Raw genomic sequence first — 113,695 nt, forward strand, 5'->3', positions numbered from 1 at the left:
GCTCGCGGGGGGCGGAGCGAGGGGGACCGTCGGGGAGGCGGGGGCCTGGTGGGCGGTGCGCAGCATCGGTACGGCGAGGAGGGCGGCGACCGCGCAGGTCGCGCCGGCTCCGACGGCTGCGCGCAGAAGACGGCGGCGGGCCGCGCCACGGCGGATCTCCTCGTACCGGCCGGGGGGCGGGGCGAGGTGCTCGGCGGGCGGGCGCATGATGACGGTGAGGGGGTCGTCGGGATCGAAGTCCGGACCGTCGTCACTGTATGTGATCAAGGCTTCTCCTCAGGTGGGCGCGGAGCAGTTCGCGGGCCGCGTGCAGGTCGGCCTTGACGGTTCCTTCCTTGCGCCCGGTCAGCACGGCCACCTCCCGGATCGGCAAGTCAGCGTAGTAGTGCAGGAGGGTCGGTATGCGCAGTCGTTCGGGGAGCGCCTGGACGAGCAGGCGGACCGAGGGGTCGGTCTGCTCGGTGGGCGGGCGCACGGACTCCTCGACGGTGGCGCGGCGCATGGCCCTGCGCTCGCGTTCCAGTCGGCGCCAGTGGTCCCGGACGATGTTGGCGGCCGTGACGTAGAGGAAGCCCCGGGGCTCCGACACGGACGTCCAGCGGGCCCAGAGGCGGGTGAACGCCTCCGAGGCGATCTCGTGGGCGGTCTCGTCGTCGTCGACCAGACGGCGGCACCAGCCGGCCAGGCGCGGGTAGAGAGCGGCGAACAGCTCTGCTGCCGCCTTCTCGCGGGACCGATTCAACGCTCTCCATAGGGGTGTGGGCGCTCGTCGCGCCCGGGGCGCGGGGCGCCCGTGGGGAAAGACCCCGGGCCGACGGCGTACGTTCCATCGGCCCGGGACCGGGGCGGGCGGCAGCCGGTCAGTGGCGCGCGGTGCTCAGCGCGGCGAAGACGATCACGTTGTCGAGATAGCCGTCGCCGGTGCGGGGTCCGCCGCACGTGATGAGCCGCAGCTCGGGCCGGTCGACGTCGCCGTAGACCGCCTTCGTCGGAAAGTCCGCCTTGGCGACGGTCCGTACGGAGGTGACGGTGAACTCGGCCGATCTGCCGTTCTCCAGGCGCACCGTGATCCCGTCGCCCCGGCGCAGCCGGTCGAGGTGGCGGAAGACGCCGTCCCCGTAGGCGCCGACCGTGACATGGCCGAGGATCACCGACGGACCCGTCTGGCCCGGCGTCGGGGAGTGCTGGTACCAGCCCGCCTGGTCGTGCGCGGTGATCGGGGGCACCTGCACGCTGCCGTCCTGCGCCAGCCCGAGTCGCATGACCGGGGTGTCGACGCCGATCTCGGGGATCCGCAGCCGCGCGGGGACCGAACGGCCCAGGGTGTACGGCGCGTTCGCCGGGCCGGCGGAGGACCCGGCGGACACGTGCGTGCCGCCGGGGCGGGTGGCCGACGCCCCGTCGCCGCCGTGACCGGCACAGCTCACGAGCAGCGAGGCCAGCACCGCGGTGACGAAGGCGCGCCTGGAGAGGTGGGTCATGCCCCGGTCGCCCGTCGGCGGCGCACGAGGAAGACGGCCGCGCCGCCCACCGCGAGGGCGCCGGCAGCACCGCCGCCGATCAGCATGCCGTCCGAGCCGGAGCCGTTGGAGCCGGTGGCCACGCCGGTGTCGGGAGCGCCGCTCGGTACGACACCGACCTGGCCGCGGCCCTCGCTCGGCACGACGCTCGGCACGGGGCTGGCCGCCCGGCTCGGCACCCGGGTGGGAACCGCGCTCGGCTCGCCGCCGGCCGGCGTGCTCGGCCGGGGCGACGGGGCGGAGGTGGCCGAGGCAGAGGGGGCGGAGGGGCGGGGTGTCGGGGACGCGCTCGCCCCGTGGGCGAACGCGGGCACCGTGCTCGCCAGCACGGCGACGCACGCGGCTGCCGTGGCGCTGAGGACTGTTCGGCGCATGAATCGCTCTCTTTCGTCGGCCGGCCCGGCGGGTGGCCGGGCGGGCTGTGTGATGGACCGAGCGGAGAGACGAGACAGGATCGACACAGGTTGTAAAGGGTCGGCAAAGTCGCGCGGGGTGCGGGAGGTGACGCACGGTCAGCCCCGGGCCGCCGCGTAGCGGTCGAGGGAGGGGCGGCGCGCCCGGCAGAGGCAACTCGGGGTCCACCGACGGGGATTCAGGCTCGGATGAGGCGTTTGTCATGGGTACGTAACGGCACCGGAAGGTGCGCAACGGGCGGCAGCGCCGACCCATCTGAATGATCGGCGAGGGCGCAACGGGGCGCCGTCGCGAAAGGGGACGGGTCTCGCCATGTGCGGGAGACCCGCGGGAGGGAAGTCCATGACCAGGACGAAGAAGACCGGGATGAAGGCGCGCGGCGGCCGGCTGGCCGTGATCGGCGCACTCGGGGTGGCCGCGGTGACCCTGGCCGCGGTGCCGGCGTTCGCCAAGGGCGACGTGGACATCACGGCGCCCCACTCGGCGCACGTCGGAAACACCATCACGGTCACCGCGCACGGCGACGACGACAGCGCCGGCTACCTGCATCAGCTGTGCCTGGAGGAGAACGGCTTCGGCGAGGGGTGGCACCAGGAGACCTGCAGCGCCCCGGTCACGGCCGACGCGCAGGTCACCGCGCACGGCACGGCCGCACGCCGCGGCGACCTTCAGTTCCGCGCGGTGCTGTACGGCCTGACCAGCGCGCACGACCAGCACCCCGTGCGCCTGCACGGCTCCGACGTGGTGACGGTCCACGTCCGCTGAAAAGGGTGCTGACACATGACAGGACCGCCGCACCGCACGGGTGCGGCGGTCCTGTCATGTGTCATGCGCCGGAGTTCCGGCTCGTGGTAGGTCTCGGACGGTCATCCGGAAATCCATGTCGCCGGGGGTGTTCCTCGCGGGGGCGGCGCGTCATCAAGTGCCGTTCGTGGTAGTCGAGTTGGCGGGCCATACGATACGACGACGCCGGCTTCGAGGCCCAACTGGCGGCGGCCGTCGAGGGCTGGCCCGTCGTTCCCGAGGGCCGGCTGGACGACTTCCCGGGCCGCCGTCCCCGGAACCCCGCGCGTTGAACGCATGGACGAGGTCGCGTACGCAGTCCTCGCCGACCTGGCCGGCGTCTCTCAGAGCCTCGGCTGCGGCGGGCGACTCTCCTTGGTGATCGATTCCCCCCTTGAAGTCGATCATCTAGGCTGGCGCGGTGACTGATGAGCAGGAGCAGGTGCAGCCGTCGGGAGTGTGGGCCACGGCGGTGGGGGTGGCCAGGGTGCGGGCGCTGGAGACCGAGCGGGAGGACGCGCTGTTCCGCGATCCGCTGGCACAGGCCTTCGCCACCACCGGCGGCCTGGGGCCCTCCTCGGCGCCACAGCCCGGTGACGAGGCCGCGCGACGACGCCGGCTGGGCGTGGCGTTCTCCATCGTGATCAGGACGAAGTTCCTCGACGATCTGTTGCAGCAGGCCTCCGCGTCCGGGGTCCGGCAGGTCGTACTGCTCGGCGCCGGCATGGACAGCCGGGCCTTCCGGATGGACTGGCCGGAGGGCACCCGGCTGTTCGAGGTCGACACCGCCGCGCCACTGGACTTCAAGGCTTCGGTGCTGCGCCAGGAGCAGGCCGTCGCACGCTGTGAGCGGATCACCGTCGCGGTGGATCTGCGTGAGGACTGGCCGGCCGCGCTGACCGCCGCGGGGCACGATCCGGCGGCGCCGACCGTGTGGATCGCCGAGGGGCTGCTGATCTACCTGCCCGAGGACGCGGTGGAACTGCTGCTGGCCCGGATCAGCGCGCAGTCGGCGGCAGGCAGTCGGATGGGGCTGACGTTGGGCTCGCGCGGCGTGATCGAGCGCTTCGCCGCGGACGCCGTACCGGGTTCGGCTGCGTCCATGTGGGTCTCGGAGATGCCCGACGACCCGGTGGGCTGGCTGGCCGGGCACGGCTGGGAGGCCGAATGCCACACCCTGCGCGAGCGCGCCGCCGTCTACGGCCGCCCGATCAGCACCCCGCCGCAGCGCGAGGAGCGGCCCGGCGGACTGATCTCGGCGGTCCGCCGGTAGAACGCCTCCCGGTTCCCTGGCTGATCGTTTCCAAGGCGCCTGATCAGGGGAGCCGGGTTCCTACGCGGCCGGCCGCTCATGCGCGCACGGGCCGTTGAGGTACTGCTTCTCACCCCAGGGCGTCCATCAGGGCGGTGACATAGGCATCCAGCCGCTCCTCCACGGCTCGCGTCGTCAGCTCGGGCCTCCCGGCCTCCCGCCATGGCCGCGCCACCGACCCCACTTCTTCCGAGAGCGCCAGTCCGTCCCGCACCTGCCAGTACAGCCGCTCGCTCGCCGCCGCGGCCAGGACCCCGCCGGCCTCCTCATACGCCTCGGCGAACCGCAGACCCCACGCCGGGCCGTGCAGCAGCGCGAGATTGGCCGAGCAGTGCGCCACATCGAGGTCCGCCGGACCCCAGGATGTGCCTGCCCAGTCGACGACACCGGTGATCCGGGCTTCCGCCGGCCTTGCGGGCGGCACGTCGAACAGCACGTTGCCGGGTTGGAAGTCGCGGTGCAGGAATCGCCCCTCATAGCGCGGCGCGGGCTGACAGATCACGTCGACCGCCGCGGCCCATGCCGCCGCGTCGGCACCCTTCGGAACGACGACGGTGTCGGCGGTCGTCAACGCCACATAGGCCCGGGGCCGTACGGCGGGTCGCAGTGCGTGGATCGCCACGAGTTGACGGGCCAGTACGGGGATGCGCGTTTCCAGCCCCTCGTCGTCGAAAACCGTCCGGCCCGCCAGACGGGTCATCAGAAGCGACGGATACGCGCAGTGCTCGGCGGTCGGATCGACCGCGACCAGCCCGGGAGCCGGCACGCCGGTCCCCGCGAGCAAGGTCAGGGCGCCGGCCTCCCTGTCCAGCCAGTCCTCGGCGCGCTCCACGTCGACGAAGGTCCGCAGCACCAGGTCACGGGTGCCTCCGTCGCGCGTGCCGATGGTCAGCCTCCGCATGTCGGCAGTGATGCCGCCGCGCAGCGCCTCGACGCCGACGATCCGTTCGCCGGCCTCCAGGTGCCGGCTCACCCAGGCCAGGGTCGACGGTCGGACAGGCGCCGCCTCATCGTGGTCGGTCACCGTGCCACCTCATCATCCGCAGGACGGCACGCGCAAAGCACCGGGCATGTGCCGGGCGGCGGGTGACACGTCGGCACACCGTCACCTCCGGGACTGTGCGGCTCTCCGCGACGGGATCTTGTCTTTGGACCGGATGCCGCAATCCCTGCGCGTCGCATCCTCAGCCCGCCGCACAGGGCCGTTAGCGTTCTGACGATCCGATCAGCTGAACCGGCGACGACGCGGAGAGACAGGATGCTCAGGGGATTCAAGAACTTCCTGATGCGGGGCGACATCGTCGTCGTGGCGGTCGGGCTGATCGTCGCGCTGGCGTTCAGCACCCTCATCAAGTCGTTCACGGACAACGTGATCAACCCGATCATCGCGCGGGCACAAGGGGGCCGGAACTTCGGGCTCGGATGGCAGCTCGGGCGGCCCGGTAACAAGGCGACGTTCCTCGACATCGGGTCGTTCATCTCGGCGGTCATCTACTTCGTCATCTTCATGGCCGTCGTCTACTTCCTGCTCGTCGTGCCGTACAAAAAGATCCAGGCCCGGCGCGGCGTAGTCGCGTTCAAGGAGGCCGGTGCGGTGAAGACGTGCCCCGCCTGCCTCTCCGAGGACATTCCCGCCGCAGCCGGCAAGTGCCGGTACTGCGGGACGGAGCAGCCCGCGACGGGCACGGCCCAGCACCCGTAGGGCACTGGGCGGGGGCTCCGACCGCCGGACGATGAATTACGACGACGACGGCGACGACCAGCAGCACGTTCGGCCGGCGCCGCGAGCCTGTCCCCCGGATCCGGTCGAACGGCACTCCGCCGTCGGTGTGCGGCGGTCCTGACGAGGGCGCGGATACGTCCGTCATGCGGCGGCCGCCGCGGTGCTGGGTACGGACACGCGGAACGGCGGGGTGCTCGCCCCAGCAGCGGGACGCGAGTCGGCGGGCCACCGCTCGTGTCACTCCTGGTTCGGGTCAGCCCGGTCTCCCCTCAGCAGGGCCATCGCCCGGGACGAGCAGACGACTTGGCAGGGCTCGTTCCCTGACTCCCTCGTCCCCGTCCGGCTCCACCCGGTACAGCCTGGCCCGAGGCGTGCACGTCACCGTGTCCGTCAACCGACCGTTGGTGAAGAGGGCACCGACGCCGTCCTCCACTGCCCAACCGGCCGGAAGCGCGCGGGTTGCCACAGCCGCCCGATAGGACGATCGACGCCCCGGCTCACTGTCGTAGTGGGGACAGACCGAGCCGGGCAGCAGACCGAGCCCGTCAGAGAGGTGGGTCAGCGGCCCGAAAGAGTCGGTGTGCGAGCCCTCGGCCCAGCAGTTGGCGCCGGCGCTGATGCCGCAGAGCAGGGTCCCGCGGTCGAAGGCCTCGCGCAGTAGCCGGTCCACGCCGTGCGCACGCCAGACCGCCAGCAGATTCGCGGTGTTGCCCCCACCCACATAGACGACGTCCTGAGAGAGCAGGAACGTTCGCAGGTCGTCGTCATCGAGGTCCCGCCGAAACAGCTGCAGGACACCGGGCTCACAGGCACGTGACCGGTATGCCGCGAGGAACTGATCGACGTAGGCGGGGGCGTCACCACTGGCTGTCGGAACGAAGCACACCCTGGGCCGGGGAGCACGTACCTGGCCGAGCATCCAGTCATCCAGCAGACCGTCGTCGTCGGTGGAGAAGCCACCCCCGAGAAGAGCCACACGCCGTTCCACAACGACAGCCACGAGGGTGCCTCCTCTGTTCAGGATCCAGACGCGGACGTTGTCCGTACGGTGCCAGGCCATCACGCGAGACTGTTCGGGTCTGATAGTGCCCGGAAGGGATGCCGTCCCGGTACTCCAGCTGGAAGGTGTTGTCCTCACGCATCCAGACCTGCACGTACCGGTCTCCGGGCTCCTCATCGTCGCGTTCGAGGATCAGAGCGCTGCCACGCCGCAGATTGGCTATTGCCGCGCTCGCCTTCGGCTTCGAGGGCCGCTCGGCCTGGACACCCGCCCTTGTCCGGGTGGGCTGCGAACCGGCGCCGGGCGGGTGTGGGTTGACGTCGGTGTCGGTTCTGTTGCCGTTCGTTCAGAACAGTGCCAGGCCCTCGCCGTCGGTGTCCGCGATGACTGGGCGGAAGCGGGCGGGGAGGCCGTCGAGGCGGTCGGGGCCGGCCGCGGCGGCCACGGCAGGGGCGGTCTCGGCCAGCCAGGCGCCGAACCGCTTGGCGGCTTCGCGGTAGGAAACCTGTGTCAGGACGCGGTGCTCACCGGAAGGGCAGAAGTCGACGGCGACAGTGAGCAGGCAGGAGCCGGGCGCGTTCTGACTGCCCGTCCAGGACACGCGCAGCACGCCACAGGGTTTGCGCGCGCGGGAGCCGCGGGCATCACGGTGGGTCGGGCGCAGCGATCGGCAGGCCACGTGCGCGGTCCATGCGGCGAGGTGGGGCAGAGGCAGGGTGGTGCGGGCGCGGCAGCCGGGGCAGCGGTGCCAGTGGCGGAGCCAGTCGGCGGCGTGGGTGTCGAAGAGGCGTGTGTAGTGGTTGGCCACGCGGATGTCGTTGCGGTAGAGGTGGTCCGGTCGTTCTTGCGTGTTGCAGGACTGGCAGACGGGAGCGCGGACGTAGCCGTGTTCGTGGCAGTGGTCGAGTACGGCCGCGGGGGATGTGCGGCAGACGGCGCAGGTCCACCCGGCCACCTTGCGGGAGGTGCCCGGTCTCCTGCTGAGTACCGAGTACAGGTGGCCGTCCATCTCCCCGTTGTACGGGCGCAGCGGGGCCGTTGAGCCGTCGGGGCCCGTCGTCCGCCGGCTGTCGGCGGGGCGGGCCCGCCGGTGGTGCGGCTCGGTGACGGGAGTGCTTTCCCGGCGGGTGCGTGCGGCGTGCAGCCACTGCGTTTCGGTGTGTTCGGCCGCGTCCAGCAGCCTGACCACGGCGCGCGGCAGCCACCATGTCCGCGCCGTCCGGTCGCGCGTGCGCTCCACGAGTATCCGCTGCCAGTCGATCCCCGCCAGGTGGGACGGCCGGCCGCCGTCACGTCGTACTGGCCGCTCGGGCTCGGCCGGCTCCTGCGGTTCCCGGGTGATGCGCCGGCGCCAGTGCGTCAGCGTTCCCTCGTCGCATTCCTTCTTCGGCTTCTCCGGCGAGCCACGGAACGGACCGATGCGGACCAGGTCCTCGCAGTCCATCTCCACCGCGTTCAGTTCCGCCGCCGCCCGGCGCACCTCCATCTCCGCGACACTCCACCGACCGCCGCTCGCCTTCACCGTCGCCACCACACGGCCACCGAGCAGGACGTACCCCACCTGGGCGTTGGCGGGAGAGCGGGTGAGCGCCGCAGAGGCCGTCGGCACGGGGCTGTCGGTCGTCAAGCCGGCCCACAGAGCGTCCGCAACGTCCAAAGGAATCAAGCCGCTTGCGCGGCCCGGCACCACACGCTCAGGCATACCGACAGGCTATCGGCCCGCGCCGACAGGCTGACAGCCGTCGACGCGGGCACCGTTCACCCACCTCGGCGCCGGGTGCGGCCCCCGGCGGCATCGGCCGGCGGGCGCAGCGCTGTGTACTTCAAGGTGTGGCTCCGGGACGGGGCCTCAGCTGTTGCCCAGGGTGCGGTCCAGGAGCGGGAGCAGATGGTCCCAGTGGCGCTTCAGCCCGGAGGCGCTGAAGGCGTCGGTGTCGGACATCGTGAAACCGTGGATCGTGCCGGGGTAGATCTCGGAGGTGTAGCTGACACCTGCGGCGTCCAGAGCCTGGTTGAGCTCGCCGAGGGCCTCGGGCGTCATGTCGCCTTCGGCGTGGCCGAGGTGGACCTGGGCGGTGAGCTCGGCGAAGAGGTCGGGCCCGTCGGCGCCCACCGGGCCGTGGAATGCGGCGACGGCTGCCACCTGGCCAGGGTGGGCCGCGGCGGTGCGCATCGCGTAGAGGCCGCCTATGCAGTAGCCGGTCACCGCGACCGGACCGGCGCCGACCTCGGGCTGGGCGGTGAGGAACCTGACGTAGGCGTCGGCGTCGCTCAGAACACGTGCGGCGGTGTGTGCCTCGATCAAGGGCATCAGCCGGGCGAAGATCGCGGGCCGGGCCTCTTCTCCGATGTGCTCGGGAAGTTCGACCACCGGTGCCGGGCCGTGCCGGTGGAAGAGGTTGGGGACGAGCACGTAGTAGCCCTGCCCGGCCAGTTCGCGGGCCATCTCCCGCAGCACGGGCCGGATGCCGAAGCCGTCCGCGTACATCAGCACCCCCGGGTGCTGCTCGCCATGGTCGGGGAAGGCGGCGAAAGCGTCGGCCTGGCCGTCCGCGGTGGGAATCTGCAACGTCTTGGTGGGCATGAGTTCTCCTGTCGTGGTTGATGTGTCGAGCCTGTGATCAACACGACGGCGGCGGAGCCCGTACGGCGCTCAGGAGAGCACCGGGTCACCAATCCGTGTGTGGCGCGATGCCGTCCCGGTAGTCATCCCCACAACATAGTCCACAGCCCTGTTCGTGACAGATGACGACTGGGCTCTTCGGTCCTCGTCGCCTCTGCGGGGATCAACGAGCCGCACCGGCCACGCAACATGACGTTCCCGCGGCCTCGTCGGCTCCCCCGACGTGCCCTACGTACCAACCAGAGCCGGCCCCAGCCCCGCCCCCGCACTTCCCGAACCGCGCCGAGACGATTCCTGCGCGGCCGCCAACCGGACCGGCACGACGAGAACACTCCGGGCGTCCACCCACCGTACGTTCGCCTGGCGTTTTGGGTCCTGCTCCCGGCACCCGGCCCCGCTCACCGTGCCGACGAGCAGTGCCGAGCCGACGCCACCGGGGGCAGGAGGCGGTTCTCGGCCAACGGCGCCGCCGAGCGGTCCGGCGGTCCTCACGTCGTTGGTAGCCTCCGAAAACTGATCTTGAAGGTGCGCCCCCGGGCGCCTGCCAGAATGCGAAAAGAATTGGCTCACCGCCGTCAGCCACACCGTCGGTTCCGTCTCACGGGCCGCGTCGTCGCCTGTTCTCTGGTCCTCGCGGGACTGCCCGCCGCTCCGGCCCTCGCGAACTCCCCCGGTCCATCGGCCACCCCGCACCTCGACGCGGTGGAGCGGGCGTTACGCACGGCCTCGCCCGGCCTCGAAGGCAGTGTCTGGGAGCGCACCGCGGGCAACCGGTTGGACTCCTCGACGGCCGACCCCTCGGACTGGCTGCTCCAGACCCCCGGCTGCTGGGGCGACGCCACGTGCGCCGACCGGCCCGGCACCCAGCGGCTGCTCGCCAAGATGACCGAGAACATCTCCAAGGCCAGGCACACCGTCGACATATCCTCCCTCGCGCCGTTCCCCGACGGGGCCTTTCAGGACGCGATCGTCGACGGCCTCCGGGCATCGGCCGCCGCGGGCAACAAGCTGAAGGTCCGCGTCCTCGTCGGCGCCGCACCGATCTATCACCTCAACGTGATGCCGTCGAGATACCGCACCGAACTGACCGCCAAGCTGGGCAAGGCGGCCGAGCACATCACGCTGAACGTGGCATCGATGACCACCTCGAAGACCGCGTTCTCCTGGAACCACTCCAAGCTGCTCGTCGTCGACAACCAGTCGGTCGTCACCGGTGGCATCAACGGCTGGAAGCACGACTACCTCGACACGGCCCACCCGGTGACGGACGTCGATCTCGCGCTGACCGGCCCCGCCGCGAAGTCCGCGGGCAGGTACCTGGACACGCTGTGGTCCTGGACATGCGAGAACAGGTCGAACATCGCCGGCGTCTGGTTCGCCTCGTCGAACGGTGCGGGCTGCACACCGTCGCTGGCCGCGGACGCCGGCACCCCGAGCCCCAGCGGTGACGTCCCCGCGATCGCGGTCGGCGGCCTCGGCGTCGGCGTCAAGAGCAGCGACCCGGCGTCGAGGTTCCGCCCGGCCCTGCCCACCGCCGCGGACACCAGGTGCGGCGTGGGGCTGCACGACAACACCAACGCCGACCGGGACTACGACACCGTCAACCCCGAGGAGAGCGCCCTGCGCGCCCTCGTCGCAAGCGCCCGCGACCGCATCGAGATCTCCCAGCAGGACCTCAACGCCACCTGCCCGCCCCTGCCGCGCTACGACATCAGGCTCTACGACGCCCTCGCCGCGAAGATGGCCGCTGGCGTGAAGGTACGCATCGTGGTCAGCGACCCCGCCAACCGGGGCGCGGTCGGCAGCGGAGGCTATTCACAGATCAAGTCCCTCTCGGAGATCAGCGACACCCTGCGCGACCGCCTCGCCCTGCTCACCGGCGACAGGGGCACCGCCCGCACGACGATGTGCTCCACCCTCCAACTGGCCACCTTCCGCGGCTCGGACAGCGCCACGTGGGCCGACGGCCACCCCTACGCCCAGCACCACAAGCTGGTCTCGGTCGACGACGCGGCCTTCTACATCGGCTCGAAGAACCTCTACCCGTCCTGGCTCCAGGACTTCGGCTATGTGGTGGAGAGCCCCGTCGCGGCGACCCAGCTCAGGACGAAGCTGCTCGCGCCGCAGTGGCGGTACTCGCGGGCGACGGCCACGTACGACTACGCACGCGGCGTCTGCCAGGACTGAGTCCCGCCACAGGAACGCGCACGCGCCGACGGCCGCCGCCCGCTGTCCGTGGTCGTCACCGCAGGACAACGGGGGGCGGCCTGCGCGCAGTTCGTGCCGGTGCTGTCGCGGCGGCCCTGGCCATCGGGCTTCGGGCCCCAGCCCTCTCACCGCGCGAAGGGCCGGTACGCCAGAGCCTGATCGACAACCTCAGCGGCCGTCGCCTCCGGCCCCTTCGGCCAGAAGATCAAGCCGCTGACACAGCCACTCGGGCGCCCGAAAGCCCTGTCCAGCTCCTCGTGGTGCCCACCACCGGCGCAGCCCTCCAGCACGGCGCCCGAGGCGAGGTGCACTTCCTCGCCGTGATCGCCTCGTTCGGCGTTCGGCGTTCAGCGCTCGGCGGCAGTGCCACAGGATCAGAGCGTGAGCACAGGCCGCGTGGAGAAGTCCTCGCAGAGGTCTTCTCCGTCCGGTCCGTACACGAACTCGGCCGTGGAAGGGTTGCGGTTGGCGGTGGCCAGGGGCAGCCACGCCAGCATGCGGCCGTACCCTCCGCACACCGACTCGCCGCCGTCTCCGCCGTGCACCGCGGTGACGTCGCTGGTCAGCTCCACGCGATAGGTGTCGTAGGCGATGCGCAGGCCGAAGGCGTTCAACTGCTGGTGCGGGCCGGTGCGGTCCTCGTACGGGATGCGGTCGAGCGGGTGGTCGTCGCCCCAACGGAACAGCGTGTCCGCGCCGGCTCCGCAGGCGTGCTCCCACTCGTCGGAACTCGGCAACCGCAGGCCGCGAGCCCCGAGCGCAGCCGGCATGTCGGCAGGCGGACCGGTCAGGTCCTCGTCCTCCACAGCCATGAGCACCGTCGCCAGGACGACCTTCCGGCGTGGGCTGAGAACCTGCGCGAGGTGGGTCCGAAGATCGGGGCCGTAGCCGAATCCCTGATCCAGGCTCTCGGTGTAGTCGGCAGTCTGCCCGGGCGTCGGATGCCAGGCGTCGAGGTCGAATCCGAGTGTCAGTGCGCCACCGGGGATCAGTGCGAACTCCTGTGTGTGCCGCTCGATCCGAACGCGGTGCAGCGGGGCACCGAGGTGCTCGACGGTCTCGACGACGGTCACACGGCCATCCACCAGGTCCGCCGCCTCCCGGGCGACACGACGTGCGGCGGGCAGTTCGAGTGACCGCCACTGATCAAGGCTGAGCTCGGCAAGAGACATGCGCCGCAGTGTGGCACGCACCTCCGACACACCCTCGCCCCGGACCTCGAAGTCCCGCCCAGTCAGCGGCAGTTGACCTCGAATACCCGAACCCCCCGGCAGGGTGCCCGGGCTGTCGGTGCCCCTCGGCGTCCGGCGGCGGGCTGGGCACGTCGGCGTGGAAGAGGCTGACGAGGAGCCCGTACGGTTCACCGCGCCGCTGTCGGCCGGCCGTACGGGGAGCGTGCAGGCGTCGCCGACCGGATCGACCTGCGCATCGCCCCCGCGCTGGAGACACTGCGCGCGCTCGACGCCGAGCCGGTCATCGACATCGCGTTCATCGACATCGCCCAGCGCTGCTGACGCACGGGGGTCAGGAGGGCGGCTGACAGGCTTGGTACCAACTAGGTACCATCAGAGAATGCCATCACTGAACGTGTCCTTCTCCGACGAGGAAATGGAAGGCGTCCGCGCCGCCGCCACCGCGGAGGGCAAGAGCCTGAAGCAGTACCTCCATGATCTCGGCGTACGCGAGATGCATCGCAAACGGTTCGTCGCCGGCGCCGCCGCGTGGGCCGACAGGCTGCGCGGCGAGTTCGACGAGGCGTTCCCCGACGAGGTTCCGCCCTCCCGGCGTGGCGGCGGAGCTGCGGCCGCCTGATGGTTCTGTACATCGATGTCTCCTGGCTGCTCGACGTCCAGGAGACGGCCCTCGGGCACGAGGACGTGACGGTGACCGACTACTCGGCGCTGGTGGCGACCGTCGCGCGGCACAAGACCAAGATGCCGACGCTGGAGACGTCCGATCCGGATACCGCCTGGCGCGCGGCCGCGCTCCTGCACACGATCGTGCGCCTCGAGCCGCTTCCGCACCGAAACAGCCTCTTTGCCGCTTTCGTGGCCGCCCAGTACATGGACCAGTCCGGTGAGGGCATCGACCCGCCGTACGGCGCCCTGTCCGATCTGGTCCGGAAGATCCGGGACACCCGCCTGAGTGTCTACGCCGTCGCCGACACCTTGCGCTCCTGGAGGATCTGAGGCGGCCCGGCGGTCCTGGCCGAGACCGCTGGCCGGCAGGGGGCGGCAGGCCGGCGTACGTCAGCAGCGGGTCAGACGCATGTCAGCCGGCCCTGGCATCGTCGTACTCGTGAACGGCACCGCGGGACACCGCGGAGGCCGGGAGCGAGGAGAGGTGCCCGGAGCGGCTCATCGGGGACCAGGGCAGCAGCCCGGAGTCGGACCCACACCAGGTCCACGCAGGTTCGAATCCTGCCCTCTCCGCAACGCCGCCCCGGGCGGGTTCACAGGGGGTTCAGCGGGGTGATGCCCGTGCCCTGGTAGAGGTCGGGTTGCAGGGAGAGGACCGTGACCGGCGCACCGGCCTTGACCGCGTGCCAGGCGATCGCGGCCGCGTGGGCCACCGGCCAGTCCGCGTTCTTCCAGTCCATCGCTTCCGCCGCGTGTGCCGCGGTGAACGGGGTGTGTGCCGCGAAGCGCAGGGATGCCGCGTGTCTGCCCGCGCCGGGCATCTGGCGTTCGGCGGCCAGGACGGACAGCGACGGGACGATGACGCGGCCGGTGCCGCGTGAGGCCTCGATGTAGAGGCCGGTGAAGAAGGGATCCGCGCGGTACAGGGCGGCGAGTGCGGTGTGGTCCAGGACAGCCGTCAGGTTCATGCGGCGGCGCCGCCCTGATGGGCGCGGATCTTCGCCCAGGCGTCCTGGCCGGCCTGCTGGACCTGCTCGGTGTACTCGACGCCGAGCTCACGGGCGGCCTCGGCGGCCCGCTGATCCCGTTCGGCCGCCGTGAGCTCGCGGGTGGCCAGCTCTTCCAGCAGCTCGGTGATCGTGGTGCCGCGCTCCGCAGCGAGGATGCGCAGGCGGTCGCGGACTTCCTCGCTGGTCTTGATGCTCGTCGGCTTGCTCATACAGCGATTCTACCGCCGGTAGAACCTGGTGTGCGGCGTACGGCGGGCACGGGGCGTCAGCAGCGGGTCAGACGTATGTCAGCCGGCCCTGGCATCGTCGTACTCGTGAACGGCACCGCGGGACACCGCGGAGGCCGGGAGCGAGGAGAGGTGCCCGGAGCGGCTCATCGGGGACCAGGGCAGCAGCCCGAAGTCGGACCCTCGTGGTCCACGCAGGTTCGAATCCTGCCCTCTCCGCAACACGGCCCGCACATGGGTGAGTCACGGTCACACGCCCACCGCGCCCCCGTCCGACCGGACGCAGGCAGGAAGGAAGGCAGCTGCTACGCTGCCGGTGACGTGGACTGTGCACGTTGCACCGAAAGGGAGCCGCAGACATGGTGGGTGAAGACGACATCTCCGGGTGAGACCCGGATCTGACGGCCACCGGACGCGCCGAGGAGCGCAGCCGAGGTGGCCCGTTCGTCGTACCCCTTTTCCCATGTCTGCCCAGGGCAGAGGTCTCTTTCTGCCCTCGATCCATCGAGGTCGCCCCCGTGTCCGACATCGCTGTCGTCTGCTCGAACCTGTCCTTCGCCTGGCCCGACGACACCCCGGTCTTCCACGACCTGTCCTTCGCCCTGACCGCCGGCCGCACGGGCCTGGTCGCCCCCAACGGCGCCGGCAAGAGCACCCTGCTCAAGCTGATCGCCGGTCAACTGCGGCCCGCCACCGGCTCGGTGGTCGTGGGCGGCACGCTGGGCCACCTCCCGCAGAGCCTTCCGCTGACCGGTGACCTCACCGTCGCCGAGGTGCTCGGCGTCGCCGACGTGATCCGCGCCCTGGACGCCGTCGAGTCCGGCGACGTGAGCGAGGGGCACTTCACCGCCATCGGTGACGACTGGGACATCGAGGAGCGCACCCGCGCGCAGCTCGACCGCCTGGGCCTCGCCGGCCTCACCCTGGACCGCAGCCTGAGCACGCTGAGCGGCGGCCAGGTCGTCTCGCTCGGCCTCGCCGCCCAGTTGCTGAAGCGCCCCGACGTGCTGCTGCTCGACGAGCCCACCAACAACCTCGACCTGCAGGCACGGCACAAGCTCTACGACGTGCTGACGGACTTCACCGGCTGCCTGCTGCTGGTCAGTCACGACCGCGCGCTGCTCGACCGCATGGAGCGCATCGCCGAGCTGGGCAGTGACGAACTGCGCCTGTACGGCGGTGACTTCACCGAGTACGAGGAGGCCGTGCGCGCCGAGCAGGAGGTCGCCGAGAAGAACGTCCGCAACGCCGAGCAGGAACTGAAGCGGGAGAAGCGGGAGTTGCAGCAGGCCCGCGAACGCGCGGAACGCCGGCAGAGCAACGCCGCGCGCAACCTCAAGAACGCCGGTCTGCCCCGTATCTTCGCGGGCAACATGAAGCGCGGCGCGCAGGAGTCCGCGGGCCGGGCCGGGCAGATGCACGCGGCCCGGGTCAGCGACGCCAGAGCCCGCCTCGACGAGGCCGGACGCGCGCTGCGCGACGAGCAGCGCCTCACCCTGGAGCTGCCCGACACCCAGGTGCCCGCCGGGCGCAACCTCTTCCTCGGCGAGGGGATGCAGGTCCACCACGCGAGCCGGCCCGTGTTCGCCGAGGGCGGCGTCGACCTGGCCGTCCGCGGCCCCGAGCGCATCGCGCTGACCGGACCCAACGGCGCCGGCAAGACCACCCTGCTGCGGCTGGTCACCGGCGAACTCGCCCCGGACTGTGGGGAGTTCAGGCGCAACGACGGCCGCATCGCCTATCTCTCACAGCGCCTGGACCTGCTGGACCCGGACCGCACCGTGGCGGAGAACTTCGCCGCTTTCGCCCCGGAACGGCCCGAGGCGGAGCGGATGAACCTGCTCGCCCGCTTTCTCTTCCGCGGCGCCCGGGCACATCTGCCGGTCCGCGTCCTGTCCGGCGGCGAACGGCTGCGCGCCACCCTGGCCTGCGTGCTGTGCGCCGAGCCGGCCCCCCACCTGCTCCTGCTCGACGAGCCGACCAACAACCTCGACCTGGTCAGCGCGGGCCAGTTGGAGAGCGCGCTCAACTCCTACCAGGGCGCCTTCATGGTGGTCAGCCACGACGAGCGGTTCCTCGCCGAGATCGGGGTGAACCGCTGGCTGCGGCTGGCCGACGGCACACTCACGGAGACCGGAGCCCCTGAGGTGTGAGCCGCCGACGTGTGACGTGGCCCGCGTCCGAGGCCCTGTGCCCGGCGGGCCGACCACCGCTCACGTGGGACGGATCCCTGTGCCTCGACCCGCTCTGCTCGCCCATGACCTCGTCCGCGTCCTCGGGGCGCGGCGTGTCCTGGACGGCGTGTCCCTGACCGCCTCCCCCGGCCACCGTATCGGCCTGATCGGGTAGAACGGCGTCGGCAAGTCCACCCTGCTGCGGGTGCTCGCCGGCCTCGACCGACCCGACGCCGGAAGCGTCACGCGCCCCGGCGACCTCGGCTTCCTGCACCAGGAGATGCCCTTCGTCGCCGCCTCGACCATCGCCGCGGTGCTCGACGAGGCGCTGCGCGAGGCCCGCGAGGACCTCGCCGAACTCGAAAGACTCGGCGAGGAGTTGGCCCGCGTCCCGGACGACGATCCCGGCCGCGCGCACCTCCTCGACACCTACGGCAGACGCCTCGAACAGGCCCAGGACCGGGAGTCCTGGGACGCCGACCGCCGCGCGGCCCTGGTGCTGGAGGGCCTGGGCCTCGGCGCGCTCGGGCACGACCGCACGCTCGGCTCGCTCTCCGGCGGGCAGCGCGGCCGGCTGGCCCTGGCCGCACTGCTCGTGCGGCGGCCGTCGGCGATGCTGCTGGACGAGCCGACCAACCATCTCGACGACCGCGCCGCCGCCTTCCTGGAGGAGCAGGTCCGCGCGCTGCCCGGGACCGTGGTCGCCGCCTGCCACGACCGGGCGTTCCTCGACGCCGTCTGCACCGACCTGGTCGACCTCGACCCCGCGCCGGACGGCCCGGTCCGCTACGGCGGCACCTACAGCGCCTACCTCGGCGAGAAGCGCGCCGAGCGGGAACGCTGGGAGCGGCGGTACGCCGAGGAGCAGGAGGAACTGGAGGAGCTGCGGCACTCGGCGGGGGTCGGCGCGCACCGGGTCGCGCCGGACCGGGGCCGTAGTGACAACGAGAAGATGGGTTACGGCCGCCGGGCCGGCCGGGTGCAGAAACAGATCTCCCGCCGGGTGCGCAACGCCACCCGGCGGCTGGAGGAACTGGAGCGCACGAGGGTCGCCGAGCCGCCCCGGCCGCTCCGGTTCGCGGCCGGTGAGCCGGCCGCGCGTGCCCAGGAGGGCCCGGAGCCCCTGGTGTCCCTCCACGACGTCCGGGTGCCGGGCCGGCTCGCGCTGAACTCCCTGGCGGTGACGGCCACCGACCGGCTGCTGGTCACGGGCGGCAACGGGGCCGGCAAGTCGACGCTGCTCGCCGTACTCGCCGGACGTCTCCCGGCCGAGGGCGAGGTGCGCAGACGGCGCCGGCTGACGGTGGGGGTGCTCAGCCAGGACACCGTGTTCGACCGGCCCGACCGCACCGCACGCGACACCTACGAGCTGACGCTGGGCCCGGCGCGGGCCGAGCAGGTGCCGCTGATCTCGCTCGGTCTGCTGCACGAGGCCGACCTGGGCAGACCGGTCGGGCAGCTGTCCGTGGGGCAGCGCCGGCGCCTCGCGCTGGCCCTCCTGGTCGCCCGCCCGCCCCAGTTGCTGCTGCTCGACGAGCCCACCAACCACCTGTCCCCCACCCTGTGCGACGAGCTGGAGGCCGCGCTCGGCCCCGGCCCCGGCGCGATCGTCCTCGCGAGCCACGACCGCTGGCTGCGCCGACGGTGGCAGGGCCGCGAACTCCGGCTGGAGCCGGTAGCCGGACCGGGCGCTCGCCCCGGTCCGAGACGGTCGTGACACCGGAGCGGCTTGGGCGGCTTGGGCGCCTGGTACCCGGAGTCCGGACCGGCGGACACGATCACGCCGGACGAGGTGGACGTCGTCCGGGAGGCGACGCCCGGACAGCCGAGTGCGGCAACCCTGAGTGCACGCGGGTCTCCGTCGACCGCGCCCATGGGCACCGTGGTCCGGGCGGTCGTCCCGCCCGGACCACGGACCGGGGTACGGCTACGGCTGGGTCACACGGTGCCGAGGGCCGTACGCAGGGTGGTTACGGCCTGGTTGATGGCGGCTTCGGCGGCGTGGGTCTCGCGCAGGGCGTTGAGCATGACGAAGTCGTGGATGATGCCCTGGTGGCGCACGGCGGTGACCGGGACTCCGGCCTCACGGAGCTTGTTCGCGTAGGCCTCGCCCTCGTCGCGCAGCACGTCGGCCTCACCGGTGATGACGAGGGCCGGGGGCAGGTCCCGCAGCTGGTCGGTGGTGGCGCGCAACGGTGAGGCGGTGATCTCGGCCCGCTGGTTCTCGTCGGTGGTGTACTGGTCCCAGAACCACTGCATGGCGTCACGGCGCAGGAAGTACCCCTCCGCGAACTGGTGGTAGGAGGGGGTGTCGAAGGCCGCGTCGGTGACCGGGTAGAACAGCACCTGCTGCACCAGCGGCACATCGCCGCGTTCCTTGGCCATCAGGGTCAGCGCGGCTGACATGTTGCCGCCGACGGAGTCGCCGGCCACCGCGATCCGGGTGGCGTCGAGGCCCTTGGCCGCCCCCTCACGCACCACCCACTGGACGACGGTGTAGTTCTGCTCGATGGCGACCGGGTAGCGGGCCTCGGGAGACAGGTCGTACTCGGGGAAGACGACAGCTGCCCGGGCACCGACGGCCAGTTCGCGCACCAGCCGGTCGTGGGTGTGGGCGTTGCCGAAGACCCAGCCCGCGCCGTGGATGTAGACGATCACCGGCAGCGTTCCCTCGGCGTCCACCGGCCGGACGATGCGGGCCCGGACCGATCCGGTGGGCCCGCCCTGGACGGTCACCCATTCCTCGGCGATCTCCGGCTTGTCGATCTCACCGGACTGCACCTCGTCGACGGCCTTGCGGCCCTCGGCCGGACCGAGGTCGAAGAGGTACGGCGGGTTCGCGGTGGCCTCGGCGAAAGCGGCGGCGGCCGGTTCCAGGACCGGGCGGGCGGCGGTCTCGGACATGAGGTTCTCCTCGTGGGTCGTGTCGGCGGTCGGTACGGCCCGTCGTTGTCCGGCGGGCACGACAGGAACAGTACTGCCCAATTCAGTCGTGCACAACTAAGTCGTGCAACGGATAATTGCGTGCACTGAATGCTGTAGGCTGGAACGCACTGACCGACGACGCAAGCATGAGGGACCGCAGTCATGGACCAGGCCGCGCACCACGCCGCAGAACAGAACTCGTTGCTGCTCCAGGACCAGCTGTGCTTCGCCCTGTACGCCGCCTCGCGGTCGGTCACCACGCGCTACCGGCCGCTGCTGGAGGAGCTGGGGCTGACGTACCCGCAGTACCTGGTCATGCTGGTCCTGTGGGACCAGGACTCGGTCTCCGTTCGCGAGTTGGGCACCGCGCTCCAGTTGGAGTCCAGCACCCTCTCCCCGCTGCTCAAGCGTCTGGAAGCGGGCGGCCTGATCCACCGTGAGCGACGCACCGACGACGAACGCTCCGTCGCGGTACGCCTCACCCGGTCCGGTGCGGATCTCCGCGAGAAGGCCCGGACCGTCCCCCCGGCCATCGGCCGGGCCATGGGCCTGACACCCGAGCAGGACACCACCGCCAAACACCTGCTCCGCCTGATCACCGCGAACGTCACCCGCAACTGACCCCACCGGCCGAGCCCGACGGCAGACGGGCGGGCAACGCGCCGTCGCCGCGCCCGTCCCGTGGGCCGAAGGCCTGGAGCGCGTCGGCGTCGCTTGCCCGCGCGTGCAGGTAGTAGTCGGCCCACTCGGCGATGTCGGGGTAGGAAGAGTCCTGAGTGATCCGGGTGACGGCGGCTTCCGTGTCGAAGCCGGTCGATCGCAGTGCGACTCCGGGACCGAGAAGCGCCCAGTGGGCTCCCGCCCGCCCATAGGGCATGCCGACACTGCCGGGGTTGATCACGAGTCGGCCGTGGGCGAGGCGTACGAACGGCATGTGTGTATGTCCGCAGACCACCGTGCGGACATCGTCGTCGAGTCCGCTGAAGACATCTCGCCAGCGGTCGAGGTGTGAGTCCACCAGTACGACCTCCTCATCGTCACGAGGGGTGGCATGGCAGAACAGCACCTGTCCGAGGCCGCGCACCGGCAGAGAGACCGAGCGGGGCAGTCGGCCGAGAAGGTCGAGGTGGTCTTCGCGTAGCTGTTCGGCGGCCCATGGAGCGATCGGATCGGGGATCGAGTCCCGTTGGCCACGGCGGTGTTCGAGGAGTTCGCGGTCGGCGTTGCCACTGATCCAGACGATGCGGTCGCCGAGACCGGTCAACAGGTCCAGGACCTGGGTCGGTTGAGGGCCGGCGGTGATGTCGCCGGTGAGCACGATGCGGTCTGCTGCGCTCACTTCCGGTTCGGCGAGCACGGCCTCCAGGGCGGGCAGGACGCCGTGGATGTCGGACAGTACGGCTACTCGGTTCAGCATGGTCACCACTGTGGGACGAGGTCCGATCGAGGGCGGGACCGTTCGCCTGACGCGTGGTTCACGGGGTCCGCTCATCATCGCTCTGACACGTTCGCGCGGGTCAGAGCGCTGCTTCGCAGCCCCGGCATTGGGGGGTTTCCCCCAGTGAGAGCGGGAGTGGGGCTACGTAGGATCGCGAGTACTGGTCATCGATTCGACTCGCTTCACACGGGGGAATTTCATGCGACGCTCACAGGCACGCGTCCTTACGGCGGCGGCTCTGGCTGCTCTCACGGTCGGCGGACTGTCCGCGTGTTCCTCGGTCCTCGGCCCGGAGAAGACCTTCGAGGACGACGCCAAGGTGGCGCAGAGAGTCACCTCGATCCGTCTTGACAACAGGAACGGAGAGGTGGAGGTGGTTGCTTCGGCCGACGCCTCCACGATCTCCGTGCACCGCAAGGTCGGCTACCGCGGTGACAAGCCCAGTGGCACGTCCTTCCACGTCGAGAACGGCGTTCTGACGCTCTCCGGCTGCGGCACGGACTGCGGGGTCAACTACCGCGTCAAGGTGCCTGCCGGTCTTCCGGTGACGGGAGGCACCTCCAACGGCGGCATCGCACTGACCGATGTCGGCACGGTCGACGTGCACTCCAGCAACGGTGAGATCGCGGTGACCGACGCGAGGGGCCCCGTGAAGCTGCGTACGTCCAACGGTGACGTCGACGTCAAGAACGCCAAGGGCGGCGGAATCGACACACAGACGTCGAACGGCAACGTCACGATCCGGACGGCCACCCCGCAGAACATCAAGGCCCGGACGACCAGCGGCAGCCTCACGGTCACGGCACCGCCCGCCGCGTACCGAATCTCGGCGGACGACTCCCACGGCGACAAGCACGTGGCGTTCAAGAACGACCCGTCAGGCACGTACCGCCTGGACCTGTCGACGACGAACGGTGACTTGACGGTGCGGTCGGCAGGCCAGTGACGTCGGCGTCCTACGGCGTGGCCGCTGATCAAGGCGACTGATCACGGTGCCCCCACCACCGGGCCCGGCCCAGAGTTCACACGTATGAGGGACTTGACAGGGAGTCACGGCAACAGCCCAGCCTCTGGCGACGTTATCGGAGCACGGTCAGGGCATCAGCGGGCCGCCCGCTGCCCGTCGACGCGCGCCACTCTGCGCGCCCGCGTCGACGTGGGCCCCGTCGGCAAGGCCCCTGCGCTCACCGCGGCGCCCACGGACGACCAGGGACAGGCGCTGTCGCGCAACGCCTACTGGTGCTGCCGCACTCCCGAGGCACTGCGCACCTGCTCGACGAGGACGGCGCCCGCGCATCCGCCATGCCCTCGGGCCGGCCGAAGCTGCGAGCCGAGGGATAACACCATGCCGGTCGCGGTGCGCGTCCGGCAGTAACACGTGTTTCCTCGACGGGTACCGGGGCCGTCGGCGGCCGCAGCGGAAGCCCGTCACCGCGAAGGGGAAGGGAAAAGGGAAGCCGCATCGGCCTCTGCTCAGTGACGTCTTGGTAGCAGCAGCGTTCCGTCATGCACACCCTGGCGAAGACGGGCAAGCCGGAGCCGGCCGCCTGACGCCCACCACGCGGGCGCGCCGGGACGTTGTCACGCGTCGCCTTGGAGTACGGGCGGATCTGATGGGCGGCGTGCGCGAGTTCCTCGGCACACAGACGCGAAAATCGCTACGCCGCAATCGAAGCCGTTTCCCGGAGAATCGTTCTGAGCGAAGAATCGAACTGTTCGGATCGCGAGTGGATGCCGCCGGATATTACGGCGTGTCGCCGCAGTTCCCCTCTTACACCTCTGCGTGGGCGACCGCCCTGGCGAAGGAGGAGTAGCCCAGATACAGGTACCCGACGTCGCTGCCGTTGGCCCTGAGGTCCAGGGCCGGTGTCACGCCTCCCGGATTCACGCAGCTCGCGGCCTGCGCAGTGCCCGAGAGCCCGGTGTTGAGCGTCGCCGATCCCACGATCGACGCCGATGCGACGGCGGCTCGTTGGATGATGCCCTTCCTTTTCATGCGCGTCCCCCTTCAGCCCGATAGCTTGACAACACGTCAGGGCGCTCGCGTCAAACTTCCGCCGTCGGCCAGGAGGTGGCTCGAAGCGGGTGAGGACGAGGGCGGCACGGCGGGTACTGAACAAGCCAGGCATCTCCTCCGAAGCATGCGGCTCCCCACCACTCGGCCTTGCTGCGGGCGTGGAGCTCAGCAGGGGCTGCTTTATGCGGAAGGCTTCCTTCTGTTCCTTGAGGCGGCAGATGTGCGGCCGCGTCCGAAGTGATCTGCCTCAAGGTGGCACTGACTGGCGAAGTCGACGACGGGGACGCGCACCTCCCTGCCACCCTCGCGGTGGTGGAGAAGGACTCGGCCCCAGGCGAAGAGTCGCCGTAGACCTATTACGGCGTAATAGCTCAGCGTGGTTCATCAGCCGGGCCACTCCCCCACCGTCCTCTCGCCGACGGGGTCAGAACCTATTACGGCGTAATAGCCTGAGGGCGGGTCCCTCAACGAGACTGGGCAGACCTCGCGCACCCCACGGCCAGCCAGACAGCGTCCCTCTCGATGAACTCGCCCGTGGCACGATCAGGCGGAGTGGACGCGGCCGATGTCCCAGACGGACACGATCAGTCCGCCGGGACGGGGCCACTCCCCCGGCTTGCAGCGGGTCAGGGTTATTCGAAATCCTCGCACGCCGGCCTGGCCCCGGCCGCCTCCGCGACACTCTTGCCTCAGCCAGGTCTCCTACTCCCCTGCCTCGTACTGCGACCGATCCGACTGCCGGAAGCGCGGCTACCAGCGCCCGCAGACCGGGCCCGGTACGACGATGTCGCGACCGCCGAGCGACGTGAGCGGGGGTCCTCTTCCGTCCAGCGCGACGACGAGGTGAGGGTCGTCGACACACGAGGGGCGCGACAACGAGAGAGCTTCCTGGACCAGATCGCACGCCCCCCAGCCAGCTCAGCTCGGCTCGTCAGTCCACGCGTTCCTCAGGCCTATTACGGCGTAATAGGCCTGAGGAACAGCGCGGCCGACTGCTTGCTCCCCATTCGGCTACTGCCGCGTCACCGATGTTCGGGCGCAGGCTATTACGGCGTAATAGGTAGCGAGCGGATGGCGCGCCGCCTCTCACTCCTGGAGCTGCACCGCAGCCGCCAGGGCCACCCGTGCCTCCTCCGTCAGCGCTGCGGAACGTGCCGTGCGCTTCTCCAGATGGGACAGGGCTCGCAGGACGGCGTCGAGATAGCGGCTGAGGCTCATCATTTGCAGGGGTGTCTGGCAGTGGGGGAGTACGGCCTCGATCTCCTCCATCCAGTAATCGGCGTCCTCGTCCCGCCGCAACGACTCGCGCTGCTCCAGCAGCCGAGTGGCAACCGGCACCAGCAACTCGTGTCGTCGCTGAGCCGCTTCCTGGGCTCGCCGCTCGGTGGCCCGCTCCAGGGCCAGCCGCTGCTCGGCCTTGAGCACCGCCTCAGGCGTCCGGCGTACAGGACGTTCCTGGGGAGTCTCGTCGGTGAGTTCGACGGCCTTCAGCCGCTTCGCCTTGTTGTACGCCGCGCTCGGCGCGGCCACCGCCAACGCGGGAGCGAGCTCCAGCCATGGGGCTCCGGCTAGGCGGGCGTCATCCACCGCACGCACCTGATGGATCTCGGTCTGCTCGCGCAGGTACTCCCACAACCGCACGCGCTTCAGCGCTGCAGCGCGCTGAACCTCGGGGGGTTGCCTCCGAAGCGCCTGGACGTTCTTCTCCGCATACAGCAGCGCACCGAACAGTTCGTCATCCGCGGGCATGCGCTCCACGGCGGGATCCTCGGCGTCCTCGTGCATCTGACGCAGCTCACCGACGACGGCCGGAGCATCCAGGGAACCGATCCTCATAGGGGCTTTGAACAGCGGTTTTGTGGCACGACTCGTGGTCCGGGCGCGCTTGGTCATGCCGACATCCTGCCCCACCGAACTCGCTTTCACAGAATGTGAATCAGCTTCTTGGGGAGTCGGGGCTGTGGGCGCAATGCCGACCAACCTGCTTGGCTACGCCCTGGGCCTGGGCCTATTACGGCGTAATAGGCCCAGGCCCAGGGCGAGGGCCGGCGTCGGCGTCGGCGTCGGCGTCGGCGTCGGCGTCGAACTGGAACGACTGCGGGCCTGAGACGTGGCCCGGGGGAGTGGGGCTACGAGCATCGACCGGGCGACGACCTATTACGCCGTAATAGAGCTGCTCGCTTCGCCGAAGTAGCCCGACAGCCGGTGACGTCCGGCGGTTCCTGACAGGGGGCGGGAGATCATGGTCGCGGACCGATCGGGGAACCGCGCTCGGGAAAGAAGCAGGGATAGGGGAGTCATGGTGGCGTTCCACGCATCCGCACTGGACGGTGTCGCCCGCAATCCGGCGCTGCCGACTCCGCTGCTGCTGCGCTTGCTGGCCTTCGACTGCGGCGGTGACGGTCCGCCCGGTCACGCCCTCCAGCGAGCCGGACTTCCCGAGCAGGCCGTCGCGGTGATCCTGGCCCACCCGGATCCGCGTGTCCGCATCGATTTCGCGATGAGCACCGGGGCCGAGCCTGCACAGCGGGCCCGGCTCGCGGACGACCCTTCCCCCAAGGTGCGGGCTGCTCTCGCGTACGGACCCGAGTGGCGCGTCCCGCGCACGGTGGTCGCGCCACTGCCGGACGCCGTATGTGGCCACTTGTGTGACGACCCGGATGCTTCCGTACGATCGGCTCTGCTGGACTCGCCCCACCTGGTGCCGTCGTTCGTGGCCTCGCTGGCTACGCACCACGATCCGGCGGCGCGCCGGGGCGCGGTGAGCGCATGGGAGATCCTGCCGCCGGGGGAGCGGTCAGCTCTGCTGGCCGACCCTGACCCCGAGGTGCGGAGGGCCGCCGCGCTGTGGGAGTGCCGACAAGACGCCCATGTCACCGCCGAACTCCTCCGCGATCCGAAGTCCGCAGCCGCGGCGCTGCGCCGCGGCCTCCTGCACCGCGCCGACGCCGAACGGTGCCTCGCCGAGCGGACGCACCTGGCTGCCCTCGCCGAGAATCCTTCCCTGCCCACCGACCTCGTGGAGCGCCTCGCCGTCGACCCGGACGAGGCCGTACGGCTCGCTGTCTCCCTCAGGCCTGAACTGGGAGAGACGCGGCGCATGGGGATCGACTTCACGGTGGGGGCTTTCGACAGGGGAGACGTCGAGTGGGTACGGGACGGGCTCGCCGACCCCGAGGTGCTGCGACGGGCCGCGACCTCCGCCCACCCGCTGCTCCGGCGCGCCGCCGCCCAGAGCCCCCACCTGCCGCCCGACCTCGTGCGTCTGCTCGCACGCACCGAAGACCCCTTGGTGGAGGACCTCTTGGGGAGGCACCACCCCGACACCCCGGAGGAGGTCCTGATGCGTGTGTACGCGCGGCTCGGTGGGACGTTCTCCGCCTGGATGGCGGAGACGCACCCCCGCTTCCCCCGCGAGGGGCTCGCCGCTCGCTACGCGGACCACCCGGACGGGAACTACCGTCGGCTGGCTGTCCGGGACCCGGCCGCCACGCCCGCATTGATCGAACGGCTCAGCCATGACCCCGCAGTCTGGACGCGCCAGGCGGCGGCAGGCGACCCACGCCTGCCGCTCCGCCGGCTCCGCGAGGCGCTTCATGTCCCTGAACTGGCCTCCAGCGCGGGGGCCAACCCGGCACTCCCCGAGGACGAGATGACCGCTGTCCTGGAACGGGCCGGTGTTCCCGCCTGACCGCTGCGCGGAGGTCGCCGTGGCGGTAGATCCGGTCGTCTGACGGCATCCGCATCACCGCCGGTACCGCCAGTGCGAGTTGGTGTGGGTGCCGTACTTGTATGCGACGGCCTCGAACGTGCAACGGTGGTCGGTTCATCGGTCGGTTCCGGAGTCCAGGGACCGACAGGGTCCACAGGGCCCCACAGGGCCTGTACCGGGGGACTGAAGGGACTGCGACCCTTTCGGTCCCTGACCTTCAGTCCCTGGTATTCATGCAGGTCAGAGGCATATTGCGAGACGAGAGAGGGACTGTAGGGACTGAAACGCGCAATTATGACGTAGAGAAGAGATGTGTTCAGATGCGCGCGCGCATACAAACACACATATACAAGTACAGCTCATAATTGCCGAGTTCAGTCCCTACAGTCCCTGATCCAGGGGGAGACAGGCCCCTGACCTGCAGTGATGCCCGCCCAACCCCCAGGGTCCGACCAACTTCACAGACCCTGCGCTTTGGTCCCTGGCTCCTTCGGTCCCTCGCCCCGCCCGCCGCCGCCCCAGGTCGCCCCTCAACAGACCAAAAGGGACTGTGCACTTCAGTCCCTTCAGCCCCTAGGGTGAGAGGTGCAGTGCCGAGGAGGGACCCAAGGGACCCATACACGCGAGAGAAGCGGCGCGGGGCCCGACGCACTCTCTTTTTCAGTAGGGTGGGCCGTACATTTTTTTCGCATCAGAGTCCCTTCGGTCCCTGACGGGGGCGAAAACTCCACGCCAGACGTGTGAAGTGATCAGGCAGACAGAGTGACGAGGACGATTCCCGTGCCGCGCGAAGGTGAGAGCCGCGACAGTGCGGCACCAGTCGTGCCCGGGTCCGCTCACGCTGTAGCGCGGTGGTGTGCCGCCCAGGGCTGGCCGGTCCATCCACTGGCCCCGGGGCGCAAGACTCCTGTCCGGAACTGCCCTGACTGCACAGGGAACAGGCACGAGCCGACGTCGTGCCCCTGCCTGCCCGCAGGACGCCCTTGTCACGGTTTCCACGCCGCCACCGCCGACCCCTCCCTCATCGAGCGCTGGTGGACCGCCACGCCCTCGGCAGGAGTGGGTGTCGCCTGTGGCCCCGCAGGGCTCGTCGTCATCGACGTGGACGCGCACCAGGCACCGGTGCCCGACCGGGGACACCTGCTCCCGGGGATCCCCATTCCCGAACAGGTACGACTTGACGGACTGGCTTCCGGTTTCGACACGTTGGCGTTGCTGGCTGCGTACCGGGGCGAGAACTCCCCCGCCGAGGACGCGAACACGTTGAGGGTGCGCACCCCTTCGGGCGGGCTGCATGTCTGGTACCGCAACCCCGACGACTCCGTCCGCTACAGGTGTTCGACCGGCTCCGCCCGGCACACCGCGCTCGCCTGGCAGGTGGACGTACGAGCCGACGGTGGTTACATCGTTGCTCCCGGGACCAGGACGCCGCAGGGCCTCTACCGTGCGGAAGGAACGACCCGGCGTCCGGCCGTGCTGCCCGAGTGGCTCCAGCGGGAACTGCGTCGTACGGGACATGTGATCGAGGCCCGGACCCCTGCCCCTACGCCTGCCGACCTGTCGGCCTCTCTCCCGGTCCCGCCCCCGGCCGGGCGGAGGACACGTGCGGCCGGGGGCGATCAGCTCATCGATCCGCTGATCGCCCTGGTCGCGGAGTGCGCCGCCGCACCGCAGGGGACCGGGTTCTCGGAGAAGCTGAACCGAGCGGCCTACACGGCCGGCGGGCTGGTCGCAGCGGGCCATCTGGAGCACGCCGCCATTCGTGACCGGCTCCTCCGTGTCGCCCAGTACGCCCGCCCTTGGCAGCAGTCCCGGAATGAAAAGATCGTCGACGACGCCCTTGCCGTAGGGTCCGTCCGCCCTCTCCACCTCAAAGGACGTCCATGAGCAGCAGCGCCGAAGGCTCGCCGCGTTTCGACCCGCAGGCCGCCGCTCAGCAGATGCTCGACCTGCAGGCGGCGGATCCGGTCGCCGGTCAGGCCCGGCTGCCCGCGCAGGGATACACGAACGTCTCCGTGCCGTCCCCGGGACATGGGGGAGCCGACCCGGCGCCGCTGATGCCTCCGTCCCTCTCGGACCGCGGGAACGCCCGCCTCTTCGTGCAGCAGCACCGCGACCAGTTCCGGCATGTGGAGGGCCTGGGCTGGTTCGCCTGGGACGGTTACCGGTGGAAGCGCGCGGGAGGGGAGAAGGCGGCGCTGTGGGCCGCCGGGGAGATGGCCGAGGACATGCCCGGCACCGACCCGCGTGGGGTCTTCAGTGACCGGGAACTCTCCCAGCACAAGCGCCGTACGCTGTCCACCACCGGTCTGAAGGCCCTGCTGACCCAGGCGAAGGCCTCGCCGGACATCTCGGTCGACCCCGACCAGCTGGACGGGGACCCCTACGCCCTGTGCACCCCCGTCGGAGTGGTCGACCTGCACAGCGGGCGCCTGCGCAAGGCCGACCCCACACGTGACTTCCACTCCCGGGCCACCAGCGTGGCCCCCCAGGAGATGGAGACCCCTCGCTGGCACCGGTTCCTCGCCGACACCTTCGGTGACGACGACGAGGGCCGGGAGATGATCGACTTCCTGCACCTGCTGCTCGGGTACTCCATCACCGGTGACGTGGGAGCCCAGGTTCTGCCCTTCCTGCACGGTGAGGGCAAGAACGGCAAGTCCGTGCTGCTCGACATCATGATCCAGATCCTCGGCGACTACGCGGACGCGGCCCCGCCGGGCTTCCTGATGGACCGTGGTGCCTTCTCCGAGCACTCCACCGAGCTGACCGAACTGCACGGCCGCCGCCTGGTCGTGTGCAGCGAGCTGAAGCCGAACGACAAGTTCGACGAGGCACGTGTCCGGCTCCTGACGGGCGGCGACAAGATCAAGGCCCGTCGGATGCGGCAGGACTACTTCTCGTTCACCCCGACCCACCACCTGTGGCTGCTGGGCAACCATCGCCCCGAAGTCTCCACGGGCGGCTTCGCGTTCTGGCGGCGCATCCGCCTGCTGCCGTTCACCCGGACCGTCCCGGCGCACCGCAGGATCGACAACCTCGCCTTCGAACTCGTCCGCGACGAGGGCCCGGGGATCCTGCAGTGGCTCATCCAGGGCGCGCAGCACTATCTGCTCACCAGGGACCCGCTGGAAGGTCCTGACCGGGTGCGTTTCGCCACGACGGCCTACGCCACCACCGAGGACCACATCGGCCGCTTCCTGGCCGAGTGCTGCACGCGCGACGGCGAATCCGGCAAGGACCTGCGGGTGGAACAGGGGCTGCTGTACTCGGAGTACAGCTCGTGGTGCAACGCCGGTGAGGGCATCCGGCCCGCGACGCCCCGAGCCTTCGCCAACCGTGTCCGCCAGGAGGTGGGCGTGGCCTCACCGACCGACATGATCAAGTCGAACGGCCGGAAGTACTATCCGGGCATCGCCCTGCTGGAGCACCCATGACGGCCGACTCCCGTCGGCTCTCACCACCACACGCCCTACACCGTGGTCGTCGTGCGCTTTACGATGGTGGGCGGGCCCCGGATACGGCGGCCCCCCGGCAGAGCGGGTCGCCACTCGGCGGCGGGCAGGCCGGGGCGAGACGGAAGGACGCCCGGCCATGTCCGATGGCCGGGGGAGCACGCCCATGAAGGAAAGGCTGCAGCCATGAGTTCGCTGTTGACCGAGAGCGACCTCATCCACGAGGCCGAGGTGGTGTGGCTGGAGAACCTCGAAGGGCTCGACTACGTCCGTCAGGCGCTGGACAAGACCAGGCGACGCAACACCAAGCCGCCGTACGCACGCGACGGACGCATGGTGGGCTACGCGCTGCTGGACGAGCACGCCTCCCCGGACCCGGACAGCGGCCTTTACAAGCGCCGGGTGTTCTTCCTGCTGCCCCACGACCGCGACAGCCTGCCCGACGGCCTGTACCGCGAGGGGGCCCCGGGAGAGGCGGTCGACCCGCGCACCATCACCCCGAAGAAGCCCGGAGCGAAGACCCCGAGATCCCAGAGCGGCTCCGGGTCTGTGGTCATAGCGACGTCGGCGCCCTGACTTGTGCCTGCGGCCCGACCTGAGCCGACAGCTTTCCACTACGAGGAAGGTGTCGACCTGACGGGAGTTTCGCGCAGGTTTCGTGCCGTCGGCTGTGTGTGAATGTCTGCACGCCAAGTGCCCCGCTCATGGGGCAGATTGAATGGGTTCTCTTGGCGGCTGGCGGGAGTGGGCCAGGGTACGTCGGTTTCGACGGCGGCGGTGTAGTCGACGCCGGGGACGGAGAAGCCGTAGAGGCGGCGGACTTCGTCGCTGAACCAGTCGAGTTCGGCTAGTTCGGTGATGGTGTCGCTGGTGGCGGTGCTCCAGCGTTCGGCGACCGCGTTCTGTACGGAGGGGGCGAGTTCCCAGGCGTCGTGGCGGATCCGGCCCTCGTCGTCGACGTCGAGGGGGCGGGCGCCGGTCAACTGTTCCCACAGTTCCACCAGCTGACCGATCGGAGCCACCATGGCGTCGCCGAGGACACCGCGCAGCAGCCCGACGTACAGGGCGATGCCGGGGATGGCGGTGGAGGACTGGGTGACGGCGGCGGCGTTGACCGAGGTCATGGCCCGGCCGCCCAGGGTCTTGCTGAGGCGCTCGTCCAGCGTGCGTGCGGTGGCTTCCAGATGTGACTTCGCGGCGCCGATGGTGCCTTGCCGGTAGATCGCCGCGGTGAGCGGTGATCCGATGTAGGAGAGGGCGGCGGTGGCGAATCCGTCGGCGAGCAGGGACCGTTCGGCCAGGAACGTGATCCACCGTTCCCAGTCGGTGCCGCCCATCACCGCCACGGTCTGCTCGATGTCGTCGCCCTCGGCCGGCGCGGTGGTGACCTCCTTCACCTCCGGGGCACCGTACTCGTCGAACACGAGGGTCTTGGTGGTGTACGGCGAGCCGATCGGCTTGAGGACCGAGGCATACACGTCGCCGGTGTCCGGGTCGGTGCGGCGCGGCGCGGCCACCGAGTAGATCAGGAAGTCGAGGCGTCCCCCGAACCGCTCGGCGAGGAGGTCGGCAACCTGCTCCTTCACCGTGTCGCTGAACGCATCGCCATTGAGGAAGACCATGTCCCGCCCGTGTTGTCGGGCGAGTTGGGCGGTGGCCGCGGTGCGGTACCAGCCGGCTGTGCCGGTGCGCCGCCCGGGCGCCTTCTCGAAGCACACGCCGATGCCACGGATACCGACACGGGCCAGGCCCGCGATCGTAGCGGCCAGGCCATACCCGGAGGACGAGCCGATGACCAGAGCCACCGGCCCTTCGCCCCCGGTGGGGACCGGGGCGGTGACCGGTGCGGGGACGGCCTGCCACATCTCGTCCACCAGCTGTCGGCAGCCACCAGGATGGGAGTCGAGGAACAGGAAGCCCCGGCTCTTGGGCGCAATGACGCGTTCGCTCACGGTGTGGTGTCCCAGGTGTCGTCACGGACAAGGACGCGGTGGCCGCCTCGGCCACCCCGTCCTGCAAGTCTGCGGCGGCACGCCTGAGCACAGTGATCTTGACCGGCACAACGATGTCCAGCCGGGCTTGGAGGGATCCTCCTAGCTCTGGCGGGGACAGCCGGCGACATCCAAGTCCCCTCTTGCGGGGCAGAACCGAACTGAACCTGAGGCGTGCTCCAGGTCGATCCACGCGGAGGGCGCCCGCCCTGCGGAGGCGAGATCCATGGCACGGGGACCGGCTTGCGCATGACCCGGTCCGAGCGCATCCGCCCGAGGACCTCGACCGGTGGCCCGTGCAGCAGGACGGTGGCGTGCGGCCTTCCGGACCAGGACAACGATCAAGGCCGGGTGAGTCTCGCGGCCACGGCGTCGAGGACCCAGTCCAGGCCGGTCGCGAAGGACGTCTCGGCGTCCACGTCCGTGGCGTCGTGCACGGCCTTGGCCAGCGCCGGGAAGCGGCCCGTGGCCAACATCCTCGTCACATGCGGACCCGAGGCGCGCTGCCAGTCGCGCTCGGACAGGCCCGTGGCGCGCTCGGCCCGCAGGTTCGCGATCTCACGCCTGATCGCGCCGGTGAAGTAGGAGCTGACCGTCTCCACGGCGCGCATGACGGTGTCGATGTCGGCGAGGCCGTCGAGGGCGGCCAGCGTGGCCTCGGTCACGGCGAGGCCGTTCGGGCCCAGGGTCGGGCGGCCGCCGAGCAGGTCGGCCAGCCATTCGTGACGGAGAGCGGCCCGCCTGGTGCGGTGGGCGAGGGTGCGCAGTGCCTCCCGCCAGTCACCGGGCCGCTCCTCGGGGAGGATCTCGGCCTGGACCTCGTCCACCATGAGGTCGAACAGCTCCTGCTTGGTGGAGATGTATCCGTACAGCCGCATCGGTCCGGCGTTCAGCCGGGCGGCGACCTTGCGCAACGACACCGCCTCCAGCCCGCCCTCGTCGGCCAGCGTGATGGCGGCGGCGACGATCCGCTCCCGGTCGAGCGGCACGGGGCGAGCCGGCGGCTCCGGCCGGTCCCACACAGTCATGCTCACATCGTACTGTTGCGATGCATCGTATTGGACCAATACAGTGTATCGACATGAGACATCGCATCGCCGTGGTCGGGGGCGGCCCCGCCGGACTCACCTTCGCCCGTGTCCTGCACCGCCATGGTCACCCCGCAGCCGTCTTCGAACGCGATCCCGCCCCCGACGCCCGCCCGCCGGGCGGCACGCTGGACCTGCACGAAGGTCTGGGCCAGGTCGCACTGGAGAAGGCGGGGCTGCTGGCGGAGTTCCAGGCGCTGTCCCGCCCCGAGGGGCAGGCCATGCGCATCCTGGACGTGGACGGGACCGTCCTGCGCGACTGGCGACCCCGCCCGGATGAGCGGGCCAATCCCGAGATCGACCGCGGGCAACTCCGTGACCTGCTGCTCGGCCCACTCGACGTCCAGTGGGGCCGGGGCGTGACGCGGGTGGTGCCGGGGACCCGGGACGGCGTGCTGGTCCATTTCGCGGACGGGCGGCAGGAGACGTTCGACCTCGTGATCGGCGCGGACGGCGCCTGGTCCCGGATCCGCCCGGCAGTCTCGTCGGTGACGCCGCACTACACCGGCGTCACCTCGGTCGAGACCTCTCTCGACGACGTCGACACCCGCCACCCCGGCCTCGCCCGGTTGATCGGCGACGGTTCCGTGGCCGCGTACGGCGTGAACCGCTCCCTCGGCGCCCAGCGCAACAGCGGCGGCCACGTCAAGGTGTACGCCAAGTTCCGCGCGTCGCCGGACTGGCACGCGGGCCTGGACCTGGCCGACGTCGAGGCCGTGCGATCGAGCCTGCTGGGGCTGTTCGACGGCTGGGCCGCGCCCGTCCTGGACCTCCTGCGCCACGGCACCGCGTTCGTCCACCGCCCCCTCTACGCCCTGCCCGTGTCCCACACCTGGGCCCACGTCCCCGGGGTGACGCTCCTGGGCGACGCGGCCCACCTGATGCCCCCGTTGGGGGCGGGCGCGAACCTAGCGATGCTGGAAGGCGCCGAACTCGCCGAGTCCATCGCCACCGGACCTGGCGATCTGGACGAGGCCGTCCGCGCCTTCGAGGAACAGATGTGGGCACGGGCCGGCAGGTGGGCGAAGATCACGACGGCTGGTCTGGAACGCCTCGTGAGCCCGGACCCCGCCGAGGCCCTCGCCCTCTTCGACCAGGTCCAGCCATCCTGACCGCCGAGTTCAAGACCATCACCCTCTGACTCCGCCGTACTCGCGGCCGATGCCGCCCGCCTTGAAGTCGCCGCCTTCAGAAAGGCGTTGGCCTGCCGGGGTCAGGCTGGGCCGTCCGGCCCGGGTGAGCCACCCCGCCGAACGGTTCTCCGTCGAGAGCAGCCGCGCGATCTTCTCCGCGTTCTCCGCGCGCAACGCGTTGAAGCGGTGAAGCGCCGCAGGCCCGGCGCCTCAGACGATCTGGGCCTCGATATGGGCGAGTTGGGCGGCGAGGATCTCTTCGAACGCGGCGCGGCGGTCTGCGCCGAGGGGGCGTACGTCGCGGGCGAAGTAGGCCAGAGCGGGGAAGCGTTCGGGGTCGGCGCCGAGGACGGCGACGCGGAACTGCTCCATGCCCTGTTCGTACTCCTTGGGGGTGATGGTGCTGACGCCGGCCTCGGAGGAGATCAGTGCGGCGAGGAGGATCACGATGCGGTGGTAGCGCACCGGGATCTCCTGGTCGGGGAGGCCGGACGTGCGCAAGGCCTGCAGCACCTCCTCCATGACCAACCGGGATCCGTTGCCACCGGACCCGTACCGTCCCCAGATCACGGCGAGTTGAGGTTGTTCGCCGAAGGCCTCGCGCAGGTGCAGGGCCATCGTGGTGACGCGCTGCTTCCAGTCGCCCTCGGGGCGGTAGCCGTCCATGGCGGCCAGCAGGATCCGGTCGGCGACCGCGCGCATCAGTTCCGTCTTGTTGCGGAAGTGCCGGTAGAGGCTGGAGGAGTCGGTCCCGAGCGCCGCGGCGAGCTTGCGCACGCTGAACGACTCGGCGTCGCTCGTGCGCAGCAGTTCCGCCGCCGTGTCCAGGATCTCCTCGGTCGACCATCGTCGTCGGCCAGTCATCTCGCCCCTCTCGTCCAGACTCAGCCTAACCTATGCACTTGCTGATGCACGCACTGCGTGCATAATGAGGGCAACGTAGATGCCACAGGTAACGCACCGTCCGACCACAACGGCACGGCCGGCATCCGGCCGGGCGGGGGAGAGGGACACATGAGCGAGAGCGCCACCGAGACCAGCGGCGAGGCCACGACCACGACACGGCCGCCGGAGCCGGACTTCTCGGCGATCACGACCGAGGAACTGCTCGCCTACCGCAACGCGGAGAACCGCTTCCGGGCCTCCGGCGCGGCGCGGACGATCCTCGGAGAGCCGGACCCCGGCGCCGCGATCGGCTGGCAGGAGATCGCGCTGCCCGGCCGCGACCTCCCGGTCCGGGTGTACCGGCCGGCCCCGACGGAAGACGGCGAGGCCGCGGCCCGGACCGGGCTGCCGCTCGTGGTCCATGTCCACGGAGGCAGCTTCGTGGGCACGGCGGTGCAGTGCGACTGGGCCAACAGCCACCTCGCCGCCCGCCTGCCCGCCCTCGTGGTCTCGGTCGAGCACCGCCTCGTCGCCCCGGACAGCCCGCTCGCGAACGCCGCCGACGACGGCTGGGACGTGCTCGACCACGTGGTGCGGCACGCCGAGCAGTGGGGTGCCGACCCGGCGCGTACGGCCGTGTTCGGCGAGAGCTGCGGCGCGCTGATCAGCGCCCTGTCGGCCGTCCGGGCCCGGGAGTCCGGCCTGGAGCTCAGGGCGCAGGTGCTGGTCAACCCCGCGGTCGACGTGACCGAGTCGATGTACGACTACCCCTCGATCGCCGAGTACGCATACAGCCCGACCCGCGCCCTGCCGCAACTGCGGCTCTTCCAGCGGCTCTCCGTCCCGCCGGGAACCGACGCGCGCGCCGTCTCGCCGCTGTACGCCGACGACGTGAGCGGGCTTGCCCCGGCGCTCGTGGTGGTGCCCACCCAGGACGCGGTCGCCGATCACGGCCGCCGCTACGCCGAGCGGCTGCGCGCGGCCGGGACACCCGTGCGGCTTTCCGAATACCCGGGCGCGAAGCACGCGTTCCTCGCCCTGCCCGGCGTGGAACCGCAGGCCGAGGCCGCCCGGGCGGAGATCCTCCAGTTCCTCCGCGCGGCTCTGGCGAAGTGAGGAGGGGCGATGCACGCCACCACCCTCGGACCCGGTGGGCCGGCGGTCTCCCGACTCGGCCTCGGCTGCATGAGCATGACCGGCAGCTACGGCCCGGCCGACCCGCACGAGGCCGCGGCCACGCTGCTGGAGGCCCTCGACCGCGGCGTCACCATGTTCGACACCGGCGACTTCTACGGCGACGGGGCGAACGAGGAACTCCTCGGCCAGACCCTCGCACCGCACCGCGACCGCGCCGTGCTGGCGACCAAGACCGGAGTCCGTCGCACCGCCGAAGGCCTGGTCCCCGCCGGTTCGCCCGACGAGCTGCGGCGCGCCTGCGAAGCCTCGTTACGTCGGCTGCGCACCGACCACATCGACCTGTACTACCTCGCCCGCCTCGACCCCGCCGTCCCCGTCGAGGAGTCCGTCGGCGCTCTGGCCGAACTGGTCGCCGAGGGCAAAGTGGGCCACATCGGCCTGTCCGAAGTCTCGGCCGCCACCCTCCGCCGCGCCCACGCCGTCCATCCGGTCAGCGCCGTCCAGACCGAGTACTCGCTGTGGGAACGCCATGTCGAGAACGACATCCTGCCCACGATCCGCGCTCTCGGCGCCACCCTGGTCGCCTACAGCCCTCTCGGCCGTGGCCTGCTCACCGGGGCCGTCCGCACCACCACGCGCTACGTACCCGGCGACTTCCGCGCCACCGCCCCCCGCTACAACGGCGCCGACCTCCAGGCCAACCTGGCCATCGTCGACGCCATCACCCACCTCGCCGCCGTCAGGAGCGCCACCCCTGCCCGGATCGCCCTCGCCTGGCTCCTCACCCGCGGCAGCGATGTGGTCCCCATCCCCGGCAGCTCCCGCCGCCCGCACCTGCGCGACAACCTGGCCGCCCTCGACCTGCGCCTGACCGCCACCGACCTGCGCGACATCGACGCCGCCGTCCCCGACACCGGAGCCCGGGGCGCCCGATACGGCGACCACGGCATCGGCCTGATCGACCGATGAAGGAAAGAACGAAGAAGGACAGTGCGAAGGGAGAAGCACTCCGATGACGAAACCATCCCATGCGCGAGGGGCGCTCGCAGCGATGTACGCGGGCCTCGCGCTCACCGTCCTCGCGACGATCGCCACGTACGTCGACCGCAGCACCACCCATCTGCTGGCCGACCACATCCGCGCCGGCTATCCCGCCTACCCCCAGGCGCGGGTCGACTCGGCCGTCACCACCTACCTGGTCGTGTTGTCCGTCGTCGGAGCGCTCGGCGTCCTCGCCTGGCTCGTGACGGCCTGGGCCGTCACGGCGGGCAGGCGGTGGGCTCGCCCCGCCGTGACCGCGATGTTCCTGCTCGGCACCGGCGTCGGACTGACCGGGCTGCTCACCAAGGACACCTCCGGCACGACCGGCCTGCCCCCGGCGCTGGGCTGGGCCGGAATGATTCCCTGCCTGGCAGGCTTTGTCGCGGTCGCACTGCTGTGGCGTAGACCGCGACTGACGTGACGTCGGCTCCGTATGACGTCCGTACGACCCCGTACACCCATGGAGGAAACACCGTGCAGCGCATCGGCATCATCGGAGTGGGAGAGATCGGCCGGGCCATCGTCGAGGGCCTGTGTGGCGAGGGTGCTACGTCGCCGGGCGTCTTCCTCTCTCCCCGGGGGGCCCGCGCAGCCGCCGAACTGTCCGAGCGCTACGCGGGTGTCCGGGTGTGCGCCGACAACCAGGAGGTGGTGGACCGCTCCGAGCTGGTGATCATCGCCGTGCGCGGCCAGGACCACCACGAGGCCCTCGCCGGGCTGGAGTTGGACGACGACAAGACCGTGGTCAGCCTGATGGCCGGCGTCGCCATCGACGACCTGCGCCGGACCCTCGCCACCAGCGCCCCGATCGTCCGGGCCATCCCGCTGCCGGCGGTGCGCGAGCGCCGCTCCGTCACCGTGACCTGCCCCTCTGCCCCGGCGGTGGACGCCTTCTTCGAGCAGCTGGGCGGAGCGCTTCCCGTCGCGGACGAAAGCGCCTTCAACGTCTACTCCGCACTGACCGGGACGCTCACCGCCCACTACGGCTACCTCGCCACGCTCACCTCATGGGCCGCCGGCCAGGGCATCGCCTCCGACACCGCCGACCGGTATGTGCGCGGCCTCTTCCAGAACGTCGGCCGCTCCCTGGACGACGGGACCCGCCCGCTGCACCGACTCGCCGCCGACCACGAGACACCCGGAGGGAACAACGAGCGCATCCGCACCACCTGGTTCGATGCGGCGAACGCGGCAGCCCTCAGGGAGGCGCTGGACGGCCTTCTCGCCGATCTGAGGTAAGAGCGCCCGGCTGGACGCACGTTCAGCCCGGAACGCCCGACGATCGCAACGGCTCAGCGGATCCGGCGTAAGCGGAAGGTGACAGAACCGCTGCGCCGTTGTGGCGTGGTGCGGCCGTCGTCCTTGCCGTTGGAGCAAGCGGAACGTTCCTGGGAACGCGCCTCATGTACGTGACGTCAATGAGGCGCGCTCTCCGGGACGTCAGGTCGCGGCGCGGCGCAGCGGGACGACGACCCTCTCGCCCATGCGCTTGGGGTCGAGGCGGTAGTACTTGATGTGACCGATGCGCTCGGTCTCCTCCAGCCAGCCGGCCTCGATGACCTGCTTGCGGGTGCGGGAGAAGACCGGCGGGGCCATGCCGACGAGCTTGGCCAGGTTGGCGGCGGTCTCCAGGACGGCGCCGGACCGGTCGGTCGGGTGGAGGGCGTACAGCATGACGACGAGACGCTGGTTGGCGCTCATGCCGGCCGTCTTCTCAAGCAGTTCGAGGTTCTTCTGCTTGTCGTCGCTGCTGATCACTGGGCCTCCCACCGTGCAGGAATGTTGTCGTTGAATCCGGGGATGTCCGGCGGGTTGCACGTCTTTACGGCTTCACGCTGCTCGATCCCTGTGCCGTGGAAGGCGATGTACGGGCTGATCCGGTACAGATTGTAGTTGCCGATACGGCCCCGCACGACCAGGATGCGGTGTTTGGCCAATTTCCTGTTGATCTTTCCAACGGCGTCTGTGGACATCCCTACACGTTTGGCGATGTCCGCACCGGTGGCGCGCAACGGTTCCATGCCCTCGGGCGACACGCCGATCCACCAGAGGATGAGGAACTTCTGACTGGGTGTGAACGCCTTGGACTCGGTGATCGCCTCGACGCGGGCCTTGTCGACTTGGGTGTGCCTCCCGGAGAAGGCATACGGCGCATAGGGGACCGGCTCGCCCGTGTCGGCGTCGACGAGTCTGCGAAGTGCTCCCAACGGGCCCTCCGAGTAAGGGGGGGTGCTTGGCGGTCAATGAGGGACGACCCCTGAGGCCGACCAGATGAACCTAACGTACATGAGCAGGAAGTCAATTAAGTCCGCCTGTCGGCCGTGTCGGATGTCGTCACGCTCAACGCCCGCACCCCTGCGACGCGGACGCTCCCGGCCCTGCTTATGTACGTCACGTCAATCTGCCACGCCTGTAGGAACCGGGTACTCAGTTCCTGTGGACGTGGTGCCAGTTTCTACGATCGTGGTGGCAGTCGACAGGATCGTGGTGCCCGGTTCCCAGGGACCGGGTGTACGTCCGTGGGATCTGGGTACTCGGTTCCGTCGATCGCCCTCCGCTGTTGCAGGAACTGCCTGGCAGTTCCTGGGATCTGGGCCATCTCTGGTGTTTCTGCAGGTCAAGTGGCGTTTGTCGAGTGCGCTCTCTTACCCTTGTCAACGGTCGGCAAGTCCGTTCCCGGATCATCCGCTTTGGTACCGAACAGTGGGATCAACCGACCTCGGCCCCGCAGCGGGTGCGCCACGCTCGTCCCGCGCTCCACCCCGGGTCGAGCCATCGTCCAGCGCGCGGCCGACAGCGGGGCCGCGGACCCACGACCCCGCTGCTTCCCGGCGCGTACGGCATCCGGCACGACGAAACGGATGCGCGCCGGGAAGTGGCGGGGCAGCGGGGTCCAGGGGCCGGCGAAGGCCCCTGGTACCACGCAGCCCCGCCACGTGGGTGGACAACGGGGGGGTGGGACGCCGACGGACGGTGCCGCACGGGCGAGGAGGTGCGCAGGGTCTGTGACCCGCACCTGGAAACGGACGGCGGGAGGAGAGGTCTGGGCCAGAAGCACGTGAACGAAAAGCAGCCCAACTAACGTGTCGATGCTTGTAAGAATCGCAGACGTTAGTAAGGTGTCGTCCATGAGTTCGCCAGCCACGTCCAGCGACCGCGAGAAGGTCGTCTCCAAGCTGCCGGGATGGCTCCGGCAGAACCTCAAAGTCCGGGCCGCCCAGCACGGCGTCGAGATCCAGGCGGCCGTCGAGCAGGGCATCCGGGACTGGTGCACCCTCGCCTTCACTCCTGCCGCCGTCGACACCTCCCGCTCCGACTCGTTCTCCACCTTCCTGCCGCCCGGCCAGTGGGACGAGTTCCGCGACATCGCCGGCGAGCGCCGGGTCTCGCTCATCCAGGGCCTGGCGCAGTCGGTCCAGCTGTGGCTCGACTCCAACCCGGCACCTGACGTCGAACGGCCCGAGAACACCCGCCGCATCATCGTGTGCAACCAGAAGGGCGGCGTGGGCAAGACCGCGATCACCGCGGGCGTCGGTGAGGCGCTCGCCGAGGACGCCAACAGCCTGCACGCGGTGCGCGTGGCCAAGGCGCTCGCCGAAGCCCTGCGGGCGAGCGAGGCCCACGCCGACGACATGCCGGGCGGCGAGGACCCGCTGAACATCGAGAGCCTGCCCGGGATCGGACTGCGGGTCCTGCTGGTCGACTTCGACCCTCAGTGCCACCTCACCAATCAACTCGGGGCGGCGCCCGTCCCGATGAACGGCGACAGTCTCACCAACCACATGGCGGGTGACCCGAAGGGTGACCTGCGCGACCTCATCGTCTCCATCGACGACGAGACTTTCGAGGGCCGGCTCCACCTGCTGCCCGCCTGCAACGACGCCTTCCTGCTCGACGTCCGCCTCTCCGCCGTACGCGCGAGGGAAGCGGCGTTGGAGCGCGCGCTCGCCCCGCTGGAGAACGACTACGACGTGATCCTCGTCGACTGCCCGCCGAGCCTCGGTCTGAGCATGGACGCCGCGGCGTACTACGGCCGGCGGCGCGACGGTGAGAAGCTCGGCCAGTCCGGGGCGCTGATCGTGGTGCAGGCCGAGGACAGCTCTGCGGACGCCTACGAGCTGCTCACCACCCAGATCGACGATCTGCGCGGTGACCTCCAGGTCGACATCGACTACCTCGGGATCGTGGTCAACCTCTACGACTCGCGCCGCGGCTTCATCGCCACCTCCTCGCTGCAGGGGTGGGTCGACATAAAGGATCCCCGGGTCGTCGGACTCATCGGCGACCTCAAGGAACAGAAGGAAGCGGTCCGGATGAAGCGGCCCTTGCTGTCCTACGCCCCCAAGTCGCAGCAGGCGATCGGGATGCGCGCGCTGGCCAGGGAGATCGTATGAGCAAGGCCGATCAGCTGGGCGCCGGACGCTTCGGCGGGGGAGTGCGCCCGGTCAGCGCACGCCGCCAGGCCGTGGCCGCCGCCACCGGGGTGCCCACCGAGGGCGTCGCCCCGCCCACCGAACTCCCGCCGCACCGCGTGAGCCTCAACCCGGACAACCCCCGCTCCAGCCTCGGTGATCTGACCGACCTGGCGGGCAGCCTGGCGACGCACGGACAGAAGCAGGCGATCACGGTCATGAACCGGGACGCCTACATCAAGGCCAACCCCGAGCGCGAGGCCGACCTCGAACCGGACACCACCCACGTCGTGATCGACGGCAGCAGCCGTCTCGCCGCCGCCCGTGAGGTGCGGCTGGCCGCCGTCAGGGTGATGGTGAGTGACGACCAGGGCGCCAACTCCGAGGAACTGCTGGAGTCGGCCCTGGTCGCCAACATCCACCGGCAGGACCTCGGAGAACTCGACGAAGCCCGGGCCCTGCGGCGGCTGTTGGCGATCCACGGCAGCCAGACCGCACTGTCGAAGCGGCTCCATCGTTCCCAGGGCTGGGTGTCACAGCGCCTCGCCCTGCTGAACCTGACCCCCGAACTGCAGGGCCGCATCGGGGCGGAACCCATCGACCTGCTGCGGGCCGTGGCCAACAAGCCGGTGGAGAACCAGGAAACGGCGCTGCGGGAGCTCAAGGAGGAGCGGGCCCGGCGCGAGGAGGAGAAGCGCAGCCGGAAGAAGCCACCGGAGAGTCCCGAAAGCCCTGAGGGGCCGGACAGGCCGACGGGTTCGGCGAGTTCGGAGAGTCCGGAGCCGGAGCGCGAAGTGCTCGCGCGGGAGGCACCGACACCGGCGGTGGCCGTCGCGGAGCAGCCGGATGAGCCCGAGGGCCGCCATGGCACCGGAGGCGACACCGAAGCGGGCATGCACGTCGCTCAGGCACCGGTTGCCGACGAGGCGGACGCGCAGCAGCCGGTACCGGAGCCGCGGGCGGAAGCGCCCGTCTCCCGGCAGCGGGCGGACAGCCAGTCCGGCGCCCGGGTACGCACGGTGCCGTACAACGAACCCGGCACCCTCGCCATGCTCCTGGACCGGAACATCGAGAACGACGACATCTTCTTCGACCTGCTCCGGTTCCTGAGCAGGAAGGGACGCGACCGGGATCCCTCCCGGTTCGCGGAGCTGGCCCGGTCCTTCGCCGCAGACGCCGAACAAGCGGCGGGACAGACGGGCAACGAGGTCTGACCGAGAGTCGCTTGAGTCGCTTCAGTCGCTTGGAGTGCGGTCGCCCGGGGTGGGGATCGGCGAACAGCGACTGAAGGACAGCGACTGAACGTGGGGCGGCAGCTGTTGGGTCGCTGTTGAGTAGCTAGGTAAAAGGCCAGGTCGGAGGCCACTTTGAGGGTGGACAGCGACTGAAGCGACTCAAGTTCCCGGCATATCAAGACATTCGCGCGTGTGCGTATGCGCGCGTGGGCGTTATATGTACGGAATTTGAGTCGCTTCAGTCGCTAATCGGGGTGCAGATCTGCTCTGACCTGCGCTTTTTACAGCGACTGAAGCAGCGACTGAAGCAGCGACCGAAGACTCTCGGACGACTTTCGGTCGCTGTGGGTGCCTCTTGAGTCGCTGCCGTGCTCCTGGTGCGGAAGGGATTCTCCGCTCAGTTGGTCCCGCCTTTATCAGCACTTCGCTAGTGTGTGCCTATCCTTGAGTCGCTTCGGTCGCTGACGGGGGAAACACATGACCGATGAGCTGCGGGTTTTGGACAGCGACTCACCGCAGCCCACTGCCTTGGGAGCACGCGCCGCGCGGTCCTTGGCCATCGCCCGGTGGTGCGCCGGTCGTGGCTGGCCGGTTCATCCGCTGGCCCCCGGGCGCAAGACGCCTGCGGGCAATTGTGTGGGCTGCCGTGAGCCCGGGCACACCTACCGGGGATGCCGTTGTCCTGCGGCTGGACGCTGGTGTCACGGATTCCGTGCCGCCACGCTGGACCGCGCCCGGATCGAGAGGTGGTGGGGCGCCCACCCGGAGTTCGGAGTCGGGATCGCCTGCGGGCCGGCAGGGCTGGTCGTCATCGACATCGATGCCCACGCCCGGCAGTTACCGGGCCGAGACCGACTGCTGCCCGGCATCGACATCGCCGACACCATCGACCTGAGCGGGCTCGCCAACGGTTTCCACACGCTCGGGGTGCTGGCCGCGTTGCGCGGCGTCACCTCTCCCGCGGGCGACGAGTCGACCCTGCGGGTGCGCACGCCCTCCGGCGGTCTGCACGTGTGGTACCGCGCTGCGGGTGGGCACCGTTGGCAGTGTTCCTCCGGCTCGGGCGGCGGACGTGCGCTGGCCTGGCAGGTCGACGTACGGGCGCACGGCGGGTACATCATCGCCCCGGGAACCGTGACCGAGGCCGGTGCGTACGAGGTCGTGGGCACCGCGCGTGAGCCCGCCCCGTTGCCGGGGTGGCTCGCGCGGGAGTTGGAGCGCACCGGGCACCTGCCGCCCGCGTACCTGCCCGCGCTCCGGCCTGTGCCACCGCGGGCCCGGCAGGCCGTCCTGGCCGCCGGCGGCGGCCGTGGCGCCGCAGCGCGGGTGCTGGCCCCGCTGCTGGCCCAGGTGGCCGGCTGTGCTGCCGTGCCGGAGGGAGCGGGCTTCACCGAGAAGCTCAACCGGGCGGCGTACACCGCGAGCGGGCTCGTCGCCGCGGGCCTGCTGGACGACGGCCGCGCCGAGCGTCTGCTGCGGGAGGCGGCCGCGCAGGCCCGGCCGGGACAGGAACGGCGCTACGGCGCCGTCATCCGCGGCGGATTGAGCGCGGGCCGTGCCCGTCCGCTGTCCCCGGGAGGCCGCCTGTGACGCGTGGCCACGACAACGCCCTCTTCGACGCCGGTGCGGTCGCCGCGCAGATCCTGGCCCAGACCGTCCCCCAGGCCCGGACGGCGGACCAGGGCGGCCCCCGGCCCGCCGGTGAGGCCACCGCCGACGGGCTGCTGCCCGACTCTCTCAGCGACCGCGGCAACGCCAAGCTCTTCGTCGGGCTCTACGCCAACGACTACCGGCACGTGCCAGGGCTCGGCTGGTTCCGGTGGGACAGCACCCGCTGGCAGATCGACGAGGACGACACCGTGCTGTGGGCCGCCGGCGACCTGGCCGAGTCCCTCGCCACCACCGACCCCCGGGGGGTGCACAGCACGACCGCCCTGCAGCAGCACCGCCGGCGCGCGCTGAGCACCAGCGGCATGACCGCGATGCTCACCCAGGCCAAGTCCGCGCCCGGCATGGTGCTCAACGCGACGCTGCTCGACGCCGATCCGTACGCGCTGTGCACGCCCGGCGGCATCGTCGACCTGCGTACCGGGCTCAAGCGCGCGCCGGAACCGGACAAGGACTTCCACTCCCGCTCCACCACCGCGACGCCCGAACCGATGCCGACGCCGCGCTGGGACCGGTTCCTCACCGACACCTTCGGGGAGGGACCCGAGGGCGCGGAGATGATCGACTTCCTGCATCTGCTGCTCGGGTACTCCATCACCGGCGACGTCGGCGCCCAGGTGATGCCCTTCCTGTTCGGCTCCGGCAAGAACGGCAAGTCGGTGCTGCTGGACGTGGTGATGAAGCTCGTCGGCGACTACGCGGACGCCGCGCCGCCCGGATTCCTGATGGCCCGCCCCTACGAGGGACACCCCACCGATCTGGCCGAGCTGCACGGGCGCCGGGTCATCATGTGCAGCGAGGTCAAGCCGGGGGACCGGTTCGACGAGGCCCGGGTGAAGCTGCTGACCGGCGGTGACCGCATCAAGGCGCGGCGGATGCGGCAGGACTTCTTCAGCTTCCAGCCGACGCACAAGCTGTGGCTGCTGGGCAACCACCGGCCCGAGGTGGGGACGGGCGGGTTCGCGTTCTGGCGTCGGATGCGGCTGATCCCGTTCGAGCGGGTCGTGCCGGACGGCCGGAAGGTCGACAACCTGGCGGACGTCCTCGTGACGGAGGAGGGCCCCGGGATCCTCAACTGGCTCATCGTGGGCGCCCGTCGCTACCTGGGCGGGAGCAAGGACCTCACCGGGCCGGAGCGGGTACGGATCGCCACGACGGCGTACGCGGAGACCGAGGACCACACGGGGCGGTTCCTCTCCGAGTGCTGCCGGCCGGGCCCCGCCTGCCGGGCGGAACAGGCGCAGATGTACGCGGCGTACCGCGCGTGGTGCCAGAATGACGGTGCCCCGCCGCTCTCGTCGCGGGCCTTCGCGGCGCGCGTGCGTGAGGCGGTGGGACTGGCATCGCCCAAGGAGATGATCCTGTCCAACCAGCGCAAGTACTACCCGGGCATCGCACTGGTCGCCGGTGGGGAGACAGCATGAGTGCTCTCATAGCCGAGGACGAGATCGTTCACGAGGTGGACCTCGTCTGGCTCGAGGACATCAGCGGGCTGGACTACGTCCGGCAGAGCCTGGACCGGCTGCCGACCCGTCAGGGCAGGCCGGCCTACCACCGCGACGGCCGCATGGTCGGCTATGCGCTCCTCGGTCCGCAGGCCAAACCGTCCCGCTCGTCCGGGACTTTCCGCCGACGGGTGTTCTGGCTCCTGCCGCACGACCGGGACACGGTTCCTGACGGTCTGTACGCCACCGGGGCGCCGGCCGAGGCCGTCGATCCGTGCACCCTGGCGCCGGGGAGCAAGGGGCGCAAGACGGCGAGGTCGGAGGGCGGGGAAGCATCTCCCCGGGCACACGGAGCGTCCTTGCCGTTGTGAACCGGAAGCGTTCGGCTCGCTTCGACGCGAAGAACAGACCTTCCGGTTTTCAATCGCCGTGTGGTGTACTGCCGACATCGCACCGGTGGCAGGACGCTCTGCGCATCCGACCGCCGGGAGCTGCTGACTGACCGGGGGGAGGTCGGTTCATGTGTGGCGTGCGCGGTCCTCGATGCGTGAAACCGCCCGCAGGCACGGTGGGAGCGGTCGTGCGGGCGGCGAGGGGGGTGACGTCGCGGTGGTTACTGACGACCGACCGGTCCCGTGATGGTCGAGGTGTACACGCACCGGTCGTCCTGGCGCCCGACGACTTCGACCGTCATCGTCCCGTCGTTGTCGGCCGAGACGCGTGTGACCTCGATCCAGCAAGGCCGGTCGAACTCGGCGTACTGCGAAAAGGTCGTCGAGGCACTGGCCGGGACGAAGGCCGGCGAGGCGACCGCGGCGAAGGCGGCCTGGCGGGCGCCTTCCAACAGGACCATGCCCGGTATGTGGTCGGCACCGTGATCGAACAGGATCGGGTGGTCGAGGTTGGGCGTGAGCAGCCAGCGGCGCGGGTGGTCGGTGGCCGAGAGCACCACCTCGTCGGCGTTGCGGCGGTTCACGGACGACGGCGGCATCGCCTGACGGGAGACGTCCGGTACGGCCCCGTCGACCGGCGAGGCGGCTGCGGTGGGCCGACCGGCCCGCAGTCGTGTGTAGACCGCCGGGGTGATCGTGGAGAACTGGGTGGCGCCGTGGGCCACCAGAACTCCCTCCCTGAACATGGACAGTTGCACGGTCGCCCGGTTGATCACCCCTCGGCGCTGGACCAGTTCCGTGCACCTGGCCTCGATGTCGAAGTCGGTGGGGCGCGAGGCGATGCGCAGGCCGCACAGATCTGTGGTGTAGCTGAGGTCCCACATCACGAAGTGGTGGCCGAGCGGCACGCTCAACTCCGTGTGGGCGAGGAACATGCTCGCCTGGCGAAACGTCTCTGCGACCTGGAGCGGGTCGTGGCTGGTTCCGTCGGGGCTGGTGAAGTGCGTATGGGCGCGGGGCCACTGGCCGGAGAGGGAGAAGCGCAGGTCGTCCTGGGCGGTGCAGGCGGTGAGGAAGACCTCGGCAAGGCTTGCGCGATGCACGTACTCCTTGGGGACCGTGGTGGTCAGGCGAGGCAGTTCACTCGTTCCTCTGTCACTCTCGGTGACGAACAGGCTCATCGTTAACCCCCGTCTTGAAGCCGCATCCAACGACTCCATAAGATACGGACCCACCGGTTTTCTTGTCCGGAGCACTTAGGTAAAGGATTACCCAAAAATGTGATGGAAATGTGAGTAATCGATTCCGTTTTGCGCGCTTCTAGCGAATATTCTCATTCAATCGTGGGGCCACTCCGTATAAAAACCTGCTTGGCGGTTTGCTCTGCCTGATCCCGGACTCCTTCTTGTGAGGGGAACCTGGCGGAAGCGGTAATTTCGGACTCCGGCCCCGATCTGCGACAGGGGGACCACGATGCCAGCCCTTCTGGGGACTCTCCGGCTAGCCGCCGTCAACATCGACGGCGTACTGCTCAACGACACGTTCAGCCCGGTCATCCACCGATTTCTCGAGGCGCACGGAGTCACCTACACCCGAGAGCTCGAACGGGCCGTCCTGTCCCAGCCGCGCCACACCGCCGCGCACGTGCTCGCGGACGCCATCGGGTCCACGGCAGGCCCGCAGGAGATCATCGAGGCCTACTTCGCGGAGCGGGAGCGGTACCTGCTGAAGGATCCGGTGCGCCTGGTCGACGGTGCGATCGACCTGGTGCGTCGGCTGCGCGGGCTGGGGCTGGACGTCGTGTGCTACGGAGGGCTGGACGAGAGCCACTTCGAGCGCCACATCGGAGCCTGGCGATCCTCGTTCACCGCCCCCGGCTACATCTGCACCGACGGCTTCCGGCCGGGCATACGGGAGATCACCCAGGACCGCTTCGGACTCGGCTACCCGCAGGTGGTCTTCATCGACGACGCGGCCAGGGTCGCGGAGCGGGCACGTGAGCTGCGGGTGCCGTTCGTCGGGCATCCCAGCCCGTTCCGGCACGGCTTCCAGCGACAGGCGATGCAGGAGATCGGCGTACGGCACCTGGTGCATCGCCTGTCCGACATCGACGAGGCGTTGCTGCACACCCTCGACCGCGAGGCCGCACAGGACACCGTGTGGCAGGAGGGGGACCGACCCTTCGCGGGTGCCGGTGCCGAGCGGCGGGAAGAACGGGCGTGACGGCGCACGGAACCGCTCCACTGGCCGGAAAGGTCGTACTGATCACCGGCGCCAGCAGTGGCATCGGCGCGGGCGCCGCCCGGGTGTTCGCCGCGCAGGGCGCCGTGGTGGTGCTGGCGGCCAGGCGGGAGGAGAGACTGCGGGAACTCGTCGGGGAACTGCGCCGCTCGGGCGCCGAGGCGAGTCATCGAGTCGTCGACGTGCGCAGCAGCGAAGAGGTCCGACGCACGGTGGAGTACGCCGTCGAGCGGTACGGCCGACTGGACGCCGCGTTCAACAACGCCGGTGTGGGGCTGGACAAGTCGCCTGCGCACCTGCTGGACGACGACGCCTACGACATCGTGATGGACACCAACGTGCGCGGCGTGTGGAACTGCATGCGCAGCGAGATCACCGCCATGCTGGAGTGCGGGGGAGGTGCGATCGTGAACACCAGCAGCGTCGGTGGGCTCGTCGCCTCCTCGACGGGCGCGCCGTACATTGCCTCCAAGCACGCGGTGATCGGGCTGACCAAGGCGGCGGCCGTCGAGTACGCCGGACAGGGCATACGAGTCAACGCCATCGCGCCCGGGCTCACTCGCTCGGAGATGGTCGACGAGTGGTTGGAGGCTCCGCACATGAGGCAGCGCGCCCTTCGCTCCGCTCCGCAGCAGCGGGCGGCGGACCCGGAGGAGGTGGCGGAGACGGCCGCCTGGCTGTGCAGTGACAGGGCGAGCTTCGTCACGGGGGCGACCGTGCCGGTGGACGGAGGGCGGACCGCCTGGTGACGGCGGCTCGCGCGAACCCCGGTTCGTGGCACCCGCGTCGGCCGGCCGCACGCGGGTGCATCGAGCACGGATTGCCGTGCCGGACCTCGGAGTAGGCAATGGAATCTGGGGTAAGGTACCTCACGTTCGGTTTTCTTTCCTAAACGAGGAGGGTCCCATGGCACGGCAAGAGCGTGCGGTACGGACCCGACGCGCTGTTATCGAGGCCGCAGCTGCCGTCTTCGCCGAGCGTGGCTACGCGGCAGCGACCATCGCCGAGATCCTTGAGCGTGCCGGAGTGACCAAGGGCGCGCTCTACTTCCACTTCGACTCCAAGGAAGCACTGGCGCGTGGGGTCATCGATGCGCAGATCACGACCGTCCACTGGGTGCCGCGAGAGCTGAAGCTCCAGGAGTGGGTGGACATTTGCATGACGCTGGCCTACCGGGTACCCAACGACGTGGTGCTGATGGCCGGCATCAGGCTCTCCGCCGATCTCCAGGGACGACAGCTGTTCGGCAGCGCCTGGCCCGCGTGGACCCAGCTCGTGGCCGAGAAGATCGCCGAAGGGAAAGAGCAGGGCGAGGTCCTGCCGCACATCGACCCCGCTGAGACGGCGGAGTTCTTCCTCGGCGCCTGGCTCGGCATACAACTGCTGTCGGAGGCCTACGCCAACTGGAACGACCTGACCGAGCGCGCCTCCACGCTCTACCACTACATCCTTCCGGCGATCGCCACCCCTGCCGCCCTGGTCAAGCTGGACATCGCGCCTGACAGGGGCCGTCGCGTCGTCGAGGAAGCCGAGCGCCTGACTCCGCAGCCCACCGCCGTGGGCTGAAGTCCGCGGTACGGGACTTGCCGGCATGGCGGGGCCGCAGAACCAGACCTGACGGGCGGACGGATTTCCGCCCCGCTGGGTGATGCCCTCGCACACTCGGACCATAACAGACCTCATACCCTCTTTTCTGAGGGGGGTGCGAGGGTTCGCGATTTCCGCCTCGCCGTGGCGAGATTCCCCTGAGCAGGCAACTTGCGTCACTTCGTTATCGGAGTGATCAACCAGGGCGTCGCTCTCGCCCTTGTAAACCAACCAAGCGTGCGGTTTACTGAGGTGGCGCAATCGGGAATGCGCAGCGAGGAGTGTGTGATGGTCAAGCAGGAGCGAGCTGCCCGGACGCGGCAGGCCCTCATCGTCGCCGCGGCCGAGGTCTTCGCCGACCGCGGCTACGCGCTGGCCACCCTGCCCGCGGTCAGCAAGCGGGCCGGAGTGAGCGCCGGTGCTCTGCACTTCCACTTCGCCAGCAAGGAGGCGCTGGCGCGGGAGGTCGAGGGGGCCGCGGCCGACTCCGTCGAGAAGATGGCGGCGGGCTGCCGCACCTCCGCCGACACCCTGCTGCAGTCCCTCGTGAACGCCACCTGCCGGCTGCTCGCCGCCGTCTCCGGTGATCCCCTGGTCAGGGCCGGTTTCAGGCTGAGCCGTGACCCCTCGCGCAAGGGCGGGGGGGAGGTGGGGGTGCTGTCGCAGTGGTGGTGCGAGTGGGTTCAGGACCTGATCGACGAGGCCGAGAAGGAAGGGGAACTGGCGCACGGGGTCTCGCCCGAGGACGCGGCCGCCGCCATCGTCGCCGCGACGGTCGGCTTCGAGACGCTGAGCGCCTGGGACCTCGACTGGCTGGCGCGGGAACGAGCCGTTGGCTTCTGGGCCTTCCTGCTGCCGCTGCTGGCCGCCGCGCCGCAGCAGGTCCTCGCCGAACCGGACGGGGCGAGCGTGGCGAACGAGTCGGGGGGCGGGGAAGCGTCCATCGAGAGGGACGGATGACAGACGGGATCTAAAAACCGTCTACCAGGTTTGGTAATGCCCCCGTCAAGCTGGTGATCCTTTAGTGGCATCCGAGTGTATTTCTGGCCGGATTTGCCCGAGAAATCAGCCCATTCACCCCCATCTTGCGGCCGTCTTGAGTCTCTGTCGAGGGTCAACAGGGTCGTGACTCCAGCATTGACATACCGCTCGTGCTGTTTTTTACTCGTGAGTGCTGGGCGTTGCTATAGGCATCAACGATGGGGGAGACGCCGTGGACATCGATGTGCTCGGAACACTCGCCGTAAGGCTCAACGGGGTCTCCATCACGCCGACGGCGCCCAAGCCGCGCCAGGTGCTCGCCCTGCTGGCGCTGCAGGCCGGTCAGGTCGTTCCGGTGGGCGCCCTGACCGAGGAGCTGTGGGGGAGCAAGCCGCCGCGCAGCGCCCGCGCCACCTTGCAGACCTACATCCTGCAACTGCGCGAACTCATCGGCGCCGCCCTGGAGACGGGTACCGGGGAGGACGCCGGGCAACGCCGCCCGGCCAAGGACGTGCTGATGACCGTCCCCGGCGGCTACCTGCTCAAGAGCGGCGACGGCGTCATCGACGTACGGGAGTTCGAACGTCTCGCCGGATCCGGGTACCGGGCCATGGACGCCGAGGACTACCCCCAGGCCGCCCGTCTGCTGCGCCAGGCGCTGACGCTGTGGACCGGCCCCGCACTGGCCGACGTCCAGGCCGGCCCCCAGCTGCAGACCGAGGCCAGGCGGCTGGAGGAGAGCCGGCTGTGCGCGCTGGACCAGCGCGTCGAGGCGGACCTCAGGCTCGGCCGCCACCGTGAGCTGCTCGCCGAACTGACCGTGCTGGTCAACCGGTATCCCACCCACGAGAGTCTGTGCGGCCAGTACATGCTCGCGCTGTACCGCTCCGGCCGTCGCGGCGAGGCGCTCGACGCCTATCAGCGGCTGCGCGCCACGCTCGTGCGCACCATGGGCCTCGAACCGTCCCCCGCACTCGCCAAGCTCCAGCGCTCCGTGCTGATGTCCGGGCCCGACACCCTTCCGGCCCGTCCCGCCGCGCGCGCGGCCGTGGCCCCCGTGGGCTGACGCCACGTCACCTTGCGCCCCCTCCAGCAGGAATCGAGCACCGCTCAGGCCCGGCCGTGCAGCGTGGATCACACCTGGAGGAGGGGGTCGCGCATGTCGGCGCAGCGAGTGCACTCCGCCCGGCACACGGTCTCGGTCGCGGCGCCCGCCGGTGTCGTCTACGGCCTGCTCGCCGACGCCCCGCGCTGGCCGGTCCTGCTGCCACCCTTCGTCCATGTCGAACGCATGGACTTCGACGGCGCCGAGGAGAACCTTCGGCTGTGGCATCTGCGCAACGGCCAGGTGTGTTCCGCGCACGCCCGCCGCCTGCCGCGGCCGCAGGAGCGCCGTATCGAGTTCGAACTGAGGGATTCCCTCCTGCCGGGCGAGACGACGTCCGGCAGCTGGACGGTGGCACCCGACGGCGCCGACCGGTGTCTGCTGACCCTGTGCCAGGAACGGCCGGCCGGGCCGGGGCAGACGCCCGGGACGCTGGAGCGGGACGTGCGGGCCGAGGCGGCGGCGGTGCGCGAGGCCGCCGAGCGCTGGGACCGGCTGGACGAGCTGCTGCTGTCCTTCGAGGACAGCACGTATGTCTCCGGCTCCCCGGAGCTCGTCTACGACTTCCTCTACCGCATCGAGGACTGGGTCGATCTTGTGCCCCACGTCGAATCGGCCGAGGTCACCGAGGACCAGCCGGGCGTGCAGGCGACGGTGCTGCACACCTGCGCCCCGGAGACGGGGGAGACGCTCCGGTCCGAGTCCGTACGGCTGTGCTTTCCGGCCGCGGGGCGGATCGTCCACAAGGAGACCCTGACGCCTGACCCCGTCGCCGCGCACTACGGGGAGTGGTACCTGGAGCCCGACGCGACCGGGGTGCGGGTCGTCTCCGCCCACCACGTGATGCTCCGGGAGAGCGCCGTGGAGGCCGCCCTGGGCGCGGGCGCTCTTCTCGTGGACGCCCGCCGGCACGTGCGCGAGTGGCTCGGCCGGACGAGCACCGAGGCCCTGGGTCTGGCGCGCTGGCACGCCGAGAGCGCCGTACGCCGACTGCGATGAACGTGCCGGAGAACGACCGTGCGGCGACCAGTACCACGACGATGAGGAGACCGGTGATGGCCCTGACCCGGACCGTCCCGCGTGCCGGGCGGCCCCCGACGAACCGCACCCACCCCGGACCGGCGGGCGCGGAGCGGTACGCCAAGCGCCTCGAAGCGCTGCTCGGCGACCCCCGCGACCGGGCCAATCCCTACGGCCGCTTCGCGCTGCGGGCCGCGGGGTACGACGCGCTGCCCGCACCGCCCGCCGGTCTGCCCGCCGCCGGGGACGCGGGGCCCGCCGCGGATCAACTCGCCCGCGCCCTGCGCCCGCTCTTCCGCCGGGACCTGGCCCTCGCCCATGCCTGGAGCATCCGCCCGCTGCTGAGCGGACCGCTGCCGCACCCGGCGGCCGCGCTGCTCGGGCCGGCGGCGCTGCTCGCGTCGACGGCAGGCGTCCTGAGCGGCGTGACCCGCGTCGTGGACGGCCTGAGCAGGTACGAACCCGGCACCAGGCAGTGGCGTCCGGTGCTGGCCTCGATCTTCGCGGACCTGCTGGCCTGCGAGAGCCTGACGGCCGTGGCCCTGCGGTCCTGCGCCGACCGGGAACCGGAGGGTGCCGGGCCCGCCGGACTCCGTCCGGCCCGGCAGCCCGGCGGGTCGCTCGGCGACGTCGTCGGGTACCTCGTGCCCCAGCTGGCCGGTGAGTTGCTGGGCGATCTCGAACTGGTACTGAGCGAGTGCGGGTTCGGCGGTGGCACCCCCGAACGGAGCGCACTGGACAAGGTCCTTCGGGACCGGGCGCTCGTCGGGGGTGACTGGCAGGCCGGCCGTGCCGCGCAGGCCCGCAGCGTGGGCGGGCTGAGCGCGGTGGGCGGATCGGAGCCGGGCGGCGGTACGGGACTCGCGGGGCTGTTCCGGATCACCGAGGAGGCCGGCGCCGTCGCGCCGGGCGACGGCTCCCCGTGGGCCGTGGCGGCGACGTTGGGCGGTGCCGTCGACCGGCTCGCCGGCGCCGGCGGACCCGCCACCGCGGCGCTCGCCCGTGTCGGACGCCGGCTGGCCACCGAGCAGAGGGCGCTGCGGGTCGCCTGTGCCGCCACCGTCGTACACGACCCCGCCGACCCGGCGGCGCGGGCCCTGGCGGATCGCCAGGCCCTGCTGGCGCTGGCCGCCGCCGTGCTGGGCGTGCGCGAAGCGGCGGCCGGGGCGCGGCTGCCGTTCCTCGGGGAAGCCGGCTGGGCACTGCTGGCGCTCGGACGGACAGCCGGGCGGCTCGGGCTGCCGCTGCCCGACGGCACGCCCGACCCGCAGCCGGCCGTGTGGGAGGAGCTGGCCGGGCGCGCGGCGGACGGGGTGGACTGCGACCTGTATGCGACGAGGCTGCCGTGGTGAGCGCGAACGGCCCGGCGCGCGGCCGCACTCCGGCGCTGTCGTTCCCGCCGCCCTGCCCCGTGCCCGGACCGGACGGGCCGTGGGAGGAGGTGCAGGAGCGGATCGAGGCGACGGGCCGGGCGGTGGTGCACACCACCTGGGGCCAGTGGCTGACACCGGCCCTGCTCGACCCCGGGCTGCGCACGCTGCTCGGCCATGACTGGCCCCGCTACCGGCAGCACCCGGCCGCGGCCGGCCGGATGACCCTCGCCGTCTCCCGGGCGGTGCTCAAGTACACGGCCGCCGCGGCGCTCCAGGTCTCCGCCGGCCGGCTCGACCTCGCCTACCTGCCGGGTGGGCGGCCCGTGCTGCGCGGGCTCGGTGCGGATCTGCGGGTGAGCCTCACCCATACCGACGAGCTGATCGCGGTCGGCGTCAGCACCGCCGGGCCGATCGGCGTGGACGCCGAGTCCGCCGGGCGCCGGATCTCCTTCGGGGCGCTGCGCCGGCACGTGTGCACAGCCGAGGAGGCCGAACTGCTGGCGGCCCTGCCCGAGGAGGAGCGCACCGACCGGCTGCTGCGCCTGTGGACGCTGAAGGAGGCGTACACCAAGGCGCTCGGGCACGGCATGCGGCGCCGGTTCTCGGCGGTCGGCTTCGGATGGGACGCCGCGGGGACCCCCCGGCTCGCCGGGGACACGGCCGGGGAGTGGGCCTTCGCCACCCATCTCGTCGGGGGCCGCTTCCTGGTGAGCGAGGCGCACCGGCAGGAGGCCCCGGCCGGTGCGCCGGGCGGGCCACCGGCCCCGTCACCCGCGGAGCAGGCGGGCGAACCGGTGCGGCTGCCCTCGACGGCACCCCCGGACGCCCCCCGGGTCATCGTCTTTCCGGGGCGGCGGGGCCCCGCACAGCGGTGAGCGGACGTGCCCGGCGAGGCTGCCGGGCGGGGGCGGGGCGCGCTGTGCAGAAACGATTCGATAAGGAGGTCGGGGTGCCGGAGACGGCTGCTGCGGCAGCGGAGTCCGCCGCCCCGGGGAGCGGATGAGGAGTCATCACTCGCACGCGGGCGCCGTCCTCGCCGTCGTGCACGAACCGCTCGGCGCCCAGGCCTGGTCGCCGCTCGTCCTGGAGCTGTGCGGACTCGCCCGCGCGGGCGCCGAGGCGGTCGCCGCCCGCGTCGCCGAGCACCATCGGTCGTACGACGTCGAGCTGGACGACGTACCGGACGACCTGCAGGGCGCCGGGCGCCTCGGCCGGTACCTCCTGCGGCTCACCCCCCGCGCTCCGGCCGGAGACGGCGGGGCGCTCACCGACGACCTGCTGGCCGACCTGCTGGCGCCGCTCGCGGCGGGCACGATCGACGTGACCGAGCATCAGCGGGCACTGCTCGCGGCGGCGGTGGACGGTGAGGGCGGCCCGGGCCGGTTCGTGGAGCAGGTCTTCTGGGACTGGACGGGGCCGCTGGACCTCGGCCGGTTCGTCACCGCCTGGCAGTCCGTCGCCGAGCGGGAGGCGGTGCTGCGGGCGTCCTTCGACTGGGCCGGCGCCGCCCGCCTGGTGCTCCACGACCGCGCGGTCGTGGAGGTCGTACGCCATGTGCACACGGATGTCGGCTGGAGCGAACTGCTCCGGCAGGACCGGGCCCGCGGCTTCGAGCTGTACCGGCCGGGCCTGCTGCGGGTGTCCCTGCTCGACGGCGCGCCGGACCCGGCCGGCGCCGGGCGGCCGCCCACCCGGCTGCTGGTCACCTATCACCAGGCGCTGCTCGACGAGCGCGGGGCACGGCTGCTGGTGCGGCAGTTCTACCGCGCCTACCTCGCCGGCGGCGTGCTGCCGGGCGGGGACCGGCGGCCCGACATCCGGGACCACAGCCAGTGGCTGACCGGCCAGGACCCGGCCGGGGCCCGGGATTTCTGGGCGGCGGCCGCACCGCCCGCCGGCGCCGCCGTCAGCCCGGGCCGGCCCGGCGGGCCGGCGCCGCACGCCGAGGGGTCGGGCCGGATCCAGCGCCGGCTCAGGCTGTCCCAGACCTCCCGGCTGCGCTCCTGGGCCGCGGGCCGGGGCGCGGGGGAGAGCAGCGCCCTGCATGTGGCGTGGGCCCTGTTGCTGTACCGGGCGGCCAGGGTCGACGGGCCGCTGCCGGTGGCCTTCGGCGTGCATCTGTCCGGGCGGGACATGTCGCTGCGGGCCGCGGCCGACATCCCCGGACTGCTGGGCAACGCGCTGCCGATGACGGTCACCGTGGACCCCGCCGCGCCGCTGGTGGACCTGCTGCTGCAGGTGCGGGACGCCGCGCTCGACCTCACCGCCTACGGCTGGGTCTGCGGTGACCGGATCCGGGAGTGGACCGGGCGCGCCCTGGGTGCCGACCTCACCGAGACCACCGTCCGCTTCGACAGCCACCCCGAACTGCCGGAGAACCTGCGGGCCGAACTGACGGCGCAGGGCATCCGGGTGGGCCTGCCGCAGAGCGCCGGCGGTGACACGAGTCTGCCGGTGACGCTCGTCGCGCACTACGACGCCGAGGGCGCCCTGGTGCTGACCGCCCTGTACGACCGGGCCAGGTTCACGGAGAGCGGCATCTCCGCCGCCCTCGCGCAGTGCGTGCACCTGCTGCGCGGCCTGCCCGAGCACCCGGAGGAGGGGTTCACCGTCGCCGACGCCCTGCGGCTGCTGGGCGGTTGCGAGGTGCCCCGCATGGCGGCGCCCGAACCAGGCGGCACCCGGCTGGCGTTGTCGGTCCTGCGGGCCGGGGATCCCGGGGCGGATGTCGTGTGCCTGGTCTCCGTGCCCGGCGTCACGCCCGGTGTGTACGAGACGCTCGTGCACGAGCACGAGGGACCGGAACGCATCGTGTCGCTCGGCGTGACGGGCCGCGAGGTGCCGTTCGATCCTCTTCGGGAACTGGCCGGTGGCGGGCGGCGGTTGACCCTGTGCGGTGCCGGTCCGGCCGGCCGGGTCGCCCACGAGATCGCCCGCCGTGCGGCGGAGCGGACGGGTGAGGCTCCGGCCGTGGTCATGACCGGGGTCGGCGGTGCCGCCGAGAGCGCGGAGGCGCTGTCCCGGGCCTTGCGGGCGGTGCGGGCGCGCAGCACCTGACCGGTGGCGTCAGCGACCGTGTTTCCAGCGGGCCGAGAGTGCCTCTCAAGTGCCGTGGCCGACCGTGGCCGCAAGGAGGAGGCGCCATGGGTGACACGGACCGTGGGAAACCGGCGCTGCGCGTCGAGCGTGGCACGGCGACCGAAGAGGAGCTGGCCGCGCTGACCGTCGTCCTGCTGGCCCTGCGCGCTCGACCGGTGGACGCGCGGCCGCGGGCGGCCACGGCCGCGCGCTGGTGGCGGTGGCCGGGAAGCTACCGGGGACCGCACAACTGGCAGTGAGGGACGCGGTGGAGCGGGCGAGAGAACAAAACCTTACGGTCTGTTTACTGAAGTCTTGCGGTGATGGATGGTCTGTTCCTCCTGCGGGGTGACTCCTCCTCTTCGGCGCCACGAAGCCCTGTGGGGCCGTCAGGTCCTGCTGTACTGCTGCCTGAGGAAAGCCGGAAACAGGATGAGCAGTCTCGTATTGACATACCGCTTGTGCTGTTTTTAAATCGTTGAGTGCCAGCAGCGCACGTGGACGAGGGGGGAAACGGCATGGACATCGACGTACTGGGCGCACTGGACGTGAGAGAGAACGGGGTGTCCGTCGCCCCGACGGCGCCGAAGCCCCGCCAGGTCCTGGCGCTGTTGGCGCTGCACGCGGACCGGGTGGTGCCGGTCGCCTCGCTCATCGAGGAACTGTGGTCGGGCCGGCCGCCGCGCAGCGCGCGGACCACCCTGCAGACCTATGTGCTGCAACTGCGCGAACTCATCGCGGCGGCACTGGCCCGCGGCACCGGCGAGCAGCCCGGCGGCGAGCCGGAACGCCGCACCGCCAAGGACGTGCTGCTCACCCTGCCGGGCGGATACCTGCTGTCCTCCGGCGGCGGCAGCAGTGACGTCCGGGAGTTCGAGCGGCTGGCGGGACTGGGCTACCGGGCCATGGACGCCGGAGACTTCCCGGGCGCCTCACGCACCCTGGCCGCCGCCCTGGGCCTGTGGACGGGATCCGCCTTCGCGGACGTGCAGACCGGGGTGCAGCTCGCCATGGAGGCCAAGCGCCTTGACGAGAGCCGGCTGTGCGCGCTCGACCAGCGCATCGAGGCGGACCTGCGGCTCGGCCGGCACCGCGAGGTGCTCGCCGAACTGACCGTACTGACGAGCCGTTACCGCACGCATGAGAACCTGCACGCCCAGTTCATGATCGCGCTGCACCGTTCGGGGCGGCGCGGCGAGGCGCTCGACGCCTACCTGCGGCTGCGCACCACCCTGGGGCGCGAGCTGGGCCTGGAACCGTCACCGCGGCTGCGCCGGCTCCAGCAGTCGATCCTGATGGCCGCGCCCGAAACCGCACCGGGCCCGGCGGCCCCGGCCCGCGCCGTGGGCGTCCCGGGCACCGGGCCCCTGGCACCGACCCACTGACCCTCCGGCGTGAGGGGCCGATCCTTGGAGGCATCCACCATGACCAGTGAGCCGACGGCACCTTCCGTTGCCCACGGAGACATCCTCGCCGAGCTCACGGCCGTGCTGGCCGGTGTCGTACACGCCGATCCCGACCGGGTCGACCCCGAACAGCCCTTCCCCGTCCTCGGCCTGGACTCCCTGCTCACCGTCGAGTTCGTCGAGGCCGTCGACCGGCACTTCGGCGTACGGATCGCCGGCGCGGTTCTTTACGAGCACCCCACGCCGGCCCTGCTCGCCCGTCACCTGACCGCCCTGCGCCGTGGTGCCGGCGAGGCCCCCGCCGCTTCGGACCCCGGTGCCTCGGCCGAGGTGCTCCAGGTGCTGCGCGAGCAACTGGCGCGGATGCTGCACTGCGACCCGTGGGAGATCGACGGCGGGGCCGCCTTCGCCCAGCTGGGCATCGACTCCATCCTGGCCGCGGACTTCATCGCCGGCGTCAACCAGGTCTACGGCCTGAGCGAGAGCCCCGTCACCGTCCACGAGCAGCCCAGCCTCGCGGCCATGGCCTCCTACATCGCTTCCCGCACCCGGGGCGCGGTGACCCCCGCGGCGCCGGACGCCGGCAGTGGCGTACCGGCCGCAGCGGGAGCGGAGCAGGAGCCGCCGGCCGTCGCGGCCCCGCGGCGCGCCGCCGCGCCGCGGCCCCCGCTGACGCAGGACGAGATGGTCGCGCTCCTCGACGCGGTGCGTGACAACCGGATCGGCGTCGACGAGGCCGCCGCACTGCTCGCGGACCGCTCGGCCTGAGACGACATCATGAACGTGACCGCACCGCAGACCCTCAGCGCCGGGCCCGCACCGCAGCACGAGGCGGTGGTCCCGGTGAAGCTGTGGCTGTGCCCCAACGACGCCCTTCCGCCGGCCATCGCCGGGGTCCTGGCCCAGCACTGGTTCGACGAGCGGGAACACGAGACCGCGGGCCGGTTCCTCTTCGAACGCGACCGCCGGCAGTACCTCGTCTCCCACACCCTGGTCCGCCGGGCGCTGGCACTGGAGGCCGGCCTCATCGAGGCCGAGCTGGTCATCTGGCGTTCCTCGCGCGGGCGGCCCTTTCTGCAGCCGCTGCCCGGAGGTCTGCCGCGCGGCGGCGACCACCTGGACTTCAACCTCTCCCACGCGAGCGGCTACAGCCTGCTCGGGATCGTGCGCAGGCAGCGCATCGGGGTCGACGTCGAGGGCCTCGGGCGGGAGCCGAGGGCGCTGGAGACCATCCTGACCACCTTCGCCCCCGAGGAGCAGCGGTGGGCGGCCGAGGCGCCCCCGGGACGGGAGCGGGAGCGGCGGGTGCTCAGGCTGTGGACCCTGAAGGAGGCGTACTCCAAGGCCCGCGGTCTGGGACTCGGGCTGCCCTTCGACGAGTTCTCCTTCTCCCTGGCCGACGACCGGGGGGTGCTCGGCTTCCGGCCGCCCGCCGACGACCTGGCCGCGCGCTGGCGGTTCCTGGAACTGGAGCCGGTGCCCGACGTGCTGGTCGCGGTGGCCGTCCCCGCGGGGGAACTGCCCGAGCCGCACGTGGAGTTGTACCAGGGCTTCCCCTGGGCCCGGTCCACCCCGCATGTCATCACCCTGCCGGCTCCCGTGGGCGCGCCGCGGGACTGACGGGCATACAGGTATGAACGGCATGGCGGGAAATGAGTGTGCGCGGCGTCAGGTTATCCGCCGTTTCCGAAGCCGGAGCGGAACCGAGAGTTCATTTCCAGTACTGGTACGTGTGTTCTTGAGTGGCTCGGGAGTTCCGCGCAACACCGCACTTCGAGTACCGCTGGAGGACCGCTACAGGAAATCGCTTGGAGGACACGGACGCGGCTAGCGTGCGTGACGGCGGTGAATTCTGGCCACCAAAAGGAACTGGACAAGGAACTCGACGAGGTGGGGAGGCCACCATGCAGATTCAGGTTCTGGGTCCGTTGAGTGCCGAGGTCAACGGGGGATCAATCGTTCCGACGGCCGGCAAGCCGCGGCAGATTCTGTCGCTGCTGGCGCTCTATCCGGGACGGGTCATGCCCGTTCCCACACTCATCGAGGAACTCTGGGGAACCGAACCTCCGGTGAGCGCACTGACGACCCTTCAGACGTACATACTCCAACTGCGCAAACTCCTCGGTACCGCCATGGGCCCGGGTGCGCCGGCCGGAGCGAAGGACATTCTCGCCACGCGGCACGGCGGATATCTGCTCCAGATCGACAAGAGCTGCGTCGACGTGAACCAGTACGAGGAACTCGCCCGGCAGGGCCAGGCCGCGTTCGAGGCGGGGGACAACGAGACGTCCGCGGCACGCTTCGGCGAGGCCCTCGGCCTGTGGACCGGCGCGCCGCTGGTCGACGTGAAACTCGGGCCGGTCCTCACCATCGAGGTGATGCGGCTTCAGGAGAGCCGGCTGGTCACCGTGGAACGGCGCATCGACGCCGACCTCAGGCTCGGCCGGCACTCGGAGCTGATCGCCGAACTGACCGAGCTGACCGCACGCCATCCGCACCACGAGGGGCTGCACTCCCAGGTCATGGTGGCGATGTACCGGTCGGGCCGGCAGGCCACCGCGCTGGAGGTCTACCGCCGACTGCGCATGCGGCTCATCGACGATCTGGGCGTGGAGCCCTCCCCGCAGTTGCAGCGGATGCACCACGCCATGCTCGCCGTGGATCCGCAGCTGGACGTGCTGGCGGGGCCGCGTCACACCTCGACGTTCGACCTGTTCGCGGCGTGACGCCTGCCGCGCCCCCGCCGGACCGCTGAAGCCGCCGTACCACCGTCCCGGACGGCGGTACGGCGGCTTCCGTACGTTCCGTACGGGGGCTCAGGCGGCCTTCTTCTGCTGCAACCGGGTCATCGTCTGCCACAGGGCCGCAGGTGTGGCGAAGGTGTCCAGGGTGAGGACGTCGTCCACGAAGTGGATGCCGTAGGCGCCTTCCAGGGAGCCCAGCAGCTCCACCGCGCCCAGCGAGTCCAGACCCGAGACCCTGAGGTCCGTGTCGTCCTCCAGCGGTACGTCCGCGCCGAGGAACGGCAGGTATTCACGCAGGAGTTCCTCGAACCTCTTGTCCCAGTTCATTGCTGTCCTCACCTTGTGTGTGTCGTCGGTCCGTCGAAGGAAGCCGGAGGGCCGGGCGCCGAGGATCACGGTCCGCGTTGCGGCGTGCGGGACACCGGCGGCGCTCAGCAGTCCCGCTCCGCGCAGCGCGGCCAGGCCCTGCCGCACGGCGGGCGGCGCGAGGCCCGTCAGGTCGGCGATCCGCTCCGGCGTGGCGGCCTCGGCCGACAGCGCGGCGGCCCGGGCGACCGCCGCGGCGGTCGCCCCGGCGCGGTGCAGACAGGCGTGCACGGCACGGGCGAAGGGGCCGCCGAGATCAGGGAACGGAGCGGTCGCCGTGGTGCGCGGCCCGGACACCGGCGGCCGGTACCGGCCGGCCACGCCGCGGCGGACACCGGACGCGGCCGGATGCCAGGTGCCGTGCCGTGCCGGCGCGTCGAGTGCGCGGCGCAAGGCGCCGGGCCTCGTGGCGGCCAGGAGGAGGAGGGCCGGCTCGGCCAGGAGGGCGTGCAGCAGCAGGGGGCTGCCGCCGCTCAACTCGTAGAGGAACGCGGCATGTTCGAGGCAGCCGTGGCGTTCGGCCAGCACGGTCACCTCGGCCGGCCCGAGCCGTTCCAGCCGCACCCGGCGATACGCCTGCCGCCGCGTCGGCTCGGTCGCGAACGCCGGGTCGCCGCTCTCGTGGTGGACCGTGCCGGCCACGACCAGCAGCATGCGGGCGGGCCGCGCGTGGCGGGCGAGGTGCCGTACGAACGCGAGGGACTCGGCGTCGGCGTGGTGCACGTCGTCCACGCACACCACCAGCGGGCCGTCCCCGCTCGTCTCGCGCAGTGCGGCGCGCAGCGCCCTCATGTCATCGATGTGCGCCGCCCCGGCCGTCGTACGGGGCAGCAACTGGCGGACCACGCCCCATGCGGTCCGGCGCCCCGCCGGGGTGCCGGTCGCGCACAGCACCACGGCTCCCGCGGCAGCGGCCCGCTCGATCAGCAGGTGCAGGAGCGCGCTCTTGCCGCAGCCCGCGGGTCCTTCCACCAGGACGGTGCGGGAGCACCCCTCGGCGCAGTCGGTGAAGGCATCCGTCAAGGTCTTGATCGCCGTGGTCCTGCCGACCAACGTCATAGCGGTCCCGTCTCGGTTGGTCCCCCCTATCCGGACCAGCCTGACCACGCCTCCTACAGGGGCGGTGGAGCCATGGCGGAACCGGCGCCACCCGCTCTCCATCACTCCTCCAGCGCGGACGGTCATGCTGTCGGGGACACCCGTACGGGACGACGAGCCATGAGGAAGGAGCCCCCGTCATGGCCCCCACGTTGACCGAGCCCCTCAGCGGGGTGCTGTACGAACTCCTCACCGCCCGCAGCCTGCGCGAGCGCAACAAGGAACTCGCCCTCGCGCTGGTCGCGGCGGGCAACCGGGGCGAGGTCAACCACCTGACCCGGCACTGGGCGGACCCCGCCGGAGCGGGCGGCCCGACGCTGCCCGAGGGGCTCGGGCTGACCGCCGAGAGCGTCCTCGCCGACGGTGACGTCGTCGTACTGCGGGCGACCGCGCGTGCCGGACGGGCGGCCTGGTCGCTGGTCGCGGAGCTCCGCTTCGACGCCACGGGCCGCGTCGCCCGGTGTCACGACATGCTCGTGCCGGGGGTGGCGGTGAGCTGACCCGGGCGCGGAACGACTCCGCCTGCGCGCAGGTCGGGGACGGCTCGGGGGTCGCTGGAGAAAACGGACGGACGGGGCGGGACGGCGTTACCGTGCGAAGGCCGATGGTGTGTGCTGTGCGCTCCGCCTCGACGGCCGATACGCGCAGGCCGATCCGCTGAGCCGGGGGGGCAGACGTCCGTTCCGTACGGGGGTGTCCAGGAGGGGGAGGCGATGAACGACGGCCGGCCTGCCGGTGTGTGCGCGGTGATCGACCCCGAGCGGGGTGCCCACAGCGCCCTGGTACTGCACGGGCCACTGGACACCGCGTGCTTCCACCGGGCCCTGCACCACATCGCCGAGATCCGCCCGGACGCGCGGCACCAGGGGCCCCGGCTGCTGCGGCACGGCCCCGGCCTGCACACCGTCGAACTCCCGCACGACGACGCGGCGTCGGCGCCCTACCCCGTCGGCCTGCTCGCCGACCTGCTCACCGCCGCCCCCGGGCCCGATCCCGAGGCAGGGCCCGGCGCCGGGCCCGCCGCCGGACCGGCCGGTCCGCCCTGCGGGACGCTGTCGCGCACCCAGCCGGTCACCCCCCTGCAGCGGCAACGGCTCGCCGATGCCCTGGCCTGGCCCGACCACCAGATCGAGCAGCTCGTCTGGCGCTGGTACGGCCCCCTCGACGCCGCGCGCTTCGAGGCGGCCTGGCAGGCCGTCTGCGGGCGGGAGAGCGTGCTGCGCACCGGCTTCGTATGGGACCCGCGGCCGCGGGCCGTCGTCTTCGACCACGGCCCCACCGACGTCGTCCGGCACCCGCACCACACGGTGATCCGGCGCGCGGCGCTCCTGGCCCGCGAGCGTGCCCGCGGCTTCGACCTGCGCCGCCCCGGTGCGGCGCGGGTGGCGCTGCTGGACAGCGGCCCCGCCGACGCGGCGGCACCCTTCACCGAGGTCATCGTCACCTATCACCGTGCCCTGCTGGACAGTTGGAGCGTTCGGCTGCTGATGCGCGAGTGCTGCCGCGCCTACCTCGCCGACGGGGTGCTGCCCGGTGGCGAACGCCGTCCCGACCTGGGCGACTGCGCCCGCTGGCTCCGCGCCCAGGGCGTCGGCCCGGCCGACGGCTGCACGCCGGTGCCCGCCCACCGGCCGGCCGTGCGCGCCGTGCCCCGGCCCGGCCCGCACCGGCCCGCCGGCAGCGCGGGCACCGGCGTGCTGCGCACCGCCCTGACCCCGGACCGCAGCGCGCACCTGGCCCACTGGGCGGCGCACTGGGGTGTCGCGGAGAGCAGTGTGCTCCAGGCGGTGTGGGCGATGCTGCTGTACCGCGCGTCCGATGCCGCGCCCGGGCGCGCGACCGTCGGCTTCGGTCTGGACTTCCCGGGGCGGGGACTGCTCCTGGAGGGCATCGAGGGCGTCCCCGGCCCCTTCGAGAACGCGCTGCCCGTCACCGTCGACGTCGACGCGACGCGGGACCTGCCCGGACTGCTGCGCGAACTGCGCGACCTGGTGATGGACATGGCCGCCTGCGAATGGGGCGCGTCCGGGGGAGCGGCCCCCGGACGCGACCGCGGGACCCGGGCCGGCGGCCTGCTCGCCTTCGACTGCGGCCCGCGCGCCGAAGCCGCCTACGGCACGGAACTCGCCGCGCACGGCATACGTGTGGAGGAGCAGGAGGCCGCCGGGGCCCCGGCCGGGTACGCCTTGCGGCTGCGCGCCGGACACGACGCCCGGCGCGGGCTCGTGCTCACCTGCGTCTACGACCCCGGCCTCGTCGACGGCGGCGCCGCCCGCACCCTGCTGGCGCACACCGTACGGCTGTTGCGCCTGCTGCCCGGCACGGCGACCGCGGGAACCACCGTGGGGGACGTGCTGGCCTGGCTGCCCGACGCGGTCATGTCCCCGGTACCGGACGGCCCGCCCGCCCCCGAGCCCGCGCCGCTCGTGCCGCTGCGCGGTGCCCTGGCGCCGGAGGCGGCGACCGTGTGCCTGCTCGACGTCCCGGGCGCGCCGCGCACGGGGCACTGGGAGCTGGTACGGCACTACCAAGGGCCGGAGGCGCTGACCGCGCTCCGGCTCACCGCCGGCGAGGAGGCCGCCCAGGCCGGGGCCCTCGGCAGCCTGGCCCGCTCGGGCGGCCGGCTGGTCCTCGGCGGGTACTCCGGCGTCGGTGCCCTCGCCTGCGAACTGGCCCGGCAGATCACGGGGCCCGGGATGCGCCCGCCTCTGGTCGTGGTCGGCGGCGCCTGCGGTGATCCGGACGGGCCCCGGAGTCTGGCGAGCGCCCTGCGGCAGGCGAGCGCGTCGGCCGCCCGGCGTTGAGGCGCCGGGCCCCGCGTGCGTCAGGGGACTTGCCCGGACGTGCCCTGCGTGCACATGCTCCGCCCGGCACGGCCGTGGGGGTCGGCGGCGCCTGCGGTGATCCGGACGGGCCCCGGAGTCTGGCGAGCGCCCTGCGGCAGGCGAGCGCGTCGGCCGCCCGGCGTTGAGGCGCCGGGCCCCGCGTGCGTCAGGGGACTTGCCCGGACGTGCCCTGCGTGCACATGCTCCGCCCGGCACGGCCGTGGGGCGGGATCATTTCCTGGGCCAGCCGATGTCGTCCTCGTCCGACGCGGCGCGTATCGGTCCCGGCGGGCCGGCGCGGCCCTCGCGGGCAGCGTGGCGGGCAGGAACCGAGTGCTTCATGGACGACTCCCGTGGGCGTGAACGAGAACGGCTCCCGTGACCGGGAACGGCCGGTGCGCTGGTACCGGCGCCGTCGCTCGAGATGCTCCCCGCAATCACTGGAGAGCCGGTAGAGGAACGCAAGAGAGTTCCGTGAGGTTCGCACGAGATCCGGGGCCTGGCACCTGGCAAAACATTGCCCGGCACTTGCCCGGCGCCCTACGCTCGTTGCGGCTTCGGGTGGTTCTCGGCCGGTGGCTCCACCGTCCCGCCCGGCAGCCACCCCCCCCCACTCGTCCGCCCCAGGGAATGGTCACATGCTGCATCAGCCCGCGTTCGGCCGTCGTCTCCGCAAACTGCGACAGGCCCGGGGGCTGTCCCAGACCGCGCTGGCCGGTGACGGCATGTCCACGGGATACCTCTCCCGGCTGGAGTCCGGCGCCCGCCAGCCCACCGAGCGGGCCGTCGCCTACCTCGCCGGCCGGCTGGACCTGGAGCCGGCGGACTTCGAGGAGCCGGCCGGCGGTTCGCTCGCCCACGCGCTGACGCTGGTCGCGTCCACCGGATCCCAGACGGCCATGGAAACCCTCCGCGAGGCACTCGCGGCCGAGGGGCACGAGGCGCCGGTGCTGCGCTGGCAGGCGCTGTGGCAACTGGCCCGGCAGCGGCGGGTCCAGGGCGACCACCTCGGCGAGCGGGAGGACCTGGAGGAGCTGGTACGGCTCGGCGAGGCGGTCGGGCTGGTCACGCTGCGGGTACGCGGACTGACCCGGCTCGCCCGCTGTCTGCGCTCGCTGGGTGAGATCAACGCCGCCCTCGACGCCGCGATGACGGCCCATCACCTCGCCCGCGAGGACGCCCTGGATGTGGAGGACCGTGCCGCGGTGCTGCTGGCCCTGATCTCGGTGGAGGCCGAGGCGGGCCGCATGCCGGACGCGGGGGCCCACACCGACGAGCTGGTCGAGCTGGTCGCGGGCCGCTCGGACGCGTTGTGGGCGGAGGCGATGTGGACCGCCGCCGCGGTGCGGCTGCGGCAGGGCGACCACACCGCCGCGCAGGGATATCTGGAGGACGCGCTGGAGCGGTTCGGCAGCGGCGAGGACCTCGTGCTGTGGCTGCGGCTGCGGCTCGCGGCCGGCCGGCTGCACCTGCAGAAGCTGCCACCGGACCCCGAGGCGGCCGAGCGGTGCGTCATGGCCGCCGAGCCCGCGCTCGCCTTCGTCGACACCCCTGGCCTGCGCCAGGAGCTGACCGCGCTCAAGGCCGACCTCGCCTTCCTCACCTCCCGGTACGACGACGCCCGCGTCCTGCTCGGTGAACTCGCCGAGGTGGAGCCCCGGATGACCTACCGGGACCGGGTACGGCTGGACATCCTGCGCCAGCAGCTGCGCATACGCTCCGGCGACGACAGCGGCGTCCAGGGGCTGCGCGCCCTCGCCGAACAGGCCCAGGCCGACGCCAACATCGACCTCGCCGCGGAGATCTGGCGCATCCTCGCCGAGTCCCTGGCCGGGGCCGCCGCGGAGCGGGGCTCCGCCGCGTCCGGGGTGTGACCGCCCGGTTCACGACGTTCCCCGGCCCGGCGTTCCCGGGCGCGGAGTACGGGCGGCACCTAGAACGGGTCGCCGAGGTGGTCGTTGATGTGGTCGAGACACAGCTCGTACAGGTCCTCGGCGTGCGTCTCGTACCAGCCCGCGGGGACGGCGGCCGTCGCGGGCCACAGGGCGCGGTGGCCCTTCGCGTCGGCCAGCACCACGAAGGTGGCGAACTCCTCGGCGAACGGGTCGTCGTGGGCCGCGTACTCCAGCACCCGCAGGTTGCCGTCCTCGTCCAGGCGGGCGGCGTGCCCGGTGCGCCACATGCGGGCCGTGGTGCCGTCCGGGCGGCCGAACGGGTCGGGCAGGAACCGCTCGGCGCCGGCCCCGGGCGCCCCGATGTAGCCCTGGGCCACGCCGGCGCCCGCGATGTACAGGGATCCGGTCTCGCCCGGACCCACCGGCCGCAGCAGCGCGTCGAGGAGGTAGGCCCGGTAGCCGGGGGCGGGCCGGGCCGGGGCGCCGGGCACCCGCTCGACGACGAGCCTGCCCTCGGCCCAGCCGCCGCTCACGGTCAGTTCGGCGCCCTCGGTCCGGGCGAGCGACACCAGCGCGCACAACACGTCGTCGGCGCCGCCCAGCACCACCTGGGCCCCCTGCCGGCGCAGCCAGCCCAGCACCTCGTGCGGCACGTCCCGGGTGAGCGAGCCGTCCGGGACGTGGATGCGGGCGCCGCAGGCCAGGGCGCTGAGCAGCCCGAGCGCGGCGTCCCCGTCCGGGTAGCCGTTCACCAGCCAGGCCGTGTCGGCCGGCGCGGCCAGCGTCGCCGCGGTCACGGCCTCGCTGCCCACTGCCACGGTGCCGTCCTGGCCGGGCAGCAGCAGGAGCGGGTCGTCGGAGCGCGGCGGCCGGATCCGGTCGGCCTCCGTCACCGGCCAGTGTCCGGCCGGCGGCAGTCGGTCGGCGGCGTCCTCGCGCACCAGCCGGGCCGCGCCGGGCACGGCGGGCATCAGCAGGTCCGCGGTCTCGTCGAGCAGCAGCACCGCGGGGTGCAGCGACTCGGCGAGGTCCAGCGACGGGTCGACCGGCAGCAGCGCGGCTCCCGTCTTCGCCACGGCCATCGCGGCCACCGCGAACCCGGCCGGTGCGGACAGGGCGGTGAGTACGCAGGTGCCGGGACCGGCCCGGTGCGCGATCAGGGCGTGCGCCAACAGGTCGGAGCGGGCGTCGAGTTCGGCGTAGTCCAGGTCCTCCAGGGCGAGTGCCTCGGGGGCCCGCGCGACCTGCGCCGCGAACAGCGATGCCACGTTCTGCCCGGCGAGTGGGACGTCCGCACCCGCCCACACCCCGTGGCCCGCGGCCGGGTCGGGCAGCAGCCGCAGCCGGCTGAGCGGGGTCGCGGGCGCGTCGAGGGCCGAGCGCAGTACGGCGGTGAGCTGACCGGTGAGGGCAGCGGCGGCCGTCGCACCGACCGTCCGGTGACGGAAGGTGGTGGTGACGGTGATGCCGGCCGGGGCGCCCGCGGGGCTCTGCCGCTCCGTCAGCGTCAGCGTCAGCTCCGCGGCCGGGACCGCGGGCGCGCAGTGCTCGGCCTGCACGGACAGTCCGGCCGCCGCGAACCGGCCGGCACACTCCTGGAGCACGCTCAGCGCGATCCCGCCGGGCAGTGCCGCCAGCTCCGCCTCCCCGTCCCGGTAGGCGGCCAGGTCCCGCTCACGGACCTGACGCAGCAGCTCGGTGAAGGCAGGGTCGCCGCCCGTGTCCACCGTCAGGGCCAGGACGCGCCCGTACGGGCCGACGGCCTCGCGCAGCGCGGCGGTGTCCCGGGCCGGCACGGGGGCGGCCACGGTGATCCGGTCGCCCGCGCCAAGCCGGTGCAGCAGGGCGGCGATCGCGGCGTGCACCACCATGAACAGGGTGGTGCCGTGCGCTGCGGCCAACCGGCCGAGCCGTGCGTGCAGTTCCGTGTCCAGCTCGCTCTCCACGGTGCCGTAAGAGGAGTGACCGGCCCGCGGCGCGCTGCCCGGCAGCGGGGTGGGCGCCAGGTCCCCGAGGACCGCGACGGGGGCCGCGTCCAGTCCGGAGGGGAAGTGGCGCGGGGCGTTCCCGGTGGCTCGCGCCCCGTAGGCCTGGGCCAGCTCGGCGGCCAGCGGCAGACGGGACCACAGGTCGACCGAGTCGCCGGGCAGGTCCAGTTCCAGCACGTGGTCGTCGGCCGCCGACGTGCGCAGCCGGGTGCCGGCCGAGCCGAGCCGGGAGTTGCGCAGCGACGGATGGCGCCGGCCGAGGTCCTCCAGGGCCGCTCCCAGAGCGCGGGTGTCCAGCGTGCCGCGCAGCCGCAGCGAGAATTCCGTGGTGTCGCCGGCGGTGGCGCCCGGCCCGGTCGCCACGGCGCGGACGTCGCCGACGAGCGCGGCGAACGCGGCCGGGGTCGGTGCGTCGTACAGCGCCCGGCTGCCCGGGTCGGTGCCCAGCGTCTCGCGGGCCCGGGACAACAGCCGGGCCGCCGCCAGTGAATGGCCGCCGATCCGGAAGAAGTCGGACTCGGCATGCACCCTGTGCCGCGGCAGGCCCAGCACCTCGGCGAACAGGTCACGGACGATCTCCTGGATCGGCGTGCCGGGCTGGGTGCCGGGTCGGCCGTCGGCGGACGCGGGCGCGGGCAGGGCCGTGCGGTCCACCGTGCCGTCGGCGTTCAGCGGCAGGGCGTCCAGGGCCGTCGGCGCGGTCGGGATGTCGGCGCGGTGCTCGGGGCCGGCGACGCGTGCCGCGTACACGCCGGTCAGCGCGCCCGCCGGCATCCGCTCGGGGTCGAGGAGGACGATGTCGAGGAGTTCGGGGCTCTCGCCCCAGGTGGGCAGGGCCCGGTAGCCCAGACGCTCGGCGGTCTCGCACAGCACCTCCGGGTCGGGGGCGAGCGCGTCCTGCGGCCCGAGGTCGATGCTCTCGCGGGGGTCGAAGAGGGACTGCATGGCCGCGTACTCGTCCTGCACCCGGCGGTTGGGCACGGCGGCCAGGCGCAGCGCGGCGGGGCGCGCCGTCGTCAGGCGGTGTACGACGTCGGCGATGCCGGCGATGTCCCGGCCCCAGCGCAGGACCGGCGCGGCGGCGAGGTCGGCGACCGGCTCGGCGGTGGAGAGCACCGCCTCGTAGCGGTAGCGGGTCAGCTCGTTGTGGTGCAGGCCGCGCTTGGTGCGTACGTCGACCGAGCGCACGGCGGGCAGGTCCCGGGCGAGAGCGTCGAACAGGGCGGGGGAGAGCAGCAGTTCGGTCTCCGCGGCGACCTCCTGGTCGACGGTGCGCAGCAGCGCCTCCCGGTCGCCCCGGGCGGCCCCGGGCCGGGCCAGCGCGATGCCGGTCCGGAAGCAGCGGGCGAGGTCGAGGTTGCGCAGGTCGCCGAGGAACAGCGATCCGCCCGGGGCGAGCAGCGGCAGGGCCCGCTCGACGACCGTGCGCAGGTAGGCGAGGCTCGGGAAGTACTGGATCACCGAGTTGACGACGATCGCGTCGAAGTGACCAGCGGGCAGCCCGAGGGTGTCCTCGGCGCCCCGGCAGCTGAGCCGGACCTTGTCCGTCAGGACCGGGTCCCCCGCCACCTGCGCGCCGAGCGCGGTGACGACGGCGGGGGAGGAGTCGGTGGCCCAGTACTCGTGGACCTCCTCGTCGCGGGCGAGGCGGGCCATCAGCGGCCCGGTGCCCGCACCGATCTCCAGCACCCGGCGGCGCGGCAGCTCGCGGATCCGGTCGAGGGTGGCGTCCTGCCATTCCCGCAGGTGCTCCCGCGGGATCGGCAGGGCGTCGTAACTGCTGTTCCAGCCGGTGAAGTCGTCGCCCGGCCCGGCGGCGGAGGCATCGTCGTGGAGCGCCTCGTGGATCTCCGTCCACTCGGTGGTCCGCGCGCCCGCCTCGGCCGGGCACACCGGGTCGCCGGTGGCCACGCCGGTTCCGCCGAGCGGGAGTTCACCGGTGCCGACCGGGGAGACCGGGATCGTACGGTCGCCCTCGGTGGGCGCGGTGACCTGGTGCCAGGTGGCGAACGCCGGCGTCTCGTTCGGGCCGTACACGTGCAGCAGTCGTTCGGGCGCCCCTGCCGCGAGCACCTCGCGCACCCGGCGCGGGTCGCAGGCCTCGCCGCCGAACAGGACCGTGCGCAGCGGCGCGAAGGCGGCGGGCCGCTCCCGGGCGATCAGGTTGAACCGGGCGGCCGTCAGGAAGATCACGGAGATACCGTGGGCGCGGACCGCGTCCTGGAAGCGGCCCGGGTCGGTGACGGTGCCCTCGCCGAGGCCGACCAGCCGGGCGCCCGCGGTGAGCGTCGTCCACACCTCGAAGGTGACCGCGTCGAAGGCGGGGCCGGCGGTCTGGGCCACCACGTCGGCGGGGGCCGGCCGCAGGGAGTCGGTGGAGCGTACGAAGTCCAGCAGCGCGCGGTGCGGTACGACGACGCCCCTGGGGGTGCCGGTCGTGCCGGAGGTGTAGCGGACGTGGGCGGTGTCGTCCGGGCCGGTGGTCTGCTCGGGCAGGGCGTCGGAGCGCCGGGCGATCTCGGGAGCCTCGGCGGCCAGGTCGACGACCAGCGTGTCCAGGTCCGCGTAGTCCGCGGTGTCCGCGCCCTCGGCCAGTACCGCGCCGGCCGCGCTGTCGCGCACGATCAGCCGGCGGCGCTCGGCAGGGTCGGCGGGGTCGACCGGGACGTAGGCCGCGCCGGCCCGGACGATCCCGAGGAACGCGGTCACCATCTCCGGGCCGGGCCGCAGCGACGTCACGACTCGGTCGCCGCGGCCGATGCCACGGGCGCGCAGATGGGCGGCGAGACGGTTGGCCGCACGGCTCAACTCCCGGTAGGTGAGGCGGACGCCGCGGCCATGGGCGTGCTGGGGGTAGTGAACCGCGATCGCGTCGGGACGCTCCTGGACCTGCTGCTCGACGAGACCGGAGACCGACAGGACGGACGACATCAGCACTCGCTCCTTATGACAGCGCCTTCCGGCTTGGCAAACTATTGCCTCGATATTGGCAACACCGGCCTGAGGCGATATCTCGATTCGGTCGAGCGGTGATGGAGCTGCAGGTGGTGGCGACGGAGTGTTGCCAGTTCGGAAGTCAGGGGTTGCCAACCGGGAAGCGGGAAGGCGGCCTTGCCCGGCCCGGGGCATCCAACTGGCAGTGAGTCAGGATCAGTCGACGCCCGTCGCTCTGCGCCGCTGAGCAGTCGGCGCAGGAGTGCGCCCGGAGATGACAACACCTCCGGGAACGCCGAAGCCCCCGCTGCGGCACGGTGGCCGGCGGGGGCGTCACGGGACGGGCACGGATGCCCGGGCGCACATCAGACAGAGGCAACCTTCGGCCAGCCGATGTCGCCGGCGGGCTTGGCGGAGGCGGGGGCGGTGGGCCAGCCGATGTCGCCGGCGGGCTTGGCGGAGGTGGGGGCGGTGGGCCAGCCGATGCCGGTGTTGGCGGAGGCGTTGATGGCGGTGGGGGCGGTGGGCCAGCCGATGCCCGTGTCGGCGGAAGCCGTGACGGCGGTCGTGGTGGTCGGCCAGCCGATGCCGGTGTTGGCGGAGGCGTTGATGGCGGTGGGGGCGGTGGGCCAGCCGATGCCCGTGTCGGCGGAGGCCGTGATGGCGGTCGTGGTGGTCGGCCAGCCGATGCCGGTGTTGGCGGAGGCGTTGATGGCGGTGGGGGCGGTGGGCCAGCCGATGCCCGTGTCGGCGGAGGCCGTGACGGCGGTCGTGGTGGTCGGCCAGCCGATGGTGTCCGACGCGGAGACCGTCTTCGCCGTCGTCGGCCAGCCGATCGCGTCGGCGGTGGTGGCGGTGGAGAGCGCGGCGGCGGCGACGGTGGCGGCGACGGTGACGATGCGGGCGATGCGGTTCATGGCGGGCTCCTCGGTGTCAATTCCGTGTTCGTTGCTTGGCAACCTTCTGCCAAGAAGATTGGCAAGCAGGACTCGTGAATCGCTCGGGAATTATTCGAGTAAGGCTCAAGTGGGCCGCGAGATACGCCCCAGAGCCCCGGTGAACTCCACTGACTTTCCTCGATAGACCGCCAGTGACCTGCGAATACGTCAATTCTTGGCAGAAGCCCAGGAGCTCTGGCAACGCTGGGCAATTCCTGGGAAAGGGAGCCGGAAACGGTTGAGCCCGGCCCCAGTTGGCCCTTGCCGGCCCCATCCACTTGAGCGCCGCCTGAGCCCATGTTGCCAACTCCCCGTCCCCGGCGGCAATATATTGCCAACCATCTGGCAACAAGTTGCCTCAACTATCTCTGTGACGGGGGAGGCCCCGGAAGTGAACGCGATGTCCCACGGTGGCCGGAGGGTCCACCTGAACGCGGCCGGACGTGGTCGCATGCCCGCCGCCGTACGTGAGGTCCTCACCGAATGGACGCGCTTCGAGGACCGGTACGGGCCGTACGCATTGGAGGAACGCCTCGACGACGTCCTGCACCGGGAGATCCACGAGCGACTGGCCGTCCTGCTCGGCGCGCCGTCCGGCGACACCTTCCTGTCGACCGGCGCCGCCGACGCGTTCGCAGCCGTCCTGTCCCGGCTCCCGCTCGGCCCGCGCGACCGCGTCTGGACGACTCCCTACGAGTCGGCCACCAGCCTCACCGCGCTCTTCGCCCTGCGCGCCCGCACCCGCTGCCGGCTGGACGTCATACCGCTGCGCCCGGACGGCGACATCGATCTGGAGTGGATGGCCTCCCACGCCGGCGACGACCTCGCCCTGGTCTCCCTGGCGCATGTCCCGGCAGGCTGCGGCATCGTCAACCCCGTGGAGGAGGCCGGGCGCATCCTGGCCCCCTACCGCTGCCTGTACGCCGTCGACGCCTCCTACGCCGTCGGACAGCTTCCCGTGGACGTCGCCCGCATCGGCTGCCAGCTGCTCACCGGCGACGGCTGGCGCTTCCTGCGCGGCCCGGAGTCCGTCGGGTTCGCCTATGTGGCCCCGCAGGTGCGCCAGGCCCTGGCCCCGCACGGCGGCCTGCCGCTCGCGCCGCCGCACGGTGCCGCCGTCGCCGCGCTGAACGAGGCACTGGCCCGGCACACGCCCGCGCTCACGCACGCGCCCGTGGACCTCGGTTCCCGGCTGCGCGCCGCCGTGGAGAACACGTCCGGCACCGGACTGATCGCCCCCGGCCGGGTCCAGTCCGGCATCGTCACCTTCCGGCACGAGGAACTGCCGGCCGCGCTGGTGCGCCGCCGCCTCGCGGACCGCGGAGTCGTCGTATGGAAGACGGTCGCCCAGGAGACCCCGCTGTATCTGCCCGGACGCGGTGTCGTCACGGCCGTACGCGCATCCGTCGACCACGACAACTGCGCCGAGGACATCGAGCTGTTCGCCGACGCCCTCCGGGCCGCCGTGGCCGAGGGGCTCCCGCGTCCCGCCCGCACCCCGCAAGCGTTGTCCACCGCACCGCGGTCGCCCGCCGTACCGGCCAGGCCGGCCGCGCGGCATCTGTCCCTGGTGTCCGGCATCCCGCGGCAGACCAGGCGGTTGCAGCCGGGGGCGTGAGCGGAAAGCCGGGAACCCGGGTCACAGGGGCGATGGGCGGCCCCGTGACCCGGGTTCCCGGGTTCTCGTGGTGTGGTCAGCGCAGCCGTTCCTCCAGAGCGGAAAGGAGGGCCGGCGCCTGCTCGTCGAGGTAGAAGTGGCCGCCGGGGAACACCTCCAGGCCGAACGGCCCCGCGCTGTGCTCCGCCCACGCCCGTGCCTCGTCGAGCGTGACATGGGGATCGTCGTCACCGGTGAGCGCGGTCAGCGGGCAGGACAGCAACGGGCCCGGCACATGGCGGTACGTCTCGGCGGCCCGGTAGTCGGCGCGCATCGACGGCAGGGCCATGCGCAGGATCTCCGGATCGTCCAGCACCAGGGTGTCGGTGCCGCTGAGCCGCCTGATCTCCTCGATCAGCCCGGCGTCGTCCAGCAGGTGCACCCGCTCGTCCCGAACGGTGGACGGGGCCCGCCGGCCGGAGACGAACAGCCCGTGCAGCACCTGGCCGCGCCGCTCGAAGCGCCGCGCCACCTCGTAGGCCACCGAGGCACCCATGCTGTGCCCGAAGAACGACACCGGCCGGTCGAACCAGGCCGCCAGCTCCTCCACCAGCGCGTCGGCGAGCCCCTGGACGCTGTCGACACAGGGCTCGTCGCGCCGGTCCTGGCGGCCCGGGTACTGGATCGCGAGCACGTCGACGCCCGGCGCGAGAGCGCGGGTGACCGGGAAGAAGTAGGACGCCGAGCCGCCCGCGTGCGGGAAGCACACCAGGCGGTGCGGGGCGTCGGGAGCGGGGACGAAGCGCCGTACCCAGGCGCCCGTCCCCGCGTTCGTGGACGTCGTGGAAGCTGTCATGTCGGTGGGTCCCCCTTCGGGCCGTTCGGGCCCGGCCGACCGTACGGCACGTCGGCACAGCCGTGGTGGAACGCGGCGGGCGGCGCCCCACGGCCCGAGCGGGCGGCCCGGTCGCCCGCCATAGCGTTCACCCTCTGCTCATTGCAATCCTCAGAGGAGGGGGTGTTGCGTTAAATTCGACATCATTGCAATGATTTCTCGGCTTCTACCTGCAATGATCGAGATTTAGCGCAACGAGCATGTTGCTGAATTCATGAATGCAACGTAGCGTTTCTGGCATCGGAAACGACGAGCCCAAGGAGCCCACCATGCAGAAGTTCGACACCCCCGCCGCCATCTCCGCCGTCCTGGACATCCCCGCGGGACACATCAAGTTCATCGCCGCCGACCGGACCGACACCCTGGTCGAGGTCCTGCCCGCGGACGCCTCCAAGGGCCGTGACGTGAAGGCGGCCGAGCGGGTCACCGTCGCCTACGCCGACGGCGTCCTGCGGATCGAGACCCCCGAGGCGGGCAACCGGGTCATCGGGAACTCCGGCTCCGTCGAGGTGACCGTCGAACTGCCCGCCGGCTCCCGCGTCGAGGCGCACGCGTCCCTCGCCGAACTCCGGGGTGTCGGACGACTCGGCGACGTCGCCTTCGACGGCCAGCAGGCCACGGTCAGGCTGGACGAGGCCGCGGGTGCCCGCGTCACCCTCCAGGACGGCGACATCATCGTCGGCCGGCTGCACGGGATCTCCGAACTCAGCACCCAGAAGGGGGACTTGACCGTCACCGAGGCCATGAGCGGCGCCGTCACCCTGCGCACCCAGCACGGTGACATCACCGTCGACGCCGCCCGCGGAGTCTCCGCCTCCCTGGACGCCGGCACCCCCTACGGCCGCATCCGCAACGACCTCAGGAACAGCGGCGGCGGCCCCGCCCTGAACATCCGGGCCACCACCGCCTACGGCAACGTCACGGCCCGCAGCCTCTGAGCAACCGCCATTACCACACGAGGCACCCCCGCAACGCGTCCCACCCGAGGGCGGCGTACCCGACAACCGTCGGTGTACGCCGCCCCTTCTCATGTGGGCCGGCGGAACTCCAGCCCACTCCGAGGGATACCCGAGTGCGCAGCGAGCCCGCTCGTGTTCTCTCCAGGAACGGCCACTGAAACGCAGTGGTCCCGAAGGAGGTTCCGCATGGCTCTGCGTGACGTTTTCCAGTCCCTGAACGAGACCGACGCCGTCGCCTCGCCGGCCGAGTCCCGCCTCGCGGGTGAGGGTCTCCTCGACCCGGAGAAGGCCGCCGTCCTCAACAACAACGAGGAGGCTGCGGACGCTCCCATGACCGTCCTCAGCCAGATCAACGAGGCCTGACAAGTACCCGCAGAGTGCTGCCCGGGAGCGGACCGCTCCCGGGCGCCACGGACCGGAAAGGTCGGCATCCGCATGACCACAGCCACTCCTCTGCCTGCCGCCCTGACCGGCAGACTCCTCGGGGACGCCACCTGGGGCGTCACACACCGCGTCGAGAAGCAGGCCGTAGACCCTGCCGAACTGCTCACGTCGGACGACATCCGGCGCCTCCTCGACGCCAGCCTCCTCAAGTGGCCCTACTTCACCCTGCTCAAGCACGGTGAGGTGCCCACGGTGTCCTCGTACACGACGAAGCGCGACGTGATCGGGCACAAGGTCGCCGGATTCGCCGACTCCCGGGCCATCGGCCGCCACATGGCGGGCGGTGCCTCGCTCAAGCTGAACCAGGTGGGGGACTGGCACCGGGGCACCCGCGACATCGCGCGGGAGCTGGAGGAGATGCTGCCCGTGGCGGTCAACTCCTACGTCTTCTGGACGCCCGAGGAGTCGCGCGGCATGCTCCCCCACCGGGACGCCGCCCATGTGCTCGCCATCCAGCTCGAAGGCCGCAAGGAGTGGCACCTGTACGCCGAGCCCGACCAGATCGGCGCCTCGGCGGGCCTGGACGTGGACGCGTCCCGGCCCACCCACGTCTTCACCCTCGAACCGGGCGACGTGCTGTATCTCCCGCACGGCTGGCCGCACGACGCGGTCGCCCGCGGCGGCGACTCCCTCCATCTGACGTTCACCCTCACCGAGCCGACCCCGGAGGACCTGGTCGACGCCCTCCTGCGGCGGTTCCTGGACGACGAGCACGATCTCGTCCACCACTTCCAGACCCGCCCGCTCCCGGCGCGCACCAGCGAGGTCCGCTCGGCCCTGATCGAGCGGGTGCGGACCCTGGACGGCGCCCACTGGACGCGTACGGCGCTCGAGACGATGCGGGAGGCGATCGGCTGATGACCACCACCACGACCACCGAGATCCGCGAGGCCGCCCCGGCGGCGGAGCAGGCCGGGTACGACGGGGTGCCGACCAGCCTGGAGCACCTGGTCGGCGACGCCGACGCCTTCTTCCGCGACCACTGGGCGAACCAGCCCGTCCTGCTGCGCGCGCACAGCGACCTCACCCGGCTCATCACCGAGCAGGAGATGTGGGACGAGGTCGAGTGCGGCCTGCTGTCCCGGCCGTACTTCACCATCTTCAACGAGGGCGTGCGCACGGCGATCAGCGACATGACCCGCAAGCGGCGGGTCGTGGGCCACGAACTGACCGGCTACATCGAGCCCGAGCGGATCCGCGAGGACTTCGCGGCCGGCGCCACCTTCAAGTTCAACCAGGCCGAGCACTGGCACCCGCGCATCCGCACCCTCGTCAAGGCCATGGAGCCGCACTTCAGCGGCGGACTGGAGTCCTTCGTCTTCCTCAGCCCGCCCGGCAAGACGGCGATGCAGGCTCACTACGACGGCGCGCACGTCTTCATCCTCCAGGTCGCCGGCGTCAAGGACTGGGTGGTGGGCCGCATCGACGAGACCTCCACCGGCGACTCCGTCCTGCACGAGGGCGCGATCCCGGAGGACCGCCGCGTCGAACTGACCCTGCGCCCCGGCGACGTGCTGTACATGCCGCACGGCACCCCGCACTACGCCACCGCACGCGAGGGCAACTCCATCCACGTCGCCGTCACCGTCGAGGAGCCCACCGCGCACAACCTCGCCGAGGTGCTCCTCGCCGGTTTCCTCGGCGACCCCGCCTTCCAGGCCCTGGACGGCAGCCACCACCGGCACTCCCTCCGGGAGCGCACCGAGCTGCTGCGCGAGGCCCTGCTCACCCATCTCGGCGCCGCCGACGAGAACGCCGTGACCCGGGCCGCCGTCACCCTGCGCAGGGAGCACCGGTGACCGGGCTGCGAGTGTCCCGCCGCGCCCCCTGGATGAGCGGCGGGGGGCCCGCAGCCGTCACCGAGGGAACGCTGCGCACCACCGGCCTGGAGGACACCTGGGCCCGCCTCGCCCCGCAGCTCTCCGCCCGCGGTATCACCCGGGTCGCCGACCTCACCGGCCTCGACATCCTCGACGTGCCGGTGTGGACGGCGATCCGGCCGGCCGCCGCCACCCTGGTCGCCAGCGCCGGCAAGGGCATCTCGCACACCGCCGCCCGTATCTCGGCCGTCATGGAGTCCGTCGAGGTCGCCGTCGCCGAGCAGGCCCGGCCCGCCGTCACCGCCCATGACACCGCCCGTGCGCTGGCCCCGGGCTACGTGGTCGGCGAACTGTCCCTGCACCCCGTCTCGCTGGCCGACGACCGCACCGTGCTCGACTGGACCGGCGGCTGGGACCTGGCCGGCGGCGCGTCCGCCCTCGTCCCGTCGGCCGCCGTCGGGCTGCGCGGCTGGGCCGGCGACCACTGGCAGCCGGCCACCTTCGTCACCACCACCAATGGTCTGGCCTCGGGCAACGACCACGTCGAGGCCGCGCTCCACGGACTGCTGGAGATCGTCGAACGGGACGCCCTCGCCCGGCTGCGCGAGGGCGACGCGGTCGCCACCGACCTGGACACCGTGGGGGACAGGCTCGGCGCTGTGGTCGCCCGGATCCGTGCCGCCGGAGCCGATGTCGCCCTGGAGCGCATCCCCTCCGTGCCGGGCACCTGGGCGTACACCTGCTGGCTCACCCAGCCCGAGATGTGGCAGATCTTCGCCGGGTCCGGCTGCCACTCCGACCCCGCGATCGCCGCCGAACGGGCCCTGCTGGAGGCCGTACAGAGCCGGGGCTCCACCATCAGCGGCGGCCGTGACGACATCCCCGAGTGGACCTTCCGCCGCCTGGGCGCCCCCGCGGACCGGCCCCGTCCCGCGCCGCGGCGCACCGAGCCGATGCCCCGCGCGACCCTGCCCGCCGCATCGCTCGGCGAGGTGCTGGACGGGCTCGTCGCCGCCGTGCACCGCGCCACCGGCCGACCCGTGATCGCCGTCGACCTCACCCCCGGCGGACAGCCGTGGCCCGCCGTCGTCCAGGTCTTCGCGCCGGGGCTCGGGCTCGCCCTGCAGCACCCCCGCCCGCAGTCCCTCGCCAGCAGGAGTTTCACGTGACCCCGCGCCGCATCGCCTTCGTCGGCCCGACCCTGCCCGAACGGCAGCGGCCCGCGGGCCCCTTCGTCTACCTGCCGCCCGTGAAACACGGCGACCTCTTCGACCTGTGCCTGCGGCCGGGCGACCAGGTGCTCATCGTGGACGGCGTCTACCAGCACTTCGCGCCCATCCGGCACAAGGAGATCCTCGCCCAGCTCGCCCGCGGTGTGCACGTCGCGGGCACCGCCAGCCTGGGCGCGCTGCGCGCCGCCGAACTGGACGGCTTCGGCATGCAGGGCCTCGGCCAGGTGTACGCCGAGGCCCGCGCCGGACGTCTGGTCGCCGACGCCGACGTCGCCGTACTCCACGCCGACGACAGCGCGGGCGCCCGCCGGCTGACCGAGGCGATGGTGTCCGTCCGGCACGGGCTGGCCGAACTGGTCGGGGCACGGCGGCTGGACCCGGGCCGGGCGGCCCGCCTCGAACAGGCCGCCGCCCGGCTGCACTTCACCGAACGCTCCGCCACGGGCCTGCGCCACGCGGCCGGCCCCGACCGCGATGCCATGCAACTGCTCCTGGACCACCTGGAGCAGCACGGCGACATCAAGACCCGCGACGCCCGCCACGCCCTGGACGCCCTGGCCGCCCACCCGGTGCCGCCGCCCCCCGCCTGCCCCGGCAGCGCCGACGCCTGGCCCAGCTCCTACGGCAGGGAATGGGACTTCGAGCACCAGCCGCTCAAGCCGGGCTCCACCGTCAGCGCCCGGCTCGCCCTGGCCTGCATGCAGTTGTTCGCCGTGGACTTCCCCCAGCGGCATCTCGCCTACAGCCTGCGCCTGGCCGCCGCCACCACCGGCCGCACCGGCTCGGCCGGCCGGCTCCTCGGCGCGGCCGGGTTCGCCCCCGCTCCCCGCCCCGACGCCAAGCTGGCCCGGGCCACCGAGGCCACCGCGGGCTGGAGCGCCGACGAACGGTTGCTCGCCCGCACCTTCCGGCTGCCGCCGGGCCGTCTCGTCTACCAGGAGCTGCCCGCCGAAGCGGTCGCCGGCAGCACCCTGGACGAACTGGAGGAGCGCTGCCTGAGGCTGCTGCTGCCGCCCGCCGCGCCGACCGCCCCGACCACGCACCGGCACGCCCTGCTGCGGGAGTTGTGGCGGGCCGGATCGGACCACGAGTACCGGCTCAGCGCCCTGGAACGCGGCTTCCGCGACACCGCCGAGGCCGCCCGGCTGGCCGGCGCCTTCGACCTCGCCCTGGTCGCCCGGCTCCTGCACGCGCCGGCGGCGGCCGCATGAGCCCCACCGCACCGGCCACCGCCGCGATCGACCAGACAGCCCGGATCGCCGAAGGCATGGCCCTGGCCGAGTCGCTGTGCGTGGAGCCGCGTCCCACGGAGGTGGTCGCGTACGGCGGCGACGGGCTGCTGCTGCGCGTCGACGTCCCCACCCGGCACGGCGCCGAGCACCCGCACCTCGTCCACTACCGGCGCCGCCCCGACGGCGGCTGGGAGTCCACCTGGACGGTGTCCTGGGGCACCCAGGCGCTGCCCGTGCCGGGCGGATACGTGTGCGTCCGCCGCGCCGAGGGACGCACGCTCACGGAGCTGCGCCCCGCCGACGGCGGCCCCGAACAGGCCCTGCTGACCAGCCAGGGACGGGTCGGCGCCCTCGCGCCCCGGCCCGGTGGCGGCTCGATCGCGGTGACCACCAGCACCTTCGGCGGCCCGGGAGAGCATCCCGGGGGCCTGCTGGCGGGTTCCGACGCCGTCTGGGCCGAGGGCTCCGACATGACGCTCAGCCATGCCAAGCAGCCGCAGGGCGAGTGGCAGGTCCACCTGGTCCCGCTGGACGGCACCGCCCCGCGCCGGCTCACCCCCGACGTGCCCGCGGACCTGGTCCTCACCGGCGAGGCCGCCTGGGCCGGACCGGCCACCCTGCTCCTCGGGGTCTACCGCCACCACCGCCACGGCGTACGCAACTTCGGGCTGCTCGCCCTCGCCGTCGACGGCGGCGACGCGACCCGGGAGCTGTTCTCCGACACCGTCGACCTGTGCTATCCGGTGCAGGGCCCCGACGGACAGGTCGCCTATCTCGGCACCACACTGCGCCACGGCAACGAGCCCGTCACCCAGGTCGCCTGCCTCGTCGGAGAGAAGCTGGACCCGCCCGTCCTGCTCGCCGCCGAGCACGGCCTGTGGCAGCGCCCGGTCGGCTGGGACGGTGCACGCCGGCTGGTGTGCACCGCCGAGTCCGGGCCGCGCCGCCGCCTGTACGTCCACGACCTGGACCACGCCGCATGGCGGCCGGTGCCCCTCGCGGCGTCGGTGATGAACGCCCGGATCCACTCCGGCCGGGCAGCCGTCCTGACCTCCGCCCCCGACACACCGCCCACGCTGTCGGTGACAGGGCTCCACGACGGCGCCGGCGAGCACGTCGTGTCCGCGGAGGCGCCACCGCTGCCGGGCACGCTCCAGTACCGGCCGCAGCGGATCCCCGGCATGGACGGCCAGGTCGCGAGCTGGGTGTGCCTGCCCGAGCGGGTCCCGGCCCGCGGCACCGTCGTCTTCTACCACGGCGGCCCGTTCAAGAGCTGGACCGAATGGTCCTGGCGGTGGAACCCGTGGCCGTTCGTCGCCTGCGGCTTCGCCGTCGTACTCGTCGAACCGCCGTTGAGCCTCGGCTACCCGGACGCCCTGCGCACCGGCTGGCGCCAGTGGCGCGGCGGAACCGTCACCAGCGCCGCCGCCCAGGTCGAAGCGGTCCGCGCCGCGGAGGCCCTGCTGGACGCCCCGCTCGCCCTCATGGGCGGCAGCTTCGGTGGCTACCTCGCCCTGAACACCGCCGAGTCCCTCAACCCCGATCTGGTCGTCGCGCACGCCTCCCCCCTCGACCTCACCCAGGTCGCCGAGGGCAGCGACGTGGGCTGGCAGTGGATACGGGAGTTCGGGGACCCCACCGAGTGGCGCCCCCTCTACCAGATCAACAGCCTCCCGCCGCGCGCCGTACGGCCCGGCACCCGGGTGCTGCTCTCGCACGGGCTGCACGACAGTCTCGTCCCGCCCACGGAGACCCTGCGCACCCACCGCGCGCTCGCCCGCCAGGGCGTCCGCAGCGAGGTCGCGTTCTTCCGCTCCGAGGCCCACCCGCTCAGCCGGCCCGGCAACATCCGCGCCTGGTACCGCTGGATCCTGTCGGCCGTGGCCGACGAAATGACCCCGGGCGCCCCCGGCCTCACCCCGCAGGAGGCACCATGACGAACCGGCACGTGGTCACCCGGTCCGCCCTCGGCGACGGCCTCACCGGCCTCGGCGTAGGTCCCGGCGCCACTGTCATCGCCCACACCTCGCTCAGCTCCTTCGGCTACGTCGTCGGCGGCGCCCAGAGCGTCCTGCTCGCCCTGCGCGACACCGTCGGCCCCCGGGGCACCCTCGTCATGCCCGCCTTCACCCCCCAGCTGTGCCATCCGCGGACCTGGCGCGCACCCGACCTCGCCCGCGCCGCCGCCGACCCGGACACCGCCGCCCAGATGCCCGCCTTCGACCCGCTGCGCACCCCGGTCGCCCGCACCATGGGCGTGCTGCCCGAACTGCTCCGAACGCAGCCCGGCGCCCTCCGCTCCGGCCACCCGCACGTCTCCTTCGCCGCCCAGGGCCCCTTCGCCGGCCGTATCGTGCGCGACCACCCGGCGGCCTGGCGGCTCGCCGCCCAGGGCCCGCTCGGCCGGCTGTGGGACCTGGACGCCACCGTGCTGCTGCTCGGCGCGCCCTGGGAGAAGTGCACCGCTCTGCACCTCGCCGAGTACGCCACCGCGTACCCGGGCCGGCGCACCGGCCTGTGGGCGGTGCCCGAAGCGGACGGCCGCGGCCGCACCCGCTGGCACGAGGTGCCCGAACTCCTCGTGTGGGAGGGGGACTTCAACGCACTCGGCGCCGCCTACGAGGCCTCCGGCGAACCGCTCGCCACCGCACGCGTCGGCGGCGCGCTCTGCCGGGCCGTACCGCTGCGGCCGCTCGTCCGCTTCGCCTGCCGCTGGCTGGCCGAACACCGCGACCTGAGCCGGGGGGTGCCGCCGCCCGGCTGGCGCGAAGTGGTGGATGCTGGGGCCCCGTTGCCCGCCGGACGATTCGGCGCGGCACACCCCGAAGCGGCCATCAAGGAGCGGACCACATGACCCACGAGGTGTCCCTGCGACCCGTCACGCCCGGCGATCTCGACCTGTTCCAGGGGGAGTTCGGCACCGAGGACGGCACGGGCCCCTACCAGTGGTTCGGGTACACCTCCACCCACCGGCTGCGCGCCCGCTTCGCCGAGGACCGGCTGCTCGGCCCTGACGGCGGCGTGCTCACCGTCACCGCGCAAAGCGCCGCCGTGGGCCGCGTCGAATGGTTCGCCTCGACCTGGGGACGCCCCAGCACCTCGTCCTGCTGGACCATCGCCATCGGGCTGTTCCCGGCCGCCCGGGGCCACGGCACCGGCACCGCCGCCCAGCGCCTCCTGGTCCGCTACCTCTTCGCGCACACCCGGGCCGAACGCGTCCAGGCCTGGACCGACCACGCCAACCTCGGCGAGCAACGAGCCCTGGAGAAGGCCGGCTTCACCCGTGAGGGCGTCCTCCGCTCCGCCCAGTGGCGGGGCGGCCGCTGGCACGACCAGGTCCTTTACTCGGTGCTGCGCACCGACACACCCCTGTGGGACGAGGAGCCCCGATGACCCCGCAGCCGACCACCCTGCGCCTCGACAACGGCCTGCGCATCCTGATCCAGCCGCTGCCCGGCTGCCAGGTCGTCGCCACCTGCCTGCACGTGGGCACCGGATTCCGCAACGAGCCGGTCGCGGGCGCCGCCCACCTGCTGGAGCACGTCCTCGCCCAGGGCGCCTCCAGCAGCAGGCCGCTCACCGACGCGGTGGCCGCCACCGGCGGCACCGCCAACGCGCGCACCGCGGCCGACTACACCCAGTACACCGCCATCCTCCCGGCCGGCGCGCTCGACCTGGGGCTGCGCATCGAACACGACCGGCTCACCGACCCCGACCTCGGCGCCGGCCACGTCTCGGCGCAGATCGCCGTCGTCCAGGCCGAGATCCGCCGCAACATGCTGCAACGCCCGCACGGCGGGCTGGTCCTGTTCGACCTGCCCGCCCTGCTGCACGACACCTGGGAGAACCGGCACAACGGTTACGGCGACATCGAGGCCCTGGAAGACCTCGGCCCCGCCGAACTGCGCCGATTCTTCGAGGAGTCCTACGCACCCGGCGACGTGCACCTCGCCCTGGTCGGCGACTTCGACCCCGAGTACGCCCGTGACCTGGTGGCACAGCGCCTCGCCCCGGTGCCGGCGCGTACCGGCCGGCCGCACCCCCACGTCCCGGAGGCCCCGCTCACCGCCGACCGCCGGGCCCTGCGCACCGAACGGATCGCCCGCACCGCGCGCACCGCCCTCGGCTTCCGTACACCCGACCCGGCCGGCGAGCCCGGCGCCCACCTCGCCACCGTGCTGCTCGGCGAAGTGCTGGACACCCTGGGCACCGACTGCGGCTGCCACCCGGGCACCCGGCGCACCTGGGGCGCGTTCCGGGCCCGCGCCCACCGCACCGGCAACCCCTTCGACGTGGCCCGCGACGCGCTGTTCGCCGTGGACTTCCCCCATCCCGTGGACACCGAGCCGGACGAGGCCGAACACTGCCTGCGCACCGTCCTCGCCGCCGTCGCCGACGGCACCGTACGGATCGCCGAGCCCCTGGCCCGCATCCGCAGACAGCTCTCCCTCGCGCTCCACGCCGAGCTGGACTCCGTGGCGAGCCAGGCGTCCTGGCTGTGCGTCGGAGCCGCCGTCCACGACGACCCGCTCCACCTCGCCGGCCTGCCCGGCGCCCTGCACCGGCTCCCCGACACCGAGGTGGCCGCCGTCGCCGCCCGCTACGCGGCGGCCCCCGCCGCCCGCCTCACCAGTCTCCCGGCCCCGGCGACGCCCTCCGCGACCGCGACCGGCCCCGCCCGGACAGGAGCCGCAGCATGACCGCCCCCGTCGCACCCCGGCCCGCGCCCGCGCAGCCCGAGCCCGTCCCCGGCTTCGCCGCCCCCACGTACCGCGAGCGGGCCACCCGGCACGGTACGGCCGTCGCCGTGCGGCGGGCCGGCACCGGTGAACTGACCGAGGGCAGGCTGCTGTTCCCGCTGTCGTCACCGCCCGGCCCGCACCAGACCCGGGTCGAGGTGACCGCCGAGGCACTGCGCGACGCCCTCACCGAGGCCGCCGCGGACCTCGCGACCGTACGGGTGGAGGCGCGCAGCGACCGGGCCGTCATCGCCGTACGCACCTTCGCCGACGACTTCGCCGCCACCTGCACCCGGATCCGCGACTGCCTCGACGCCGGCCGGCCGCACACGGCCCGGCGGGTGCGCGAGGCGGCCGACCGCGTCGCCCGGCGGCTGACCGCCGCCGAACCGGCACCCGCGCTGCTCGCCCGCACCGGCTTCCTCGCCGCCGTCTACGGCCCGCACCCCTACGGCCGGGCCGCGACCGCTGCCGATGCGGCCGAGGTGGCCGGCCCGCACACCGAGGCCCTGCTGCACAGCGCCGGCCCAGCCCGCCGCCGTGCCGTCGCCGTCGGCCCGGGCCCCGTCGAGGAACTCCTGGCCCAGGCGAGCGGACTGCTGCCCCGGGCGAGCGGCACATCGCGCGAGGAGACCGCCGCACCGTCGGCGTCCGCCCCGCGCCCCCGCACCACCGTGCTCCACCCCGCCACCCCGCAGACCCTGCTGCGCCTGGGCGGCCTGGTGCCCGGCCGGGGCCACGACGACTACCCGGCACTGCAACTGGCCGTCCTCATGCTCGGCGGCTACTACGCCAGCCGCCTCACCCTCGTCCTGCGCGAGCGCTCGGGCCTCGCCTACGCGCCCCGCGCCGTCCTGGACCCGCTGGGCCCGCGAGCCGTGCTGACCGTGGAGGCCGACGTACGGCACGACGGCGCCACCCGCGCCCTCGACCTCGTCGCCGAGGAGACGGAGCGTCTGGCCGCCGGCGACTTCACCGCGCAGGAACTGCGCAACGCCCAGAACTACGCTGTCGGTTCCATGGCGATGGCCTGCTCCTCCAGGTCCGGGCTGGCCTCGACGTACGCCGCGGTGCTGGCGAGCGGCCTGCCCGCGAGCTGGCTCGCCGGATACGAGGACCGGCTGCGCGCCCTGACCCCGGACGACGTGGCCCGCGTCGCGGCGGCCCACCTGGCCGCGCCCGGTCTGACCGGAGTGGTGGTGGCCCCCGCCTGGACCCCTGGCCTGCCGACGCTCGCGCCCGCCGGCACCTGAGGCGCACCGCTCCGGAACGACGACGATGGGACCCACGGTTGTGAAAACGCTCATTCAGCGCACGTTCTCGTCGCTGCGCGGACCGGCCAGGACGCTCGGCGCCCTGCACTTCGTCGACAGCCTCGGCAACGGCCTGTTCATGGCCGGCTCCGCGGTCTACTTCGTCACCGTGGCTGGCCTGCCCGCCACCGTCGTCGGCCTCGGCCTCTCCCTCGCCGGCCTCAGCGGCTTCGTCGCCAGCCTCGTCTTCGGCCGGCTGACCGACAGGACGGGCGCCCGGCGTCTGCTCTCCGTGCTGCTGTTCGTGCTGGCCGGTGCCTACGCCCTCTATCCGGCCGTGCACTCACCCGCCGCCTACTTCCCGGTGGTCATCCTGATCGGCGCCCTGGAGTACGGCTGCGGCCCGGCCTTCGGCGCCCTGATCGCCGAACTGGTCCCGGACGGCGAACGCGTGACCGCGCGGGCGGCGCTGCGCTCCCTGTTCAACGCCGGCTTCTCGGCCGGCGCGCTGGCGGCCGCCGCGCTGATCTCCCTGGGCAAGGACACCCTCGGGCTGCTCCCGCTCGGCGACGGACTGACCTTCCTGGCGGCGGCCGCACTGGTGCTGAAGCTGCCAGCGACCGACGCGCGGGCCGCGGCCGACGGCGGCAAGCCCTTCCGCGTCCTGCGCGACCTGCCCTTCCTCGGCGTCATCGGAGCCTCCAGCATGCTCGCCCTGCACAGCGCGGTGCTGCTCGCCGGAATCCCGCTGTGGATCGTCAGGAACACCCATCTGCCGCACGGCGTCGTCCCGTTGATCCTCGCCGTCAACACGGTCCTGGTGGTCCTCTTCCAGGTGGCGGCGGCCCGCGGTGCGGAGAACCTGGACGGTGCCGTCGGCACGGCCCGCAAGGCGGGACTGGTGAGCGTGCTGGCGTGCGCGGCCCTCGCGGCGGGACAGTTCACCGGATCCTGGGGCACCGGCGCGATCGCGCTCGTCGCGGTCCTGCTGTTCACCCTCGCCGAACTGTGGCAGTCGGCCAGCGGCTTCGGCCTCGGCTTCGGCCTGGCTCCCGAGCAGGCGCGCGGCGAGTACCTCGGCGCGTTCCACCTGCACGTCGTCATCCAGGCCACCCTCGGCCCCGCCCTGGTCTCCCTCCTGGTCGTCGGCCACAACTCCCTCGGCTGGCTGGCCCTGGCCGCCGTCTTCCTGACCGGTACGGCGGCGATCGGCCCGGCCGTCACCCGCGCCCGCCGCAACCTGCCGGCGGAACAGCAGGAGCCCACGGCCGACCCCGAGCCCACAGCCCGGCCGCAGACAGCCGCCTGACGATTCGGCCGGCCGACGCTCCGGCCGGACCCGGCTGCCCTCCCGGAGCGATGCGCCACCCCCGGTCGAGGCCACTGCGAAGCCGGCCCCGTCGAGAAGAACCTGAAGGCCATCGGCCATCGGCCACCGGACCGACGGCGTCGCCGTGAACAAGGCCGTCGACGATCTCGGCCAGGCCGTGCACAACGTCTGCGCATCTGCCCTCCCGGAGCGATGCGCCACCCCCGGTCGAGGCCACTGCGAAGCCGGCCCCGTCGAGAAGAACCTGAAGGCCATCGGCCATCGGCCACCGGACCGACGGCGTCGCCGTGAACAAGGCCGTCGACGATCTCGGCCAGGCCGTGCACAACGTCTGCGCATCCGTCACGAACGCCGACAGGCGACCGGACGTCAGCCCGGTCGTGGCATCGTCGGTCGAACCGACCACTGCGCGCACGGAACAGAGAGCGGCCACCGCCGGTCCGGTGCGGTGAGGCACTCGGAGCGGCGGTGGCCGTTGGGCCGGGCCGGACGGGGGAATCGCGGCCCGGGGTCGGGGTGGCGGGTCAGCCGATGTACTCGGGCTCGCGCTCGTGCCGGGCGCCGGGGACCGGGGCGGCGGCCGGGAAGCGGTGGAGCTTCTCGCCCTCCACGTCCATGTTCGGCAGCAGCCGGTCCAGCCAGCGCGGCAGCCACCAGGCGGACTTGCCGAGCAGGGCGAACAGGGCCGGGACCAGGGTCATGCGGACCACGAAGGCGTCGAAGAGGACGGCGGAGGCGAGGCTGAAGCCCATCATCTTCACGAAGTCGTTCGTGTCCAGGATGAACCCGGAGAAGACGCTGGTCATGATGATCGCGGCGGCGGTGACGACCCGTCCGCCGTAGCGGAAGCCGGTGACCACCGCGTCGGAGGGGCTCGCGCCGTGGACGTAGGCCTCCCGCATCCGGGCGACGAGGAAGACCTCGTAGTCCATCGCGAGTCCGAAGACCACACCGACCATGAAGATCGGCAGCGTGCTCATGATCTGGCCCTGCTGGGTGATGCCGAGCCCCTTGGCGAGCCAGCCCCACTGGAAGACCGCGACGACCGAACCCAGTGCCGCGCCGACCGAGAGCAGGAAGCCCAGAGCCGCCTTGAGCGGGACGAGGACCGAGCGGAAGACCAGCATCAGCAGGAGGAAGGCGAGGCCGACGACCAGCCCCAGATAGGGCACGAGGGCGTCGTCGAGGGTCTGGGAGAAGTCGATGTAGAGGGCGGTCGTGCCGGTGACCAGCACCGTGGCGTCGCCGGAGGACCGGAAGTCGTCCTTCATGCCGCGGATCGTCCGGACCAGTTCCTCGGTGGCGTGGTCCTGCGGACCGGTCTTCGGTACGACGGTGATGATCGCCGTGTCACCCGCGGGGTTGGTGACCGCGGGGCTCACCCTCGCGACGTTCCCGACCTCGGCGAGCCGCTTGCCGACCCGGCTCGCCGCGGCGGCCGTGTCCTTGGCCTGGACCGTGACGGTCAGCGGGCCGTTGAAGCCGGCTCCGAAGGAGTCGGACAGCATGTCGTACGCCTTGCGCTGGGTGGTGTCCTTCGCGTACGTGCCCTCGCTCGGCAGACCGAGCTGCATGTCGGCCGCAGGGATGGCGAGGGCGCCGAGGCCCGCGACACCGACGAACAGAACGGCCAGCGGACGGCGGACGACCAACGCGGCCCAGCGGGTGCCGAGGTTCGGCTTCACACGCGCGGCCCGCTTGTCCGCCCTGCGCTGCTGACGGGCGCTCAGCGGCTTGCCGTAGAAACGCTTGCGCTCGGCGCGGGGCATGACCTTGACCGGTGCGAAGCCGAGCAGGGCGGGGACGAGGGTGAGGGCGACGAGGACCGCGATGCCGACCGTGCCGGCCGCGGCGAGGCCCATCTTGGTGAGCATCGGCACGTTGACCACGGCGAGGCCCGCAAGGGCGATGATCACGGTGAGGCCGGCGAAGACGACGGCGGTGCCGGCGGTGCCGACGGCGCGCGCCGCGGCGTCCTGGCGCTCGCGGCCCTCGGACAGCTCGGAACGGTAGCGGGAGATGACGAACAGGGCGTAGTCGATGCCGACCGCGAGGCCGAGCATCATCGCCAGCGTGGTGGTGGTGCTCGACAGGCCCAGGGTGGAGCCGAGCGCGGTGATCGCGGAGGTGCCGATGGCGACGCCGATGAGCGCGGTCACCAGCGGCATGCCCGCGGCGATCATCGAGCCGAAGGTGAGGATCAGGACGAGGGCGGAGATCAGGATGCCGATGCCTTCGGCGCCGCTGCCCGAGCTCGCCGCCAGCGGGACCGCGTCACCGCCGGCCTCGACGGTCAGACCGCTCCTGCGGGACTGGGCGAGGGCGTCGGTGAGGGCCTTGTGGGCCTTGTCGTCCAGCTTGGTGGCGGCGACCTTGTAGGTGGCGACCGCGTAGGCCGTGGTGCCGTCCTTGCTGACGGCGTTCGCCTTGAACGGGTCGGACACCGCGACCACGTCGGGTGCCGTGCCGAGCCGGGCGACCAGGTCCTCGACCTTGGCCTTCTCCTCCGGGTCGGCGAGCTTGTGGCCCTGCGAGGCGCGCAGCACCACACGGGCGGTGGCGCCGTCCGCGTTCGCCGCCGGGAACTTCTCCTTGAGCAGGTCGAACGCCTTCTGGGACTCGGTGCCCGGCATGGAGAACGTGTCGGCGGGCGGTGCGGGCGCGGAGGAGGCGGCGACGCCGATTCCGACGAGGACGGCGAGCCACAGCAGGGTCACCAGGCCGCGTCGCCGGAAGGCGAAGCGGCCCACTGATGCGAGGAAGGTGGCCATGTCGTACAGACTCCTGCTCTCAAGCGGTGTGAGGGGATGGGTGGTGCTGTCGCGATGTCCGTGGGGCCGCGGCAGTCGTGACCCCACGGTGCACAGCGTCGTCAGGATCACTTGAGGCGTATTGGAAAGAAGCTCGAGCTGGGCCTCGAAGAGTGTGCGTACCGAGTTCGGATTCCTTGGAGTGCCCGAGGGGCACGGACGGAGGCGGAGGCCGAGATGACGACCGTCGAGCTGGTGGGAACCGCCGAACGCACCCTCCAGAACCAGAAGTTCGCCGCTCTGTACGCGGAGATCCAGCGGTTCTACGCGCACCAGATGCAGATCCTGGACGCGCACGACACCGAGCGCTGGGCGGCCACCTGCACCGAGGACGCCGTCTTCGAACTGCCCTGCCGGTCCGCTCCGTTGCGTGTGCGCGACGGGCTCGCCCCCTACGTGCGCGCGGGCGCGGCACGGCAGCGGCGGGCCGGCAGCCGTCTCGACCACTGGGTCGGCATGCTCGACGTGCATCCCCAGGCGGACGGGTCGCTGCACACCCGCTGCTCGGCCGTGGTGTGCCTCGTGCCGGGCGGCGGCAGCTCCAAGGCCCTGTACGCGTACGTCATGGAGGACGTCCTGGTCCGCACCCACGGCGAGTGGCGCACCGCGCACCGCCGGGTCACCCGGGACGACCTGGCCTAGGGGGAGCGAGACGGAGCGCCGCTGCAGCTGAACTCGAAGTTCCGCGCAGGGCACGGGACGTGGGGCACGCCCCGTGTCTACCGTGGGCCGTGCACCATCTCCTCCCCGTCCGCGCCCGCCTGCCGTCTCCTGACGAGGGCGGGCGCGTCGACGTACGGGCACCCTGGATCTCCGGGACTCCCTCGCGCGTGGCGGACAGGGCTTGAGAGCGGTTCGAGGCTCGCTCGTGGCGGCGGCCGCCGCGGCCGGGACGGGGCTATCGTGCTAACTCCCGCCCCTTGTCCGCCCGCTGGTCGTCGGGCCGGACGGCGGAGTCTCTCGTCGATGGAGTCGCCATGCAGAAGGCGGTAGAGCCGAAGCTGCGCCTGTTCGTGTTCCACCACTCCGGTGGTTCGCATCTCGCGTACCGCGACTGGCCGTCCTGTTTCCCGGCCGACTGGGACGTGCACACCCCCGACGCACCGGGCCGCGGCCTGCGCGACGCACGTCCGGCGCTGACGGATGCCGGCGCCGTGATCGACCACTTCCTGCACGAGCTGGACACCCGGCTGACGGGCCACTACGCGCTCTTCGGGCACAGCATGGGCGGACTCGTCGCGTACGAACTGACGCGCCGGCTCGTCGACCTGGGCCGTCCGCCGGTGTGGCTCGGCCTGTCCGCACGCGGCACGCTGCGCCCCGACGGGGAGGCCACGCACCGGCACCTGCTGTCCGACGCGGAACTGCGCCGGGAGCTGGCCGCGATGGGCGGTACGCCGTCCACGCTGCTGGACGACGAGGAGCTGTGGGACATGTTCGCGCCGGTCATCCGCGCGGACCTGCGCATGAGCGAGACCTGGCGCACGAAGCCCCTCACCGCGCCGCTGCCGGTCCCCCTCTCGGTGTTCGGCGGCACCCGCGACCAGGTGGCGCCGCCGCACCGGCTGGACGGCTGGGAGGCCGCCTCCGAGCACTTCCTGGGCCGGCATCTGTTCGACGGCGACCACTTCTACTTCCGGGACCGGCTCCAGGAGGTCACCGGGCGGATCCAGGACGATGTGCGCCGCGCCCTGCTGCTGGCCCGGGAGCCGTCCCCGGTGACGCGATGACCGTCCTCGACCGCCCCGCACCGGCTGCGGCGCGCGCCGAGGCGACCGAGTTCCGGCTGCTCGGCCCGGTGGTCGTGTACGACGGCGCGACCGGGACGGGCATCGTGCCCTCCGGCCCCAAACAGCGGGCCCTGCTCGCCACGCTGGTCATCCACGCGGGCGAACGGCTCTCGGTGGACCGCCTGGTGGAAGAGCTGTGGGGCGACCGGCCCCCGTCCAACGCGCCGAACGCCCTGCACACCCACGTCGCCCGGCTGCGCCGGCTGCTGCCCGCCCCGGGCCACGAGTGGATCAGCACCCTGCCCACCGGATACCTGTTGCGCCTGGGCCGTGCCTCGACCGACGTGGCCCGCTTCATCAGCCTGTCCGGGCAGGGCAGGGCGGCGGTCCCCGAAGACCCGCGACACGCGACCCGACTACTCGGCCATGCCCTGTCGTTGTGGCACGGCCAGGCTCTGCAGGACAGCCGTAACGGCCCCCTGTGCACGGCCGAGGCGGACCGTCTGGAGGAGCAGCGCCTCACCGCCCTGGAAGCCCTGTACGAGGCGAACCTGAACTGCGGAAGGTGCGCGGAGAGCATCTGCGACCTGGAGCGGCTGACCGCCGACCATCCGCTGCGTGAGCGCTTCTACGACCTGCTGATGGTCGCCCTGTACCGCAGCGGCCGGCAGGCGGAGGCCCTCGGTGTCTACGAACGGGCCCGCCGCCGTCTGGTCGCCGTGCTCGGCGTGGAACCGGGCCCGGCCCTGCGGTCCCGCCTGGAGGCGGTCCTCAACCACTCTCCCGCGCTGCCGGCCGCGCGTTCCCACCGCCCGGACCTGGCGGCGCAGGTGGCGCAGCTTCAGGCCCGGATCGAGCAACTGGAGCGGAACCAGGAGGACCTGCTCCGCAGAATCCAGGTCCGGGAGGAGCACGCGGGCCGATAGCCGGATGTGGCCGGCTTCCCTACGGCAGGCTGGTGAACGCGGCGAAGACGTCGTCGAGTTCGTGGGTGTGCACGGTGAGCGACTCGGCCGTGACCGCCGCCGCGTCGAGGACCGCGAGCACGGCCCGAAGGGTCTCGACGCCGGCGTCCGCGGGGATCCGGAGGGTGAGCGTCGCGGGGTCACCCCACGGGTCGCCGAAGCCCGGTCCCGATCCGGTGGCGAAGGCGGCGCCGGCCCGCTCGAACGCGATCGCGTCGGCGAACCGCAGCCGGACGATACCGTCCGGCGGATCGTTGCGGGCCGCCTGCGGGAACCCGGTGTCACCGTACTCGGGGGCGCGGGCCGGCCGGTCCGGCTCGTGGTCCTGGTACGTCGGCAGGAAGCTCAGGCTGCACGGGCCCGGGGTCCCGGGCCCGAGGGGGCGGTCGTCGTCCGACGCGCCGGCCTCGGCCAGGGCGTTCAGCAGCACCAGTCTGACCTCGGGCGACAGGGCGGCGGCGAGCCGGCGGGCCAGCCCCGGGGCCTCGCCCCCGTCCGTCCCGGCCGCGACGACCAGCTCGTGGACGAGGTCCGCCGGCCCCGGTGCGGGCGGCTCCACGGCGTGCAGGGTCCGTGCCGAGCCGGCGTGCTGCCGGTGCTGTCGCTGTCCCCACTCCTCGTTCACGGCAGGACCTCCGCCTTTTCCGGGTCCGGCACGATCACCGTGCCGACCCCGTCGTCGGTGAACATCTCCAGGAGTACCGAGTGCGGTATCCGTCCGTCGATCACCCGGGCCGCACCCACGCCGCCGCGCACGGCCTCCAGGCAGCCGGTCATCTTGGGGACCATTCCGTCGCTCAGCTCCGGCAGGAGCTTCTCCAGCTCGTCGGCCGTGAGCCGGGGGATGACCACGTCGCTGTGCGGCCAGCCCGCGTACAGACCCGCGACGTCCGTCAGCAGGACGAGTGCCTCGGCGCGCAGCGCGGTCGCGAGCGCGGCCGCCACGGTGTCGGCGTTGACGTTGTAGACCAGGCCGTCCTCGGCGCTGCGGGCGAGCGGTGACACCACCGGGATACGGCCGTCCGCCAGCAGGCTGTCCAGGGCACCGGTGTCCACGCCGGCGATGTCGCCGACCCTGCCGATGTCCACCGGCTCCCCGTCGATCCACGGCACGTGCCGCACCGCGGTGAGGGTGTCCGCGTCCTCGCCGGTCATGCCGACGGCGAGCGGGCCGAAGCGGTTGATCAGCCCGACCAGTTCGCGCTGCACCTGGCCGGCGAGGACCATCCGCACCACGTCCATCGCGGCCGGCGAGGTGACTCTGAGCCCGGCGCGGAACTCGCGCTCCAGGCCGCGCCGCGCCAGCTCGGCGTCGATCTGGGGGCCTCCTCCGTGCACCACCACGGGCCGCAGCCCGGCGTAGCGCAGGAAGACGATGTCGCGGGCGAAGGCCGCCGTGAGGTCCTCGTCGACCATGGCGTGTCCGCCCAGCTTGATGACGACCGTACGGCCCTGGTGGCGGGCCAGCCACGGCAGGGCGTCGCCCATCGACCGGGCCTTGGCGAGGGCCGGGTGCTCGCTGACGGTCATGAGAACCTCGCACGCCGGGGGACGGTGCCGCCGACCGGGCAGTTGGCGCTCATAGGAACGACTCCTTCTGTGCGGGACCGCGGCCATGGGCCGGCCCCGATGACCGGTGGACATGCGCTTGAGTGCGACACGAAAGCACTTGGCTGTGATGCGGGCTCTTGGGAAGGTGATGACCTGTCGGCCCGGTCTGTGGTCGCGTTCGCAATCATCGCGGCGAACGCGGATGGACGGAATATCAATTCCCGTCAACTCGCCGGAAATGGCGGTGGCTTCTCTTCGGGAGTGTCCCGCTGTCGCGTCACGTACTGTCAACAGGACAGTGGCTTTCCACTCGCATACGAATCGTGGACGACTTGAGCCGGAGTGGAGCCGCGCTGCCTCAGGCCGCCGAGCGTGCGACGTCCACGGGGCGGATGCTCCCCAGCTCCCGCTGGGTGCGCCGCAGCACGATCGAGTCGGCGATCTCGCCGCTGCGCACCGCGATGTTCGACAGCAGGGCCGACGACAGGCCGTGGGTGTGCTCGGTGCCGCCCTGGAGGTAGACCCCGCAGTTCAGTCCCGACGCGCTGACGAGGCGGTAGTCGCGCTCCACCTGGTGCCGGCCCGCCCCGTCGCGCAGGAAGTGCCGGTCGAAGTCGCCGAGCAGGCGGGCCGGGTCCAGGCCGTCGTAGCCGGTGGCGAACACCAGCGCGTCGACGCCCACGTCCTCCGTCCGGTCGTCGAGCACCGAGCGCAGGACCACCCGCGTCCCGCTTCCGGCGCGTTCGACCTCCTCGACCCGGGTGAGGTTGCGGAAGTGCAGCCGCTGGGTGCCGCGCACCTGCTCGTCGTACGACCGCTGGTACAGGTCCCGGATGACGTCCGCGTCGACCACCGAGTAGTTGGTGTTGCGGTGGTAGCGCCAGAACGAGTCCCGGGCCCGCTCGGTGCCGAAGTAGTACTCGTCGACCGCGCTGGGGTCGAACACCTGGTTGGCGAAGGGGGTGTCGTCGGCGATGGAGTAGCCGTACGACGGGATGACCGCGGAGACCTGGGCGTGCGGCAGCGCGTCGTGGAAGAACCGGACGATCTCGGCCGCGCTCTGGCCGGCGCCGACCACCATGACGTTCTTGAGGTCCGCCGGGTCCTGTGCGTTGAACCTGCCCAGGAACTCCGAACTGTGCCACACCCGTTCGTCGGAGGTCACGCCCTCCGGCAGCCGCGGCACCAGGCCCGACGCGAGGGCCACGTTGCGTGCGAGCACCACACGGGTGCCGCCGCTGTCGCGCACCTCGATCTCCAGGAGGTCGGACGCGTCGGACCCGGCCTCGGCGACGGGCCGGATCGAGGTGACCTCGGCGCCGTAGGTGACGCGGTCGCTCAGGCCCGCGGCGGCCCACTCCAGGTACTGATGGAACTCCTGCCGCGTCGGATAGAAGTCCTGGGTGTTCACGAACTGCACCAGCCGGTTCTGGGTGTGCAGGAACGAGATGAAGCTGAACCGGGACATCGGATTCCTGAAGGTGACCAGGTCCTTGAGGAACGAGATCTGCATGGTCGTCGACGGCAGCAGCATGTTCCGGTGCCAGCCGAACGCGGGCTGCCGCTCGAAGAAGTGGGACGTGACCGGATGCTCCGGCGTGCTCGCCCCGTGTTCCTCCAGGGCGATCGCGAGCGACAGGTTGGACGGGCCGAACCCGATTCCGACCACGTCGTAGATCTCCTGGCTGCTCCTGCCCGTTACGTTCATGAGAATGCTCCCGATTGCGTCTGGAAAACTCGACCGGTGGCCTGAGGGACCGCTGTGCGATTTCCGGCTTGGCAAAACCTTGCCACGATGTTGGCAAGCTGCTCCTGAGCTCTCGTCTCGGGGCGCTGGAGCGCTGACTGAGTCGCTGGTCAGAGGGGCAGAATCGGAGTCCGACAGCGAGGTTGGCCTTGCCCGGGGCCCGGCGGTCCGGGGCGCTGTCGACGTCGGCAGCGGTGAATATGCTGCCCTTCGGAGATTTCTCGAATTCGGCTGTCCGAAAGATGAAAACGTTGTCCCGTCGACGGGACGGCGGTACGGTCGGCGCGGATTCCTGGAATTTCCCCGCGGCGGGGCCTGTGCTGAGAAGGGTGAATCCGAATGTTCGTGCCCAGTTTTTATCGTGAACCGGACAGTTCGTGGATGGTGGATCTGATCCGGGGTAATCCACTGGCTCTCGCGGTGACGAACGGCAGCCCCGAGGACGGTCCTTTCGCCACTCATCTGCCGGTCATCTTCGATCCCGGGACGTCCGACGACTGGTCCGGCGAACTGCCGGGGGCCACGCTGCTCGGGCACATGAACCGGGCCAATCCGCACTGGAAGGCGCTGGAGACGGGCAGCGTCCTGCTGCTGACGTTCACCGGTCCGCACTCCTATGTGTCGCCCACGGTGTACGAGAAGACTCCGGCCGCTCCGACCTGGAACTTCACCTCGGTGCACGTCCGGGGTGTGATCGAGAAGATCGACACGGTGGACGAGACGCTGGAGGTGGTGAAGTCCACCGTGCGCGCCTTCGAGGGTGCGTTCGGCAACGGCTGGGACATGACCGAGTCGCTCGGCTACTTCCGCCAGATCGTGCCGGCCGTGGGGGCCTTCCGGTTCACGGTGACCGGGGCCGAGGGCATGTTCAAGCTCAGCCAGGAGCAACCGGGCGAGGTGCGCGAGCGGGTGCGCGCGTCCTTCGGGCAGAGCGGATGCGCGTACCAGCGCGAGACCGCCGCTCTGATGAACCGGCTGCCGTGACGTGCCTGCGGCTTCGACGCCCGGGGCTCAGGCGCTGATGGCCACCGGCCGGGTCCGCTCGTCGCGGTCCGGCATGCCCGTGACGCCCTTGACCAGGGAGATCCGCTTGCGCTCCGCCAGCGTGCCGAGGTCCTCCAGAGCGCTCGCGGCCGCGCTGTCCAGCGTGGCCATCACCCACTGCTCGAAGTCGACGCCCAGCTGTTCCGCGGCCTTGTGCCACCACTGAAGTCGGCTGCCGGGGACCTCCAGGCGGCGGCTCGGCTCGGTGGCGGTGGACGGCTGCTGCTCGCCCTGGCGTGCGGCGCGGATGGCGGCACGCAGCTGCTTGGTCGTCCACTGCCGCTGCTCGGCGCGGTCGAGCCAGAGGTCCTGGTCCGGGACCGGCATGGAGGCCAGCTCGGCGTGGTGCTGGAAGCTCAGGGCGGGCCGCCGGCGGGAGAGGTCGAAGCGCCGGGAGACCCATGCGTAGTTGCGCAGGGTCTGGTACGAGAGGCCGGCGGCGCGTATCCCGCGCTGGTACCGGTCGGTGTAGTGGTCCTTGCCGTACACGAGCCAGTCGCCCAGCCACCAGGAGGACGAGTCGAGGACGTCGGAGAGCTGGCGCCCGGCCCGCTCCCACTCGTCGTAGGCCATCCCGGCCGGCATCTGCAGGCCCACCTTGGTCGTCAGCACCTGGCCCCGGCGCCGTTGCGGGGACTGCGGGACTGTGGTCGCCGTGCCGCCGTGGGGCACCGCGGTTGGATCGGCCTGATGGGCCATCATGCCTCCATGAGAAGGGTGACATAACCGGCGAGAAGCCTCGCAGGGCGGGCTGGGACGGCACCTGAGCGGCACTCGAACGGTTGCGCGTCGAACCTCTCTGTGGAACGGAGCCCGCGCGGGAGTTGTCCCGTCGACGGGAACGGCACATCACCTGTGGGCCGTCCGAGCTTCGAAAAGGAACCAGCAGACAGGTATTTTTCTGGTGCCTTGGGCCGGTATGGCCGCACATCACTGACGGGGGGTCCTCTGATGGGTCTTCAACTGGTCACGGCTGCCGCGGAGGAGCCGGCCGGAAGACGGCGTGCCACGGTGCCCGTGGACGCGCTGCTGGACTCCGACTCCCCGAGGATCAACGGCGAGGACGCCGAGCGTGTCCGGATGCTCGCCGCGCTGGAGTCGCCGCTGCCGCCGATCCTGGTGCACCGCGCGTCGATGCGGGTCATCGACGGGATGCACCGGCTCAAGGCGGTGCGGCTGCGCGGGGACGACACCATCGACGTGGAGTTCTTCGAAGGCGGCGAAGTGGAGGCCTTCACCCTGGCGGTGTGGCTCAACGTCACCCACGGGCTGCCGCTGTCGCAGGCCGACCGGACGGCCGCGGCGCAACGGATCCTACGGGCCTGTCCGTACTGGTCGGACCGGCGGATCGCGGCCAAGGCCGGGCTCTCGGCCGGCACCGTCGCCGCCCTCCGGCGCCGTGCGGCCGGCCAGGGCGAGGAGCCGGTCGCGCGCGTGGGCCGGGACGGGCGGGTCCGGCCGCTGCGGGCGACCGAGGGGCGGCTGCGGGCGAGCCAGGTGATCGCCGCCAACCCCGGGGCGTCGCTGCGCCAGATCGCCGAGCAGGCGGGCATCGCCACGGCCACCGCCAAGGACGTACGCGACCGCATACGCCAGGGCCAGGGCCCCCTTCCCTCCCGTGCCTCCGAGAGCGGGCCGGAGCAGGGCGGTTCGGTCGCCCCCGACGCTCTCCCGGGGCAGGCCGCCGGCCGGCCGGCGACGCGTCCCTCCGCGGCCACCATCGGGTTGCTCCTGCCGGCCATGTGCAAGGACCCGTCCCTGCGCACGGAGGCCGGCCGGATGCTGCTGCGGATGCTGAGCGTCCACTCGATCGGCGACGAGGCCAAGTGGCTCCGGCTCGCGCGGAGCGTGCCCGGGCACCGCGCGGACGTCCTCGCGCAGGCTGCGCGGCGTTGCGCCGACCACTGGCTGCGCTTCGCCAACGAACTGGAGAGCCGGGGGAGTTGACCCGGCGGTGACGGCATGCCGTGGCACACGAAAGGGCGGCGTACTCCGGTGTGGTGGCCGGTGTACGCCGCTCTCGGGTGGGTCGCGTCGCGGGAAGTGGCCCGCGTTTCATGGCGGTTACTTCGGGTCCTGGGCGAACTTCGAGGTGGCCCAGAAGTAGCCGAGCACCGTGAGGCCGAGGCACCAGACGAGGGCGATCCACCAGTTGTCGCCGATGTGGGTGCCGAGGAGGAGTCCGCGCAGGGTCTCGATGGCGGGGGTGAAGGGCTGGTACTGGGCGATGGGCTGGAACCAGCCGGGCATGGAGTGCAGCGGGACGAAGGCGCTGGAGAGCAGGGGCAGCAGGATCAGCGGCATGGCGTTGTTGCTGGCGGCCTCCGCGGTCGGGCTGACCAGGCCCATGCCGACCGCGATCCAGGTGAGCGCCAGGGCGAACAGGACGATCAGTCCGAAGGCGGCGAGCCAGTCCAGGACGGTGGCGTCGGTGGAGCGGAAGCCGATGGCCACGCCGACGGCGCCGACGAGGACCACGCTCAGGACCGACTGGATGACGCTGCCGATGACATGGCCGACGAGGATGGAGCTGCGGTGGATGGCCATGGTGCGGAAGCGGGCGATGATGCCCTCGCTCATGTCGGTGGAGACGGACACCGCGGTGCCGATCACGGTGGAGCCGATGGTCATCAGCAGGATGCCGGGCACGAGGTAGGCGATGTAGTGCGAGCGGCCGGCGCCGCCGCTCATCGCGTTGCCGAAGATGTAGACGAACAGCAACAGCAGCATGACCGGGGTGAGCAGCAGGTTCAGCGTGAGGGAGGGGTAGCGGCGGGCGTGCAGCAGGTTGCGGCGCAGCATCGTGGACGAGTCGCGCACGGCGAGCGACAGGGAACTCATCGCAGGGTCTCCTTGGGCTGGTTCGGCACGGTGGTGCTGTCGGTGAGGGCGAAGAAGACGTCGTCGAGGTCGGGGGTGTGCACGGTCAGTTCGTCGGCCTCGATGCCGGCGCCGTCCAGCCGGTCGAGCAGGGAGCGCAGTTCGCGCTGGCTGCCGTCGCTGGGCACCTGGAGTGCCAGCGCCTCGTCGTCCCGGGCGGCGCCGCGCAGGGCGGAGGCGGCGCTCTGGTACGCGGTCGGGTCGGTGAACCGGAGCCGTACGTGTCCGCCGGGGATGAGCCGCTTCAGCTCCTCGGCGGTGCCCTGGGCGGCGATCCTGCCGTCGTGGAGGACGGCGATGCGGTCGGCGAGTTCGTCGGCCTCCTCCAGGTACTGGGTGGTGAGGAAGACGGTGACGCCGTCGGCGACCAGTTCGCGGATGATCTGCCACATGGTGTGGCGCGAGCGCGGGTCGAGGCCGGTGGTCGGTTCGTCGAGGAAGATGATCCGCGGGTCGCCGACCAGGGTCATGGCGATGTCGAGGCGGCGCTTCATGCCGCCGGAGTAGGTGGAGGCGGGCTTCTTCGCGGCCTCCACCAGGTCGAAGCGCTCCAGGAGTTCGGCGGTGACCCGCCGCCCCTCGGACGTGGGGAGGTGGTGCAGGTCCGCCATGAGGAGCATGTTCTCCTCGCCGGTGATCAGGCCGTCCACGGCGGAGAACTGGCCGGTGACGCCGATCGCGGCCCGCACCGACTGGGCCTCGGCGGTGAGGTCGTGGCCGGCGATCCGTGCCTCGCCGCCGTCGGCGGAGATCAGGGTGGAGAGGATCTTCACGGCGGTCGTCTTGCCGGCGCCGTTCGGTCCGAGGAGGGAGAAGATCGTGCCGGCGGGCACCTGGATGTCGATGCCGTCGAGGACGGTCTTGTCGCCGTAGGACTTGCGCAGGCCGTGCGCTGCGATGGCCAGGTCGGTCATGGGGAGTTCTCCCTGTACGAGCTGCGGGTTCACAGGCTGCGGGCGGTGATGTCGCCGTAGGACGTGGTGGCGCGGATGTCGAGATCGGTGGTGCCGTCGTTCTTGAGCGCGTTGTTGATGCGGCCGTGGCCGGTGCCGGCGTCGAGGGAGGCGGAGGCGCCGGAGGCGGCGCCGACCGTGATGTCGCCGTGCTGGGTGTGCAGGGTGACGGTGCCGCGTACGGCCTCGCTGATCCGGATGTCGCCCCGTGCGGTGCTGATCTCCGCGGGGCCCGTCAGCCGGCCGACCTCGACGTCGCCGTCGGTCGCGGTGAGGCGCAGGCTCGCGGCCTCGTCGACCTTGATCTGCCGGTAGGCGCCCTCGAAGACGACGTCGCCGAGGCGTCCCACGCCGCGCAGTTCGGTGCTGGCCGCCTTCGCCTCGACGCGGGAGCCGGAGGGCAGCTGGACGGTGACCTCGACGGCACCGGTGCCGAGGAACCGGTTGGCCGGCTCCGGGACCTGGATGCTCAGGACGCCCTTGCTGTAGGCGACTTCGATCTCCTGCGCCGCCTTCACGTCGCGGCTCTTGGAGGCGTTGGCCGGCAGGACCTCGACGGTGGTGTCGGTGCGGTCGGCGGCGATGAACTGGATGCGTCCGGCGGGGATGTCGAGGACGGCGGAGATGGCGGCGGGGGTGTCGAACTTCTGCATGATGTGCTCCTTCATCGGTGTCGCGGGCCCTTCGGCCCGTCGTTTCTGATGACACGAACGCTACGTTGCATTCATAGATGTGGCAACACGAGTGTTGCGTCAGAAATCTATTTGCGCAGGTGAAAGTAGTTATTTCGTTGCAACGGTCCTGAAGCTAACGCAACGGATCCTCCGTGATCCGTTGCAATGGGATGAAGCTGAATGCTATGCTGATGCCACTACGCACCCCCGCGCCCCGAAGGAGACCGCGATGCCGGGAGGCAGACTCACCCAGCAGGAACGCCAGCAGATCGCGCTGGGGCTGGCCGACGGCCTCGCCTACGCGGAGATCGCCCGAGGCCTCGACCGTCCGACCTCGACCGTCACCCGCGAGGTCATGCGCAACGGCGGCCCCACCGCCTACCGTGCCGACCTCGCCCACCGCGCCACCGAACACCGCGCCCACCGCCGCAGGCAGAGCGCGCCCCGGGACCCGAGGACACCTCCGCAGCCCTACGGACGTGACGCCGAGGCGGTGCGCGAGTACGAGGAGACGTTCACCACCGTCCTGATCGCCTCGGGTACGCCCAAGATGATGGCCCGGGTGATGTCCTGCATCTGCCTCAGCGACGCGGGCAGCCTCACCGCGTCCGAGCTCGTCCAGCGTCTCCAGGTCAGCCCGGCGTCCGTGTCCAAGGCGGTCGCGTTCCTCGACGAGCAGGGCATGATCCGCCGGGAACGCGACGACCGCCGACGCGAGCGCTACATCGTCGACGACGACATCTGGTACCAGTCGATGATGGCCAGCGCCCGCAGCACCGCCCAACTCGTCGAAACCGCACAGCAGGGCGTCGGTGTCTTCGGCCCGGGCACTCCGGCCGGCACCCGCCTCGAGAACATCGCCCGCTTCCTCGCCTACGTCTCCGAGAGCATCGCCCGCGCCGCGGACCAGGCCCGCGAAGTCCTCCACACGAAACCCGAGACACCCGCCGACGACCCTGCCCGGACGTGACCGGGCCGGCCAGGGCGGTCGGGGTGTCGAAGTGTTCGCTTTGGTCAGTTGAACAGCTTCTGTGCCCTACGGCCTCCCCGCGGCGGGGTCAGGCCGTCGTCAGCGCCCCGTCGAGCGTCCCGGACAGGGCCGTCCGGAAGCGGTCGAGGAAGACGTCCACCTCGCGGTCCGACACGATCAGCGGCGGGGCGAGCCGGACGACGTCCGGCGACACCGCGTTCACCAGGACCCCCTGGTCCTGGGCCGCCTGCTGCACCCGAGCCGCGTGGTTCCCGTCGAGCACGACGCCCAACAGCAGGCCGGCGCCGCGGACTTCGCGCACCAGCGGGTGTCCCGGCTTCTCCAGGCCGCGCCGCAGCCGCTCCCCGGTCCGGGTCACCTGGTCGAGGACCGAGGCCCGCTCGATGGTGTCCAGTACGGCGAGGGCGGCCGCGCACACCACGGGGTTCCCGCTGAAGGTGGAGCCGTGCGCGCCGGGTGTGAGCAGCCCGGCGGCCGCGCCGAAGGCGAGCGTCGCACCGATGGGCAGCCCGCCGCCCAGCCCCTTGGCGAGGGTGACGACGTCCGCCTCGACGCCCTCGGCCTGCGCGGCGAACCAGTGGCCCGTGCGCCCGATGCCGGTCTGGATCTCGTCCAGGACGAGGAGGGCTCCGGTCGCCGCCGTGATCTCGCGGGCCGCCCGCAGATAGCCGGGCGGGGGCACCACCACGCCGTTCTCCCCCTGCACGGGCTCCAGCATCACCAGCGCGGTGTCCGGGGTGACCGCGGCGCGCAGGGCCTCGACGTCCCCGTACGGCACATGGCTGACCTCGCCCGGCAGTGGCAGGAAGGGGCGCTGCTTGGCGGGCTGGCCGGTGAGCGCCAGCGCCCCCATGGTGCGGCCGTGGAAGCCGCCGGTGGCCGACACCATGTGCGTACGGCCGGTGAGCCGGCCGATCTTGAAGGCCGCCTCGTTGGCCTCGGCGCCGGAGTTGGAGAAGTAGACCCGGCCCTCGCGCCCGGAGATGTGCAGCAGGCGCTCGGCGAGGCGCACGGTCGGTTCGGCGAGGAACAGGTTCGAGACATGTCCGAGCGAGGCGACCTGCTCGGACACGGCCCGTACGACCGCGGGATGCGCGTGGCCGAGTGCGTTGACCGCGATGCCACCGACGAAGTCGAGGTACTCGTTGCCCTCGGCGTCCCAGACCCGGGTGCCCCGGCCTTCGACCAGAGGCAGCCGGGGGGTGCCGAAGTTGTCCATCATGACGCCCTGCCAGCGGCGGGTCAGGGCGGCGTTGGGCGACGGCGCGTTCATGAGGAGTACTCGCTGTTCTCGTGGACGTAGTCGGCGGTCAGGTCGTTGGTCCAGATGACGGCGGAGTCCGCGCCGGCGGCGAGGTCCACGGTGATCCGGACGTCGCGGCCGGTCATGTCCACCAGCGCACGGTCCTCGCCCACCGATCCGTCCTTGCAGACCCACACGCCGTTGATGGCGACGCCGAGCCGGTCGGGTTCGAAGGCGGCGGAGGTGGTGCCGATGGCGGACAGGACGCGGCCCCAGTTGGGGTCCTCGCCGTGGACGGCGCACTTGAGGAGGTTGTTGCGGGCGATCGAGCGGCCCACCTCGACGGCGTCGTCCTCGCTCGCGGCGCCCACGACCTCGATGCGGATGTCCTTGCTCGCGCCCTCGGCGTCCCCGATGAGCTGCCGGGCCAGATCCGCGCAGACCGTGCGGACGGCCTCGGCGAACTCGGCGTGGTCCGGGGTGCGCCGGGACGCACCGGAGGCCAGCAGCAGCACCGTGTCGTTGGTGGACATGCAGCCGTCGGAGTCGACCCGGTCGAAGGTGACGCGGGTGGCGTCGCGCAGGGCCCTGTCGAGTACGTCGCCGGGGAGGTCGGCGTCCGTGGTGAGGACGACGAGCATCGTGGCGAGTCCGGGGGCGAGCATGCCCGCTCCCTTGGCCATGCCGCCGACGGTCCAGGCGCCCCGGGTGACGACCGCCGTCTTGGGCACCGTGTCGGTGGTCATGATGGCGAGCGCCGCGTCCGCGCCGCCGGACCCGGACAGCCCGGCGACGGCGCTCTCGACGCCGGCCAGGAGCCGGTCCACGGGCAGCGGCACACCGATGATCCCGGTGGAACAGACCGCCACGTCCGCGGCGCTCAGGCCGAGCCGCTCGGCGGCCCGCTCGGCGGTGGCGCAGGTGTCCTGGAAGCCCTGCGGTCCGGTACAGGCGTTGGCGCCACCGGAGTTGAGCACGACCGCGCGGATCTCGCCGTCCGCGAGGACCTGCCGGGACCACTGGACGGGCGCGGCCTGTACGCGGTTGGACGTGAAGACCGCGGCCGCGGTGTGGCGCGGCCCGTCGTTGACCACGAGAGCCAGGTCGCGGTTGCCGTTCTGCTTGATTCCTGCGGCGACACCCGCCGCCGTGAAGCCCTGTGCTGCGGTGACGCTCACGGTGCTACTCCGATCGTGGAAAGCCCCAGTCCCTCGGACAGACCGAGGGCGGTGTTCATGCTCTGGACGGCGCCGCCCGCGGTGCCCTTGGTCAGGTTGTCGATGGCGCTGATCGCGATGATCCGGCCGACCGCCGGGTCGAAAGCCACCTGGACCTGGGCGGCGTTCGAGCCGTACACGGCCGCCGTGCTGGGCCACTGCCCCTCGGGCAGCAGCCGTACGAACGGCTCGTCGGCCAGCGCCTTCGCGTAGGCGGCCCGTACGTCGTGTGCGTCGACCCCGGGCCGTGCCGCGGCGGAGCAGGTGGCGAGGATGCCACGGGGCATGGGGGCCAGGGTCGGGGTGAACGACACGGCGACCCGGCGACCCGCGACGGCGCTGAGGTTCTGCGTCATCTCGGGTGTGTGCCGGTGGCCGCCGCCGACGCCGTACGGCCGCATGGAGCCCATGACCTCGCTGCCGAGCAGGTCCGCCCTGGGCGCCTTGCCGGCGCCGGAGGTGCCGGACGCCGCGACGACCACGGCCTCGGGTTCGGCCAGATCCGCCGCGTACGCGGGAAAGAGGGCCAGCAGGACCGCGGTCGGGTAGCAGCCCGGTACCGCGATGCGCCGGGAGCCCCTCAACGCGGCGCGGGAGCCCGGCAGTTCGGGCAGGCCGTAGGGCCAGGTGCCCGCGTGCGGCGAGCCGTAGAACGACACCCAGTCGGCCGCGTCCACGAGGCGGAAGTCCGCCCCGCAGTCGATGACGAGCGTGTCGTCGCCCAACTGCTGTGCGACGGCGGCGGACTGGCCGTGCGGCAGGGCGAGGAAGACGACGTCGTGCCCCGTCAGGGCGTCGGCGGTGGTGGGCCGCACCTCCCGCTCGGCCAGCGGGGCCAGGTGCGGCTGCAGGGTGCCAAGACGCTGTCCCGCGCTGGAACGCCCGGTCAGGGCACCGATCTCCACTTCGGGGTGGGCCAGGAGCAGGCGGAGGAGTTCGCCCCCCGCATAGCCGCTCGCTCCGGCCACGGCTGCTCGCACTGTCATGAACCCTCCTGGTCGACAGACATGTCGTTCTAACGCGATCCGGACCCTGCCATCAATCGTATGTGCCGTGAACATGACAAGTGTGCCGTCGTGCGCGCTCCCCGACAACGGCGTGCCGCCGCGGCCGGGGAGCGGGTGTCCTCGTGGCCGTCAGTGTGCGACGGCAGACGTGTCGCAGTACTCGGCGTTCAGGACGGAGATCATGGTCTCCGCTCCCCAGTCGCTGTTGTAGTTGAACGTGAGTATGTGGCGGCCGTCCTCGGTGGCGGCGGTCAGGGTGATCCACCCGATCATTCCTCCGTCGCGATACCAGAGGGTGGTGCCGCAGCCGAGCGTGAGCTGCCCGATGTCGAGCCCGTAGGTCGCGCCCGGGAAGGCGGGATCGTCGACGGTCGTCTTCATCTCCGCCAGCTGCTGCGGCGGCAGCAGGTTCCCGCGCAGGAGGGCCCCGTAGAACCGGTTCAGGTCGTCCGCGCTGGAGATGATGTCGCCGTCGCCCCAGTTCTGCGACCCGTTCACCTCGGTGACGTCGTCGATCCGGTCCGGCTGCCCGCCGAAGAGCTTGCCGTAGGCGCGGCTGCTCGGCCGGGGCAGGCCGGTGCTCGTGCCGGGGCTGGACGTCGCCTTGAGCCCCAGGGGTTCGATGATGCGCCGGCGCACCTCGTCCTCGTACGACCTGCCGCCCACCTTCTCGACGATCATCGCGGCCAGGACGTCGTTGGTGTGGGAGAACCAGTGCTCGGTGCCCGGCTTGAACATCGGCGCGTGGGAGAAGGCCGCCTTCAGCCGCTGCCCGGGCGTCACGGTGTCGTACCGGTGCTGGAGGAAGCCGTCGCCCTGCACATATGTGTCGACGTACTGCTTGTCGCCGAGGTAGTCGTACAGGCCGCTGGTGTGGTTGAGCAGCTGCCGTACGGTGATCGCGCTGCCGTCGTTGCCGTTGCCCGTCACCACACCGGGCAGATAGTGCTCCACGGTGTCGTCGAGACTGAGCTTCTTCTCCGCCTCCATCTGGAGGAGGACCGTCGCCACGAAGGTGTCGGTGTTGGAGGAGATGCGGAACCGGTCGTTCTCGCCGCGCGGCGCACCCGTCTTCGTGTCTCCCACGCCCGCCGCGTACTTCCAGGTCCCGTCGGCATCCCGTACCTCGGCGGTGATGCCGGGCACACCGGCCTTGACGGCCGCGTCGATCGCGGCCCGCGTCGCCTGGTGGTCGGCCGTCATGGGAGCCGTGTCCCGCGCGGCTGCCCGGGCCGGACCCGTGAAGGCGGTGGCCGCGATCGCGACCGCCGCCAGACCCACCACGCCGGCCCTTGGTCTCTTCCGTCTCGTCATTCCCCGCTCCCGAGAGTCGTCCGCACATGGCTGAATCCGTACTTGTGCGGTTCGTGGGCGGCAGCGTAGGTCAGCTGTGTCGTCTCCCGGAAGCGTGTTCAGCAGTACCGCGCACGACGGGCATCGGGCCGGCGACGACCGGCCCGGGGTTCATGACGGGACGTCACATCACTTCCATGACACCCGAGTCGGCCCGCCTCATGCCGAGCGCCGCGGCCGCGTCCCGTTCGATCCGCCGCAGCAACGGCCCGGCGTCGTCCTGGAAGAAGAAATGGCCGCCGTCGAAGACCCGCAGCCCCAGGAAGCGCTGGGCGTGCTCGGCCCAGCCGGCCATCCGCGACGGTGCGGCGGAGTGGTCCTCGACGCCCGCGTAGGCGGACAGTGCCACGGGCAGCGGACCGGCGTCGGGAGCGGGGCGCCACGTCTCCACCAGTCGCAGGTCGGCCCGGATGACCGGGCCGTACCGGGCCCACAGGTCGGGCTCGTCGAAGACCCCGTCGGGCGTGCCGCCGAGCCGGTTCAGAAGGGTGCGCAGCTCGGCGTCGGGCAGCTCGTGATACCCGTTCCCCGGACCCGCCACGTGAGGTGCGGGACGCGCGGAGACACCGACCCACACCGGTGGCGGCAGGCCCCGGTCGACGGCACGCCGGGTGATCTCGTACGCCACGAGGGCGCCCATGCTGTGCCCGAAAAGGGCGTAGGGACACGTCAGTTCGTGCTCGATGCCGCGCAGCAGGAAGTCGGCGAGGCGGCCGGCGTCCGTGAGCGGCGGCTGGTCGAGGAGGAAACCGTGGCCCGGGGCGTCGAGCAGCCGCACGTCCCAGGTGTCCGGCAGCTCGGCCGGCCAGTGGCGGTACGGCAGGTGTGAGCCTCCCGCGTGGTGCAGGACGAACAGGCGCAGGGCGGGTCGTGAGCTGTCCATCGTTCTCCCTCGGATCGGACGCGGGGCGGGCGGGCTCCGGCGCCGGTGCGGCGGCTCTTGAGCGATCCTCAGGTGCCCGGCCCCCAAGGCGCCCGGCCGGCACGCGGGCGCGGCATCGTGGCACAGGAAACCGGTCGGGTACAGAGGATCCCGGCGGGGTGCGGGTGCGGGCGGACGGCACGGGGCCGACGGGCCTGCCGCCCTTGTAGCGCCGACGGCCGTGTCCCTACGGTGACGGGGCATCGCCGGTGCCGCCACCGGTGTCGGCTGTCCTGGCGACCGGACAGCCGTGTGTCCCGTCGACCGGACGGACACCGGCCGGCGACGGCGCGCCCGATGCCCTCGCGCATCCGGCCCGGCGATCTCTCATCCCGAGTCACCCCATGACGGACAAGGACGGTGCCAATTGAGCACGAACCCCTTCGATGACGCGGACGGCCGCTTCCACGTTGTGGTCAACGACGAGGAGCAGCACTCCCTGTGGCCGGCGTTCGCCGAGGTGCCCGCGGGCTGGCGCGTGGTCTTCGGTGAGGCGGCCAAGGCCGAGTGCCTGGAGTACGTCGAGCAGCACTGGACCGACCTGCGCCCCAAGAGCCTGCAGCAGGCCATGGCGGCGGACTGAACGCGGATCGGCCGATGCCCGGGAAGACGTTCCGAGTGGGGAGATGAAGGTTGTGACGGGGGCCGTGAGAACCGCGAGCAGATACAAGGCGATACCGGTGGCCGACAGCGGTGAGCCGGCGCAGCGCGATGTGCTCCTGTCCTTCCTGGGCACCCGGGCCACGGTGCGGAAGTCGGGCATGCTCTTCCCGCAGAACCTGCCGGAGCGGTCCTGGGAGCGGATCGGGACCGACCTGCGCGAGCTGGTGAACTCCTCGGCGTGGTGGCTCGCGGACTGGCTGATCTACGGGGAGACCACCTATGGCTGGCGGCGCTACAAGGAGGCGATCGAGCGCACCGGGCTCGACTACCAGACCTTGCGCAACTACGCCTGGGTGGCCCGGCGGTTCGAGCACCACCGCCGGCGCGACGCCCTCAGCTTCGCCCACCACGCCGAGGTGACCCGCCTGTCGCCGGCGGAGCAGGACTACTGGCTGCGCAGGGCCGAACAGCAGAAGTGGTCGCGCAACGAACTCCGCAGGGCGCTTCGCGCCGGCCTGGCCGCGCAGAGCGACGCGGCCGAGAACCCTACGGGCGGCGCCGACGAGCGTCAGGAGGCGCCCCGGCAGCAGGTCACCACGCTGACCATCGAGCTGTCCGCCGATCAACTGGAGCAGTACTCGCAGGCGGCTGCCGCGCACGGCCTGCCCGTCGACAAGTGGGTGGCCCGGATGGTGACCCAGGTGCTCGACACCGCCGACCGGCGCGTCGCCAACAAGCGCCTCGCCTAGCGGCACCCCGCCCAGCGGCGTACCGCCGGCAAGCGCGGCGCCCGAAGGTGCCGGCAAGCCCGATCCCCGTGGTGCGCCGGCGGCTCGTCCGACCGGACACCACACATATCGGAGTCAGTTGATGATCCTTCAGGGAAAGCGGGTCGCCCTGCCCTCGGCACCCGTGGTCCACAAGCAGTTCGAGGCGCACGCGGCAGCCACCCCCGACGCCCTCGCCGTCGTCTGCGCCGGTGAGCAGGTGACGTACGCGGAACTGGACGCGAGGGCGAACCGGTTCGCGCACTTCCTCGCCGCGCGTGGACACGGCCGGGGTGCGAAGGTCGGCGTCTGCCTCGACTACTCCGTCGACATGCTCGTCACCATCCTCGGCACGCTGAAGGCGGGCGCGGCCTATGTGCCGTTCGACCCGGCCTACCCGTCGGCGAGGCTCCAGCTGCTGCTCGGCCAGGTCCCCTCGCTCGCCCTGATCGTGGCCTCCCCGGCGACGGCCGGCATGGTCGGCTCGGCGGCCGTCGACGTCGTCGACCTCCAGCACCTCTCCGACGACCTGGCAGCTCTCCCGGCGACCGCTCCCGACGTGACGGTCACCGGCGACGACGTGTGCTACGCGGTCTTCACGTCCGGGTCGACCGGCACGCCGAAGCTGACCGCCGTGCGGCACGAGGGCTGGTTCAACCTGATGAACTGGCTGAAGCTCGAATACGGCCTGCACAGCGGGTCGGCCAACCTGGTCGTCAGCGCGTTCGGCTTCGACCTCTCCCAACGCGCCCTGATGACACCGCTGTTCTGCGGCGCCACCCAGCACCTGATGGCGAGCCGGAACTTCGACGCCATGCTGGCCTACCGCATCCTGACCCGGCACGACATCCGGGTCGTGCACTGTGCCTCCAGCACGCTGTACCTGCTGGTGGACTGGGAGACCGCACGGGGCGGCGACGCCCTCGCGCGGCTCGACTACGTGCTGTTCGGCGGAGAGGCGCTGAAGGCCGAGCGGCTCACCGACTGGGCGCGGCGCGAGGGCAACACGTGCACCCTCCTGCACCAGTACGGCGTCGCCGAGTGCACGGACGTCGCCACGTCGTACGACCTGGCCGGGTACCGGCCCGGCGAACACGACATCGCACCGGTCGGCCGGCCGGCGTACAACACCGACATCCACCTCCTCGACGAGGAGCTGCGCGGTGTCGGGGCGGGGGAGCAGGGCGAGATCTGCATCTCCGGGGCCGGCGTCGGCGCGGGCTACCTGGGCGGCTCGGGCCCCGAGAACGCGAAGTTCACGACGATCGAGGTCGACGGAGCGCCGCGCAGGGTGTACCGCACGGGAGACCGTGGCCGCGTCACCGAGACCG

Annotated in this window: 99 protein-coding genes, 2 tRNA genes and 3 pseudogenes (1 of these 104 cut by a window edge); 66 read left to right on the forward strand and 38 right to left on the reverse strand. The window is 71.9% G+C overall.

The features are described 5' to 3' along the window. The 4 genes and pseudogenes from BIV25_RS39150 to BIV25_RS39165 form a co-directional block, all read right to left on the reverse strand. Nucleotides 1-267 (reverse strand): annotated as a pseudogene (locus tag BIV25_RS39150) (hypothetical protein); the annotation flags it as partial. Further along, the gene (locus tag BIV25_RS39155) at nt 251-742 is read right to left on the reverse strand and encodes an RNA polymerase sigma factor (RefSeq protein ID WP_071377320.1); all 492 of its coding nucleotides are present in this window, start codon (nt 740-742) and stop codon (nt 251-253) included. The pseudogene BIV25_RS39150 and the gene BIV25_RS39155, both read right to left, overlap by 17 nt. Before the next feature lie 118 nt (nt 743-860). Next, nucleotides 861-1,481 (reverse strand): class F sortase, encoded by a 621-nt coding sequence (locus BIV25_RS39160; RefSeq protein ID WP_071377321.1) that lies wholly within the window; start codon nt 1,479-1,481, stop codon nt 861-863. Then, nucleotides 1,478-1,894 carry a Tat pathway signal sequence domain protein gene (locus BIV25_RS39165; protein WP_071377322.1) on the reverse strand — a complete coding sequence of 139 codons (417 nt, stop codon included), beginning with the start codon at nt 1,892-1,894 and terminating at the stop codon, nt 1,478-1,480. Before BIV25_RS39165 ends, BIV25_RS39160 begins: the two co-directional genes overlap by 4 nt. A gap of 382 nt (nt 1,895-2,276) precedes the next feature. On the opposite strand from BIV25_RS39165, the gene BIV25_RS39170 reads away from it, so the two are divergent. Together BIV25_RS39170 and BIV25_RS39175 are read left to right on the forward strand one after the other, a co-directional pair. Next, nucleotides 2,277-2,699 (forward strand): hypothetical protein, encoded by a 423-nt coding sequence (locus tag BIV25_RS39170; protein ID WP_071377323.1) that lies wholly within the window; start codon nt 2,277-2,279, stop codon nt 2,697-2,699. 439 nt (nt 2,700-3,138) lie between these two features. Next, nucleotides 3,139-3,990 (forward strand): class I SAM-dependent methyltransferase, encoded by an 852-nt coding sequence (locus tag BIV25_RS39175; protein ID WP_107486610.1) that lies wholly within the window; start codon nt 3,139-3,141, stop codon nt 3,988-3,990. Nucleotides 3,991-4,099: 109 nt separating this feature from the next. Here the strand turns inward: BIV25_RS39175 and BIV25_RS39180 are convergent, their stop codons facing one another. Then, nucleotides 4,100-5,053: a phosphotransferase family protein gene (locus tag BIV25_RS39180; protein ID WP_071377325.1), complete on the reverse strand. Its 954-nt coding sequence runs from the start codon at nt 5,051-5,053 to the stop codon at nt 4,100-4,102. A 234-nt stretch (nt 5,054-5,287) separates the two neighbouring features. On the opposite strand from BIV25_RS39180, the gene BIV25_RS39185 reads away from it, so the two are divergent. Further along, nucleotides 5,288-5,731 carry an MscL family protein gene (locus tag BIV25_RS39185; RefSeq protein ID WP_071377326.1) on the forward strand — a complete coding sequence of 148 codons (444 nt, stop codon included), beginning with the start codon at nt 5,288-5,290 and terminating at the stop codon, nt 5,729-5,731. Between the two features lie 274 nt (nt 5,732-6,005). On the opposite strand, the gene BIV25_RS39190 is transcribed toward BIV25_RS39185, so the two are convergent. The 3 genes from BIV25_RS39190 to BIV25_RS39200 form a co-directional block, all read right to left on the reverse strand. Next, nucleotides 6,006-6,740, reverse strand: a complete 735-nt coding sequence (locus tag BIV25_RS39190; protein WP_371273121.1) for a Type 1 glutamine amidotransferase-like domain-containing protein — start codon at nt 6,738-6,740, stop codon at nt 6,006-6,008. Nucleotides 6,741-7,098: 358 nt separating this feature from the next. Then, a complete protein-coding gene (locus BIV25_RS39195) occupies nt 7,099-8,454 on the reverse strand; it encodes an endonuclease domain-containing protein (protein WP_071377328.1) in 1,356 nt (451 codons plus the stop codon). 147 nt (nt 8,455-8,601) lie between these two features. Beyond that, nucleotides 8,602-9,336: a dienelactone hydrolase family protein gene (locus tag BIV25_RS39200; protein ID WP_071377329.1), complete on the reverse strand. Its 735-nt coding sequence runs from the start codon at nt 9,334-9,336 to the stop codon at nt 8,602-8,604. 600 nt (nt 9,337-9,936) lie between these two features. On the opposite strand from BIV25_RS39200, the gene BIV25_RS39205 reads away from it, so the two are divergent. After that, on the forward strand, nt 9,937-11,562 hold the full coding sequence (locus tag BIV25_RS39205) for a phospholipase D-like domain-containing protein (RefSeq protein WP_256257108.1): 1,626 nt from the start codon (nt 9,937-9,939) through the stop codon (nt 11,560-11,562). A gap of 395 nt (nt 11,563-11,957) precedes the next feature. Here the strand turns inward: BIV25_RS39205 and BIV25_RS39215 are convergent, their stop codons facing one another. Next, nucleotides 11,958-12,755, reverse strand: a complete 798-nt coding sequence (locus BIV25_RS39215; RefSeq protein WP_071377408.1) for a hypothetical protein — start codon at nt 12,753-12,755, stop codon at nt 11,958-11,960. Between the two features lie 198 nt (nt 12,756-12,953). Between BIV25_RS39215 and BIV25_RS48395 the strand changes: the two are divergent. The 4 genes and pseudogenes from BIV25_RS48395 to BIV25_RS51705 form a co-directional block, all read left to right on the forward strand. After that, a pseudogene (locus tag BIV25_RS48395) lies at nt 12,954-13,079 on the forward strand (O-methyltransferase); the annotation flags it as partial. 76 nt (nt 13,080-13,155) lie between these two features. Next, on the forward strand, nt 13,156-13,395 hold the full coding sequence (locus BIV25_RS39220; RefSeq protein ID WP_071377332.1) for a hypothetical protein: 240 nt from the start codon (nt 13,156-13,158) through the stop codon (nt 13,393-13,395). After that, nucleotides 13,395-13,772, forward strand: a complete 378-nt coding sequence (locus BIV25_RS39225) for a toxin Doc (RefSeq protein ID WP_071377333.1) — start codon at nt 13,395-13,397, stop codon at nt 13,770-13,772. Before BIV25_RS39220 ends, BIV25_RS39225 begins: the two co-directional genes overlap by 1 nt. A gap of 148 nt (nt 13,773-13,920) precedes the next feature. Further along, nucleotides 13,921-14,015: transfer RNA gene (locus BIV25_RS51705), tRNA-Val, on the forward strand. Nucleotides 14,016-14,035: 20 nt separating this feature from the next. Here the strand turns inward: BIV25_RS51705 and BIV25_RS39230 are convergent. Both BIV25_RS39230 and BIV25_RS39235 read right to left on the reverse strand, forming a co-directional pair. After that, nucleotides 14,036-14,410 carry a PIN domain-containing protein gene (locus BIV25_RS39230; protein ID WP_071377334.1) on the reverse strand — a complete coding sequence of 125 codons (375 nt, stop codon included), beginning with the start codon at nt 14,408-14,410 and terminating at the stop codon, nt 14,036-14,038. Continuing rightward, the gene (locus tag BIV25_RS39235; RefSeq protein WP_071377335.1) at nt 14,407-14,661 is read right to left on the reverse strand and encodes a hypothetical protein; all 255 of its coding nucleotides are present in this window, start codon (nt 14,659-14,661) and stop codon (nt 14,407-14,409) included. The genes BIV25_RS39230 and BIV25_RS39235 overlap by 4 nt, the downstream gene beginning before the upstream one ends. A 144-nt stretch (nt 14,662-14,805) precedes the next feature. On the opposite strand from BIV25_RS39235, the gene BIV25_RS51710 reads away from it, so the two are divergent. The 3 genes and pseudogenes from BIV25_RS51710 to BIV25_RS39245 all read left to right on the forward strand — a co-directional run bounded on the left by BIV25_RS51710 (nt 14,806) and on the right by BIV25_RS39245 (nt 18,570). Further along, nucleotides 14,806-14,898, forward strand: a tRNA-OTHER gene (locus BIV25_RS51710). Nucleotides 14,899-15,197: 299 nt separating this feature from the next. After that, the gene (locus BIV25_RS39240) at nt 15,198-16,832 is read left to right on the forward strand and encodes an ABC-F family ATP-binding cassette domain-containing protein (RefSeq protein WP_071377336.1); all 1,635 of its coding nucleotides are present in this window, start codon (nt 15,198-15,200) and stop codon (nt 16,830-16,832) included. A gap of 79 nt (nt 16,833-16,911) precedes the next feature. Then, nucleotides 16,912-18,570: pseudogene (locus tag BIV25_RS39245) on the forward strand (ABC-F family ATP-binding cassette domain-containing protein). A 221-nt stretch (nt 18,571-18,791) separates the two neighbouring features. Here BIV25_RS39245 and BIV25_RS39250 read toward each other — a convergent pair. After that, nucleotides 18,792-19,757, reverse strand: coding sequence for an alpha/beta hydrolase (locus BIV25_RS39250; protein WP_071377337.1), 966 nt, complete (start codon nt 19,755-19,757; stop codon nt 18,792-18,794). 183 nt (nt 19,758-19,940) lie between these two features. Here BIV25_RS39250 and BIV25_RS39255 point away from each other — a divergent pair, with 183 nt between their 5' ends. Then, nucleotides 19,941-20,399 (forward strand): MarR family winged helix-turn-helix transcriptional regulator, encoded by a 459-nt coding sequence (locus BIV25_RS39255; protein WP_177235577.1) that lies wholly within the window; start codon nt 19,941-19,943, stop codon nt 20,397-20,399. Here BIV25_RS39255 and BIV25_RS39260 read toward each other — a convergent pair. Then, nucleotides 20,386-21,195, reverse strand: coding sequence for a metallophosphoesterase (locus tag BIV25_RS39260; RefSeq protein WP_071377410.1), 810 nt, complete (start codon nt 21,193-21,195; stop codon nt 20,386-20,388). The two genes, BIV25_RS39255 and BIV25_RS39260, sit on opposite strands and share 14 nt — an antisense overlap. Nucleotides 21,196-21,415: 220 nt before the next feature. On the opposite strand from BIV25_RS39260, the gene BIV25_RS39265 reads away from it, so the two are divergent. Then, nucleotides 21,416-22,162 carry a DUF4097 family beta strand repeat-containing protein gene (locus BIV25_RS39265; protein WP_071377338.1) on the forward strand — a complete coding sequence of 249 codons (747 nt, stop codon included), beginning with the start codon at nt 21,416-21,418 and terminating at the stop codon, nt 22,160-22,162. An 825-nt stretch (nt 22,163-22,987) separates the two neighbouring features. Here BIV25_RS39265 and BIV25_RS39270 read toward each other — a convergent pair. Beyond that, nucleotides 22,988-23,212, reverse strand: a complete 225-nt coding sequence (locus tag BIV25_RS39270) for a hypothetical protein (protein ID WP_071377339.1) — start codon at nt 23,210-23,212, stop codon at nt 22,988-22,990. 1,107 nt (nt 23,213-24,319) lie between these two features. Next, complete coding sequence (locus tag BIV25_RS53705; protein ID WP_256257109.1) at nt 24,320-25,126, reverse strand: hypothetical protein; 807 nt, start codon at nt 25,124-25,126, stop codon at nt 24,320-24,322. Nucleotides 25,127-25,532: 406 nt separating this feature from the next. Between BIV25_RS53705 and BIV25_RS39280 the strand changes: the two genes are divergently transcribed. The 4 genes from BIV25_RS39280 (at nt 25,533) to BIV25_RS39295 (ending at nt 30,976) form a co-directional block, all read left to right on the forward strand. Then, complete coding sequence (locus BIV25_RS39280) at nt 25,533-26,924, forward strand: Mucin-2 (protein ID WP_071377340.1); 1,392 nt, start codon at nt 25,533-25,535, stop codon at nt 26,922-26,924. A gap of 843 nt (nt 26,925-27,767) precedes the next feature. Beyond that, nucleotides 27,768-28,832, forward strand: coding sequence for a bifunctional DNA primase/polymerase (locus BIV25_RS39285; RefSeq protein ID WP_071377341.1), 1,065 nt, complete (start codon nt 27,768-27,770; stop codon nt 28,830-28,832). Beyond that, a complete protein-coding gene (locus tag BIV25_RS39290; RefSeq protein WP_071377342.1) occupies nt 28,829-30,382 on the forward strand; it encodes a phage/plasmid primase, P4 family in 1,554 nt (517 codons plus the stop codon). Before BIV25_RS39285 ends, BIV25_RS39290 begins: the two co-directional genes overlap by 4 nt. A gap of 204 nt (nt 30,383-30,586) precedes the next feature. Beyond that, complete coding sequence (locus BIV25_RS39295) at nt 30,587-30,976, forward strand: DUF6009 family protein (protein ID WP_071377343.1); 390 nt, start codon at nt 30,587-30,589, stop codon at nt 30,974-30,976. A 38-nt stretch (nt 30,977-31,014) separates the two neighbouring features. Here the strand turns inward: BIV25_RS39295 and fabV are convergent, their stop codons facing one another. Then, complete coding sequence (gene fabV, locus BIV25_RS39300; RefSeq protein WP_107486612.1) at nt 31,015-32,352, reverse strand: enoyl-[acyl-carrier-protein] reductase FabV; 1,338 nt, start codon at nt 32,350-32,352, stop codon at nt 31,015-31,017. 380 nt (nt 32,353-32,732) lie between these two features. Continuing rightward, complete coding sequence (locus BIV25_RS39305) at nt 32,733-33,419, reverse strand: TetR/AcrR family transcriptional regulator (RefSeq protein WP_071377344.1); 687 nt, start codon at nt 33,417-33,419, stop codon at nt 32,733-32,735. A 53-nt stretch (nt 33,420-33,472) separates the two neighbouring features. Between BIV25_RS39305 and BIV25_RS39310 the strand changes: the two genes are divergently transcribed. Continuing rightward, nucleotides 33,473-34,591, forward strand: a complete 1,119-nt coding sequence (locus BIV25_RS39310; protein ID WP_071377345.1) for an NAD(P)/FAD-dependent oxidoreductase — start codon at nt 33,473-33,475, stop codon at nt 34,589-34,591. A gap of 231 nt (nt 34,592-34,822) precedes the next feature. Here the strand turns inward: BIV25_RS39310 and BIV25_RS39315 are convergent, their stop codons facing one another. Continuing rightward, nucleotides 34,823-35,476: a TetR/AcrR family transcriptional regulator gene (locus tag BIV25_RS39315; RefSeq protein ID WP_071377346.1), complete on the reverse strand. Its 654-nt coding sequence runs from the start codon at nt 35,474-35,476 to the stop codon at nt 34,823-34,825. Nucleotides 35,477-35,626: 150 nt separating this feature from the next. Between BIV25_RS39315 and BIV25_RS39320 the strand changes: the two genes are divergently transcribed. From BIV25_RS39320 to BIV25_RS39335, 4 genes are read left to right on the forward strand one after another with little or no spacing between them, the layout of a single operon-like run. After that, nucleotides 35,627-36,613, forward strand: coding sequence for an alpha/beta hydrolase (locus BIV25_RS39320; protein ID WP_071377347.1), 987 nt, complete (start codon nt 35,627-35,629; stop codon nt 36,611-36,613). A 9-nt stretch (nt 36,614-36,622) separates the two neighbouring features. Next, nucleotides 36,623-37,603, forward strand: a complete 981-nt coding sequence (locus BIV25_RS39325; protein WP_071377348.1) for an aldo/keto reductase — start codon at nt 36,623-36,625, stop codon at nt 37,601-37,603. A gap of 43 nt (nt 37,604-37,646) precedes the next feature. Next, nucleotides 37,647-38,096 carry a hypothetical protein gene (locus BIV25_RS51715; protein WP_177235578.1) on the forward strand — a complete coding sequence of 150 codons (450 nt, stop codon included), beginning with the start codon at nt 37,647-37,649 and terminating at the stop codon, nt 38,094-38,096. Between the two features lie 53 nt (nt 38,097-38,149). Continuing rightward, complete coding sequence (locus tag BIV25_RS39335) at nt 38,150-38,914, forward strand: NAD(P)-binding domain-containing protein (protein WP_071377349.1); 765 nt, start codon at nt 38,150-38,152, stop codon at nt 38,912-38,914. A gap of 201 nt (nt 38,915-39,115) precedes the next feature. Here the strand turns inward: BIV25_RS39335 and BIV25_RS39340 are convergent, their stop codons facing one another. Together BIV25_RS39340 and BIV25_RS39345 are read right to left on the reverse strand one after the other, a co-directional pair. Continuing rightward, on the reverse strand, nt 39,116-39,430 hold the full coding sequence (locus BIV25_RS39340) for a replication initiation protein, RepL2 (RefSeq protein ID WP_071377413.1): 315 nt from the start codon (nt 39,428-39,430) through the stop codon (nt 39,116-39,118). Next, complete coding sequence (locus BIV25_RS39345) at nt 39,430-39,882, reverse strand: MarR family transcriptional regulator (RefSeq protein ID WP_071377350.1); 453 nt, start codon at nt 39,880-39,882, stop codon at nt 39,430-39,432. The genes BIV25_RS39340 and BIV25_RS39345 overlap by 1 nt, the downstream gene beginning before the upstream one ends. A gap of 921 nt (nt 39,883-40,803) precedes the next feature. Between BIV25_RS39345 and BIV25_RS39350 the strand changes: the two genes are divergently transcribed. From BIV25_RS39350 to BIV25_RS39370, 5 genes are all read left to right on the forward strand, one after another. Beyond that, nucleotides 40,804-42,069, forward strand: coding sequence for a ParA family protein (locus BIV25_RS39350; RefSeq protein ID WP_071377351.1), 1,266 nt, complete (start codon nt 40,804-40,806; stop codon nt 42,067-42,069). Continuing rightward, on the forward strand, nt 42,066-43,301 hold the full coding sequence (locus BIV25_RS39355) for a ParB/RepB/Spo0J family partition protein (RefSeq protein ID WP_071377352.1): 1,236 nt from the start codon (nt 42,066-42,068) through the stop codon (nt 43,299-43,301). The genes BIV25_RS39350 and BIV25_RS39355 overlap by 4 nt, the downstream gene beginning before the upstream one ends. Nucleotides 43,302-43,799: 498 nt before the next feature. After that, complete coding sequence (locus tag BIV25_RS39360; RefSeq protein ID WP_079177179.1) at nt 43,800-44,912, forward strand: bifunctional DNA primase/polymerase; 1,113 nt, start codon at nt 43,800-43,802, stop codon at nt 44,910-44,912. Then, nucleotides 44,909-46,414, forward strand: coding sequence for a phage/plasmid primase, P4 family (locus tag BIV25_RS39365; protein WP_071377353.1), 1,506 nt, complete (start codon nt 44,909-44,911; stop codon nt 46,412-46,414). The genes BIV25_RS39360 and BIV25_RS39365 overlap by 4 nt, the downstream gene beginning before the upstream one ends. Then, a complete protein-coding gene (locus BIV25_RS39370) occupies nt 46,411-46,806 on the forward strand; it encodes a DUF6009 family protein (protein WP_071377354.1) in 396 nt (131 codons plus the stop codon). Before BIV25_RS39365 ends, BIV25_RS39370 begins: the two co-directional genes overlap by 4 nt. A 242-nt stretch (nt 46,807-47,048) precedes the next feature. Here the strand turns inward: BIV25_RS39370 and BIV25_RS39375 are convergent, their stop codons facing one another. After that, nucleotides 47,049-48,047, reverse strand: a complete 999-nt coding sequence (locus tag BIV25_RS39375; RefSeq protein WP_371273122.1) for a ScbA/BarX family gamma-butyrolactone biosynthesis protein — start codon at nt 48,045-48,047, stop codon at nt 47,049-47,051. A gap of 253 nt (nt 48,048-48,300) precedes the next feature. Between BIV25_RS39375 and BIV25_RS39380 the strand changes: the two genes are divergently transcribed. From BIV25_RS39380 to BIV25_RS39445, 14 genes are all read left to right on the forward strand, one after another. Further along, nucleotides 48,301-49,050, forward strand: coding sequence for a haloacid dehalogenase-like hydrolase (locus tag BIV25_RS39380; RefSeq protein WP_071377356.1), 750 nt, complete (start codon nt 48,301-48,303; stop codon nt 49,048-49,050). Then, a complete protein-coding gene (locus BIV25_RS39385; RefSeq protein WP_071377357.1) occupies nt 49,047-49,817 on the forward strand; it encodes an SDR family NAD(P)-dependent oxidoreductase in 771 nt (256 codons plus the stop codon). The genes BIV25_RS39380 and BIV25_RS39385 overlap by 4 nt, the downstream gene beginning before the upstream one ends. A gap of 157 nt (nt 49,818-49,974) precedes the next feature. Continuing rightward, nucleotides 49,975-50,634 (forward strand): ScbR family autoregulator-binding transcription factor, encoded by a 660-nt coding sequence (locus BIV25_RS39390; protein WP_071377358.1) that lies wholly within the window; start codon nt 49,975-49,977, stop codon nt 50,632-50,634. 309 nt (nt 50,635-50,943) lie between these two features. Further along, on the forward strand, nt 50,944-51,615 hold the full coding sequence (locus BIV25_RS39395; protein WP_071377359.1) for a ScbR family autoregulator-binding transcription factor: 672 nt from the start codon (nt 50,944-50,946) through the stop codon (nt 51,613-51,615). 253 nt (nt 51,616-51,868) lie between these two features. Beyond that, nucleotides 51,869-52,702: an AfsR/SARP family transcriptional regulator gene (locus BIV25_RS39400; protein ID WP_071377360.1), complete on the forward strand. Its 834-nt coding sequence runs from the start codon at nt 51,869-51,871 to the stop codon at nt 52,700-52,702. A 93-nt stretch (nt 52,703-52,795) separates the two neighbouring features. Next, a complete protein-coding gene (locus tag BIV25_RS39405; protein ID WP_071377361.1) occupies nt 52,796-53,740 on the forward strand; it encodes an SRPBCC family protein in 945 nt (314 codons plus the stop codon). 56 nt (nt 53,741-53,796) lie between these two features. Next, complete coding sequence (locus tag BIV25_RS39410; RefSeq protein ID WP_071377362.1) at nt 53,797-55,113, forward strand: hypothetical protein; 1,317 nt, start codon at nt 53,797-53,799, stop codon at nt 55,111-55,113. After that, the gene (locus BIV25_RS39415; protein WP_256257111.1) at nt 55,110-56,009 is read left to right on the forward strand and encodes a 4'-phosphopantetheinyl transferase superfamily protein; all 900 of its coding nucleotides are present in this window, start codon (nt 55,110-55,112) and stop codon (nt 56,007-56,009) included. Before BIV25_RS39410 ends, BIV25_RS39415 begins: the two co-directional genes overlap by 4 nt. Before the next feature lie 124 nt (nt 56,010-56,133). After that, nucleotides 56,134-58,191, forward strand: coding sequence for a condensation domain-containing protein (locus tag BIV25_RS39420; RefSeq protein ID WP_071377364.1), 2,058 nt, complete (start codon nt 56,134-56,136; stop codon nt 58,189-58,191). Nucleotides 58,192-58,277: 86 nt separating this feature from the next. After that, nucleotides 58,278-58,472: an acyl-CoA carboxylase subunit epsilon gene (locus BIV25_RS39425; RefSeq protein WP_071377365.1), complete on the forward strand. Its 195-nt coding sequence runs from the start codon at nt 58,278-58,280 to the stop codon at nt 58,470-58,472. A 258-nt stretch (nt 58,473-58,730) separates the two neighbouring features. After that, nucleotides 58,731-59,597, forward strand: a complete 867-nt coding sequence (locus tag BIV25_RS39430) for an AfsR/SARP family transcriptional regulator (RefSeq protein WP_071377366.1) — start codon at nt 58,731-58,733, stop codon at nt 59,595-59,597. A 39-nt stretch (nt 59,598-59,636) separates the two neighbouring features. Next, nucleotides 59,637-60,386 (forward strand): acyl carrier protein, encoded by a 750-nt coding sequence (locus BIV25_RS39435; protein WP_071377367.1) that lies wholly within the window; start codon nt 59,637-59,639, stop codon nt 60,384-60,386. Between the two features lie 9 nt (nt 60,387-60,395). Beyond that, entirely contained in the window at nt 60,396-61,238 is an 843-nt protein-coding gene (locus tag BIV25_RS39440; protein WP_177235579.1) for a 4'-phosphopantetheinyl transferase superfamily protein, read from the forward strand. Nucleotides 61,239-61,522: 284 nt separating this feature from the next. Then, the gene (locus BIV25_RS39445) at nt 61,523-62,344 is read left to right on the forward strand and encodes an AfsR/SARP family transcriptional regulator (RefSeq protein ID WP_071377368.1); all 822 of its coding nucleotides are present in this window, start codon (nt 61,523-61,525) and stop codon (nt 62,342-62,344) included. Nucleotides 62,345-62,434: 90 nt separating this feature from the next. Here the strand turns inward: BIV25_RS39445 and BIV25_RS54775 are convergent, their stop codons facing one another. Beyond that, complete coding sequence (locus tag BIV25_RS54775; RefSeq protein ID WP_079177180.1) at nt 62,435-63,913, reverse strand: BREX system ATP-binding domain-containing protein; 1,479 nt, start codon at nt 63,911-63,913, stop codon at nt 62,435-62,437. Between the two features lie 53 nt (nt 63,914-63,966). On the opposite strand from BIV25_RS54775, the gene BIV25_RS39455 reads away from it, so the two are divergent. The 3 genes from BIV25_RS39455 to BIV25_RS39465 all read left to right on the forward strand — a co-directional run bounded on the left by BIV25_RS39455 (nt 63,967) and on the right by BIV25_RS39465 (nt 68,525). Further along, nucleotides 63,967-64,326 (forward strand): hypothetical protein, encoded by a 360-nt coding sequence (locus BIV25_RS39455; RefSeq protein WP_071377369.1) that lies wholly within the window; start codon nt 63,967-63,969, stop codon nt 64,324-64,326. A gap of 213 nt (nt 64,327-64,539) precedes the next feature. Further along, nucleotides 64,540-66,630 (forward strand): condensation domain-containing protein, encoded by a 2,091-nt coding sequence (locus tag BIV25_RS39460; protein WP_071377370.1) that lies wholly within the window; start codon nt 64,540-64,542, stop codon nt 66,628-66,630. A gap of 659 nt (nt 66,631-67,289) precedes the next feature. Continuing rightward, a complete protein-coding gene (locus tag BIV25_RS39465; protein WP_071377371.1) occupies nt 67,290-68,525 on the forward strand; it encodes a helix-turn-helix domain-containing protein in 1,236 nt (411 codons plus the stop codon). Between the two features lie 59 nt (nt 68,526-68,584). On the opposite strand, the gene BIV25_RS39470 is transcribed toward BIV25_RS39465, so the two are convergent. After that, on the reverse strand, nt 68,585-73,465 hold the full coding sequence (locus tag BIV25_RS39470) for an AMP-binding protein (RefSeq protein ID WP_177235581.1): 4,881 nt from the start codon (nt 73,463-73,465) through the stop codon (nt 68,585-68,587). 368 nt (nt 73,466-73,833) lie between these two features. Continuing rightward, on the reverse strand, nt 73,834-74,385 hold the full coding sequence (locus BIV25_RS49890; protein WP_071377373.1) for a hypothetical protein: 552 nt from the start codon (nt 74,383-74,385) through the stop codon (nt 73,834-73,836). A gap of 472 nt (nt 74,386-74,857) precedes the next feature. On the opposite strand from BIV25_RS49890, the gene BIV25_RS39480 reads away from it, so the two are divergent. Continuing rightward, nucleotides 74,858-76,024, forward strand: a complete 1,167-nt coding sequence (locus BIV25_RS39480) for an aminotransferase class V-fold PLP-dependent enzyme (protein ID WP_256257112.1) — start codon at nt 74,858-74,860, stop codon at nt 76,022-76,024. Between the two features lie 76 nt (nt 76,025-76,100). On the opposite strand, the gene BIV25_RS39485 is transcribed toward BIV25_RS39480, so the two are convergent. Further along, nucleotides 76,101-76,859, reverse strand: coding sequence for a thioesterase II family protein (locus tag BIV25_RS39485; protein WP_071377374.1), 759 nt, complete (start codon nt 76,857-76,859; stop codon nt 76,101-76,103). 308 nt (nt 76,860-77,167) lie between these two features. Here BIV25_RS39485 and BIV25_RS39490 point away from each other — a divergent pair, with 308 nt between their 5' ends. The 12 genes from BIV25_RS39490 (at nt 77,168) to BIV25_RS39540 (ending at nt 89,886) form a co-directional block, all read left to right on the forward strand. Then, the gene (locus tag BIV25_RS39490; RefSeq protein ID WP_071377375.1) at nt 77,168-77,836 is read left to right on the forward strand and encodes a DUF4097 family beta strand repeat-containing protein; all 669 of its coding nucleotides are present in this window, start codon (nt 77,168-77,170) and stop codon (nt 77,834-77,836) included. Between the two features lie 207 nt (nt 77,837-78,043). After that, the gene (locus tag BIV25_RS51720) at nt 78,044-78,220 is read left to right on the forward strand and encodes a hypothetical protein (protein ID WP_177235582.1); all 177 of its coding nucleotides are present in this window, start codon (nt 78,044-78,046) and stop codon (nt 78,218-78,220) included. Between the two features lie 72 nt (nt 78,221-78,292). Next, nucleotides 78,293-79,159, forward strand: a complete 867-nt coding sequence (locus tag BIV25_RS39495) for a JmjC domain-containing protein (protein WP_071377376.1) — start codon at nt 78,293-78,295, stop codon at nt 79,157-79,159. Continuing rightward, nucleotides 79,159-80,100, forward strand: a complete 942-nt coding sequence (locus BIV25_RS39500) for a JmjC domain-containing protein (protein WP_071377377.1) — start codon at nt 79,159-79,161, stop codon at nt 80,098-80,100. The genes BIV25_RS39495 and BIV25_RS39500 overlap by 1 nt, the downstream gene beginning before the upstream one ends. Next, complete coding sequence (locus tag BIV25_RS39505) at nt 80,097-81,290, forward strand: YcaO-like family protein (protein WP_071377378.1); 1,194 nt, start codon at nt 80,097-80,099, stop codon at nt 81,288-81,290. Before BIV25_RS39500 ends, BIV25_RS39505 begins: the two co-directional genes overlap by 4 nt. Beyond that, a complete protein-coding gene (locus BIV25_RS39510; RefSeq protein ID WP_071377379.1) occupies nt 81,287-82,564 on the forward strand; it encodes a TfuA-like protein in 1,278 nt (425 codons plus the stop codon). Before BIV25_RS39505 ends, BIV25_RS39510 begins: the two co-directional genes overlap by 4 nt. Then, nucleotides 82,561-84,522 (forward strand): S9 family peptidase, encoded by a 1,962-nt coding sequence (locus tag BIV25_RS39515; RefSeq protein ID WP_071377380.1) that lies wholly within the window; start codon nt 82,561-82,563, stop codon nt 84,520-84,522. Before BIV25_RS39510 ends, BIV25_RS39515 begins: the two co-directional genes overlap by 4 nt. After that, the gene (locus BIV25_RS39520; RefSeq protein WP_071377381.1) at nt 84,519-85,439 is read left to right on the forward strand and encodes an aminoglycoside N(3)-acetyltransferase; all 921 of its coding nucleotides are present in this window, start codon (nt 84,519-84,521) and stop codon (nt 85,437-85,439) included. The genes BIV25_RS39515 and BIV25_RS39520 overlap by 4 nt, the downstream gene beginning before the upstream one ends. Next, nucleotides 85,436-85,978 carry a GNAT family N-acetyltransferase gene (locus BIV25_RS39525; protein WP_071377382.1) on the forward strand — a complete coding sequence of 181 codons (543 nt, stop codon included), beginning with the start codon at nt 85,436-85,438 and terminating at the stop codon, nt 85,976-85,978. Before BIV25_RS39520 ends, BIV25_RS39525 begins: the two co-directional genes overlap by 4 nt. Beyond that, on the forward strand, nt 85,975-87,285 hold the full coding sequence (locus tag BIV25_RS39530) for a pitrilysin family protein (protein WP_071377383.1): 1,311 nt from the start codon (nt 85,975-85,977) through the stop codon (nt 87,283-87,285). The genes BIV25_RS39525 and BIV25_RS39530 overlap by 4 nt, the downstream gene beginning before the upstream one ends. After that, complete coding sequence (locus BIV25_RS39535; RefSeq protein WP_071377384.1) at nt 87,282-88,577, forward strand: pitrilysin family protein; 1,296 nt, start codon at nt 87,282-87,284, stop codon at nt 88,575-88,577. Before BIV25_RS39530 ends, BIV25_RS39535 begins: the two co-directional genes overlap by 4 nt. Before the next feature lie 40 nt (nt 88,578-88,617). Next, nucleotides 88,618-89,886 (forward strand): MFS transporter, encoded by a 1,269-nt coding sequence (locus BIV25_RS39540; RefSeq protein WP_071377385.1) that lies wholly within the window; start codon nt 88,618-88,620, stop codon nt 89,884-89,886. Nucleotides 89,887-90,431: 545 nt separating this feature from the next. On the opposite strand, the gene BIV25_RS39545 is transcribed toward BIV25_RS39540, so the two are convergent. Beyond that, on the reverse strand, nt 90,432-92,678 hold the full coding sequence (locus BIV25_RS39545) for an MMPL family transporter (protein ID WP_071377386.1): 2,247 nt from the start codon (nt 92,676-92,678) through the stop codon (nt 90,432-90,434). A 216-nt stretch (nt 92,679-92,894) separates the two neighbouring features. On the opposite strand from BIV25_RS39545, the gene BIV25_RS39550 reads away from it, so the two are divergent. The 3 genes from BIV25_RS39550 to BIV25_RS39560 all read left to right on the forward strand — a co-directional run bounded on the left by BIV25_RS39550 (nt 92,895) and on the right by BIV25_RS39560 (nt 95,373). Continuing rightward, nucleotides 92,895-93,359 (forward strand): nuclear transport factor 2 family protein, encoded by a 465-nt coding sequence (locus BIV25_RS39550; RefSeq protein WP_071377387.1) that lies wholly within the window; start codon nt 92,895-92,897, stop codon nt 93,357-93,359. 335 nt (nt 93,360-93,694) lie between these two features. After that, a complete protein-coding gene (locus BIV25_RS39555; protein WP_071377388.1) occupies nt 93,695-94,447 on the forward strand; it encodes a thioesterase II family protein in 753 nt (250 codons plus the stop codon). Next, complete coding sequence (locus BIV25_RS39560) at nt 94,444-95,373, forward strand: AfsR/SARP family transcriptional regulator (RefSeq protein ID WP_071377389.1); 930 nt, start codon at nt 94,444-94,446, stop codon at nt 95,371-95,373. The genes BIV25_RS39555 and BIV25_RS39560 overlap by 4 nt, the downstream gene beginning before the upstream one ends. Before the next feature lie 19 nt (nt 95,374-95,392). Here the strand turns inward: BIV25_RS39560 and BIV25_RS51725 are convergent, their stop codons facing one another. The 3 genes from BIV25_RS51725 to BIV25_RS39575 form a co-directional block, all read right to left on the reverse strand. Continuing rightward, a complete protein-coding gene (locus BIV25_RS51725) occupies nt 95,393-96,037 on the reverse strand; it encodes a hypothetical protein (protein WP_071377390.1) in 645 nt (214 codons plus the stop codon). Further along, nucleotides 96,034-96,942 (reverse strand): acetylglutamate kinase, encoded by a 909-nt coding sequence (argB, locus tag BIV25_RS39570; RefSeq protein ID WP_071377391.1) that lies wholly within the window; start codon nt 96,940-96,942, stop codon nt 96,034-96,036. Before argB ends, BIV25_RS51725 begins: the two co-directional genes overlap by 4 nt. A gap of 379 nt (nt 96,943-97,321) precedes the next feature. Next, nucleotides 97,322-98,671 (reverse strand): lysine N(6)-hydroxylase/L-ornithine N(5)-oxygenase family protein, encoded by a 1,350-nt coding sequence (locus BIV25_RS39575; RefSeq protein ID WP_071377392.1) that lies wholly within the window; start codon nt 98,669-98,671, stop codon nt 97,322-97,324. 378 nt (nt 98,672-99,049) lie between these two features. On the opposite strand from BIV25_RS39575, the gene BIV25_RS39580 reads away from it, so the two are divergent. Beyond that, nucleotides 99,050-99,694 carry an FMN-binding negative transcriptional regulator gene (locus BIV25_RS39580; RefSeq protein ID WP_071377393.1) on the forward strand — a complete coding sequence of 215 codons (645 nt, stop codon included), beginning with the start codon at nt 99,050-99,052 and terminating at the stop codon, nt 99,692-99,694. 27 nt (nt 99,695-99,721) lie between these two features. Here the strand turns inward: BIV25_RS39580 and BIV25_RS39585 are convergent, their stop codons facing one another. Further along, nucleotides 99,722-100,456, reverse strand: coding sequence for an LmbU family transcriptional regulator (locus BIV25_RS39585; protein ID WP_256257114.1), 735 nt, complete (start codon nt 100,454-100,456; stop codon nt 99,722-99,724). Between the two features lie 249 nt (nt 100,457-100,705). Between BIV25_RS39585 and BIV25_RS39590 the strand changes: the two genes are divergently transcribed. Continuing rightward, complete coding sequence (locus BIV25_RS39590) at nt 100,706-101,701, forward strand: ParB/RepB/Spo0J family partition protein (protein ID WP_071377394.1); 996 nt, start codon at nt 100,706-100,708, stop codon at nt 101,699-101,701. A gap of 117 nt (nt 101,702-101,818) precedes the next feature. Here the strand turns inward: BIV25_RS39590 and BIV25_RS39595 are convergent, their stop codons facing one another. Genes BIV25_RS39595 through BIV25_RS39605 form a run of 3 tightly spaced genes read right to left on the reverse strand, consistent with a single transcriptional unit; the run spans nt 101,819 to nt 104,240 of the window. After that, nucleotides 101,819-102,595, reverse strand: a complete 777-nt coding sequence (locus BIV25_RS39595; protein WP_071377395.1) for an ABC transporter permease — start codon at nt 102,593-102,595, stop codon at nt 101,819-101,821. Next, nucleotides 102,592-103,548, reverse strand: a complete 957-nt coding sequence (locus tag BIV25_RS39600) for an ATP-binding cassette domain-containing protein (protein WP_071377396.1) — start codon at nt 103,546-103,548, stop codon at nt 102,592-102,594. The genes BIV25_RS39595 and BIV25_RS39600 overlap by 4 nt, the downstream gene beginning before the upstream one ends. A 29-nt stretch (nt 103,549-103,577) precedes the next feature. Then, nucleotides 103,578-104,240, reverse strand: a complete 663-nt coding sequence (locus BIV25_RS39605) for a DUF4097 family beta strand repeat-containing protein (protein ID WP_071377418.1) — start codon at nt 104,238-104,240, stop codon at nt 103,578-103,580. 250 nt (nt 104,241-104,490) lie between these two features. On the opposite strand from BIV25_RS39605, the gene BIV25_RS39610 reads away from it, so the two are divergent. Next, complete coding sequence (locus tag BIV25_RS39610) at nt 104,491-105,231, forward strand: helix-turn-helix domain-containing protein (RefSeq protein WP_071377397.1); 741 nt, start codon at nt 104,491-104,493, stop codon at nt 105,229-105,231. Nucleotides 105,232-105,319: 88 nt separating this feature from the next. On the opposite strand, the gene BIV25_RS39615 is transcribed toward BIV25_RS39610, so the two are convergent. From BIV25_RS39615 to BIV25_RS39635, 5 genes are all read right to left on the reverse strand, one after another. Beyond that, nucleotides 105,320-106,525 (reverse strand): acetylornithine transaminase, encoded by a 1,206-nt coding sequence (locus tag BIV25_RS39615; protein ID WP_071377398.1) that lies wholly within the window; start codon nt 106,523-106,525, stop codon nt 105,320-105,322. Then, nucleotides 106,522-107,673: a bifunctional glutamate N-acetyltransferase/amino-acid acetyltransferase ArgJ gene (gene argJ / locus BIV25_RS39620; protein WP_071377399.1), complete on the reverse strand. Its 1,152-nt coding sequence runs from the start codon at nt 107,671-107,673 to the stop codon at nt 106,522-106,524. The genes BIV25_RS39615 and argJ overlap by 4 nt, the downstream gene beginning before the upstream one ends. Then, nucleotides 107,670-108,698: an N-acetyl-gamma-glutamyl-phosphate reductase gene (argC, locus tag BIV25_RS39625; protein ID WP_071377400.1), complete on the reverse strand. Its 1,029-nt coding sequence runs from the start codon at nt 108,696-108,698 to the stop codon at nt 107,670-107,672. The genes argJ and argC overlap by 4 nt, the downstream gene beginning before the upstream one ends. A 150-nt stretch (nt 108,699-108,848) precedes the next feature. Then, nucleotides 108,849-110,033, reverse strand: coding sequence for a serine hydrolase (locus BIV25_RS39630; protein WP_079177184.1), 1,185 nt, complete (start codon nt 110,031-110,033; stop codon nt 108,849-108,851). A 163-nt stretch (nt 110,034-110,196) separates the two neighbouring features. Then, nucleotides 110,197-110,955, reverse strand: a complete 759-nt coding sequence (locus tag BIV25_RS39635) for a thioesterase II family protein (protein ID WP_071377401.1) — start codon at nt 110,953-110,955, stop codon at nt 110,197-110,199. A 406-nt stretch (nt 110,956-111,361) separates the two neighbouring features. Between BIV25_RS39635 and BIV25_RS39640 the strand changes: the two genes are divergently transcribed. From BIV25_RS39640 to BIV25_RS39650, 3 genes are all read left to right on the forward strand, one after another. Next, entirely contained in the window at nt 111,362-111,577 is a 216-nt protein-coding gene (locus BIV25_RS39640) for an MbtH family protein (protein WP_071377402.1), read from the forward strand. Between the two features lie 97 nt (nt 111,578-111,674). After that, entirely contained in the window at nt 111,675-112,346 is a 672-nt protein-coding gene (locus BIV25_RS39645; protein ID WP_071377403.1) for an LmbU family transcriptional regulator, read from the forward strand. Nucleotides 112,347-112,467: 121 nt separating this feature from the next. Beyond that, nucleotides 112,468-113,695 carry the 5' portion of an amino acid adenylation domain-containing protein gene (locus tag BIV25_RS39650; protein WP_071377404.1) on the forward strand. The gene runs 335 nt beyond the window's last position, so 1,228 of the gene's 1,563 nt are visible here — the first part of the coding sequence; its start codon is at nt 112,468-112,470; its stop codon lies beyond the right edge, outside the window.

Source organism: Streptomyces sp. MUSC 14 (assembly GCF_001866675.1).
Classification (GTDB): domain Bacteria; phylum Actinomycetota; class Actinomycetes; order Streptomycetales; family Streptomycetaceae; genus Streptomyces.

Excerpts from the sequence above, each read along its gene's own strand:
- BIV25_RS39380 (WP_071377356.1), top strand. The coding sequence starts at position 48,301 with ATGCCAGCCCTTCTGGGGACTCTCCGGCTAGCCGCCGTCAACATCGAC.
- BIV25_RS39160 (WP_071377321.1), bottom strand. The coding sequence starts at position 1,481 with ATGACCCACCTCTCCAGGCGCGCCTTCGTCACCGCGGTGCTGGCCTCG.
- BIV25_RS39545 (WP_071377386.1), bottom strand. The coding sequence starts at position 92,678 with ATGGCCACCTTCCTCGCATCAGTGGGCCGCTTCGCCTTCCGGCGACGC.
- BIV25_RS39550 (WP_071377387.1), top strand. The coding sequence starts at position 92,895 with ATGACGACCGTCGAGCTGGTGGGAACCGCCGAACGCACCCTCCAGAAC.
- BIV25_RS39225 (WP_071377333.1), top strand. The coding sequence starts at position 13,395 with ATGGTTCTGTACATCGATGTCTCCTGGCTGCTCGACGTCCAGGAGACG.
- BIV25_RS39455 (WP_071377369.1), top strand. The coding sequence starts at position 63,967 with ATGGCCCCCACGTTGACCGAGCCCCTCAGCGGGGTGCTGTACGAACTC.
- BIV25_RS39315 (WP_071377346.1), bottom strand. The coding sequence starts at position 35,476 with ATGACTGGCCGACGACGATGGTCGACCGAGGAGATCCTGGACACGGCG.
- BIV25_RS39560 (WP_071377389.1), top strand. The coding sequence starts at position 94,444 with ATGACCGTCCTCGACCGCCCCGCACCGGCTGCGGCGCGCGCCGAGGCG.
- BIV25_RS39395 (WP_071377359.1), top strand. The coding sequence starts at position 50,944 with ATGGTCAAGCAGGAGCGAGCTGCCCGGACGCGGCAGGCCCTCATCGTC.
- BIV25_RS39355 (WP_071377352.1), top strand. The coding sequence starts at position 42,066 with ATGAGCAAGGCCGATCAGCTGGGCGCCGGACGCTTCGGCGGGGGAGTG.
- BIV25_RS39520 (WP_071377381.1), top strand. The coding sequence starts at position 84,519 with ATGACGAACCGGCACGTGGTCACCCGGTCCGCCCTCGGCGACGGCCTC.
- BIV25_RS39425 (WP_071377365.1), top strand. The coding sequence starts at position 58,278 with ATGGGTGACACGGACCGTGGGAAACCGGCGCTGCGCGTCGAGCGTGGC.
- BIV25_RS39465 (WP_071377371.1), top strand. The coding sequence starts at position 67,290 with ATGCTGCATCAGCCCGCGTTCGGCCGTCGTCTCCGCAAACTGCGACAG.
- BIV25_RS39445 (WP_071377368.1), top strand. The coding sequence starts at position 61,523 with ATGCAGATTCAGGTTCTGGGTCCGTTGAGTGCCGAGGTCAACGGGGGA.
- BIV25_RS39290 (WP_071377342.1), top strand. The coding sequence starts at position 28,829 with ATGAGCAGCAGCGCCGAAGGCTCGCCGCGTTTCGACCCGCAGGCCGCC.
- BIV25_RS39350 (WP_071377351.1), top strand. The coding sequence starts at position 40,804 with ATGAGTTCGCCAGCCACGTCCAGCGACCGCGAGAAGGTCGTCTCCAAG.
- BIV25_RS39165 (WP_071377322.1), bottom strand. The coding sequence starts at position 1,894 with ATGCGCCGAACAGTCCTCAGCGCCACGGCAGCCGCGTGCGTCGCCGTG.
- BIV25_RS39420 (WP_071377364.1), top strand. The coding sequence starts at position 56,134 with ATGAGGAGTCATCACTCGCACGCGGGCGCCGTCCTCGCCGTCGTGCAC.
- BIV25_RS39630 (WP_079177184.1), bottom strand. The coding sequence starts at position 110,033 with ATGACGAGACGGAAGAGACCAAGGGCCGGCGTGGTGGGTCTGGCGGCG.
- BIV25_RS39500 (WP_071377377.1), top strand. The coding sequence starts at position 79,159 with ATGACCACCACCACGACCACCGAGATCCGCGAGGCCGCCCCGGCGGCG.
- BIV25_RS39575 (WP_071377392.1), bottom strand. The coding sequence starts at position 98,671 with ATGAACGTAACGGGCAGGAGCAGCCAGGAGATCTACGACGTGGTCGGA.
- BIV25_RS39635 (WP_071377401.1), bottom strand. The coding sequence starts at position 110,955 with ATGGACAGCTCACGACCCGCCCTGCGCCTGTTCGTCCTGCACCACGCG.
- BIV25_RS39235 (WP_071377335.1), bottom strand. The coding sequence starts at position 14,661 with ATGAGCAAGCCGACGAGCATCAAGACCAGCGAGGAAGTCCGCGACCGC.
- BIV25_RS39535 (WP_071377384.1), top strand. The coding sequence starts at position 87,282 with ATGACCGCCCCCGTCGCACCCCGGCCCGCGCCCGCGCAGCCCGAGCCC.
- BIV25_RS39600 (WP_071377396.1), bottom strand. The coding sequence starts at position 103,548 with ATGACCGACCTGGCCATCGCAGCGCACGGCCTGCGCAAGTCCTACGGC.
- BIV25_RS39485 (WP_071377374.1), bottom strand. The coding sequence starts at position 76,859 with ATGACAGCTTCCACGACGTCCACGAACGCGGGGACGGGCGCCTGGGTA.
- BIV25_RS39495 (WP_071377376.1), top strand. The coding sequence starts at position 78,293 with ATGACCACAGCCACTCCTCTGCCTGCCGCCCTGACCGGCAGACTCCTC.
- BIV25_RS39605 (WP_071377418.1), bottom strand. The coding sequence starts at position 104,240 with ATGCAGAAGTTCGACACCCCCGCCGCCATCTCCGCCGTCCTCGACATC.
- BIV25_RS39515 (WP_071377380.1), top strand. The coding sequence starts at position 82,561 with ATGAGCCCCACCGCACCGGCCACCGCCGCGATCGACCAGACAGCCCGG.
- BIV25_RS39305 (WP_071377344.1), bottom strand. The coding sequence starts at position 33,419 with ATGACTGTGTGGGACCGGCCGGAGCCGCCGGCTCGCCCCGTGCCGCTC.
- BIV25_RS39375 (WP_371273122.1), bottom strand. The coding sequence starts at position 48,047 with ATGGAGTCGTTGGATGCGGCTTCAAGACGGGGGTTAACGATGAGCCTG.
- BIV25_RS39250 (WP_071377337.1), bottom strand. The coding sequence starts at position 19,757 with ATGTCCGAGACCGCCGCCCGCCCGGTCCTGGAACCGGCCGCCGCCGCT.
- argC (WP_071377400.1), bottom strand. The coding sequence starts at position 108,698 with ATGACAGTGCGAGCAGCCGTGGCCGGAGCGAGCGGCTATGCGGGGGGC.
- BIV25_RS39610 (WP_071377397.1), top strand. The coding sequence starts at position 104,491 with ATGCCGGGAGGCAGACTCACCCAGCAGGAACGCCAGCAGATCGCGCTG.
- BIV25_RS39490 (WP_071377375.1), top strand. The coding sequence starts at position 77,168 with ATGCAGAAGTTCGACACCCCCGCCGCCATCTCCGCCGTCCTGGACATC.
- BIV25_RS39215 (WP_071377408.1), bottom strand. The coding sequence starts at position 12,755 with ATGTCTCTTGCCGAGCTCAGCCTTGATCAGTGGCGGTCACTCGAACTG.
- BIV25_RS39230 (WP_071377334.1), bottom strand. The coding sequence starts at position 14,410 with ATGAACCTGACGGCTGTCCTGGACCACACCGCACTCGCCGCCCTGTAC.
- BIV25_RS51715 (WP_177235578.1), top strand. The coding sequence starts at position 37,647 with ATGACGAAACCATCCCATGCGCGAGGGGCGCTCGCAGCGATGTACGCG.
- BIV25_RS39585 (WP_256257114.1), bottom strand. The coding sequence starts at position 100,456 with ATGATGGCCCATCAGGCCGATCCAACCGCGGTGCCCCACGGCGGCACG.
- BIV25_RS39280 (WP_071377340.1), top strand. The coding sequence starts at position 25,533 with ATGGTGGCGTTCCACGCATCCGCACTGGACGGTGTCGCCCGCAATCCG.
- BIV25_RS39555 (WP_071377388.1), top strand. The coding sequence starts at position 93,695 with ATGCAGAAGGCGGTAGAGCCGAAGCTGCGCCTGTTCGTGTTCCACCAC.
- BIV25_RS39530 (WP_071377383.1), top strand. The coding sequence starts at position 85,975 with ATGACCCCGCAGCCGACCACCCTGCGCCTCGACAACGGCCTGCGCATC.
- BIV25_RS39525 (WP_071377382.1), top strand. The coding sequence starts at position 85,436 with ATGACCCACGAGGTGTCCCTGCGACCCGTCACGCCCGGCGATCTCGAC.
- BIV25_RS39405 (WP_071377361.1), top strand. The coding sequence starts at position 52,796 with ATGTCGGCGCAGCGAGTGCACTCCGCCCGGCACACGGTCTCGGTCGCG.
- BIV25_RS39270 (WP_071377339.1), bottom strand. The coding sequence starts at position 23,212 with ATGAAAAGGAAGGGCATCATCCAACGAGCCGCCGTCGCATCGGCGTCG.
- BIV25_RS51720 (WP_177235582.1), top strand. The coding sequence starts at position 78,044 with ATGGCTCTGCGTGACGTTTTCCAGTCCCTGAACGAGACCGACGCCGTC.
- BIV25_RS39295 (WP_071377343.1), top strand. The coding sequence starts at position 30,587 with ATGAGTTCGCTGTTGACCGAGAGCGACCTCATCCACGAGGCCGAGGTG.
- BIV25_RS39255 (WP_177235577.1), top strand. The coding sequence starts at position 19,941 with ATGGACCAGGCCGCGCACCACGCCGCAGAACAGAACTCGTTGCTGCTC.
- BIV25_RS39360 (WP_079177179.1), top strand. The coding sequence starts at position 43,800 with ATGACCGATGAGCTGCGGGTTTTGGACAGCGACTCACCGCAGCCCACT.
- BIV25_RS39265 (WP_071377338.1), top strand. The coding sequence starts at position 21,416 with ATGCGACGCTCACAGGCACGCGTCCTTACGGCGGCGGCTCTGGCTGCT.
- BIV25_RS39195 (WP_071377328.1), bottom strand. The coding sequence starts at position 8,454 with ATGCCTGAGCGTGTGGTGCCGGGCCGCGCAAGCGGCTTGATTCCTTTG.
- BIV25_RS39170 (WP_071377323.1), top strand. The coding sequence starts at position 2,277 with ATGACCAGGACGAAGAAGACCGGGATGAAGGCGCGCGGCGGCCGGCTG.
- BIV25_RS39435 (WP_071377367.1), top strand. The coding sequence starts at position 59,637 with ATGACCAGTGAGCCGACGGCACCTTCCGTTGCCCACGGAGACATCCTC.
- BIV25_RS39325 (WP_071377348.1), top strand. The coding sequence starts at position 36,623 with ATGCACGCCACCACCCTCGGACCCGGTGGGCCGGCGGTCTCCCGACTC.
- BIV25_RS39390 (WP_071377358.1), top strand. The coding sequence starts at position 49,975 with ATGGCACGGCAAGAGCGTGCGGTACGGACCCGACGCGCTGTTATCGAG.
- BIV25_RS49890 (WP_071377373.1), bottom strand. The coding sequence starts at position 74,385 with ATGAACCGCATCGCCCGCATCGTCACCGTCGCCGCCACCGTCGCCGCC.
- BIV25_RS39220 (WP_071377332.1), top strand. The coding sequence starts at position 13,156 with ATGCCATCACTGAACGTGTCCTTCTCCGACGAGGAAATGGAAGGCGTC.
- BIV25_RS39440 (WP_177235579.1), top strand. The coding sequence starts at position 60,396 with ATGAACGTGACCGCACCGCAGACCCTCAGCGCCGGGCCCGCACCGCAG.
- BIV25_RS54775 (WP_079177180.1), bottom strand. The coding sequence starts at position 63,913 with ATGACCGTCCGCGCTGGAGGAGTGATGGAGAGCGGGTGGCGCCGGTTC.
- BIV25_RS39260 (WP_071377410.1), bottom strand. The coding sequence starts at position 21,195 with ATGCTGAACCGAGTAGCCGTACTGTCCGACATCCACGGCGTCCTGCCC.
- BIV25_RS39460 (WP_071377370.1), top strand. The coding sequence starts at position 64,540 with ATGAACGACGGCCGGCCTGCCGGTGTGTGCGCGGTGATCGACCCCGAG.
- BIV25_RS39470 (WP_177235581.1), bottom strand. The coding sequence starts at position 73,465 with ATGTCGTCCGTCCTGTCGGTCTCCGGTCTCGTCGAGCAGCAGGTCCAG.
- BIV25_RS39200 (WP_071377329.1), bottom strand. The coding sequence starts at position 9,336 with ATGCCCACCAAGACGTTGCAGATTCCCACCGCGGACGGCCAGGCCGAC.
- BIV25_RS39320 (WP_071377347.1), top strand. The coding sequence starts at position 35,627 with ATGAGCGAGAGCGCCACCGAGACCAGCGGCGAGGCCACGACCACGACA.
- BIV25_RS39430 (WP_071377366.1), top strand. The coding sequence starts at position 58,731 with ATGGACATCGACGTACTGGGCGCACTGGACGTGAGAGAGAACGGGGTG.
- BIV25_RS39590 (WP_071377394.1), top strand. The coding sequence starts at position 100,706 with ATGGGTCTTCAACTGGTCACGGCTGCCGCGGAGGAGCCGGCCGGAAGA.
- BIV25_RS39370 (WP_071377354.1), top strand. The coding sequence starts at position 46,411 with ATGAGTGCTCTCATAGCCGAGGACGAGATCGTTCACGAGGTGGACCTC.
- BIV25_RS39615 (WP_071377398.1), bottom strand. The coding sequence starts at position 106,525 with ATGAACGCGCCGTCGCCCAACGCCGCCCTGACCCGCCGCTGGCAGGGC.
- BIV25_RS39185 (WP_071377326.1), top strand. The coding sequence starts at position 5,288 with ATGCTCAGGGGATTCAAGAACTTCCTGATGCGGGGCGACATCGTCGTC.
- BIV25_RS39480 (WP_256257112.1), top strand. The coding sequence starts at position 74,858 with ATGCCCGCCGCCGTACGTGAGGTCCTCACCGAATGGACGCGCTTCGAG.
- BIV25_RS39410 (WP_071377362.1), top strand. The coding sequence starts at position 53,797 with ATGGCCCTGACCCGGACCGTCCCGCGTGCCGGGCGGCCCCCGACGAAC.
- BIV25_RS39595 (WP_071377395.1), bottom strand. The coding sequence starts at position 102,595 with ATGAGTTCCCTGTCGCTCGCCGTGCGCGACTCGTCCACGATGCTGCGC.
- argB (WP_071377391.1), bottom strand. The coding sequence starts at position 96,942 with ATGACCGTCAGCGAGCACCCGGCCCTCGCCAAGGCCCGGTCGATGGGC.
- BIV25_RS53705 (WP_256257109.1), bottom strand. The coding sequence starts at position 25,126 with ATGACCAAGCGCGCCCGGACCACGAGTCGTGCCACAAAACCGCTGTTC.
- BIV25_RS39310 (WP_071377345.1), top strand. The coding sequence starts at position 33,473 with ATGAGACATCGCATCGCCGTGGTCGGGGGCGGCCCCGCCGGACTCACC.
- BIV25_RS39580 (WP_071377393.1), top strand. The coding sequence starts at position 99,050 with ATGTTCGTGCCCAGTTTTTATCGTGAACCGGACAGTTCGTGGATGGTG.